Source organism: Gelidibacter sp. (assembly GCF_053579655.1).
Map to the genome: position 1 here is coordinate 1 of NZ_JBMDWE010000018.1, position 86,872 is coordinate 86,872.

The following is an 86,872-nucleotide window of genomic DNA, read 5'->3' on the forward strand; positions in this document are numbered from 1 at the left end:
AATTAATAATCGAAATTTAAAAGAACACTCTTGTTTTATAGGGGTCAAAACAGTCACCAATGCTGATTTTTATGAAGTCGAATTTAACGGCATGTTATATTCGACCATAAAAGACACCTCATTGTTATTTGATGCTTTAAAACCAGAAACAACGTACGCGTTTAAAGTAAGAGCAGTCAATAAATCAGGACATTCTGATTGGGCAGATTTTTCAGCAACTACAAAAAACAATCCTTTAGAATTTGCTATCAAAGGCATCACGGCTAAAGTTTCAATACCAGATCAAGGTGGCGCAGGAGTTGCCAATCTCTTTGATTTTGATGAAAGCACAGGCTGGCACACCAGCTGGGACGTGAAGGCTGAAACGTTTGAGATGATCATCGATTTGAACACCATCAACCAATTGGATAAACTGGAATATATGCCAAGAACTGGCGGCGGCAACGGGAATATCTTGAAAGGTCGTATTTATTACAGTCATGACCGAAACGAATGGACGGAAGCCGGTACTTTTGACTGGGAAAAGAATGATAAAATAAAAACTTTTGAATTCAATACACATCCAACTGTGCGCTATGTTAAATTGGCCGTAGACCAAGCCGTTGGCAATTTCGGATCTGGTAGTGAACTCTATATCTTTAAAGTTGAAGGCACCGAAAGTTATCGTCCTGGCGATATCAATAACGACCGTTTAATTGACCGAAATGACTTGACTTCATATATCAATTATATGGGATTACGATTGGGCGATGCCGATTTTGAAGGCTATGTCAGTAATGGGGATGTCAATAAAAACAACCTCATTGATGCTTATGATATCTCTGTAGTGGCGACGCGTATTGACGGTGGCGTGAAGAATGCAGAGTCCGTAAAAGTTGCTGGTGGCATTACCATTTCGACTAAAAAGAAAACCTACGCTAAAGATGAAATCATCGAAATCGTAGTTTCTGGTAAAGACTTGAAAGATGTAAACGCCTTGAGTTTTGCATTGCCTTACAAAGAATCAAGTTATAAATTCCTCGGTATTGAGTCTTCAAACACTTTGAAAATGGAAAATGTGACCAATGACAGATTGCATTCCAACAGAGAAAAAGTCTTATATCCAACCTTTGTGAACTTAGGAAACCAAGAAACCATGGAGGGAACGAAAGAATTGTTCATCATTAAATTCCGAGCCAACCAAAATCTGACCTTCAATTTAAAAGCTATTGAAGGGCTATTGGTAGATAAAAATTTGAATACTGTGAAGTTTTAAGGACTGATTTTCTGACTAGATAAAATAACCTTTCAGGTTTTCCTACAACGCTGAAACTTCGGCGGACAAGTAAAATCCTGAATGGTTTAAACGAAATGCAAAAGGACCATGTTATTGATTTAACATGGTCTTTTTTTATATCATGAAATCAACCAACAATCTCTGTAAATCCCACCAAAATAAGAAAAGTCCAAAACTTCCTGATCTTTTCCTGGTGGATATGCCGGATCATTACTGTTGTCTGCCCAAACCGCAATCACGTTGTCTTTACCCCAATTTAAATGTTCGGTGATATCGACAATAACCGGTAAATAACCTCCAAAATGTTCTTTCAGTAATTTGCCGTTCACATAAACTTTAGACTTGCCCATAATCGCTTCAAAATGCAAAAAGAGCTTTTTTCCTTTAAGTCCAGAATCAGGTGTAAAATGTTTACGATACCACACTTCGCCTTGATAATTGGCACCGCCGCTGGCATCTTCTGGCAAATATTCAATCCCGTTAGGGAGATTGACTACGGACCAAGTGCTATCATTAAGGTCTGAGACTTCTGCGTTAGCCATGGCGCCTTTATGGAAACGCCAGGCCGCATTCATTGAAAAGACTTCCCTTCCGGTGTTCTCACGTGGAAAAAATCCTGCTTTGGAAAATTCAGGATTATATTGAGCTGTTACTAAAACTGTTCCTAAAAGGAAGAAACAGTAGGCGACAAAAGTTCTTTTAAACATAGTTTTTGTTTTGATATAATAGTAAAGTATTGGTAAACGGATTAAAAAAGTTAGACACGGATTTCACGGATTATCACAGATTAGGATAGTTTATCCATTCGAGACAATTAATGAAATTCGTGTCTAAAAAAATTAATATATCTCTACCGATTAATACACCGATTTTATATAATGTTTCGGATGGAAACGAATCCCATTCGCTTTCCAATAATCATAATGCATCCTATTTAAACGCTCGATAAAACCAGAATATCTTTTCTTTTCAGGAATAGACCACATATTTTCAGCAAACGCAGGCATTCTAGGTAATAAGGTATATTCCAAATATTCCACTGAAGAAATAAATTCCGTCCAAATGGCAAACTGACCACCAATAATATAAGTGGCTTCCTCTTTAGTTAGCTCCGTTGGAATCAAGTTATAATTATATACTTTTTCTAAAGTGTTAATGCCCCATATTTCAGCTAAAGGCTCATTTTTAGGATCATCCTGATATCTGTTGAAGTAGAGCGGATCGTTGGGGATCATGATCACTTGTTGCTGTAATTTTGCCGCTTCAATGCCGCCTTTTTCGCCTCGCCATGACATAACCGTTGCATTTTTTGGAGCGCCACCTTCCAAAATCTCATCCCAGCCGATCAATTTACGATCGTTAGTTTCCAAGAATTTCGCTACCCGTTTTATGAAGTAACTCTGCAATTCATTTTCATCTTTTAAACTTTCATCAGTCATTCTTTTTTGACAAGTAGCACATTTCTTCCAATAGGATTTATCCACCTCATCGCCGCCTACATGAATATATTTCGAAGGAAATAAGTCCATCACTTCGGTAAACACATTCTCTAAAAATTCAAAGGTAGATTCCTGACCTGCGCAATAATTCAGATTAACATTTTCAGGATTGACCACGCCATTCCATAAGGTGGAGTTAGGAGTTTCTTGAATGTGCTTTTCACATGAAAACTCAGGATACGCTGATAAAGCCGCTCCAGAATGTCCTGGCACATCGATCTCTGGAACTATCGTGATATTTCGATCTTTGGCATAAGCGACAATTTCCTTGACTTGCTCTTGAGTATAGAATCCGCCATATTGGTAGGGTTCGCCGTCCAACTTTTTGGTATACGTAGAATCCTTTTTATACATGATACTACCCGGGATTTCAGTACGCCAAGCGCCAATATCTGTAAGCTTTGGATATTTTTTAATTTCCAATCGCCAGCCTTCGTTATCTGCCAAATGCCAATGGAAGACATTCATTTTATAAAAGGCCAGTAAATCCAAGAGTTCTTTAATCGCATTGGAATTAAAAAAATGTCGGCTCACATCCATATTCATACCACGCCAAGCTACATTGGGTTTGTCGCTAATGCTTAGGTTCGGAATTTTAATTGGCGATTGCATTTTATTGGCAATTACATATTGTAAAAGCGACTGTGTGCCATAAAACAATCCTGCATATGAATTGGCTACAATATTGATTTCGGCAGAGGAAATATTTAAAAGATAACCTTCTTCTCCTAAATTTTTACTCGGATGGTTTAAAACTTCAAACACGATATTTTTGACCTTCCCTTTTTGTGATGACAAACGAACACCCGTTTCAGTTTCTATTTTATCCGTCAGATAATGGATCAACTTAGAACCGTCTTGCGGCTCTAAACCAGTGACCACAATTCCTGTTGTAGCATCCAGAACAAAGTGTCCTTTATTAAATTTCAAAGTCTCTGGAGCAGGAATCAATTGCGCATAACTCGTCATGCTTCCAATGACAACAAATAGGAAAAGGAGTGTTTTTTTCATAGTTTAAAAAAGGGGTAAATAATGATTTAAACTTATTTAGAGTCTAAAATCATTAAGCGTGAATGTATTGATAAAAGTGCGTATTGCCGAAAATAACAACAAAAACAAAGGTGCCAAAACTAACTGGCACCTTTATATCATTATGAAAATATATTTAAACATTTTAAAATCATAGCAGCTTATTACTTTTTATAAAGGTTGATATAATAATTATCAAGTGTTTCGGAATCCTTGTATTTCTTACGTAAATCTTGAAGTTTTTGCTTCATCTCTTTTACGACTTGCGCATAGGCAGGATCGTTGATAACATTATTAACTTCCTTCGGATCTTTCTTGCGGTCATAAAGTTCCCATTCATTCACATCAAAATAAAAATGGATCAATTTAAACTCCTTGGTGGCAATTCCGTAATGTCTTTTCACAGCATGTTCTGCAGGATATTCATAGTAATGGTAATAAATAGCATCTCTATCCCAAAGTTCTTTTTTTCCGGTTAATAAGGGCATCAAACTTTTACCTTGCATATCTTCTGGTGCTTTTATGCCGGCCGCTTCAAGAAATGTTTGTGCAAAATCTAAATTTTGAACCATCTCATCTTCGGTAATCCCTGGTTTAATCTTATTTGGCCATTTAATCAATAACGGCGTTTTAAACGATTCGTTATACATAAAACGCTTGTCAAACCAGCCGTGTTCGCCTAAATAAAAGCCTTGGTCAGACGTATAAACGACGATGGTATTATCGGCCAATTTTTCTTCATCCAAATAATCCAAAACGCGACCCACATTTTCATCGACCGAAGCAATCGTTCCTAAATAATCTTGCATATAGCGCTGATATTTCCAAACGGTTAGCGTAGAATCGTTCATGGTCGGATATCTTTTTTTGAAGTCTTCATTGATCGGGCCATAAACCGCATCCCAACTGGCACGCTGTTCTGCGTTCATTCGGCCAAGTGGAGATCCAAGATCGTTCCAATCCTTGATGCCCAATTCTTTCATTACTTCTGGATACACTTTGGTATCATTTGCTAAGGACATGTGCTTTAAAATTCCCATTTCAGCAGTTCTTGCAGCAGTACCACGGGTGCTATAATCATCAAATAGCGTTTCTGGTAATGGAAATGTTTTTTTAGTGAATTCCTTATAATGCTTTTCTTTTGGCAACCATGCGCGGTGTGGCGCTTTATGCAAGTACATCAACATAAAAGGTTTGTTGGGATCTCTTCGGTGTTTCATCCAATCCAAAGTCAGATCGGTCGTAATATCCGTGACATAACCGTTAATGATGGTATCGCCTTTTTGGGTAATAAACTGCGGATTGTAGTAATCGCCCTGACCCGGTAAAATCATGAATTCGTCAAAACCTTTGGGGTTGTTTCCAAAGTGCAACTTCCCGAACATAGCCGTTTGATAGCCTGCTTTTTGCATCAACTGCGGAAACGTTACATTCGTAGTATCAAAATGACTGATATTATCGATTTTGCCATTGATATGACTGTGTTTCCCCGTAAGAATAACCGCCCGGGAAGGCGCACAGATAGAATTGGTCACACTAGCATTGGTAAACAACATCCCTTCATTGGCAATCCGATCAATATTTGGAGTATTGATCAAAGTTTTATCATATGCACTAATGGCTTGGTAAGCATGGTCATCGGACATGATGAAAATAATGTTGGGCCTTTGGGCAGATTCTTGTGCTGCATTTTTAACGATGTTTTTATTTTGACATCCGACAATGAAGAGTATATAAATAAAAATACTACCGAGTTTAAATAATTTCATAATTGGAATATTACTTTTTTTAGTTAACTAATTGCTCTACGCCCTCTATTCTAAAAGACGCATTCTCAGGTGTGACATGTTCTTTTTTAACAATCTCGTGGAACTTTTGAAGCATTTCTGGATGTTTGTCCATGATATTGTGTTCCTCGCGGACATCAGTATCCAAATCGTATAATTCGACGTTTTTATTACCTTTATTAATGTTTTTCCAGATCATTTTCCATTTGCCCAACCTTACGGCAACTTGTCCTTCGTAACCTGCAAATTCCCAATAGAGATACTCATGTTCTTTTTGTGGACCTGCATTGGTAAGCGTATTGTAAAAGCTAATACCGTCGGTTTTAGTGTGTGTTTTCACGTTGGCGACTTCATTAAACGTTGGCATCATATCATAAAATGCCGAAATATGATCACTAGTTGTACCCGGTTTTATTTTGCCTGGCCAAGTCGCAATAAAAGGCACTCTAATCCCACCTTCATAAGTATAGCCCTTGCCTCTACCCGCTTGACCTTGTAATATACCTCCGCTATTGAAAAATTCTGGATCGGCACCACCATCATTGGCGGGACCATTATCGGAGGTAAAAACAATCAAGGTATTCTCGTAAAGTCCTTCTGCCTTTAAATAAGCAACCAACTTCCCAACATTTTCATCTAAATAAGAAATCATCGCCGCATACGTGGCATGTGGATAGCGCGCTGGGAAATAACTGCCAACTTCCTTTTTGAAATAATAAGGTTCTTCGTCGCCAAATTTATTCACGTAATAATCGATCCATCTTTGAGGAGCCTGTAACGGCACATGTGGTATAGGACTTGCCCAATACACAAAGAAAGGATCCTTTTTATTCTCCTCAATAAAATTCATCATTTTACCAAAAATAAGCTCAGGACCATAATCTGCTTGTGTGTACTTTTCATAAGATGCTGCTGCTAACGGATCATCATCTTTCAACAATCCGAAGTGAGGTGCAATGGTATCATTTTTTAGATGGTAACGGTTTTCATTTTCATACAAATGTACGGGCGTATAGGTGTGGGCAAATCTTTGGCAATTGAATCCGAAAAAGTAATCAAAACCCATTTCAGTTGGGATGGATTCCGTCTGCGGCGCTCCTAATCCCCACTTCCCTACGATGGCCGTTTTATAATTGGCCGACTGTAATAACTGAGCAAAAGTCACGGTGTTTTTTGGCATTGGTCGCTGACCTTCCAAAGTAGAATCGTTAATCATCGCGCGATAGTTCCAAACATTGCCACGCTCTTCCCATTCATCGTTGCCACGGATGCTGGCATGACCACCATGCATTCCCGTCAACAATGAAGCACGAGCCGGCGCACATACTGGCGAACCAGCATAGTGCTGGGTAAATAGAATGCCCTCTTTTGCCAAGGCGTCAATATTTGGAGTTTCAATTTTGGTTTGTCCATAAACTCCCAAATCGCCATAACCCAAATCGTCCGCAAGGATATAAATGATATTTGGTTTTTGATGAATTTGTGCTTCAGATTGTTTTGTAGTTTTTTTAGTTTGACATCCAGTAATGGAAATGGCCAAAATAAGGATGAGAATTAGTCGTGATCTATTCATGTATTAATTTTTAGTTGCAATATTTATTTTCCCTGTTTTTAATCCTTTCCCAGAAACCGTAAGTTCTATCTCGCCAGCATTTTCGGCCGATTGAACCAAAACCACCAACTTCCCGCTAAATAATTTCATGGTCGGCAGATGGAACATTTCTAAAGAAGTGGCATCGCCATTTGCAGCAGCTCTATAAGTTCCTGCGCCCTTGACATTGAACTTTAATTGATTTGTAGCTGTCGGACATAGGATTCCGTTTTTATCCACTGCGTACACGGTTACAAAAGCCAAGTCTTTGCCGTCAGCATCCAATTGGGTTCGATCGGTTTCTAAGACCAATTGGTAAGGTTTTCCGGCGGTATGGGTTTCGTTTTCTGCTACCGGATTTCCATTTGCATCATACGCCACCACTTTGATCGTGCCTGGCTCATATTTGACATCCATCCACATCAAACGATATCTATTGGTTGGCGAACTCCTGTTTTTCTTCTGAATACCCATGCTTTTTCCATTCACAAACAATTCGGCACTATCATGATTGGTATACACAAAGACAGGCGTAATTTCGCCTTCACGGCCTTCCCAATTCCAGTGTGGGAGCATGTGCAAGGTGTCATCTTTAAGATTCCAGCGGCTGCGGTATAAATAGTAGCGATCTTTTGGTAAACCTGCCAAATCATTGATGCCGAAATACGAACTTCGCGCTGGCCATACATCATCATAAGGAGTTGGCTCGCCCAAATAATCAAAACCCGTCCACACAAATTCGCCAATAACCCATGGTTTATCGTCTTGTAAAACGAAATCTAAATCAGGAATATTAGACCAACTACAAGCTTCCAAATCATAAGAAGAACATTGGTGGTCATCATATTGTTTCATTTTTGCTTCCACGACTGGGAATTTATAAATCCCACGAGAGCTGACGGTCGATGCCGTTTCTGAACCCAGAATCATGCCCTGCGGAAACTTCTCATAGGCTTCTTCGTATAGATTCACACGATAATTAAGTCCTGGAACATCCAATAAGGCTCCAAATCCTGATTCCATCGTTGCTTGCACCTGATCCATACCAACAGTAACCGGTCGGGTTGGATCTTCGCGATGAAAAATATCCTGTAACCATTTGGCGCGTTTGGCACCATCACTTCCCCATTGGTCTGGCACTTCATTTCCTGAGCTCCACATCACGATACTGGGATGATTTCTGGTGGCATGCACCAAGTTGACCACATCTTTCTCGGCATCCGTATCGAAGTATAAATGATACCCGTTTTCAACTTTAGGTTTGGCCCATTCGTCAAAACTTTCAGCTAAAAACAAAAAACCCATTTCGTCACATAATTCCAATTGCTCCAAAGAAGGCATATTGTGTGAACTGCGGATGGCATTCGCTCCCATATCTTTTAGAATGGTCAATTGTCGGCGCAATGCTGCTGTGTTTATCGCGGTTCCAATTGGCCCTAAATCGTGATGTAGACAAACGCCTTTAAATTTTATAACCGAGTCATTCAAACTGAAGCCTTTTTCAGCTTCATACTTTATTTTACGAATTCCAAATCGGGTGGTGGTTTCATCTTTTAAAATGTTTCCAGCATATAATTGGGAAACAGAAGTGTATAAATATGGATTTTCCGGACTCCATAAAATTGGATTTTCAACGGCGATATTCTGCTCGAATTGATTGCCATAAATAGCAGTGGTCATGTCTTCAGAAACGATAGCTCCAGTGGCATCTTTAATTGTTGTTATTAATTTAAGATCTTCTCCAGAAACTTTGGTCTTGACATTGACCTTCGCTACGTCAGCAGTGATTAAGGGTGTAGTTATAAATGTGCCCCACTGATCGATGCTTTCCTTATTTTTGACAATAACCCGAACATTGCGATACAATCCCGCACCAGGATACCAACGGGACGACAATTCGCGATTGGTCAATTTTACCGCCAGCGTGTTTTTTTCGTTGCCACGGATGTACTCGGTAATATCAAAATAGAAATAGCTGTATCCATAATTCCAGCTGCCCACTTTTTTACCATTGAGAAAAATTTCTGGTTCTGCCATCGCGCCTTCAAAAAGGAGAATGACTTTTTTTTCTGAATCAAAATTTGGAATTGCGAATTCATGACGGTACCAACCAACACCAATATAAGGTAAAGCGCCAGTTCTTCCTGTTTTTTCAGTCGCCACCTGCTCCCCATTTTGCGTAATAGCGACGGTCTGTTTATCAATTTCTTTATTAAATGGCCCTTTGATGGCCCAATCGTGTGGCACGGTCACGTTTTCCCATTTCGAATCATTAAAAGAATCCAAATAGGCATTCGGCACATCGCCTTTATGAAAGCGCCAATTCTTTTCTAAGGAAAATTCGGCTCTGATTTTATCTTGAGCAAATCCTGTAAAGCTACAGGCCAGGAATAAAGCACTAAGAAGGAAATGCTTCCTTCTCATTTTCCTTAAAAAACCTTTGATAATCATCATATTATGTTTTATATAATTTTTTTATATTCTTACGACAACATAAAAATTAAGATGTTGCCTCTCAGAGGCTTATTTATTCTGAAAAATATTGAACGGTTTTGAAACACCATCCAAGGTCAAAACCACCACACCATGTGGCGCTACTTCAAAACTCAACTTTTCTTTTGTGGTCTTTTCAAAATCCTTTTTCGCCCATAAATCCCGATAAGAATAACCTTCTGAAGCATCCAAACCTACTGTATTCAAATCAAAAGAAATGGTTTCTGTTTTATCTGATCTATTCAATAATGTGACCGCTACTCTCCCACTCATGGTCGAAACTAAAGGTTTTGCCCAGACTTCCAAATTACCTTTCTCCGTCAATCGGCGGGCTTGATATACCAACGGATCCTGATTGAGCGCAATAATCTCTTTATTGGTTAAAATGGAAATGGTTTCATCCGTCATATATCTCAAATCGTTACCTGCTAATAATGGCGAATTCATCATGCACCACATGGAAAAATGCGTTTTATCTTCTTCATAACTCATGCCACGTCCTACTTGCAGCATATCCATGTCATTCACATGGCCTGGAGATGCGTATTTCCATAGATCGGCATTCAAATCGATAATGTGTAAGATGGAGCCGAAAGTATTCGTTATATCTCCTGAAATTCGCCAAGAGTCAGCAATCTGAAGTGCCCAAGTACCTGGAAACTCCCATCTACAAATATTGAATACGGTTTGAGGTTTAATTTCTTTAATAATGTTCGCGATTTGAGTGTATCGGGTTTGTTCATCCAATCCCAACCAATCGCCGCCACACCAGTCCACTTTAATGAAATCATAATTCCAATCGTTCAGCATGAGTTTTAAATCTTTTCTGTCGTGACCCATTAATCCAGAGCCGACGCCAATAGTATCTTTATCCCAATGTGACGCACAGGTGTTGATGCCCGCATCTGAATAAATTCCCGCTTTTAATCCTTTGGAATGGATATAATCTGAAATCACTTTCATCCCGTTTGGAAAGCGCTCCGGATGGACAATCAAATCGCCTTTGCTATCACGACCGGCAAAAAAACCATCGTCAATATTGACATACGAATAACCAGCTGCTGCCATTCCTGAAGACACCATAAAATCGGCTTGTGCTTTAATGACTTCTTCGTTGATATCCACATGAAAATTATTCCAGCTGGACCAGCCCATAATTGGAGTTTGGGGTTTGCTGATTTCATGGAGTTTGCTCAAATTTGAGCTAGGGTTATAAATTCCCTTTTCCTGATTTTTACAGGACGCTAAAAATATAATCGCTAAAAATAGTGAGATTCTAATCATTTCATTTTTCTATAAAAAACCATATCGACCTTATGCAGGACGCAAAAAGATCGATATGGTTCAATTTAATTCATTCTTTTAAAGTTGCATTATTCAATAGGCACCATCCAATATGAATATGAATAATCCTTATAGTTCAATCGGTATTGCTCTAAAGGCAATGTTCCCCAGCTATTGATACTTCCTAATCCTTGTTGGAATCCATCAATATTTACAAACACCTCTTTGCGTGGATCAATCTCACCAGCGTGTTCTTGCTTTCTTTCGTCGCCACTATGCAAATCTTCTTCTTTGAAGTTAAGTGCCGAAACTGAGAATGGCGTTTCACTTAAAAACTTTATTCCAGAGCCATCTTCCTTAGTAAGCTCAACCCAACGAGTTTCCAATTTATTCCCGTTTTCTTGCGGACGTAAGTATCCAAAATATTGCTCTGCAATGGTCTGTTTGTACAAGCCTACTTTTGCAGCATGTTGTCTGTCAGTATAAGCTTCAAAAGGTCCTTTTCCGTAGTACGTGATGTTTTTATAAGCTTCTGGCAACACTAATTTGTTTCCGAATTTATAGAAATCGGTGTGCTTGCCTTTTATTGCTTTTAAGTCATTCGTTACTTTTACAGCACCGTTGCCATCTACCAAATACGTTTCTACAAGACTCGCATCGCCATTAAATAAATCTCTGGTAAACGTGATCTGAACCTCAGATTTTGAAAGTTGTTTTACAGCCGTGGTTACATTACCGGTTGTACCAGCATCTTTCCATTCTTTATATCTGTTTTGAGTACCTGCACCGTAATCGTTGTCAGTTGGTGCGCGCCAGAAATTAACTTCAGGTCCATTAGTCAACAAACTTTTATTTTTGAAATTATAGTCGGTTAAAGTCCCCGTTTTTTGATTAAACACTAAATCGAAGTCCTTTCCAGTAACCGTAATCACATCGCCTTTAGATTTAAAAGCCACTGATTCTGTCGCTTTTTCTGGTGTTTGAACCGTTCCTTTTTGTAATTGGAATTGCTCATAAGCCACTCTATAACCTGCTTTTAATAAGGGTTCGTCTGTTTTTAAAACGGCAGAAACATTTAGGAAATATTCAACACCGTTTTTGAACTGTGTTTTAAAAGGAATTTTAAACGCTTTTTTAGCTTGTGGTGCAACATTCATATCCTCGATAGTTCCAGAATCAACGACTACACCATCTGCAATGACTTCCCAGTTTAACTTGTAGTTTGCCAAATCTCTGAAGAAATACCAGTTCTTGATGTCAATCATTCCTTTAGAAAGATCATTTTCATAAAACTTAATATCCTGTTGGATATGCGCTACTTCTAGAATGTGAGGATTTGGCGTTCTATCAGCTTGCACCAATCCGTTTAATAAAAAGTTATTATCACTTGGTGTACCTTCTGGCCCAAAATCGCCACCATAAGCATAAATAGTTCTACCATTTCTTTCAACTCTAAGTCCTTGATCTACGAAATCCCAGATAAAACCACCTTGTAATTTATCATATTTCTCAAATAAATCCCAGTATTCTTTAAAGCCACCCATACTGTTTCCCATCGCATGTGCATACTCACACAATACCAAAGGCTTAATTCTTTTCGGATCTTTAGCATAAGCTTCAATCTGAGCTGGTGTGTCGTACATTGGCACAAACAAATCGGTATTCCATTCGTGAACTGCGCGTTCGTGCTGAATTGGTCGGGTATCATCTATTTTTTTAGCAGATAAATAGGTTTGGTAAAAGTTGTAGCCATTTCCTGCTTCATTCCCCATAGACCAAATCACGATCGATGGATGGTTTTTATCTCTAATTACCATACGATCCACACGCTCTAAATGTGCTTTTAACCAAGCAGGATTGTTCGCTAAAGTTCTATCCAAAGCATACCCCATTCCGTGAGATTCGATATTGGCTTCATCAACTACATAAATACCATATTCATCACATAACTCATAAAAATATGGATCGTTAGGATAATGTGCTGTTCTTACCGCATTAATATTATATTCCTTGAAAATCTGAACATCTCTCAACATGTCCTCACGAGAAATCACGTGACCTGTATCAGGATCGTGCTCATGGCGGTTAACACCTTTGAATAAGATAGGTTGACCATTGACTAAAAACTGACCGTCTTTTACTTCAGAAGTTCTAAATCCTAATTTGCGAGAAATCGCTTCTAAAACATTTCCTTTCTTGTCTTTGATGACAATGTTCAATTGGTAAAGATTAGGAATTTCGGCAGACCAAGTTTTTACCTGCGGAATATTTTTGTTGAATTTGAAAGTTTTCTTAGAATTTGGCGCTAGCTCATAAGCAGATGACGCGCTGTAAACCGTTTGGTTATCTCTTGTGATTTCAACAGCGATAGTTCCGTTTTGTTTCTTGGCATCGATACTGTTTAAATCTATTGCTAAATCTAAAACACCATCTTTATAATTGTTCTCTAATCCTGCTTTTGCGAAATAATCTGCCAATTGAACTTTAGGTCTTGCGTATAAATAGACATCACGCTCAATACCTGAAATTCTCCAGAAATCCTGACACTCTAAATAGCTACCATCACTCCAACGGTACACTTCTAAAGCAATCGTGTTTTTTCCTGGTTTCACAAAATTGGTCACATTAAATTCTGCTGGCAATTTTGAATCTTGGCTATAGCCCACTTTCTTTCCGTTTACCCAAACATAGAAGGCCGATTTTACAGCTCCAAAATGAAGAAACAAATCTTTACCATTCCAATCATTTGGAACATCAAAAGTACGTTTGTATGATCCTACCGGATTATCGCCATCAGGAATATCTGGTGGATTTAATTCGCCTTTTTGAAAAGGATAGGTCGCATTCACATAAATAGGAATTCCAAAACCTTCTACCTCCCAGTTTGAAGGCACCTTAATAGTGTTCCACTTTGAGGTATCGTAATCTTCTCTGTAGAAATCAGCTGGTCTTACTTCAGGTGTATCGCTGTAGTTAAATTGCCAAATGCCGTTTAGCAACATGTAATTGGCTGCTTTTGAAACATCATCCTTCTTTGCTAATTCTAACGAATTGTAAGGAAAAAATGTAGAACGCGCATCTAATTTATTAATGCCTACAACATCTGGATTTTCAATAACGGGATCAAGCGTTTGTGCCTGAGCCAAGTTGCTTCCTAAAAACCATAGGAAGATCACTTTTAATAGATGATTTGTTTGATTCATTGTTACTTTTCTATTTTAATCTCTGATTTAATTCTGATTTGAATATAATTTGCTCCACTTAATAAAGTCTTCTGTCGATCCTTTTTTGAAAGGAATCAAATAAAAACTATAGGCATTTTTAGATTGCCCTTTCACTTGATACTTATCCATTGGTCTTGATCCCCAGCTGTCATCGCCGGCAACACCACGTTGTCCTAAATCGATATTCAATTGTACCAAATCCTGTTCCTTGATATCATTGATATGTTTGGACGCGTTGATTTGTGGGATGCCATCGGTTTTATATTCTGATTCCAATTCCTCTTTTCCAGTATAATTAATACCTGCTGTCGTGTCAAAATCCTCATTCGGCATATGCAACGCACTGATGCCTAATCCTTGCAATGCGTTTTTGGCAACCACCAACAATCCTGAATTATTGTTATTAGAAAAAGCCGACCAGCGCACATCTACTTTGTAGCCGTTTTCTTGCGGACGGACATATGGCACATACTGATCTTTCACTTTAGACTCATACAAATCAATGAACGCTGCAGTTTTTCTATCTTGATAATTTTCAAACGGGCCACGTCCAAAGAAGGTCATGTTATCATATTGTTTTGGCAATTGCATACGCATGCCCACTCTTGGAATATCGCCTTTGTAAGCAGTTTCATTTAAAATATTACTAATCTGAACGACACCATTTCCTAAAATATGATAGACGGATTCAAACGTAGTTTCAACGCCTGGCAAATTATAAGTTATTGCTACAGTGACACTTCCATCTTTATTGGATTGAGAAGTCATTTTTGCTACTTTCATAAAAAGCGATGCCTTTTTCCATTCGATGTTCCGCGCTTGCATTTGGCTACCAAAGTCATTATCAGTTGGTGCACGCCAAAAGTTAGGTCGCGGCCCGTTGCCGTCCTTGATGAGCTCATTGCCTTCAAAAACATAAGACGTTATTTGTCCTTTATTTTTATTGAAAACTAACTGAATGTCGCTATTTGAAATTTCCAAAGTTTCTTTGGAATCCTTAATTTTTAAAATTCCTTTTTTGGCGATTTCTGTAAGCTCTTTTTTGTATTTACTAGATAAAGCAATTTGCTCATGCGCCACTTCAAATCCTTTTGGAAGTATGCCCCAAGCAGCTTTTGTTTTTGCTGAAATTTCAACAAAATATTCAGTGTTCGGTTTATAGTCGATGTCGTTCAGAGACAATCTGATCAATTTCCCTGTATGTGTTTCTACTGAAATATCATCGATTTTAATCGTTTTCAAAACTTTACCATCCGCTTTGATTTCTGCAGTAAAATCGAATTGATTTAAATCTGTGAAATCGTATAAGTTTTCAAGCAACACACGTAACTCATTATGTTGATTGATCCCTTTTTCCTTGAAATTGATAAATTCATGAACTTTTTTAACTTCAAATAATGCAGGTTGTGGGGTACGATCTGGAAAAACAATCCCGTTATTTAAAAACGAATTGTCTGACGGCATATTTTCGCCATAATCGCCTCCATAAGCATAAAAACGCTCGCCATTTTCATCGGTTTTCCAAATAGATTGATCCACCCAATCCCAGATAAAACCACCTTGAAGATTGTCATATTGCTCAATAATATCCCAGTATTCCTTGAAGTTCCCGGTACTGTTACCCATTGCGTGTGCATATTCACTAGGAATATAGGGACGATCGGTTTTAGTTTTTCCAACGGCTTCAAAAGTTGCTGCCGATGGATATTGTGGTACGATTATATCCGTATTCGAATCCATATCCCATAAACTGCCATCGTAATCTTTGTATGGACGCTCGTATTGTACAGGACGTTTGGTCTTATCAGCGTTTTTCATCGCATCATAACCTTTGAAGAAATTCACGCCATTTCCAGCTTCGTTCCCCATGGACCAGATAATGACTGATGGATGGTTTTTATCACGCTCAACCATACGCACCATTCTATCCACATGCGCATTTTCCCAACTTGGATTTTTGGCTAAAGAATATTTGCCATAATACATACCGTGTGATTCGATATTTGCTTCATCAACCACGTACAATCCATATTCATCACATAATTCGTAAAAACGACGTTGTTGTGGGTAATGACTTAAACGCACCGCATTAATATTATTTTCTTTCCAAAGTTTGATGTCTTTCATGATCAACTCTTCTGGCACCACGTGACCGGTTTCAGGATTGGCTTCCTGAGTATTCACGCCTTTTAAAGTGATACGCTGGCCATTGACCAAAAGCAAACCTTGTTTGATTTCAATAGATCTAAAACCAATTCTTGAGGTCGTGACTTCTAGCGTTTTTTTCTTGGCGTCTGTTGTTTCAATGAGTAACGTATACAAATTAGGATGTTCTGCACTCCACTGTTTTACGTTTGGTAAGCTGGCAGAAAAGTCAACCGTTGTTTTACTTGAAGTTGAAAATGGTTTGGTTTCAGAAGCTACAATTTTAGAATTGGCATCTAATATTTTATAGGAAACATTGCCTTTAGCTGCTTTTGATAAATGATTTCGAAGATCCACCGATAATTCAAAAACACCATCCTTATAAGCGCCATCTAAAATAGAAACCACTTCATAATCTTGAATACGTACTTTTGGTTGTGCATACACATAAACGCTGCGCTCGATACCGCTAATTCTCCAGAAATCCTGACATTCTAAGTAAGAACCATCCGTCCATCTGAAAATTTGAATGGCGATTTTATTTTTTCCTGGTTGTGCAGCAGCAGTAATGTTGAATTCTGCAGGCAACTTACTGCCTTGAGAATAACCCACATACTTGCCGTTGAGCCAAACAAATCCGCCCGATTTCATGGCACCGATTTGTAAGAATATTTCTTTTCCGTCCCAGCTATTATCAATATTAAAATCACGCACATAAGTTCCGACAGGATTATATTCGTTTGGAACTTTTCCAGGATTAGCAGGATAAATTCCATCAACAAGTTTCATGTCATCTGCTACCATCGCTTTATAATCGGAAAACTCATATTGATGATTCACATAAATAGGAATCCCATAACCTTCCACTTCCCAGTTTGACGGCACTTTAAGATCATCCCAACCTGAAACATCTTCGTTAGGATTCATAAATGTTGTTGGGCGATCGGCTGGATTTCTTACCCAGTTAAATTTCCAGATGCCGTCCAATAATTGGTAGAATTCCGGGGTGTTTTTTAAAGCATCTTTTTCTGAAGTAAATGACGTAAAGGACGCATGCGCATCCATTTTATGCTCACTGATGACCGCCTCATTTTCGATGTAATGTTTGTAGTCCTTAATCGGATCTTTTTGTTGGCCATTGGCATTTAAAACAGCGCAGAATGCGAAGACTGTTTTAAGAATAACTAAAGCTTTTTTGTTCAAAATCATAATAATAGATAAGATGTATGGAATGGCATTTTAATTTCGGCAGTTTAGAAACTCAGAAAGTCATCCTTTCGTTCCATCTGCCAAATATAATAACCGATAAAATTAATTGCCTAAACTAATCAAAATTTAGGCAATTGTATTATGTTAGACCTATTAAATCTACGAAACCGTTTGCGTGAAATCGATTTCTAAAACACTCCTTAGAGCAGTGAAAACCACGACAATTTACTCGTAAGTCAAGTAAGCAGACACCAACCAGTGATTGAGTTTATCGCCATCCACTGGCGTTGCTGGAATGTGAATTTTAATGGCGTGAGAACCCGTTTTTAAATCTCCCAAATCGACCACCATTGGCTCTACAAAAGAACCAGGACACCAATTGGATCTTGACAGATCTGAAGACGCAATTCGCTCTTCAATTTCTTTGACTTCGTACTTGTTTGTCAAAGGCGAAATATAAGATGCCGAGTCCTTTCTGATCCACACGCCCGAGGTTGGATTGAATCTTCTAAACGACGCACAATCATCACGCCACGGAATGGTATCCAAAACCAATTTGTTGTCAAAATACACACTGTTTTTTAGTTTGATAAATTCGTCGCCACCACTATGTCCACCGTGGCCGGTTGTGATATAATGTAATTTGACATTTTTGGCATCCTTTTTTAAAGTGATATTTTCGACCAAGTCTTTATGGGCAAAGTTGTCAGGTATTTGTTGCCCGCCCACATAAGGGATCGTATTAACTAAAGGCAACACTTTCACTTTTTGCTGTTTTCTATTAGAATAGTTCAATTCCAAATCGAAATCATAGCCTTCTGCCGTCCACGAATCGATCCAAACACCAACATAAAAAGTGCCCGTTACCAAACTTTCCAAATCGGTAATATCAGTTTCCCAAACCACTTCCTTTTCCCAACTTGGAATATAAACTGGCTTTCTATATTTTACTTTGTTGTCACTATAATGTCCAACGCCAAATGGTGTCATAAAGCGCATCAATTCTACAACCGGTTCGTAATTTTTACCGTTGACGAATCCAGCATATTTATCGTCAACATAGGAATCCTTTGGAAATTTGCCATCTTTTTCAGTAATGGAAAGGATCGATAGTTTACTCGGATCAGAAACCACAAAACAAGAACCCGATTTATCCCAACGGTCGCCATTGGAACGTACGGTCAATTTTACACTCACGTCCGTGCCTTGTGCAAATGTAGGTATGGACACTTTTTTATAAACCAAACGGCCATCCATTAACCGAACCGCTTCAGGATCGGTTCCTTTTTCGCCCCCGAAGTTTAAAGGTTGTTTGTTAAAGACCGAATAGTTTACTGGTTTTTGTGCATTTACTGAACATAGCGTCGTAAATAAGAAGGCAATGAGGAGCGTGTTTAATTTCATGTTTTTATAATTTTAATTTTTGACAAGGATTTCAGACCTTTCAGGAGATTGCTTCGTTCCTCGCAATGACACCTGACAGGTCAAATAATTTTAAGGCTTCATAAATTCCAATTCCACAAGAACCGGCAAATGATCGGACGGATATTTACAATCTTTTGAATCACTTAATACCGCATATTTTAAAACTTCAATCTGATCTTTGCTTGTGAAAATATAATCGATCCGATTTAAAACAGGTTTGTTAAACTCAAAAGCATTAAAGGTTCCTGACGGCCCAAAAGGCTTTGCTACACTCACATGTTTGCTATCATTTAAAGCTTTCGACAGTAATTTAATGGGTTCTGATTCTGGCGTCAGATTAAAATCTCCCATGACAATAACGGGCAGATTATGACTATTGAGCTCGGCAACCTTTTCAAGAATCAATGCTGCACTTCTCACTCGAGCCAAATCGCCAATATGATCAAAATGCGTATTAAATACCCAAAACTTTTCCTTACTGAATTTATTTTCAAAAAGTCCAAAAGTACAAATGCGTTCCATCGCGGCATCCCAACCTACTGAGATTTCATTAGGCGTTTCAGACAACCAAAACGTGCCCTCCTTTAATAGCTGTAATTTTTCTTTATTGTAAAAGATCGCACTGTATTCGCCTTTGGTTTTTCCGTCATCACGACCAACGCCGATATAGCCATAATCCACGAAAACGCTCTCCAAATACTGTACTTGATGGTGTAAACCTTCTTGGATTCCAAAAATGTCAGGATGATTATAAGCAATCTGATCGCTCATAAATTCCTTTCGTTTTGACCAGGTATTTTCGCCATCGCCAGGATTGTCATAGCGGATATTATAGGTCATCATTTTATAGGATGCCGTTTGACCTACCGAAGAAAATGTCATGACTAATAAAAGTAAAATGATTATGTTTTTCATGCTATTCAGATTTTGGTTTTTGATCCTTGCTTTTCTTTGAAATCGTGCTCAAACCTGTCAGGTTTTAAAAACCTGACAGGTTTCGTCATCGAATTTATCTAATCCAAAACAATTTTTAAAGTCTTCCCATTAACCAAATCGTTATGGTCGATAAAATACCCTTTCTGCTTTTTCCCATCTAATAAGATGTGATTGATTTTCCCGTTCCCTACTTTCTCAATAACCAAAGTCTCATTTTTATAATATCTCGGATCTAAATGAATGGTTATTTTATCGAATCTTGGCGTTGTAATCGTATAAAAAGGATCGGCCGGCGATACTGGATAAATCCCCATCATGCTATAAATCAACCAGGCTGACATGGTGCCTGTGTCGTCATTGCCAGGTAAACCAGCAGGTTTGTTTGTGAAATATTCATTGATTAAATTGGTCACGCGCTCTTGTGTTTTCCACTCATAACCTGAGGCATAATTGTATAAATACGGATAGGCAATATCAGGTTCGTTCGCCATATCAAATTGCTTGTTATCAAAAACTTCATCCAATTTAGCGACGTAATTCTTTTTGCCACCCATCAACTTCATTAACGCTTTGGTATCATGTGTAACCATAAAAGTGTATTGCCAGGAATTACCTTCGATAAAGCCTAAATTCGTTTCAAAATTAGCACCAGTATTTGGGTTGAATGGGGAATACCAAGAGCCATCGTCGTTTTTCGGACGTAATAAATTGAACTGGTTGTCAAATAATTTTCGATAGGTTATAGAACGCTCAGAAAACAAATTATAATCCTCTTTTTTACCCAAGATTTTCGCCAGTTGTGCAATGGCAAAATCACTGATATTATATTCTTGTGTGGTAGAAACCGATCCACTTTGTATGGTTTTTGTGGTCAAATAACCTTTATTGATATAGTCCTTTAATCCAGGTCGTAACGGATTACTTTCTAACTGCATGGCACTTTTCCGCATCGCTTCATAAGCTTTTTCAATATCAAAATCCTGAATGCCTCTCAAATAGGTATCTGCCAAAACAATGCCCGCAGGATCGCCAACCATGGTTGTGGTTTCGGTGGCGTTGAGTTCCCACTTAGGTAACCATCCACTTTCATCATAAATATTGAGCATGCTTTTTACCATATCCGATTGTTGCTTTGGATAAACCAAGCTCATTAATTGATGCAGATTGCGATACGTATCCCATAAGGAAAACACGGTAAAACGCGTGTCCTCGGTTTTGACGGTTTCGCGTTTGCCCATCGTTGGATATTCGCCATTCACGTCATTTAAGGTATTTGGATGAATTAAAGTGTGGTATAATGCCGTGTAAAAAATGGTTTTATCATCTTTGGTGCCGCCTTCCACTTCTATTTTAGATAATAAGTCGTTCCACTGAGATGCTGTATTTTTATAGAGGTCATCAAAAGTCAAACTTTGAGTTTCTTTTTCTAAATTCTCCCGAGCGTTTTCAATACTGACATAACTCACGCCGATTTTCACTTCAACTTGCGTCGGTTTATCAAAATTGTAAGTAAAATAACTGCCGATACTATCGCCAATCACTTCTTTTCTGTAGCCTTTATACAAACGTGTTTTTCCATTATACGGCATCCATTGAGATTCTAAGCCATCATATGATCTGGTTTTTTTCCAAACGCCGTAGTCATCGGCAGGTTGACTGAATTTTGCCACAAAATAAACCGGATAAGATTCTTCTGGTTTATAATAACAAAACGAACCCACATTACGCATCCCCTCAATTTCGGTTGGCGAAACAATTTTAATTGTAGCACCTTCTTCATTGGTCAAACCGACTCCCAAATTGATGAGAATATTCGATTTTCCTGCTGGAAATAAATACTTGCTGACGCCAGTTCTGGTGGTCGCCGTCATCTCCGCTTTGATATTGTATTTTGAAAGTTGTGTGCTATAATATCCAGGTTTTGCAATTTCATTGGTATAAGTTGTCCCGTACTTCAAATGGTCGGTTTCAAGCTCGCCTGTGGTTGGCATCATTAGGATCACACCCAAATCAGGACAGCCCACACCACTCAAATTCACATGAGAAAACCCGGTTAAAAACGTGTTTTCATGCACATACGGATTGGAAAGCCATTGACTGTCTTTTTCCAAAGTGTTTTGCGATCCCGACACATTAAACGGCGATACACTAACCATGCCCCGTGGTGCGATGGCTCCAGGATTTGTGGCGCCATAATTTGAGGTGCCAATAAAAGGATTGACATAATCGGCTGGGGCTTGTGCAACACTTATAAATGGAATGCAACACATTGCAAAAAGAATAACTAACCTCATATCTTTCATTTTCTGTTTATTGGTTTTGAATTAAAGTATAATTATGTCTCCTTAGACTCTAATTTTTTTGACACTAATTTCACGAATTTGCACGAATTCCCTAAAATACTTGTGTAAATTAATTTCTATATATTTCACTAATACAACAAACTTTCAGTCTGTTTAAATGACTTTCAAACGTTGGTCTTAGTGATTCATTTTTTTGATGTGCTTAATGAATACGGCACACTTTCTGGCGCAGTTCCCCATTTTTTATTTGGCGAATTACCCATATTAAATTGTAAAACACCACCTTTTTGAAGGTCGTCAAATTTTATAAACGTGTTGTTATAGGGTTTGCCATTTAAATTGGCTGATTCTATATACACATTAGCGTCTGAGTTGTTTTTTGAAGAAATCTCAAAGGTATTTCCATTTTCTAAATGAAGAGTTGCTTTTTTAAACAACGGACTTCCGATCACATATTCCTCAACACCGCCTGGCGTTACCGGATAAAATCCTAAAGCACTAAACACATACCACGCCGAGGTTTGTCCGTTATCTTCATCGCCGCAATAGCCATCAGGGGTTGCCGCATATAATTTGGTCATCACATTTCGGACTTTCTCTTGTGCTTTATATGGCTGATTTGCATAATTGTATAAATAAATCATGTGCTGAATCGGTTGATTGCCGTGTGCATAATTACCCATATTGACAATCTGCATTTCGCGGATTTCGTGAATGGTAAACCCATAATAGGAGGCATCAAACTTTGGCGGCATTTCAAAAACTTCATCCAGTTTTGCTACGAATTGTTCTTTGCCCCCCATCAAATCGATCAGACCTTGAATGTCATGAAACACAGACCAGGTATAATGCAAACTATTTCCTTCGGTAAACGCATCGCCCCATTTTAAGGGATTAAACGGACTTTGGAAACTGCCGTCTTTGTTTTTCCCACGCATCCAATTGGTGGAAGGATCAAACAAATGTTTGTAGTTTAAGGATTGCTTATAGTACTTTTTAGCAATTTTAGTCTTACCCATTTTCTCTGCCATTTTTGCAATCGTAAAATCGGCGTAAGCATATTCTAAAGTTCTCGCGGCATTTTCATTGACGTCCACATCATAAGGCACATAACCCAGCTTATTGTAATAGTTGAGTCCAGCTCTCCCTACGGAATTCGCAGGTCGTCCATCAGCAACGGTGGCATTTTTTAACATGGCTTCCAACAACAATTCCGCATCCATATCTTTGGCACCTTTTAAAAACGCATCGGCAATAATAGGCGCCGAATTGGAACCAATCATCACATCGCGATGGCCAGGACTCGCCCATTCTGGCAACCATCCTGATTCTTTATAAGTGTTCGCCAAGCCTTGCATGATTTTGCCATTAAGTTCAGGATACATCATATTGAAAAATGGGAAGACCGCTCTAAACGTGTCCCAAAAGCCATTATCCGTAAACATATAACCTGGCAATACTTTGCCATTATACGGACTGTAATGCACCACGTCATTATTGGCATCGTATTCATAAAACTTTCTTGGGAATAACAACACACGATATAAAGAGGAATAAAATGTTCTGATATTATCGATATTATCGTCTTCAATTTTAATTCTGCTCAACTCAGTTTCCCAAGCTTGTTTCGCTTTCGACTTTGTAGTTTCAAAAGTATCGGCGCCGATTTCTCTTGACAAATTTAGTTGCGCTTGTTCTGGACTGATAAATGACGACGCCACTTTTACATGGACAACCTCGCCTTTTTTAGTTTTGAATCCGACAATCGCGCCCACATGATCGCCTTCGCTAGTGGTTGAATTTTCAATTAATTGCCAGCCGTCATGCCAAGTGTGGCTAGGCTCAAAATCTTTATCAAACTCGGCCACAAAATAGTTGTGGAAATTCTCAGGAACGCCGCCACTATTATTTCGGCAATAGCCAATGATTTTACGTTCTTCAGGAATAATTTTTACCATAGAGCCTTTATTAAAGGCATCAAGTATGATATAGGAGGTTTCAGATTCCGGAAAAGTAAATTTAAAACTGGCAGCTCTTTCTGTTGGCGCAACCTCAGCAACCACATCATAATCGGCTAAATACACCGAATAATGATAAGGCGTTACCGTTTCTGCTTTATGCGAAAACCACGACTCGCGCTCATCTTCATTAAATTTTAAATCGCCCGTAACTGCCATCAATGAAAATGCGGCATAATCATTAACCCACGGACTTGGTTGATGCGTTTGCTTGATCCCTCGAATTTTATTTTCGCGGTATTTATAAGTCCAGCCGTCGCCCATTTTAGAAGTCATCGGCGTCCAGAAGTTCATCGCCCATGGCGTAGCAATGGCAGGATAGGTATTCCCGTTAGATAAATCAAAAGCAGAATCCGTTCCCATTAATGGGTTTACAAAATCCACCAGATCTTTACTGGCAATGTAGGCGTTGTTTTGTGCTTCTGAATTTGTATTCCCAAAAACGAAAGCAAGCAACAATATCCAGGAATATTTAATCATCATATTAATTTTAAATTTTATAACCTCTGCTGTATTTCCTTCTCAACTTTGTCTTAATTCCTAATTCTAAAAGCGAAGCGGTCTTGATTCTATTAGCGCAGCGGTCTAGACTCTAGTTGAGCTCCACCGCCTGGCCATGGCCTCTATATAATTGTAAAGGCCCTTCCAAATCAACTTCTATAAGCGTCACGTTAGCATCCAAATTTTTTGCTTGAGGCACTTCTATTCTCAAGATTCCTGGAATATTATTCCAAGCTGCACCACCATTTCTTTCAAAACTTAGTTCTTGACCATTCCCTACCACTTTGATGGATTTCACTTTATTTTGGATTCCTTTTAAGGAGATATAATTATTAGGCGTATCAAATAAGGCCAAATAGATTTTGGTTTCGTCTTTGCTTAGCAAGGTTGGGCCATAAAAATGTCCGTAAGGCAAACCTGCCTTAGAACCAAAAATCGCCGACTCATGTTTATTAACCCATTCGCCTAAAGCTTCCAAACGCTCCATTTCTGGTTCTCCAATAGTACCGTCAGGTTTTGGCCCAACATTCAACAATAGATTTCCACCGGATGAAATGACCTCAACAAAAGTTCTGATAATTTGAGATACGGGTTTGTAGTTGGTGTCTGATGGGAAATTCCCCCAGTTATCATTCATCGTCATACAAAATTCCCAAGCGCCGTCAGGTCTTACGATGGGTACACCTTGTTCTGGTGTGCTATAATCGCCATAAGTTTTCAAACGGGAATTGACGATCACTTTAGGGTTCCAGGCCAATAAAGAATCTTTTAAGGCCTCTGCTTGCCATTGTTCGCTCGATTTTTCCCAATCGCCATCAAACCAATATAAATCGGGATGAAAATTCGTGCTCAATTCTTTCAACTGACCATCATTAAACTTCAGAAAACGTTGCCATGCTGATAATTGGTTTTGATTTTTTTGAGGGTAATTCTTGCGCGTATCAGGACGTGGAAAAACCACATCATAATCCGGATGTGACCAATCGATCAATGAGTAATACAAGCCTACTTTTAAATCCTCTTTTCTTAAGGCATCCACAAATGGCGCGACCAAATCACGTTTTGCGGGCGTTTTTTCCTTCACATTTAAATGGCTGAATTTGGTATCCCACAATGCGACACCATCATGATGTTTGGTCGTCAAAACGGCATAACGCGCCCCTATCTTTTTAAACAATTTTGCCCATGCTTCAGGGTTATAGTTCTTGGCTGTAAACTGCTTTCCTTGCGCCATATAATCGTTATAAGGAATTTGCTTATGATACAAAGACCAGGATTCGCCAATCCCATTCACACCATAATATCCCCAGTGGAGAAAGATGCCGAGTTTAGCATCTTGAAACCACTCTAATCGTTCTTCTTTCGTTAGCTTTTCTTGCGCGGACATTGGACTGCCGATCATGAAAACGAATACTGCAATAATCTTAAAATATTTCATTCTTAATTAATTAAAATTTCATCCACAAATAACCAGGTATCGCCACCTTTTGGATTCGTTTTTAAATTTTTGGCGATCACTTTCACATATCTTACAGATTGCTCCTCAAAAGAAACTTTAAATTCTTTTAAATCGAAAGAAGGATTTTTAGCAAAGGCTCTTTTTTCAACGCCAACTTCTTTATAATTTTTTCCATCGTTAGAAACAGAAACGCTAACTTCAATTGGGAAATAAATGCCAGGCCCTTGATTTTCCATTGTACCTACGATGACTTCATGAATTGAAGTTTCTTCGCCCAAATCGACCACAGCTTCCATGTCTTTGCCTAACCAAGCTTGCCAATGGCCGTCGGTGAAATTCTTGGTACCACGTAAGGAATTAACCATTCCGAAATCGCCTTCTCCTTGATAACGGGAGTCATAAATTTCTTTGAACGTTACTTTTTTACCAACTGCTTTGTGAAACTGAATAGTCGTATTAAACGGCACGCCCATTGGTTTGTCATTTTTAAATAGCGACGCATGAATTTCAGTTGTTTTGTGGATTTTCAATGGCTCAGTATATTTGATGGCCTTATCCGAAAGTTTATCATCATTCAACGTATAACGAATATCGGCATCCGTAAACTCATTTTTCAAGCCAACCGAAACTTCCTTTGATTCCATATCAATGGTCACATCTTCCATAACCAAATAAGCACTTTTCGCATAGTTGATGCCCATATAATCGTAACGATCAAACATGGTTACAATCCGCTTTGAGAAATCTTCCCAATTACGTGATTCCTTAGTGGACCAAAGTGTTTCAGACAATGCGGCCAATCTTGGAAAAATCATATATTCCGAATGCTCTGTAGTTTTAATTTGTTCTGACCATAAATTCGCTTGTCCGCCCAAAACGTGTTTGGCTTCAACTTCAGTCATCGTGTCCACTGTTGGATCAAAAGTGTAAACTTGGCTCAATGGCGTATAACCTCCCCAAGCTAAAGGCTCTTCGTTTTGCGGGCCTTGATAATGATCAAAATAACAATGCGATCCTGGTGTCATGATCACATCATGTCCTTCTGAAGCTGCTTTAAGACCACCATCAACACCTCTCCAACTCATCACGGTCGCCTCCGGAGCCAACCCACCTTCTAAAATTTCATCCCAACCGATCAGCTTTTTATCATGTGTAGAAATAAAACGTTCCATTCTTTTGATGAAATAACTCTGCAATTCTTCAACATTCGTTAAGCCTTCTGTTTGCATTCTTTTTTTACAATCTGGACATTGTGCCCAGTTGGTTTTTGTCGCCTCATCGCCTCCAACGTGAATGTATTTTGATGGAAAAATCTCCATCACTTCTAATAAGACGTTTTCTAAAAACTCAAAAGTAGAATCCTTTCCGGCACAATAAATATCTGTAATTGGCCAAACACCACCTGATGGCACGCCAACTGGACGTTCATGACAAGACAATTCTGGATAAGATGCAATTGCCGAAGTCACGTGCGCTGGCATTTCAATTTCCGGAATGATTTCGACGTTTTTAGTTGCTGCATAAGCGACCAAATCTTTTAATTGCTCTTGGGTATAGAATCCACCGTAAGTGCCTTTTTCGTCTGGAGACGTTTCAGTGCGTCCGTCCCAATGTTTATCTTCTTGATCCACACGCCAAGCACCAACTTCAGTTAGTTTAGGGTATTTTTTAATTTCGATTCGCCAGCCTTGGTCATCTACTAAATGCAAATGCAGCACGTTCATTTTTAGCATCGCCAAACGATCGATGGTTTCTTTTAGATAGTCGATTTCGAAAAAATGACGCGAGACGTCCAGCATCAAACCTCTGTATCTGTAACGTGGATGATCCTTGATGGTCAGATTTGGAATTTCCCATGATTCATTAGAAACCAATTTTGAACTTTCGATTGCTGTAGGAAGTAATTGTCGAAGCGTTTCTAATCCGTATAGAAAACCAGCATTTCCTTTAGCCGATATCAACACACGATCAGAATTGACGTCCATTTTATAGGCTTCATCTTCCAGATTTCCATCGACAACAAATTGAACGAAATTGTTTTTAGGCGCTTGTTCTGAAACGCTCAAGTTCCATCCTGCGGCATTTTTGAATTTATCAATCAAAACGGACGTCACTTCTTTTTGGGAAGCGTCCGAAATAACAAATTGAGTATTTTTATTAAATTGAAAAGAACCTGGTTGTAAGGTTAATTCTACCGGTTTTGGAATAATGGCAATATCACTTTCCGTAAATACTTTAGGTGCTTTACTTTCTTGGCAGGATGCCATCATGGCGATGACCACCACTACCAACATTTTTTTTAATACATTCATTTTTCAAAAATTTAATTCTTCTATTAATATGCCGCCTCTATAGGGCTTGTAATATTCGCTAATTTGATGCTATTAACATAACGCTCCTCTGGAGCTATCTTATTCCTCCCAAGCCATTTTGAAGGTGGCGTCTTCCATGCGATTGCCTTGTTCTTCATCATAAATGGCGTAGTTAAAACCGGAGCGTAAACTGTAACCTGCGTGTTCGCCATTTTTATTGACGGCGATAAAACCGACTTGTAAATACTCCATGTCTTTATGGTTTTTATGCTTGTTGTAAATCCGCTCTACAATTTCCTTACAGGCTTCAAATGGCGATTTTCCTTGACGCATCAATTCCACAACCATCGCACTTCCTGCAGTTCTTATCACGGCTTCGCCCAAACCTGTAGCTGCTGCGGCGCCCACTTCGTTATCTAAAAACAATCCGGCACCAATGATTGGCGAATCGCCTACACGGCCATGCATTTTCCAGGCTGCGCCACTTGTGGTACATCCGCCAGAAATATTGCCGTCTTCATCCATAACCAACATGGAAATCGTATCGTGGTTTTCCATATTGATCACGGGTTTGTATTTGGACTCTTCCATCCATTTTTTCCAATCGGCTTCAGATTCGGCAGTTAAGAGATTTTCTTCCTTAAAGCCTTCGGACAATGCAAATTGAAGTGCCCCTTCGCCAGATAACATGACATGTGGCGTTTTTTGCATGACTAATTTTGCCACTGAAATGGGATGCTTGATGCCTTGTAGAAAAGACACCGCTCCACAATCGCTATTGTGATCCATGATACAGGCATCTAAAGTAACTTTACCATCTCTATCCGGAAATCCACCATAACCCACGCTTCTTACAGTTGGGTCAGCTTCTGGAATTTTCATACCTGCTTCAATGGCATCAATAGCCGATTTCCCATTTTTCAACTGATTCCAAGTTTCCGCATTGGCTGGCAAACCATGATTCCATGTTGAAATCACTAAGGGTTTTCGTCCTTTCTTACTGGAAGTACTTGGTGGAACAACAGCGTCTTTGCTGGTCAAATTATTACAGCTTAATACCGTACTGATGCCTATGGTTCCTAAAGCAGCTGTTTTGATGAAATTTCTTCTGTCTGACATACGATGCGTTTTTTAATTATATAATTTTGATGATGGTGCCATCGAATTTTTAGTGGTTTTATTAGGCTGACTTCCCATGGTAAATTCCAATTTGCCGCCTTCCATAATCTCTTTATGTGTGATGTAATTGCGTTCAATCAATGCGCCATTTAAGCTAATGGACTGAATGTATTTATTCTCTTTACTGTTATTTAATGCGTTTACGGTAAAGGTTTTTCCGTTTTCTAAAGTGATGGTGGCCGAGTCAATTATAGGCGAACCAAAAGCATAAACACCTTGTGCTGGATTTACCGGATAAAAGCCCAAAGCGCTGAATACATACCACGACGACATTTGTCCGCAGTCCTCATTTCCGCAATGACCGCTAGGTTCATTTTGATATTGGGTGTCTAGAATCTCACGAACTAATTCTTGAGTTTTCCATGGTTTTTCTATATAATTATACAAATATGCAACGTGATGGCTTGGCTCATTCCCGTGCGCATATTGACCAATCATTCCCGTACTGAAAATCGGCAAAACATCTTCCGCAAGCGGATGTAAGGTAAACATGGAATCCAGTTTTTTCTCGAATCTTTCCTTTCCGCCAACAATTTCAGTGAGGCCTTCTATATTGTGTTGTACCGACCAAAAGTATTGCCAGGCATTGCTTTCACAGAAGTAAGGCGAATAGTCCTTCGGAATAAAATTCGCTACAAAAGTGCCATCCTTTAATTTCGGACGCATAAAGTTGCTTTCTGAATCATAAAGGTTTCGCCAATATTCTGAACGTTTTGAAAAGGTATTATAATCGTCGGTTTTCCCTAAGGCTTTGGCGAATTGTGCAATGCACCAGTCGTCGTAAGCATATTCTAAAGTTTTGGAGACTGACCAATTTTCGTCGTGTTCATCTACAGGCACATAACCCAAGGCCATGTAGTCGTCAATTTGTCGCGAATGATCGGTGGCACTGGCGATACAGCCTTTGTAAGCCAATTCAGAATCGAAATCCTTAATGCCTTTAAAATAAGCATCCACAATCACAGGAACTGCGTGATAGCCAATCATCATATTGGTTTCGTTGCCTTGCATAGACCAAACCGGCAATAATCCTGTTTCCTTATAATGAGCCAACATAGAATTGACCATATCCGACACCCGATTAGGATGCAAAATCGTGTATAATGGATGTGCTGCGCGATAGGTATCCCAAAGTGAAAACGTATCATAGCGATCAAAACCATCGGCTTTCATGGTTAGGTCGTTAGCGCCTTTATAATTTCCGTTATGGTCACTTAATAAGGTTGGCGCCAACATCGATTGGTACAACATCGTATAGAAAATACGCTTTTTCGTTTCGTCGGCTATCGTAATCTTGATTTTACTGAGTTCCGCTTCCCATTTGGCTTCCGCTTCATTTTTTAAAGAATCAAAATCAAAATTTGGAGCTTCAATTTCTATAGATTTTTGGGCGCCTGCAATATCAGCAGAGGATAATCCCGTTTTTAAGACGATGGCTTCGCCTTCTAAAGTTGCGTAATTTAAGATGATTTTGGTATTTTTTCCAGTAACCGGCGACGTTGTAAGCGTATCATTTTTAAATATCTGATACGAATCAAAAGGCTTTGAAAGTTTAATCACAAAATACACACGTTGGTCTTTTGCCCAGCCTGTCGATTTGCGATAGCCTTCAATAGTCGAATTATCCACCACGTTAATATGCGTATCGGTCGGGCTGTCCCAATTTAAGGCATAACCTAAATCGATATGAATTTGCGAATTATCATCTTGTGGAAAAGTGTATTTATGGATGCCTGTTCTTTCCGTTGCGGTAAGTTCGGCTTTGATGCCGTAATCCAATAAACCTACCGAATAATAGCCTGGAGATGCCGATTCATGGTCGTGGGAGAAACTTGAAAAAGGTTTAAAGTGATTGGCTTCGATGCGTTCTGAAAAGCGACTATTCGTCGGCATCACTAAGATATCGTAAAGATCGCCTGCGCCGGTTCCCGATAAATGCATGTGTGAAAATCCAGTAATTATGGAATCTTTATAAAAGTAACCCGCAATCCGATCCCATCCTGAAATTCCAATATCTGGACTTAATTGCACCATTCCAAAAGGAACAGTTGCTCCGGGATAGGTATTTCCTGGGCCGTCGGTTCCAATGAACGGATTGACAAACGAGGTGAGTTTAACTTGGTCTATTACCTCTTTAGATTCTTTGCACTGAAACAAGAGAAACACAAAGCACACATATATCAAACCAAATTTCTTCATTAATTTTTATTTTACTAGAGCACTAATCGTTTTATTATTAAAGAGGAACTCTTCTACCTAAGAACCCCTCCGCCCAAGGGCACCTCCCCTTGAAAAAAGGGGAGGAATTATTCGTATGCTTATTATTAATTGTTAATCAATAATAAGTTATTTAAAATCTTAGGCGACAACCACCTTTGCCTTCCCATTTTTATAGCCAAACCAAACAATATAAGCATAGCAAAAAACGATAATCAATAAGGCATTTTTGAACGCGATGATATCTGTTAAAAAACCAAATGCTGGTGGAATGATTGCACCGCCAACAATGGCAGTACACAACAATCCGGAAGCTTTAGGTTTTAAATGGCCGATGCCATCAATTGCCAAAGTGAAAATGGTTGGGAACATAATGGAGTTGAATAAACCAACGGCCAAAATACTCCACATACTCACTAAGCCCACAGTGCTAATAGATAATACAATCAAACCAATAGAAATAGTCGCAAAAATGGCCAAAACTTTACCTGGCTTCATAACTCTCGTTAAATACGCCCCAGCAAAGCGACCAATCATAGCGCCCGACCAATAAAAGGTTACGAAAACACCTACCACAGCTTTATCGTCTTTATCAGCCAATCCAGAGTTTAGGATGGTTTCTGCAATGGATCTCATGACCCCGCTTTCCTTAATGACCGACACCAAATTCATATCTAAAAAGTAGTTGACCAAATAACTACCAATAGCCACTTCAGCACCAACATAAAAGAAAATTCCTAAGACGCCTTGCATCAATTTCTTGTTTTTGAAAGCTTCTTTATAAGTTCCGGTGGAGGTTTCTGAAATCATTTGTGGCAATTTTGCAAACAAAAATATGATCGCGATTAAACCGATAAACAGTGCCAAACCTAAAAATGGGGTTTGCACGGCGGCAGCTTCCGATGCTAAATAGGCTTCTTTTGCCGTATTGTCTAATACTGCGATTTCATCTTTGCTTTTGATCACATCGCTCAAAATAAACAGAGCACCAACGGCTGGCGCTACCGCTGTTCCCAAAGAATTAAAGGCTTGCGACAGATTCAAACGGCTTGAAGCGCCATCTTCAGAACCCAATACGGCTACAAAAGGATTAGCAGCCACTTGCAAGAAGGTAATTCCTGCGGCTAAAATAAAATAGGCCAGCATAAAAATGCCGAACACACGATACGAGGCTGCTGGATAAAATAACAAACACCCGACGGCCATAGTTAAGAGTCCTACAACAATACCTCGTTTATAACCAATTTTTGAAAGAATATAACTGGCCGGAACGGACAATAAAAAATAGGCACCAAAAAATGCAAATTGTACTAAACCTGCTTGGAAATAGGATAATTCAAACAGTTCACGAAGACGCGGAATTAAAGAATCAACCAAGACCGTAATAAATCCCCAAAGGAAAAATAGAATGGTCAATAGAATAAATGCGGAGCGATAGGATTTCTGGTTTGACATGAGTAATATTTTTTATTTTCTATTCTTTATTAATATTAAATCTGATAAGGTTTAACGCTTTGTACAGCATCATCCAACAGGATTTTGATTAATTTATTTTTTATTAAAACTTTCTTTTGTTTCCTTGATGGCTTTTAAATAGGCGTCGGTTAAGACAGGGCCGTCAAAAAACGTCACACCTTTGGCGCCATTATCCTTGGCGTAATGAATCGCCTTTTTTAATTCTTCGGCAGAAGTAAACGGTGGCAAGTACACCCCAGTATTAATGCCCATATTTTCTGATTTCACATCAGTAACACCTTGTTTAGTGGCGTAGCCGATCCAATCGATTTCTTCATTATAAAATCCGTGGTAAATCATCGGATAGACGTCATCAATATTCCATTTATCCCAGCGCTGACGCACCATATGATCTGCCATTTCTGGATAAGGAAAAACCGCTGCCGTTAATTTTTTATTGTGTTTATGAACGATGTCATACGCCTCATTAACCAAGTTTCGGATGGCGTTTAATCGGAAGTTTTTCCATTCCATATCGATGGCCGTATTCTCACTTTCCAACGGATTTTTATGATGGATTTTTTCAAATTCGCTGATGCAAACGTCGCAATAGCAGAAATCATATTCGGCCATTTCCATGTCTTGCTTCAAATTGTATTTCGGCAATAAACCAATCGGCAAGAAAATATCTGGAAAGCGGATATAATCCAAATGCACACTTTCAATGCCCTCTACTTTTGCCATTTTTTCGACCAAACCTAAAATATGGTTTCGTGATTCTTCTCTGGTAGGACATAACCACTGATAATAATTGACATACGGCTGAGTATCAAAGCACGATTTGCCATCGCGGCTTACCATATACCATTCGGGATGTTTTTGAGCGACGGTATCGCCAGGACGATTCACGGCCCACATCCAGGCATGGACTTTTAGACCTTCTTTGGCCGCAATTGACACCAAGCGCTCCAATTCCTTAGGATCGGTGGACGTATTGATTAGAAGTTCGTCAATACCGCCTTCCTTATAGCGTTTGAATTCGGCTGTATAATCGGCATTCGATTTGTTTTTACTAGACGTAATCCATGTTCCGAATTTAAAAGCAGTATCTATCGTTTTTGCAGGTGTTAATAGCGTTGCCGGTATTTTCTCAACCTGCTGATTACAGCCATAAAACACTAAAATAGATAGCATAAATAAGATGTAATTAGCCTTCATCGGAATGGATTGAATCATAGAAAAATCACTTTAAATTTTCAAAAAGTGTATTTAATAGTTCTTGGTCTTTGTCGAGACTATATTCCCAGAACATCGCGCCTCCCAAACCTTTTTCTTTAATGTAAGCTGCTTTGAGCTTTATTTCCTTTGGTGTTTCCCATGATATAAACACGTTATCTGTCGCACTCCAGAGGTAAGAGGCTTTTGCAGACTCGTCATATAATTTCTCATAGTTTCCTGATTTTATTTTTTCAAGAATTTCCCAGTAGGAGATGATATAGCCACCTTCGTTTGCGGACGCATACAAGGGTTGATCTGTAGATTCTACTTTCTGCCATTGTCTGCCGTAAAAAGGAATGCCCAGAACCAGCTTTTCGACAGGAACTCCAGCTTTAATATGTCTGTCAATAGATTCTACACCGCTATTGCCACCATATTTTTCTTTGTCAGAAGGATGTAAATTGGCGTGATGTCCGGTTTGGAACATCCAACCTTGGTAAAAATCGTAACCCATCACATTGATAAAATCAAGATATTTATGAGCCTCTCCTAAATTGGTGTGATCAATATAAGGTTGATCTGCGCCGGTGGCGATGGTCAATAAATAATGTGTATTGTCTTTTTCTCCTTGCACATCTAAAGCCTTACGAATTTCCGCCAAAAGCAAAGTGAAATTATCTTTATCTGACGGACGGAAATCATTGTCTTCTGCACGTTGTCCTGGGTATTCCCAATCCAAATCAACGCCATCAAAGGCATGCTTTTTCAAAAGCTCCACACAACTGGCTGCGAATTTCTTGCGCGAATCATCATAAGCCGCCATGGTCGAAAATTGATCAGACCACACCCAACCGCCCACAGAATACAATACTTTTAAATCAGGGTTCTTCGCTTTAAGACCGATCAGTGTCGCAATTTTAGCGGCGTCAGTTTCCAACTCAAATGCCGCTTTGCCTTCGACGATATTTGCAAAAGCAAAATTGATATGCGTGAGTTTTGAGGCAGCTATTTTTGAAAAATCATAATCTTCATATCCAGCGGCGTATCCGATGATTTTTAGATCTTCAACCGGTATGGCGTTTTTTGAAAACTCCTTATTTGATGTTTCTGGATTTATTTCCTGTTTTTCGGTGGCATTATTACATGCAAAAAACAATGGCAAAAGAAAAATTAATTTAATCAGTTTCATAATGTTTCTATTTTCAGACCTGTCAGGCTTCAAAAACCTGACAGGTCTTTGCAATTCCAATTTTAGTTTATGACGAATTTTCCGTCCTCCCTTATAACCATCACCTTATTTGTAAATGGACTTTTCACTGAAATGGCCCATCCAAAACTATGATTTTCCAATTTTGGTGTGATGGTTTTTCCATCTACCACTATGGGCGATGAGGATAATTTAGCAATAGAAGTCGACCATTTATTATGAGCTTCAAAATATTGTTTTTGAGCACGGTATAAGGTAAATAATTCCCATTTGATTTTTTCATCTTTAGGAATTTCGAACGTATCCTTAGCGCCTACTTCTTTGGAAGAAAAATAGACATAACCCCATTTTTCTGGTTCATGCATATTGATGACGCCTTGTGATGACCAAACCCAATTGTATTCTGGAAGGTAGTCGCCTTTGGCATCTTTTTTAAGTCCGTATTTGCCATCGGTAATTTGATGATCCCAATTCACTCTTGAGAAATTCACGCGCCAGAAATTATCTTTTGGAACATTTTGTTCAAAATAAGCGGTTTTAAAAACACTCCATGGAATGGCCATTTCAAGCGTCCAGCCTTTGTCAGTGTCATTTGGATTATTCAATGTACCATCTATCGTGATGGCTGATTTCATCCCCGTAGCGGTCCAATCATTTAAAACCACATTGTTTTCGCGGTAAGGTTTTGAAACGAATAAATCCCAAACCGTATTGATGGCATTGACTTCGATTTCGTAATAATTAAAGGTATCTCCATTAGGATCTACAAAAACTTCGAAATCGTTATTATGAAAAATTATCGCGTCGTGTTCTGTGATATCTGCCCAAACATGAGGTTCTTCCATTTTCGCCAATATGTAGAAATAAGTATCGTCCCATAGCATTTTAACCTGAGTGTTATACATCGGTTTTTTGACGCCTTCAATATCAATAAAAGGTTTGGTCCAATCGACTTTATTCCAGGATGCATCGGCATCAGTTCCATCGACTTCTATACTTTCAGAAGTATGATAAGCGATATAAGTTTCAGGAGTGATGGTGTTTTTTGATTGCGCAAAAGTTGCTGTGGTAGCAACCAATAAAAACGCGGTCAAAAAATTATACTTTAAACACATAATTGGTTATTTATTGATGTTCGATAAAATTAATAAATCGCCCCTGTTTAAATACAGGGACGATAGGTTTAAGATGAGTTTATATAAATCTTCTTTATCACATTCTGCGAAGTGAAAGACCTGTCAGGTTTTGAAAACCTGACAGGTCTGAAAAACTTATAAACTATTATCTTTTGTGAACTGTACTACTTCGCTCAATTTACCGAAGGCCATGGCTACGACCGTATCCGCAGCACCATAATAAATGGCTAATTTATCTTCTTTGATATCATGCAACGCCGCACATGGGAACACCACATTTGGAACATCGCCGGTGGTTTCATAAAGTTCTGCTGGCCCTAATAAATAAGGCTTGGTTCTATACTTCACTTTATCTGGCTCATGTTCATCCAAAATCGCCGCCCCCATCGCATAACGGAACCCGTTGCAGGTATTGATTACGCCATGGTAAATCATCAACCAACCTTCATCGGTCAAAATTGGAATTGGACCTGCGCCAATTTTGGTACATTGCCAAGCACTATCCTCAAAAGGCGTGGTTTTCATCACGCAACGGTGCTCGCCCCAATATTTCATATCTGGACTATAGCTAATATAAATATCGCCGAAAGGTGTGTGACCGTTATCACTCGGGCGACTTAACATCGCATATTTGCCATTGATTTTCTGTGGAAATAACACGCCGTTTCTATTGAAAGGCAAGAATGCATTTTCACATTGGAAAAACTCTTTGAAATCGTAGGTATAAGCTATCCCAATCGTTGGCCCGTGGTACCCATTACACCAAGTAATCCAATAACGATCTTCAATCCAAACAACTCTTGGATCATATTTATAATCAGATTCTATCATTTCGGTATTGCCCGCTTGCATCACGATCGGATCGTGATTGATTTCCCAATCAATCCCATTTTTACTAAAGCCAGCAAAAATATTCATTTGCACAGCTTTGTTATCACATCTAAAAACACCAGCAAAACCACCTTCAAATGGCACTACGGCACTGTTAAAAATACTGTTCGATGACGGAATATCATACCTGTTAATTACAGGATTTTCAGAATATCTCCAAACTACATCATTGCAACCTTCCGGTTTATCTTGCCAAGGAATTGTACTCATATTTTTTTTGTTTTTTTGTTTCTAGTTTCTGGTTTCAAGTTTCTAAATTGCTAAAACCTAATACTTTTTACTATTCTATATTCTAATATCTATTTTTCTTTGTTCTTTGTTCTTTGTTCTTGATACTTTGTACTTAATACTTTATACTATTTCTCCTCTTCGCCAAAGCTTCGGACGGGCAAGCTAGTTTCTGGTTTCAAGTTTCCAAATTGATAAAACTTAATCTATATTCTAATATCTATTTTCTTTGTTCTTGATACCTTGTACTTAATTCTTTGTACTTAATTCTATTTCCCCTAATTCGGAATTTTCCTAACCTTATCCAACCAAGTAAACTTCAAAATTATTGAGGTTAACAAAAATACACCTAAAGAAATAAACGCCTTAGGATAATCGCGGATAATAAAATAGATCGGCAGCACAATCATACTCGATTGCCAAACGATACCGATAACACAATTGAGCATGTCTGACCAAAACTCAGAATTCTTTTCAATAGGATGATTCTCTTTCTTTAATTCTTTTAAAACTGGTTTCCAGAATCCCCAGGGATGGACGTTGGCATAGAATGATTTCAGGACGTTCATATCGGTTGGTTTACTTAAATAAGTTCCTAAGAAAGACCCTAAAAGCGACACTCCAAATATGAGTGGAAACAAGTAGATTGCCGATACATGTGATAAATCATAAAGCCAAGTGCCTTCTGTAAAATGTGCTTTATTTTGATCTAAGAAAAACTGTAAACTGGCAATAATCAAACCCGAAAACATGCCCCAAAAATAGCCCCAACCATTAAAGCGCCACCAAATCCATTTTAAGAAATTGGCCGCCACATAACCACCAAATAACGAGCTCGTAATCCATAAGGTCAAGGAGTTGATAGAATCAGCAAAAAAGCCCATAAATACGCCAAGCGCAACCACGGCAAAAGAAGCAATATGACTCGCTTTGATATAATGTTGGTCGGTCGCTTCTGGTTTAAAATATTTCTTATAAATGTCATTAACAATATAAGCAGGACCGGCATTCACAAAAGCTGAAAAGGTGGACATAAATGCTGCCAACAGTCCGGCCAAAAGCAATCCTTTAATACCGACAGGCACATGGAAATTAATAACTTGGGGTAATAAAATCTCCAAGGTACCACCGGTCAAATTCGGATCTGCCGCCATTCCTGGAGCCAATACCACCAAAGCGATAACGACGATGCCTCCAATTAATAAATAGCGAGGAATAAACAAGATTAAGTTTGTAAAACCGGCCATGTAAGCCGCTTCTTTGACCGTCTTGGTTGACAAAATACGTTGCATATCAAAGCTCGGCGTTGGTCCTGCAATACTTGCAAAAAAGCCTTTAAAAAGACTCATGCCAATTAAAGCTCCAAACATTTTATAACCTTCGGAATCGACCAAATCATTAAAGGCCTGATATTTTGAATCCCAATGGGTATCCAATTCCCATCCGAAAAAGATGTTTTTCCATTCTGTTGAAATCACACTGGTAACCTCTACATCCGTAAAAGCAAAAAATGAATAAGCGGCCACTAAAATCCCCGCCAAAACCATAATACCATATTGTAAGACCTCTGTGGCAACCACAGAGAACATTCCGCCTTTTATTGTGTAAAGGGTGGTCATAAAAATAATGATTAAGGCATAGGATTGCTCAGAGGTAAAGATTTCTGAAGTCCCTATAGTGAGTGCTAAATCCCAAGGCAAGATAACCGTCAGGAATTTACCAACACCTTCAAAGAAATAAGCGATAAAACCAATAGCGGCAACGACTGCAAAAAGCGCCACAATTTTATGGGATGCTCTACCAGCTTTATCATCGCCGAAGCGGGTTAAAATCCACTCAGAACCCGTCATGATATTGGAACGCCTGATCCAGACGGCCAAAAACATCATGATAAAAATCTGGTTCCATATCGGCCATAGCCACATCAGCATAAAGCTTTTTGCACCATAAAGGAAAAGCCAACCCACCATTAAGGCAGTTCCTGAAATATCAAACATTCCCGAGCCATTGCTCAATCCTAAATAATACCATTTGATGGTTTTACCTCCTAAGAAGTAAGAATCCAAGCCTTTGGATGCTCTTTTTGAAATCCAAATGCCGACGCCCAAGGTTAAAATAACGTAAACGGCTATAATCGAAATATCAATAATATCCATCTACTACTAGTTATTTGTTGTTGGTTGGGCGTTTTTGATTCCCCATTTTTTGTTGGGTTGAGCCCCCATGACAAAATGCAAAGTCCCTCCTTTTAGCATCTCCTCGTGGGAAATAGCCGTTTTGTTAAAGTCTTTTCCGTTTAAAGTTGCTGACTGGATATAGAAATTTTTATCCGAAACATTTTCAGCTTCTATGATAAAAGTCTTTTTATTTGGAAGATTAATAGTTGATTTCTCAAAAATAGGCGTTCCAATTTCATAGTCGCCCGACGCTGGATTCATTGGATACAATCCGACAGAACTCAACACATACCAAGCGCTCATTTGACCGCAGTCCTCATTCCCGCTCAATCCATTTGGAGTCGTGTTGTATTGCGTGTCCATAATATGACGTGCCCAATATTGCGTGCGCCAAGGTTGATTGGCATGATTGAACATATAAGCAATATGATGGCTTGGTTCGTTACCGTGTGCATATTGACCGATAAGTCCTGTGATATCTGCGGAAACATTATCGCCGGTAATTTCAGAACTCTCGGTAAACAATTGCTCTAAACGACTTGCAAATAGTTCATCGCTTCCATGAAGACGGATGAAATCTTCCACATCTTGCGGCACAAACCAGCTGTGTTGCCATGCGTTGCCTTCGGTATAATCAGTTTGTTCGCGGTGGTTGGAATGTTTCGGATCGAAAGGCTCGTTCCATGACTTGCCATCTTCCGATTTACCACGCATAAATCCGCTGCCTTTATCAAATAAATATTGATAAGCTTTGGAACGGTTTAAGAAAAATTGATAATCGTCTTCTTTACCCAATAGTTTCGCCAATTCTGCAACACACCAATCGTCATAAGCATACTCCAAGGTTATCGTAACCGATTCATCGACTAAATTATAAGGAATATAACCGAATTTTTTATAATATTTCAGGCCACGTTCATCTTGCATCATCGTAGTTTTCATCGCTTCAAAGGCTTTTTCAGCATCAAAACCACGAATGCCTTTTTTATAGGCTTCAACGATCACAGGAATGGAATGGTAACCTGTCATGGTATTGGTTTCATTGCCGTACAAGGTCCAAACTGGTAAGATTTTTTTGACTTCGTAATACGCCAACATCGAGTTGACCATATCAGAAACGCGATCAGGAGCGATGATGGTCAGCAACGGATGTTCTGCTCTAAAGGTATCCCAAAGCGAGAGTGTAGAATAGGCCGTATAATCTTTAGCCGTAACGATGCTATCGTTTTCCATTCTGAATTGGCCATTTTTATCGCTAAACGTCACTGGCGCCAATTGGGCGTGGTACAAGGCGGTATAAAAAATGGTTTTTAAGGAATCGGTAGGTGTTTCTACATCAAAAGATGATAATGCCGTGTTCCACAAATCTTCAGCATCCTTTTTTGTTTGATCAAAATCAAATCCGCCAACACCTAAATTATCTTTGGCATTTTCAATACTCACCGAGGAAACAGCAACTTTAGCAAATAATTCAGTGCCCGTTTCATTGGGATCAAACATCAATTGAACTGACGATTTGATACCATCATGTTCGCCTTCTTCAAAAACTTTACCGTCCACATATATTTTATAATCGGCTATCGGTTTTGAAAATTTGGCCACGAAAAACACTTTTTGATTATGTGCCCATCCGGTGCTATAACGGTAGCCGCTAATCGTGTAGCGATCCTCAACTTTTAACGACGATGCTACCGCTCTATCCCAGTTGATGGCGAATCCCAAATTAACAATGACCGATTGCACATCGCCTTCTTTAAAAGTATATTTATGATAAGCCGTTCTTTCCGAGGTGGTCAATTCCACATTCACATTGGAATCCTCCAAAAACACTTGATAATATCCAGGAGTAGCTTTTTCATTTTTATGACTGTACGATGATTTGTACGGCAGACTATCACGAGACATTGGATTTAAAGTTAAATCATGAGCTTTGTTCGTGGGCATAAACAGAATATCGGCCAAATCGCCAATACCGGTTCCGCTCAAATTTAAATGGCTAAAACCGACGATAATACTGTCAGAATAATGATAACCTGAGCACCAATCCCAATCGCTAATGCCGTTAACAGGACTGACTTGCAACATGCCAAAAGGTACTGTAGCCCCAGGATAGGTATGGCCATGGCCGCCAGTTCCGATAAAAGGATCGACGTAGCTAATCAATTCTACTTTTTTGCCAATAGTTTCTGATTTTTTATTACAGCTTACTATTAAAATAGCGCAAAGAACAATTACGTATAGTTGTTTCATAATGGTAATTTTGTCCAAATTATTAAATCTCGTTTTTAACATTTCTAAAATAGACCAAAATCACAACACAACCCGTTTAATTCACACACCTTGATTTTTTAAAAAAAACTTGGCTTGCAATTTCGAGTTGTGAAGGATCTCATTATTCTATTAAAAACAAAAAGCAAGATGAGTTCACAGCATAAATTTTCATAATTTTAACCGCATTTGAAATAAATTTAGACGGACGACACGTTAACTCTCCTGAACATCACAAAAAAAAAATCTTTCATGAACTTTAAGTCCGGTAGGCTTTATAGAATATCATTTTGGCATCACATCATTTTCTGGTGTGTCTATTTTTTATTCAACACTTTTCGTTGGGGAATTTACTTTAATGACTACCTGTATTCCTTAAAAACAAACTTTTTAGGATTTCCGATTCATATTGCTTTATGCTATTTCAACATCTATTTCTTGATGCCGAAATTTTTGTTCAAAAAGAAATATGTGTCTTATGGTATTTTGATTTTATCCGCCATTTTTTTAATGGTGCTTGCAAAATTCAACCTCACTTATTTTTTAATCAGCAACGATGTTTGGCCAGAGGGTCCAGAAACCATAAATGCCTTGACCCTTAACTATACCGTCGACATGATGATTGGAGAACTTTATGTGATCACTTTTGTGACGGCCATTAAAGTGACTTTAGATTTCTTGAAGGAACAGAAACGCGTTGCCGATCTCGAAAGAAACCAATTGGAAACGGAGTTATTGTTTTTGAAAACCCAGATATCGCCGCACTTTTTCTTCAATACACTGAATAACATTCACTCATTAGCGCTTGAAAAATCAAATAAAACTCCGAAAGTCATCCTCAGACTTTCAGAATTGATGCGCTATTTGCTCTATGAAACAAAGTACGAGCGCCAATCCCTGGAGAATGAGATTCTGTGCATTCAGAATTACTTGGATTTAGAGAAAATACGACATGATGGCTTGCTTAAAATCAATATGTCCATTTCTGGAGACATCCAAGAAAAAAACATAGCGCCCATCCTGTTGCTGACCTTTGTTGAAAATGCCTTCAAACATGGCGTCAACAAAAATATTGGTATTGTTAAAATTGATATCGATTTCACAGTTGAAGGAGATTTTCTGTACTTTACAATTAAAAATCCTTTGCCTGCGGTTACAGAATTCAAGAACGAAGTCAACCATTCCAGCGGAATCGGCTTAGAAAACGTCAAAAAAAGATTAAATTTAGGCTATAATCAAAACGATTATAAACTAACCATTACCAGCGACTCAGAAAAATTCACGGTAAACCTTAAAATTAAAGTGGTTTAAAATTCACGATTAGGTTTTATCAAAAAAATCCATTATTCTTAAAATAAAAAGCATGAAAGGAGCATGATCCAAAAACTAGTCACAAAAACCAATGACGATATGCGAATTACATATGCCTATTTTAAAACAATAACCTTCTACCTATGAAAATAAGATGTTTAATTATTGATGATGAGCCACTGGCAGCTAATGTAATTAAAAGTTATTTACAGCAAATTGAAGACATTGAAGTGGTCAAGACCTTCAATAATGCTATCGATGGATTGAATTTTTTAAAAAATCATAAAGTTGATGTGATTTTCTTGGACATTAACATGCCTGTTTTGGACGGACTTAATTTTATAAAAAGCTTAAAAGAACCACCTTTAATTATCATTACCAGCGCTTATACGGAATATGCCATTGAAACCTACAATTTGGATGTGCTGGATTATTTGGTTAAACCGTTTGAGTTCCCGAGGTTCATGAATGCTTTAAACAAACTTTACAGACGATTGAACATTAAACAACCTACCTCAGACCCCATAAATGCACGTCCGTTTCTTTTCCTTAAGATTGACAAGAAAAAAATGAAAAAGGTTTTTTTGGATGAAATACTAGTGGTGGAAAGTCTGAAAGATTATTTGAAAATCAATACCACCAATGGCCGATTTATGATCCATAGCACGCTATCAGACTTTACCGAATTATTGCCTCCCTCCGATTTTATTAGAATTCATCGCTCCTACACGATTTCCATCAGTAAGATTGATGCCGTTGAAGGCAACAGCATTGAAATTGATGGCATGCGCTATGTTATTGGGAGATCATATATTGAAGAAGTAAAGGAGAAAATTTTGAACTCTTCGATGTAGAAATACTTGGTATTAAGTACGAAGTATTAAGAATTGAGATACTTCGACAAGCTCACCACAACTTCGCGTTTAGAAGAAAGAGGAAAGAACAGAGACTCGATTTGGCTTTTCTGACGACTAAATCTTCTTAACATTAATTATTAGCTGGAGTTCGTGAATTCCTTAGCTATTAAGCATCCAATAAATGACGCTCATTTTGGAAGATGACACTCTTCCTGCTCGCTTAAACTTCCATTTTCAAAATAAGATTCACCCAGCTGAAGCTGCGAGCTATTCAAAGTTCAATCGAGAGCAATTTTGCGCGCCTAGTTTTTATGCTGAGACAACCTTATTACTCTAATTGTTTCCCGCAGATAGCGCTGACTAATCCCCAATACACTTGAGCTTTAGCTCGGGATACGGAAGTGCAGAGGAACAAAGGGCTTTAGCCCAATTAGCCCAAACTATAATCAGCAAACCAAAGCGCTTCACTTTTGGGTTTTGGAATTTTGGATTTGATAGTTTAAACATTGAGATCCCGCCCAAAAGCGGGATTAATTCAACCAACAAAACCCAATACTTTTCGCTTTTGGGTTTTGGGTTTCACTAAAAAAAAAGGGAAAACTAATAAAAGTTCTCCCTTTTGACTAAACAAAAAAAATGAAAAATCTAATTCTCTTAATTCTGTTGTGCCCACCATAACGGTGTAAACACTGTATCAGGTCCACCTAATTTCTCAACCGCTTGCGCATATCCACCTGGGATGTTGCTCGGGAAATTAGAAGGGTATTTTAATCTTTGTGCGTAAACTTTTGGACTGTTGGTCATGAAATTACCTTCAGTTAATGCAGGCAAATTAGTCAGTGGATTTTCAATTACCGGGTTTTCGAAAAATGGCAATCCTAATCTTCTGTGATCATTCCAAGTTTCCAATGGTAACCACGGTGTTTGCGCAATAAACTTTTGAGTGATAATTTTTGTCAAAAGGTCATTTTTCACAGTTCCGTTTTTGTAAACATTGTTAACAGGATATTTGAAAGTTGTTGTACCTACCGTTCCAGTATAACCATCTTTGTAAGTCATAGATACTGTTGGTGCAGGTTCAGCAGTATGTGCCCAACTTACTGAAGTACCTACTCTATTGTAGTCTTCAGAAGTCAAATATGCACTTAACTCGCTTGACACACCATTGTATGCAAAACTATCAGCAATACCTTGCTCATAAGCATCTTTACCTGTCATTGGTACTGTCCAACCTTTAACCGCTGCTTCAGCAATTAAGAAGTAAGATTCCCATGAAGCAAAGAATATTCGGCTTTTAGAGCTGTTTCTGTACTTGTTAGCCATACGTGGCATAGTACCAGGCCATCCATAAACTTTGTTTTTAGCACCAACCTTACCCCAATCACCACCAGCATAAGCATTCCATGTGAAAGCTGCGTCAATTTCTTTGGGCGTGTTATTTTCACCAATCAGTAAATTTCTTTTTGTGATGATAGCATCATCACCCCAAGATGGGTAGCTGTTAAACTCAGGGTCAGCAAAGTTGCCTGGGATTTTAAATAAATCATAGGCTCTAGGATCCATTGAGTTGTGTAAGCCGTCAAAGAAGAAACCTGCAGATGGATCATTCGTCTTAGTTGAAAAATTTTGATCATACTTAAGACCCATATAATTTGCTGGTTTAATGTACTGATGTAAGTTAGCAGGTAACACATCTGCAGAAGGAACACCACCTAAACCAATCATTAAGTTGTTAAGGGAAGCAGACAATTCAAACATATTCCATTCTCTGGTCATAACACCTGTGTAGTCGCTATATCCAGGAACTTCTTTAACCGCAAAGTTCTCTTCTGCTACTTTGATGAATCCACCAGCAACAGCGCTTTCAAACTCTTCCTTAGCTTTAGATGGATCAACTTCTGACAAACGCATCGCTAAACGCATTCTTAAAGAGTTTCCGTATTTTTTCCATTTTGAATAATCATAAGCATATGCAGGATCCAGTTTTTTGAGGGCATTATCTGGATTAGAAACCTCAAGATCCAAAGCATTGGTAGCTTCTTTCAATTCTTGAAGCATATAATAATACACTGTTTTTACATCACTGTATTCTGGGTTCACACCTTGGAACCCATCCACTGGAATCGGACCAAAATTGTCAGACATTTCACTCATTAGGTAAGCACGCCAAATTCTTGCCACTTGTTTAAGATTTGGAGTGTGCTCTTTAGCTTTACCAGCGGCAATTTGTTGGTCTGCCACGTCGATACCAGCATTAATGTTTCTTAACCATTTAGACACATAACCGTTGTAATAGTCACTTGACCAGTCATCGTTAGCACTTCCTGTAGTTAATCCACCACTTCTGGTCATACCACCTACACGATCCCAATACAAAACAAATACACGCTCGGCGATATGTGGATCCATTTGCGCCCCACCAATGGAACCGTTAATAAAATACTCTATTTGAACCTGGTCGCCACTTGCAGCGACCGGGTCTATGTTTATTTCTTCAAACTCAGAGCAGGATAGAAATGCTAATAGCACACCACCGACTAAGCCTGTTTTTTTAATTATATTTCTCATAACTTATATATTATAATTTTTGTAACTTAAATGATACGTTAATTTTAGAAGCTTAAAGATACGTTTAAGAATACGCTACTTGTTGTAGGAGGTGAAAGGTATTCGAAACCTGTTGCGTTAGTTGACGTTGCAAAAACAGACTCGGGATCAACACCGTTTAAGTTGCTTTTCATCATCCATACGTTGTTTGCAGAAAGTCCTAACTTCACATTTTGTAGTCCTGAATTCCCTAACCAAGCTGTTGGAATTGTATAGTTAAGGTTTACGTTTCTTAATCTCACGTTAGTAGCATCATAAATGTTAGCCTCATTAATACCTAAGTTTCCAGATCTTAAAGCAATAGCTTCCCAATATCTTTGTGGAGAAGCGCCAAAAGTATTAGCTGTGTATCCACCGCTACCGTTACTCACAACACCATCAACAACAATATTAGCTCTCTCACCGTTAACTACAGTTGCCGCAGCATTACCAGATTGTTGAAGTGCATGGTTTGTACCTGAAAAGATCTCACCACCAAAACGTGCATCAATCAAGAATCCGAAAGAAACGTTTTTGTAAGTAAAGTTATTTGAAAAACCAACCATAGCTTTTGGCTGTTGATTTCCTAATTTAAACTTTTCGCCGTTATTGGCTGCTGTAGGCAATCCCGTAGCATCTAAAATAATTTTTCCATAATCAGCACTGGTTTTATCTTCTACTCTTGCAAATTTTGTACCCCAAATTTCACCATAGCCACCACCTTCAATAGCAAGGACAGCTAAATTATCAAAACCTCCCAAACGGAACTGAGTCACATCCTCAGCTAAACTTTCTATCGTGTTTTTGTTTGTAGAATAGTTAATGCTTGAATCCCAGCTCAAACCATCAGGATTATGAAGGATTTTTCCGTTAAGAGACACCTCAACACCTTGGTTTTGAACATCACCAGCGTTAACCATCTTAAAGTTATAACCACTTAATGGGTCCAGTGGCAAAGCGATCAGTTGGTTGGTAGCATTAGATTTGTACCAAGCAGCATCCAGTCCTAAACGGTTATTGAAAAAACGGGCTTCAAAACCAATTTCTTTCGATTTAATCAACTCACTCTTTAAGTTAGGATTAAACAATACATTGTTTGTTCCTGCAGTAGTATTGCCATTTTCATCATTACCAATCCAATAGCTATTGTAAAGCTTATATGGCTCAAGGTCATTACCTACAGTTGCATAAGATGCTCTAATTTTACCAAAAGTTAACCACTCTGGCAATTCAGAACCTGCTTTTCTAATCATATCTGTAAATACAAATGATGTACTAATAGATGGATAGAAGAATGATCTATTCTCTTCGCTTAGCGTAGAAGACCAGTCGTTACGTCCTGTAAAATCAACGAATAAGAAACCGTCATAGTTAACTTGGAAAGTTCCATAAATAGAATTTGTTTTTCTTTGAGATGAACCTTGGTTGATGCTTGGTTTATTAACACCGTTATTTAATGAGAATAAGTTAGGTACCACAAGGTCTCCTGAACTTCCACTAATATGGTTAGAGCTTCTGCCCATGATATTTCCACCAAGAGTTGCAGAACCGCCAAATTTCCCAACGATATCGTCTTGAGCAGCCATTAATAAGAAACTGAAGTTTTTCTCAATAAAAGCGTCTTTTCCAAAAGCATATCTACCTGTATTATTTCCTGGGCTACCAGCATATAACTTAGATTCAGTTGTAGTCGTATAAATATCAGCACCTGCTTTTACTTCAGAACTCAACCAATCGGTAATATCATATTTTATAGATCCGTTCAACAAGAAACGATCTCTAGCATCAGCACTTAATCTGTTTTTTGCAGACCAATAAGGATTTTCAGCGTTTTCAGAAACAAACCATCTCATTTTGCCAAATTGATCAGTCGCATCTCTAAACTGAGTAACGTCCATGGAAACTGGCAATCTAGCTATTGTACCAAAAGCATTACTGTTGTTAGCACCGTTTAAAGGTCTGTTACCAGCTTTAGTATTGATATACTGCACTTTCATATCTGAAGTCCATTTTTTAGACTCACCAAATTTCGTAACCGCTCTAGTGGTTAAGTTTAATCTTTCTAAAGTTGTTCCAGGGATATTACTGTCATCATTTAAGTAATTCGCAGACGTGTACAATGAAGTACCATCTGTTACTTGCTGTTGAAATGATAAGCTATAGTTTTGGTTAAATCCACCGTTATAGAAGTTGTCAAGATTATCATAAGCTCTTAAGGTTTCTGGTTGATTATTCCAGTTGGTTACTGTTTGACCTTCAATTTTTGGACCCCAGCTTAATTTAGATTTTGGATCAAAAATTCCTTCACTGCCTTGACCAAAAGCTGTTTGAGTTTCTGGCTTGATAAACAATCTTTCAAATCCTGTAGTTGCAGAAAAAGTAATTCCTAAACCTTTCCTTACTTTACCTGTTTTAGTAGTAATCAAAATAACACCGTTACCTGCACGTGAGCCATATAGTGCTGCTGCAGAAGCGCCTTTTAAAACCGTCATACTTTCGATATCGTCAGGGTTTAAATCGCCCATACCATTACCCATATCTTGCGATGGATTGAAGAAATCTGTATTATCAGCTCCTGTAAAGTTATCCATAGGAATTCCATCCACCACAATCAATGGCTGGTTGTCACCCACAAGTGAGCTATTTCCCCTAAGCACAATTTTTGAAGAACTCGCAGGACCATTACTTCCTTTAATAACCTGAATACCCGCAATTTTACCGGATAATGCGTTAGCAACGTTGGTTTCTCTGGCCTCAGTTAAGGATTCACCTTTAACTTCCTGAACCGCATATCCTAAAGATTTACGTTCTCTCTTAATACCAAGGGCGGTTACAACCACTTCATCCAACTGACTCACATCCTCTACAAGCGAAACGTTGATCACGGATTTCCCGTTGACAGCAATTTCTTGAGTAGTAAAACCAACATAGGAGAATTGAAGGGTACTCTCAGTACTTGAAACATCAATACTGTAATTACCATCAAAATCTGTAGTGACTCCTTTGCTAGTTCCTTTTACCAACACACTAACTCCAGGAAGCCCTAAGCTGTTTGCAGCATCTACAACAACTCCCTTTACTGTGGTTTGAGCCTGCATACCATAAGTGCATAGAATCCCAAACACAAACAGTAATTTAAGTACTTTTTTTGTCATAATATTATTTAAGTTTTATTTGATCCTATAAAAAAAACCAAAAAACCAAACAATACTAAATATTTTCGACAAACGACATTTGTAGAGAGGAGTTGGTCGACATATAACCTTATAGTAGGCACTAATTGAGGACATTTGGAAGGAAAACACATTAAATTGTGGTTAACTTATTATTAACTCAGCATTACGGCTTCCAGCTAATAAAGTGATGTTGCTGCCTATTTTATAAGCTCGGTAAACCCTACCGCCCCGACTTTTTTTGAGCATCAATGAGCCAAGGCCCTGAATATGGAAAGGACGTTTCAGGGTAATTATCATCTAAAATATAAGTGATGAGATCGCCTTTAAATGCAAAAGCTTTTCATTAACCAATAATGAGCGTCCGTTTGAATATTTAAATCTAGTTTGGTTAAACCCATTTACATTTTATTTTCTATTCTCCAGTTAAGGCTAGAGGTTATTTAATGACCTACAAGCCTTCTATTTAGACAATCTAAAAACAACAACATCCCGTGAAGGAATTTCAATGGTTACTTTCCTATTGGTAGCCCCAACGATCTCATTTTCCCAAAGATTCGTTATTTTATAGTCGCCAGAAAAATCCTTGATTTTAATTTTTGACCAATCCACCTCATAGGTTTTATTCGTCGTGTCTCGGTTGAAAAAACAGATAGCCATATCGCCGTTAGACAATGGTTTTTGCCAAATTTCAAAATTACCAAAGTCTTCAATCTTAAATCCTTGCTTACCCAAAACATCTTGATTCACTGCAATCAATGCTTTATTGGTCAGGATTTTATGATCGCTAGCGCTCATCGATCTTAAATCGTTGCCCGCCATTAAAGGAGCTGCCAACATGCACCACAAACTAAAGTGTGCTCTTGCTTCATTTCCGGGCATATTATTATTTCCAACGGCAAGCATATCGGGATCGTTCCAATGCCCAGGACCGGCATATTTTTCTAAACCAACTTGCAGGTCAACGATGTCTGACCATCCCAGATGATTTCCCCAAATATCGCCATCGTATCGGCCTTGCATATCAATATCCAGAGTCGTTCGCCAAAGGTGCGCGACATCTTCAGCCCATTCCCAAGGTTTGTTTTCGCCCCATTCACACATACTAAATACAATAGGTCGTCCCGCTTTATGCAAGGCATCTCTCATAAGCGCGTAAGATTGTTTTGCATCTTGCCCTTCAGTAAAACACCAGTCGTATTTTAAATAATCGACACCCCATTCCGCATAAACCTCAGCATCTTTCATTTCAAAACCTTTACTTCCTGGGCGACCTGCGCATGTTTTTGTTCCTGCATCGGAATAGATCCCAAATTTCAAACCTTTGGAATGGACATACTCCACTAAATTTCTTATCCCGGAAGGAAACTTCTCTTTATCCACTACTATATATCCATTGTCATCACGACCTATTTGCCAGCAATCGTCAATCACGATATATTCATAACCCACCTCTTTAAACCCTTTTTCAGCCATGGCATCGGCCATCTCTTTAATGACGGTTTCGTTAACTCCATCACATTGAAAACTGTTCCAACTATTCCATCCCATCGGAGGCGTCATTGCCAAACCTTCAAATTTTTGGGCAAAACCATGGCCAACAAAAACAAGTGTAAACATTAAAAAAAGGATTTTTCTTCTCATGACTTTAAATTTTATATTATTCATTATTATTAGAAAAAGTAGACGCAGGCAAACCGGATTCATTAATTAAATTCCCATCGGAATAAGACGTATACCCATACTTTATATATCTCGGATTTTCAATTTCCGGAGACCAAACGACCAACGTATTATTGACGATTTTAGATTTTGCAGGAACAAAATTTTTATCAGAGCCAGCAATAAACACATCCTTTACAGCTTCATTATCTGTAGTTTTCAAACCTTCGCCATGCTTAAAATGGACTTCTATGGTATTGTCATTGACGTTGACAAAATCTAAGAGCGGTCCAGAAAAAGCAATATCTAGATTATAATCCTTATGAAGTGCGATATTTGAAAGTCGTTTGCCCACCACCCATTTTTTTCGGGGATGCACATCGGTTTGGTCGCCCACATCATAAGACACCGCCATCCCTGTATTCGGCAGTTCCAACAATCGGCGTTGTGAATCCCTAAACAGCCCCCAATTATATCTATCAATACTGCTCAATTGCACATAATAAAATGGAAGTGCTGCATTATTGAAATGAGTTCGCCAATCGTTTACCAACATCTTAAATAAGTTGGAATGCAGTTGAACCTGTTCGGCATTGGATTCGCCTTGATACCAGATGACACCTTTGATAGTGTAATTGGTAAGCGGCAAAATTCCTGCATCAAACAAAATAGTCGGCTGATACGGATGTCTGGCTTTTATTTTAGATTTAGCCAAATCTTCCATATTCAGTTCAATTCGTTCCCGAACCCAAGTATCCACCATCGGATTTAAGCGGGTATCATTCAACAAATCCACCGTTTCATGGGTTCGCTCCATGGATTCCCGGCTGATCCAACTTTGGATAGGCGAACCCCCAATCGCATTATTAATAATACCAACTGGCACGTTTAATTTTTTCTGAAGATTATAAGCGAAAGCATAAGCTATTGCGGAAAAATCGCCAAGATTACTTGTCGTTGCCAGCGACCATCCTGAATTTTCGAAATAAGCATTGGCATTAGAATTTTGAAGTTCCTCATCCGTAAATTTTTCGCCCGATAAGGTTTTCCCAGTCATAGAAAACAAAAACACATTCGGATTCATAGAATCTTTTAAAACGGTCGTCGCACTTTCCATATCACGTACTTTCCACCCCATATTGGACTGCCCCGAAGCCAACCAAACCTCACCAATATAGACCTTGTTTATTGCAATGGACTTCGTAGCCGTTGCAAATTTCAATGGATACGGACCGCCAGCTGGCATGGGTGGAAACTCAACTTTCCAATTTCCATTAAAATCAGCTTTTACCTTTTGGGTCTTCTTGTTAAATTGAACGGTAACCACATCATTATAATTGGCCGTTCCATTAAAACGAATGGCCTCATTCCGTTGCAGCACCATGTTTTCACCATAAAGGATGGACAGTTTCAAACCACCGTAATTTCCAGTGATGGCACTATACACTTTATCCGCAATAATTTTAGCACCTTCTTTGGTTGGATGCAAATTATCAGGAAAATATTCAGGAAAACGGTACAAAGGCTCATGTAAATCAATGACTTCTACCTGTGCTTTTTGAGCGATGACTTCTATTTTGGATTGAATTTCCTTAAAACTTTCACGCATGCCTTCCTCAAACCAATGATGACCAGAAAAAGTAGGCGTCATTTTGCAAATGATCACATTGGGTTTGGACGGCAGATTCTTATACACCGCAATCATATCTAAATAATCCTGTTCAAATTCGTCTTTATGATTTGGCCAGTTGTTATTGCCTTGATCATTTAAACCCAAATGAATGATGACAATATTTGGTGCGAATTTTTTAGAGTTTTCAAATTCAGGCGTGTTCCAATAGGGTTTATGTCCGTTTTTGAGCATGGTTGCCCCAGAATAGCCAAAATTTCCAACTTCATAATTTGATCCTAATAGGTTTTGAAGTTGCTGAGGATACGAATTTTCTTCTCTATCTACAATCCCAGCGCCGAAAGTGACGCTATCACCAACACAGGCGACTTTTACGGTTTGGGAAACCATTGCATAGGACAAAAGCAATATCAAGGCACTAAGAATACTTTTGCTGTTTTTTGAAGTTGACTTCATATTAAAATTCTTTAAATTATAAATTGATTGCCCTCTACATATCCCACGATCCAAATGACCACATAAGGTGCAATCAGGGTGGTCAGGATACCGTTGACACACATGGCCAATCCGCTATAAGCACCAGGCAAATGTCCTTCTTCTATAGCGCGTGCCGTCCCGATGCCGTGGGCTGCAGTTCCCAAAGCGGTGCCCATAGCCGTTTTGCTTTTGATGCCGAGCGCTTCTAAAAAAGCAGGACCAAAGGCATTTCCAAAAATTCCCACCGCAATTACAACGCCTGCCGTTATGGAGGGAATGCCATGAGTGATTTTTGTTATTTCAATAGCAATCGGGGTCGTGACAGATATTGGAATCATAGACCTAATCAGCACATCGGGCGCATTCATAAAAACCGCAATGAAGGAAACGGACAAAATACTGACAATGCCACCACAACCAACGGCTAATAAAAAAGGATAGATATTGTGTTTTATCAATTGATATTTCTCAAAAAACAAAACGCCAAGTGCTACGATTGCAGGTCCCAAGAAAAAACTCCAATACTTACCGCCTTTGTTATAATCTGTGAAACTGACATCAAACACCACCAAGAACAGAATAATGAGTGCACTGGCTATTAAAACAGGATTGAATAGCACAAATTTTATCTTTTTCCTTAGAGCGAGCGCACTAAAAAAAGCAATCAACGTAATGCCGATCCCAAAAATTGGAAGTTTAAAGAACTCAGTCATGCTTCTCCAGTTTTTGTTGCACGATTGCGGTCACATAAAGCGTTATTAAAGTGCTTAATCCTGCAGCAACAGTCAGAACAATCCAATGTGCTTTTATAAAATCAAAATACGCTAGAAGTCCAACGCCGAAGGGAACAAAAAACAACATCAAATATTGAATTAGTTTATCTGAGGCAGGTTTTACGGTTTCGAGTTTGATTAACTTCAATTTCAGTGCTACGAAAATCAAAATCATGCCCAAAATATTCCCAGGCACGGGGAAATCAATAAAGTAAACGATTAACTCTCCCAAGCCAAGGAATAAAAAAATGTACAGAAACGCTTTCAGCATTTTAAAATGATCATTGCGCAAATTCAATATTTTCATACTATTAACAGTCGCTTAAAAATCTAATTGACACAGGACGAAGGGCTAAAAAGTGTTGGAATGAATGCCATTTTTACATAATACGAAGGTCATACGTCCTATGTCATTTACATCTTAAGTCAAATTTTAAAATTACATGATTTTACCTAAAATCTGACCTTTAGTCTTATCAAGAATCAATTATTTCTTTCCAGATTTTTTATAAACGTCTTTTCCATCGGTCAACCAATCTAAAGAAAAGCTTACAAATGAATTTTTCGTGTAGTCATCTTTTTCAAAAAACACACCGATATCGCCATTTTCAAGAATGGTCAAATCCGAATAAGCCGAAGGTCCAGCGTAAACGGTTTTGCCTTCTGTCCATGTTTTTCCTTCGTCATAACTGACACGCACGGTCAAATTAACACGGTCTTTCTCTGAATTAGCATTAGAAAAAAGAAGTCTGTTTTTGTCATGACCATCTGCAGTAGAAGTGTAGCGAAGAATGCTAGCGTTGCAACTTGGATCTTTCAATTCTGGCGCTGGATTGGTAGTCCAAGTTTTCCCGTCGTCATTTGACCTGTGCACATAACGCATTCCGGCACCGTTAACACGCGCATTGATCATCAAAGTACCATCGGCAAGTTCTATCACTTTTGATTCGTCGGCGGGTTGAATTGGAGTGTCCATAAAAAACCAGGTTTTCCCGTGGTCTTCACTTCCGAAAAGATGAAGTCCGCTGTTCAGATTTGCCATCGTGTGCAACAATTTACCAGAACGGGTTTGAATGCCCCTTCCAGAAGTAATGAATTTAAAATCCTTGTGCCATTCCGGCTTTGTGATTTGAGCTGTAATATCTTCCGGTTCGCTCCAAGTTTTACCATTATCAATACTTTTCACAACATGCAGATAGTAAATATCTTTTTCCGTGTCCAAATTCATGAAATTATAAAACATGAAAATGGCGTCGGTTTCGCTATCCACAATCATGGACGGATCAGACGCCGATTGTCCCTCAGGTAAATCTACGACCGTTTCAATAGCAGACCATGTTTTACCATTATTTGCACTTCGTCTCACAATGATATTGGCGTTGCGATTTGTTCTTAAATCGCCACAGTCGGGCACACGTTCATCAATTGCGGCAATAAGGTCGCCATTAGGTGCAGTTACAATAGCAGGAATTCGGTAACAGGCCACGTCATGATTCATGCCCGTGTTGAACAAGTCGTGAAATACCAAGGCATCGTCCGAATAATCTGTTTTTTGCTTTGTTCCACCGCAACTAAAAATAAATGTAGAAATTAGGATTAGAAATATTCTTTCCATCTTTAGAATAGAGTATTAATTGATTGTTAAGGAATAAAACCTAAATAGTTTAATCAAAAAAAAGAGCCTTCAGAAAAATTCCCTAGGCCCTCTTTAAATTAAAATTTATTTTCTCGCTTTCTTATAAACGTCTTTGCCGTCGGTCAACCAGTCCAAAGAAAAATATACAAACGGATTTTTGGTGTACTCATCTTGTTCAAAAAACAATCCAATATCGCCATTATCAAGAATTGTCATATCTGAATATGCTGACGGACCTTCGTAAATCGTTTTACCTTCGGACCATGTTACGCCTTCGTCATAACTAATGCGAACAGTCATATTAACGCGTCCTTTTTCAGATTTGGCATTCGAAAAAAGAAGCCTGTTTTTATCATAACCATCTTTAGTATCCGTGTATCGAATGATACTGGCATTGCATCCTGGGTCGATTAATTCTGGTGCTGGTGTAGTCGTCCATGTTTTTCCTTCGTCCGTAGAGCGATGTACATAACGTATTCCTGCTCTATTCACACGGGCATTGATCATCAAAGTGCCATCAGTAAGCTCAATCACTTTTGATTCGTCAGCCGGCTGAATTGGTGTGTCAATAAAATACCATGTTTTTCCGTGGTCATCACTTCCAAATAAATGAAGGCCACTGTTGAGATTGACCATGGTATGCAATAATTTACCTGAACGTGTTTGAATACCTCTTCCTGAGGTAATGAATTTAAAGTCATTTTTCCATTCGGGCTTAGCAATATAAGGTGTAATATCCTCTGGTTGGCTCCATGTTTTACCATTATCGACACTTTTAACGACATGTAGATAGTAGATATCCTTTTCTGTTTCTAAATTCATGAAATTGTAAAACAAGAAAATCTCCTTGGTCACCTCATCCACGATCATCGATGGATCAGAGGCGGATTGTCCGTATGGAAAATTCACTACGGTTTCGATATTTGACCAGGTTTTCCCATTGTCTGAACTTCTTCTTACAATGATATTAATATCGTTGCTGTATTTTAAATCGCCGCAATTGGGCACACGCTCATCAATAGCAGCAATAACATCGCCGTTTGGCGCCGTTACAATGGCAGGAATTCGGTAACATTGCACGCCCTCAGTCATGGACGTATTGAACAAATCCTGAAATACTGGAGCACCATCAGTCGTACTTTTAGTTTGGGTTTTCACACCGCAATTAAAAAGGAATACGGCGATTAGGAGTGTGAGTAGTTTATTCATCATTATTGTATTTATATTATTTATTCTTTTAGGTATTCAGTGAAAAAATCATCGCTCAACTCAATTTTTAATTTCAAAATCAATCATCCGTCAGATTTATTATAGAACACAGATGACGCTGATTGTGCTGATTTTCACTGATTTATTTTGGCTTTTATTTCAAGCCATGAACATCATTGGCCGAACATCGAACATCGTCTGACCGAATTCAAAGTATATTCTCTATATTCTATTTTCTTTGCTCTATCCTCTTTGTTCTTGATTCTAATAGCGAAGCGGTCTTAATTCTTATTTCACTCATACATATCATCCACATCGGCATGATGTAGTTCTTCAAAAAAGTCAGCGACGTTTTGTGTGACCACTTCTAAAAAGGCTTTTCCTTTTTCTTTGGTGGCCAATTTAGGATTTCCAACACCAGTATCTTCAGTGACTTGTGTCCATTGGCGCTGTGAGCTGACCCAACCTTCTTTAAGGCCTTTGATTTTAAATGTTTTGGCGGCTCCATCTCCTGCTTCTTCCAATGGCAATACTAAATTCGGAGCAATGTACTGCATCGCTGAAGTTTCCAATTCGCCAGCGTGATCGCCAGGTTCGTCAAAAAAATCGGTTTCTTTAGCGGTTTGCCACCAATTAAGAGCACACACAAAAACCTTTGGAAATTCAAGAGTTAATTCTCTGATGATCTGTTTAAAATTATTGCCACCATGGGAATTGACAATCACTAATTTTCGAATATTTTGCCCGTCCAACACTTGAACAATATCTCTTAAGACAGCGTATTGCGTACTTGGACTCATGTTTATACAGAGTGAAATATCCATTTGACCGGTATTGACCCCAAACGGAATCGTAGGCAATACCACAACTTTAGCATTTTTATCCCAGGCTTTTTTTGCTGCCTCAATGGCCACATATTCCGCCTGAAAATTATCGGTAGCGTATGGCAGATGGTAATTATGTGCTTCCGTAGCGCCCCAAGGCAAGACTGCAACCGTAAAGTTGGTTTTCTTGACAGCTTTCCAATTGGTCTCTGCCAAAACATAAGGCCTGATGGAGTTTATCATAATGCGATGGGTTTATTTTCTATTTTATCAAAGGTTTTCCAACATTGGTACATGGCTCTTGGCACGTGGAAACAGCCTTTCCATTTACCGCCTTTTAAATCGAGCAATACTTCGCCCTGTCTGTTTAAATAACCAAACCATTCGCCATTTTCAGGATCTGAAAAATGAGACCACGCGTACTCATGCACTTTTTCATACCAAACCATCAGCTCTTTTCGACCCGTTTGTTCGTAGGCTTTGGATAATGCCACTAAGGCTTCCAAATGCACCCACCATAGTTTTTGATCCCACTCCAATTGTTGTGGCGGTTTACCCAGCGCATCCATAAAATAAAAGATACCGCCGTATTTCTCATCCCAACTGTACTCTAAAATGCGTAAAATGGTATCCGTAGCTTTTTCGATAAGCTCGGTATCATTGCGTCTCACGCCAATATCAATCATAAACCACATGGCTTCAATACCGTGCCCGGGATTTAGGAGTCGGCCATTAAAACTATCTTCATGAGTGCCATCAGGACGGACAAATTCATAGATAAGTCCAGAATCTTTATCCAAAAAGACATTCATCACTTCATTGATGCTGAAATCGATGGTTTTATTAACTTCATCTTCATCTAAAACAGACTCCAATTCCAACACCAAATTGGACAAAATCATTGGTAGGGAAAAACTTTTTAAAGGGCGTTCACCAGTCGATTTCTCGTAATGTCCTTTCGGATTGTCTTTCTTTTTTAAGATATTGAGATAGGTCTGTTTCGCCAATTGCTTAATCTCTTTATCGCCAGATGCTAAAGCATATTGACTAAATGCCATGGCGGCAAAACAATCGGAAAAAATATTATAAGGCTGCACTAATGGCTTCCCTTCTTTGGTCGTTGAGAAATAGAAATTTCCATCTTTATCCATGCCATGTTTGATGATAAAATCGATACCATGTTTTGCCGTTTTTAACCAGGGCTCATGTTTTTCAAAGGTATTATAAAGCATTGAAAATGTCCACGCTTGCCTACCTTGGAGCCACATAAACTTATCGGTATCATAAACCTTACCTTTAGTGTCCAAACAGGTATAATAACCACCAGATTCTGAATCTATTGAATGATTTTCCCAAAATGGAATAATATCATCGAGCAGTGCTTTTTTATAAAGTGAAGTATATTTCATATCTTATAGAATTTCAGAAAATTATTGTCATTTTTACGTGCGTATATAATTAACTTTGCGTAATATGTACTACATAATACAAACTTAACGAAATTAGATTTATAAATTACATTTGCAGTAAACTAAATTAGCATGAAAAACCGCATAAGCCTTAAGCCATTAACCAACCTCTCTTTAGTCGATAAAGTAGAAATTCGCATCACTGAATATATCAAAAGCAATAGGCTTCAGGTAGGCGACACCATCCCTAAAGAAATGGAGTTTGCAGAAGCGCTTGGCGTCAGCAGAACGGTGATTAGAGAAGCGTTGACCAGACTTCGGACGATTGGCATTATCGATTCTAAAAAGCATAAAGGCATGGTGGTTTCTCAGCCCGATTTTATCGAAAACTTCGAAAAGGTAATGGAGACCAATTTGTTGGGCGATGAGACCTTAATGGATATTTTTGAATTGCGTTTGATTTTAGAAATGGGAATGGTCGATTTAGTGTTTGCACGAAAGACGGATGAAGACTTGATCGAACTGGAAAAAATTGTTGAAAAGATGGAAAAAGACGCTCCAGAGTCTAACGTTTTCAGTCTGAAAAATGAAGTGGCATTTCATGGCAAACTCTATGACATGTCAGGAAATAAGACTTTACAAAGAGTTCAAAACATCCTTTTACCGGTTTTTCAGTACGTCCATGACCACAAATTACCTGATGCCAAAACCTATATGTATGCTAAAAACTTCGTTTCACACCGTCAACTTTTAGACTATTTAAAGGAAGATGATAAAGAGAAATTCAGAAAGGGATTGGCGCAACATTTAGAGCCACATTTTGACAGAGTTCTAAAAACTACTGAATTCTAACCTTAAAAACTGCTTTTTTAACCAGTGACGGCTCGCCAGTAGTTAGATCGGGCATGTGAATATCATCTGGAAAGAAGATCGCAAACATCCCAGCTTTTACTGTGATGATGTCATAAGGTTCCTCAAACAACATATAATCATCAGTGTCGTCATAGGCTTTTTTTGGTTTTTGACCAGCGTTGATAGTCACTCCCATTTTCTCAATACCTTGCACTACATATTGAACGTCAATGTATTTTAGATGCGATTCCAAAAGCTGATCGGCAATGGGATTGGTTGGATTTTCCTTTAAAATGACAAAAAGAGCCTCGCCATCAATCTCATGTTTACCCATTGGCAAATTGGCGAAATCGGCGCTTGTAATATAATCTAAAGCTTTAGCAATCCCTGGATGAACGCCGCGATATAGGTTTGCGTTTTCTATTTTATCTAGTATCATGTGTGTGTGTGAATTTTGTTAAGGTTGGGAAATAGAATCAAGACCGCTTCGCTTTTAGAATCAAGAATCAAGACTTGATCCGTAAGGGCGAGAAAGCGGTAGATTTAAAAACTATGATTATTCTTATTTTTTTAGATTTTATAAATTTAAACAATTCAACGTCTCGTCGTGACCAACACGTGATAAACAGCTATATATCTAAATTAATTAACAGAAAAACTTGTTTTTAAAACAAAAAAACCAAGCGCAAAATTAATACTTCGCTTGGTTTTTTCATTGTTATTAAAAAGAAATTATTTACTCAAATGCTCCAATAATCCGATGTCTTCCAATTCCTTTCTGATTTCGACATAGGCTTCATCAGAAAGCGTGGTATGTGGGAATCTACTTGGGCCACAATCGATGCCTAAGGTTTTCATAAAGCCTTTAGCAACACCGTTAAAACCACCATGACCATCTAAAATTTCAACAAAACGGATGGCTTTTGTTTGCAATGCCGCAGCTTCGGTCATTTTACCTTCTTCAAAAAGGGTTTTTATTTTATAGTATGCAGGCGCCAAATGATTGTAAGTACTTCCTACCCATCCATCGGCCCCAAGTGGTAAACTTGAAATGAAAATCTCATCAAACCCAAATAGGATATTGTATTTCCCTCCTTCAAAATTCTTGCAGTGCAAGAAATCAATCAAATTGTTATTGGTAAACTTGATACCTTCAAAATTCGGAATTTCCTTTGGCGCTACTTTTAAAAAGTCGAGCATATTCAAATTGGCGCCACTCAACACAGGAATATGATAGTAGTAAAATGGCAAGTTAGGTGCACACGCGGCAACTTCCTTACAATATTGCACTAACTTATCTATCGTGTTTAACTTAAAATAATACGGTGCCAAAACTCCAATCGCATCTACCTTATCTGCTGCATGTGTCGCCAATTCCTTAGCCACTTTTAAACTTGGATCGCCAACATGGTCAATCAAATATAAATCGGAGGATTTATTTTGAGACCAAGCCGTTGTAATCTGCTTTCTTTCTTCTGTGGATAACGATACAAAATCCCCAGTGGAGCCATTCATAAAGACCCCAGAGACTTTGTTTCTCACTAAAAATCTACCATATTCCTTAATAACACTAATGTTTAATGAACCGTCCTGGTGCATTGGAGCGTAAGTAGCCGCTATTAAATTTTTTATTTTCATATATTGCTTATAAAGCTCGTTTCAATTTTTAAGTTTTAAAAAAAGAGAGTTGAGCTTTCAAACAAAACTCTCTTTTTTGACTAACTCAAATAAAATTACTAACTAATTTGTGTAACCCGGAGTTTGATCTAACAAGGGGTTTCTTCCAATCATATCCTGAGTAATTGGCAAAAGTAACTTATACTCATCACCTGGGTTTAAAAATCTGATATTTTCAATTACAAAATTATTTCCAGCGCGTCTTAAATCCCACCATCTTTTGCCTTCACCAATAAACTCTTTGTAACGCTCATTTAAAATAGCATTGGTATTTGCTAATTGCGAACCGTTGACATAATCCATGGTAGCCGAATCATAATTGGCTCCGTAAGCCCTTGCACGGATTTGATTGATTTCTGCTGATGGATCCTCACCCAATAAATTTTTTGCTTCAGCCAATAATAAAATCACATCTGCATACCTGTACACAGGGACGTCATTTTCAAAAATACGGACCGTACCATCAACTCTTCCTAAAAACTTATTAAATATTGAACCGAAGTATTTTGACGCATTATATGTAGGATAGCCGGCACCACCATTATTATCAGTATACAATCTGATAAATGCGGCATCTTTTCTTGTGTCGTTGTTATCATCCAACAACAAAAGTGTTTTTTCAGACTGACCATATCGGTTTGCGCCGCCAATAATAAAAGAATTCATTGAAGCCCCGTCATCATTAAATTGAGGACGAATCTCAGTCGTTCTACCTGTTAAATTACTATAGAAATTCTCAGCTTCATCTCGCTTATATTGAATCGCAAATATGAATTCAGCATTACCTTCATTTTCCACCCCCCATAATTTCGAAACACTTGGTGCCAAGCTCACTCCTAGTGAGGAAATTTGCTCTAAAGCCGACTTAGCTTCAATAAAATCAGCATTTCCGCCAGACAGTAAATTTCCAGACCAGATATACACATCACCTTTAAGTGCTAAGGTGGCTGCCTTAGACCAAAATACGCGTGTGCCCAACCAATAACTTCCATCCGACCCAAATGCATTTAAAGACGCTGCAATATCAGATTTTATTTGAGCCATGACATCGGCTTGTGGAGATCTCGCTTTACTTAAACTTGATGCATCTATATCCGTTAAAGGCTCTAAAATAATTGGTACATCCCCCCAAGTTTTTAGAAGGGTATAATAATAAAACGCTCTTAATCCGTATGCTTGCCCCAATAAATGTGCTTTCTCTGACTCTTTAGTGAATGGCACATTTGGTAGGTTTACAATAAAATCATTAACCCTGTATATTCTAACATATAAGTCTGCCCATCCATTAAAAGGTGCCGTAGCAATAGTAATATTAGATTCGATCAGATTCTCACTAGCAGGCGACTCATAAGTTCGCCCTCCCCATATATCACTTCGCATTTCCCCTAATAACCACAAGTTTTGTGCTGATGCCCTAATGTTGGCATACAACCCGGTATGCGCGGCTTTTGCACCTTCTTCGCTATTCCAAAAACCTTGCACTGTTAATTCGCTTGGGCTTTTTGAATCAAGCTCATTTGAACACGCGCTTAAAACCAATACCGTGATCAATAAATATATATACTTTTTCATCTTCTTAAAATTTAAAACGTTACGTTAAGACCTAGAGTAAATGTTCTTGGCATAGGGAAATTCCCAAACTGAATACCACCAATCTCTGGGGTATCACCTCTCATACTTTTAAAGTAATGCAAGTTAGAACCTGTCACATAAATACTCAATCTATCAATAACACCATCAAAATATTCTGTTGGTAAGTTATAATTTAGAGTTACTTCACGTAATGCTAAATAGTCTCCTTTCTCCCAGAATTTTTCGTTCCCATAGTTTTGTAAATCGCTGGTACTTTCACCACCTCTCCACACGTTTTTAGACCCGTTAACAAAAACAAAACGCGGCCAATCGGCATCTGTATTAGTTGGAGTCCAAGAATCTCCGACTCTAGTAGGTAGTGCTTGATTACCTTGAGTTTGAGCATATCCTTTATTGTCGAGATGATTCCATACTAAATGACCTGTAGCAAAATCCGTTTTTACAAATAAGCTAAAGTTTTTATATGCTACACTCGTTGTGAATCCTCCAACAAAATCCGGAGTGGTACGTCCAATAATTTTTCGGTCCAGACCATCAATAACACCATCGCCATTTTGATCTTTCCATTTCACATCACCTGCCCAACGTTTGTTACGGCTATTCACGGGCATATAATTATCTCTTATCCCATTATCTGCATCAGCTTCAGCCTGTGTGGCATAAATACCGGCTTGCTCAAAAGCGACTACTAAATCATGACCAGAACGTTGACCTTCTTGAAAACCACCTACCCATTCTTCTTTGCCAGTTTTTGAATTCCAAATCAATGTACCGCCTTGTCTATTAAACTCGTTATCATTTTCAGGAAGTTTTACCACATAGTTTTTATTAGAGCTAAAAGTGGCACCAAAATTCCAAGTTACATCTTCAGTCCTAAGAATATCAGCATTGAATTGCATCTCAAAACCTTTGTTTCTTATGGTCCCGTTGTTAGTTAATATATTTCTAAACCCAGTATAATAAGGCAATTCTAAAAGCGCTAATTTATCTTTAATGTCTCTTGAGTACACATCAGTAATAATTGAAATTCGGTCATCAAAAAATGAGATATCTAAACCAGCATTTAAGGTTGTTGACTTTTCCCACACTAAGTCTAACGTAGGCAATACTGTATTAGCATACCCTGTTTGACCGTTATATACATATGGAAAAATAAGATTTCCATTCGCATCCTTGTCTTGCCCATAAACCCCGTAAACTCCATAATTGCTCAACACATCTTGATTACCATTAACACCATAACTTAATCTCGGTTTTAATCTCGTAATGATATTTTTGATTGATGATTCTTTAAAGAATTCTTCGTTATGCACATTCCAACCCAAAGATACGCCTGGGAAAAAGTCGTATTTATTATTTGCTAGTCTTGAAGACCCATCATATCTATAAGTAAAGCCAAATAAATAACGGTTATCATAATCATATAACAAGCGACCAAAAGTAGATACTATTACATATTCAGTTTCAAAACTCGTTGGAATACCATTGGCTACTGCACCGGCATTAGCAGTTCCAATTAAATCGGTTGGAGAATTCCGTGTCCCGGCACGTGACTGAAAGAAATTGTCTTTATAATATTCCCCACCAACCAATGCATTAAAATTATGATCTCCAAACTTTTTCATATAGTTCAAAGTTCCTGTCAATTGATTTCTTAAGGTTCTATCTAAGCTAAATCCTGCTAGTCTCGTGGTATTTAATGGACCAGTAGTACTACCTTCTCTATAAGCTTTATTAAAACTTTCATCATGATTATTGACTGTAAAATGGCTTCCATTAACCGATAAAGTCAAATCTTTTACAAGGTCCCAATCAACACCAACAGAGGCAGATAAACGTTGCTCTAAATTAGTTCTATCAAATTTATCTTGGTAATATAATGGATTCCCAAAACTAAAGTTTGTACCTGTAGCATATTGATCTGACCAAGAACCATCAGGATTACTGTCATAAGTTCTGGAAGTTGGCGCCTGACCTTGAAATCTACTAAACACCGTATCATCACTTCCTAATGGACTCCTATTCAAATTAGAATGCGAGTAGAGGACGTTTGAGTTGACTTTAAAATTATCAGTAATTTTATAAGTACCGCTAAACTTTCCTGAGTAACGTTTAAATCCAGAGCCTAAAATAAGACCTTCGTTATCCAAAGCTCCTAACCCTAAATAGTAAGTCCCTTTTTCATTACCGCCATCAAAGGATAAATAATGATCTTTGGACACACTATTTTGATAGATACGTTCGGAAATATCCGTAGCGTCGTAAAACAAAATTTCCTGACCTGGATTCACTACATCCGGGATGTACTTCCATCCTGGTGTATTCAATAAATAGCTATTGGCAGATGATAATCTTTGTGTCGTAAATGGATCATTTGTAGCATTATTACCCGTACCCATACTGTTTGCGCCATTTAAAAAAGCTACAAACGCATTAGGATCACCTACAACATTTCTATACCAAGCAATACCTTGTCTGTTATAATTGATATGGTCTTCAGCACCAAGATAGTGTTGATCGTTTCTTTCTTTATTAGTACTGAACTTATAGCGATAATTGATGGAAGAACGCCCAACCTTACCTGTTTTTGTGGTTACCAAAATAACACCATTAGCAGATCTTGCCCCGTAAATAGCCGTTGCAGCCGCATCTTTCAAGACCTCAACAGACTCGATATCATCGGCATTCAAAGCATAGAAAGAACCTGGAATACCATCAATTAATATTAAAGGTGAACCTGTACCGCTAAAACCAGTGCCTCCACGCAAAATAATTTGTGGCGTAGAGCCAGGTTGTCCAGTTGTGTTAGTCACTCGCAAGCCCGCAATTGTACCCTGTAATGCCGTGGCGACGTTAGATCTTGTGGATGTTTCTAGAATTTTAGTATCCAATTTCGAAACTGAAGTTGTCAATTGTGACCTACTTTGTTTACCATACCCTGTGATGACAATTTCGTCCAACATGGCGGTATCTTCAGCTAAAGATATGTTTAATGTCTGCCCTGTAACTTTAGCTTCGCTGGCTTTATAACCCACAAAACTGAACACAAGCATGTCTCCAGCCTTCGCTTTGATGGTATAATTTCCATCAAAATCGGTAACCGCACCAGTGCTAGTGCCTTTAACAATAACAGTGGCTCCGGCCAATGGCAATTGATCTCCCGATGAAATCACTGTACCTGTTACGCTCATATCCTGACCAAAACTTAAGGCTGGTAAGGCAAAAAGCAAAATAAATATCAAATACATGATATTGAAGTCTTTGTTTCTCATATTAAACTGTTTGAATTAATTAAAATTGAATTAACATTAATAAAGGCATTATGTAATACATAATGCAATGTACATATTAAAACGAACTCTACAAGAGTTCTTTTATGAAAATATTAACAGAGAAACATCTTTTTTAAGAATTGTGCTATCATTGCTGAATAGTTGTAGATATGTCGTGGTAATTCCGTTAATTATTTTGAATTAAGAAACCGGATATTTATGTAGAATAGGGTCAATTATAGGATTTCAAAACATAAAATCGATTGAGATTATTACGTTTTAAATTTCAGATGAGCTGCTCAGATGTCGTTTTTGAGCATTTCAACATCTGGAATGTTAAGCGGAATGGCGTTTTGACACTGCAAATCACTATGCTACTCCAAAAGAACCGAAACTCTACGACAGACTCAACATCTGCCCGATGGCATAGAGAAACAACCCATGCACCTGTCAGGCCTGGATTTTATCAATACATTCAGATTAAAAATGAATAGTCCCGAGCTTTAGCTGGGATATGGAAGTGTAGTAGTTTATCTCCTATTCAGGACTCTTCGGATTTAAAGGTCTAATGGTAATATCACTAATAAGCATATTGTCTGGTGTCTGCAAGATATACACCAAGGTGTTGGCCAAATCTTTTGGTTGTAGCATATTATGATGTGAGGCGATTCCTGAACTTTCAAAAAAATGAGTATCAATGGAACCTGGATTAAAACACGTGACTTTGATATTAAAAAAGCGAAGTTCTTTGAACAAAGCATCACTAAATCCTTGAATTCCAAATTTTGTAGCACAATATGCTGCAGATTCCGCCCTACCTGTACTTCCTAAAATAGAGCCGATATTTATAATATGGGATCCTTCTTCCTTTTTCTTCATTAGGCCAACCACTTGTGAGGTCATAAAATACAAGCCGTTTAAGTTGGTATTGATCATCGTCAACCATTCTTCAGAAGGCATTTCATCTATTTTACCAAAGGAACCAGTTCCCGCATTATTAATGAGAATTTCGGGACTATGGCTTTCTGAAAAGGTTTCGTTAATCCAGCTTTTTACAGTTTCATGATTTGAAATATCCAAAGGAACTGACACAAAGTGATCGCCCAATTTATCTTTTAAGGATTGCAGTGCTTTTACGTTTCGCGCAACCCCATATACTTTTGCGCCACTATGAATCAATGCTTCCGAAATGGCCGCACCAAGCCCGCTACTTGCACCGGTTACTATGGCTGTTTTATTTAGAATGTTCATGATTTTGAGTTTTATTTATTAATTATATCTGATAGAATTAATAGCTCGTCATTATGCGACTTTGATTGTTTTCTGCAGAAATATCATAAATAGACGCACAATTACCTTAGAATAGTTTTCAAAGTAGAATTTTTTTTCCAAGTTACTATAAAACCTTTTTTTTTATTTTATCTTTGCTTTTCAAATTCGGCAATGAGGTCTGCCTTGAACCGTTCCGCTTGGAACTGATGACATCTACTTTTAATGGCTTACGCTACCGTAGAATCATTATTTAAGGCAATATGGACAAAAATAAAATTAAGAGTTTTTTATTCTCATTCGAACAAATACCCACTTTATTATATCTTTTAAAATGGACTCTCATCTGCTTGGTCTTAGGAGTCATCGTTGGAGGTGTTTCTGCTTTTTTCTTACTGAGTTTAGAATGGGCTACAAACTACAGAGAATCACATTTATGGATTATCGCCTTATTGCCTGTTGGAGGATTTATCATCGGATTATCCTATCACTTATTTGGAAGTAGTGTTGTAAAAGGCAATAACTTATTGCTTGAAGAGCTTCATTCTCCGAAGAAAATAATTCCATTTAGAATGGCGCCACTCGTTTTGTTTGGAACCATTGTAACCCATTTATTTGGCGGTTCGGCAGGTCGTGAAGGAACAGCAGTACAGATTGGCGGCGCGATTGCGGATCGATTTACAAAAATTCTCAACCTATCCAAACGCGATCGGCAAATTGTATTGATTGCAGGTATAAGCGCAGGTTTTGCCTCTGTTTTTGGCACGCCCTTGGCTGGCGGAATTTTCGCATTGGAAGTTCTGATTCTAGGTCGGATACGATTGGACGCCATAATCCCAAGTTTTATGGCCGCAGTTTTTGCCAATTATTTTTGTGAAATATGGGGTGTTTCACATACCCAATATACTATTAGTACTGTTGCAGAAATGACGCCCATAAATTTGTTATGGTCTTTATTGGCCGGAATTATTTTTGGTCTGGTGGCCATGCTCTTTTCAAAATCGACTCATTTTTGGAGCAATCTTTTTAATAAGCATATTAAATATCCACCACTCCGTCCTGTCATTGGAGGAACCCTATTGGCAATTGCCATCTATTTTATGGGTACGACCAAATATATTGGTCTTGGAATACCTACAATAGTGGATGCTTTTAACATTGATCTTAATTCTTACGATTTCATCTTAAAGCTTTTATTCACATCCTTTACCCTCGGCGCTGGTTTTAAAGGAGGTGAAGTAACACCTTTATTTTTTATTGGTGCTGCTTTAGGAAATGTACTCATCTGGTTTATTCCTTTGCCAATGGGTTTACTTGCCGGAATGGGATTTGTAGCCGTTTTTGCAGGAGCTACCAATACACCTCTCGCCTGTACTGTAATGGGTATTGAACTTTTCGGAATAGAATCAGGAGTTTTTATTGCCTTGGCTTGTTCTACAGCTTATCTATTTTCAGGTCATACCGGCGTTTATTCTTCTCAAATTATTGGCAGTCCAAAGCATAGTTTATTTATTCGAGAGAAAGGTCTTCATCTTTCTGAAATTAAAAATAAAAGAACAAAAACAGAACAAAAAAACGGAGAACTTGATGACGATTAGGATCTATTTTGAATAGCTCAAAAAATCAATAAGCCATCCTTTTTTAAAACAAATGTACGCTTCCGACGTTTCAACGGAACTTATGAAACGGGCCAATGATTTTGGTTTACATCAGTTGCCTCCTTGCTTAACACTTTTCCATTGCTTCAATAAAAAAACGACCCTCCAGATTTTCAGTCTGAAATGGTCGTTTTTGAAAAACATTAGTAAAACATACGTAACCCTTTCTCGTTAGGGGTCAACGATTATCTTTCCTTTCATTGTGGGATGGATACTGCAATAATATTCAAAGGTATTGCTGATGCTCTTTTCCCAGGAACTGCTCAAGGCCAAAGTACCTGAAGTCCATCTGTTTTTAGGAAAATCCGTAATGTTGTGAGGCACGAGATCTTTGTTTATCCATAGGACTGTATCTCCTTTGTGCACGTGCAACTCGGCTGGGTCAAACACCATTCCTTTTATAATCACGATATGCTTGGTATTTGTGACTAGGGTTGGATTAATGGCAGTGAAACTCCTTAATGGCCATAGTGCATCTGTCTTTTGACTTTCAACAAAAGAACGGTTTACAAAAAACAGCAAACCGATTCCACATAACACTAAAACGCTCCACAGCTTACCTGTTGTCATGTCCTACATCTTATGGTTGGCTTGAGCGTTTTTTGCCATATGCAAGTGATGCTCTAATATTGGCAAAACACTCTGCAACAAATCTTTTAACTCTGCATTTTGAGTTTGCGGGATCAGGACATTTTTAACGGTGGAGATCACTGCTTCGTGATAGCTCACTTCATTATCAATATAAGCTTTGTCAAATGCTTTCCCTTCCTTACTGTCTAAAGTCATTTTTGTTTTTTTGGCATCATCCATCAAACTTTTGGAAACGGCATTATCTTTTGGGGTAACACCTAATTTTTTTGCCAATGCCACTGCTTGATTAATAACAGAGGTGTGGTCGTCAATCATGGTTTGTGCAAATTTTCGAATTTCCGCTTCTTTTGATTTTTTTAGAGCGATTTTCCCATAATCCACATCAATCTGATTGGCGGTTACAGCCACCGATGCAATTTCGGCATCGGTAAGCGTGGGAGTGGTTTTATTCTGCGCCATAGTCGGCATTGAAAATAGGGCAGCCACAAATAGTAGCATCATTGTGTTAATTTTAAATGTTTTCATGTTTTTGTTTTTTATTAATTAGTATTACTGAAATATTATGGTCCACTAAAATCTAGATGATTTTTTAAACCTTGCTTATTTTACTGTAAGTATTCCCTTCATACCGGCTCCAAAATGTCCTGGAAACGTACAGATGTACATGTATTTTCCAGGTTTTTTAGGTGCATTAAAAGTTACTTCTACCGTTTTTCCGCCAGCGGCCATACCTGTATGAGCAATAATCTGGTCTTTCAGTTTTGGATCAATATAACCGTTGTCGGCATGTTTCATTCCCGCCTTGTCAAAAGCCTCTGCATCAGTTGATTCCTTCAACAACACGAAATTGTGTGACATCGCAGCCGCAGGAAATTTGCTCTCATTAGATAATTTGACGGTAATTTTTTGCCCAGGTGTGGCTTGGATACTTTCAACTGAAAACTTAAGTTGATCCGTCCCTGTAATTGCAACGACTTTAGCAGTCTGTGCAAGTGCGTTTGCTGAAATAAATAAAAAGAAAATGGTCATCCATGTGAATGCATTTTTTGAATAATTTGTCAACTTTTTCATGATTTAAGTATTTTATAAATTGATTTCCGGATCGACCTCCATAATGACAACTACTTAAAAAGTTTTTTTAGAATTCTAAGCGTAAATTCCTTTTTCGACCAGAAGATAAAGAGATTCCAGTCTTCAGCACAGGATCGCTTTAGAGTATTTGCGACGCGTCTATGCCATAATCTACCACGAAAAGAACTGTCTTGGTAAATTAATCTTGAATAAATCAATAGTAACAAAAGGGGCAGGTTTTGTTTTACGTTACCAGATAAAACCAGTGTATGGTTTATTTGTCTTTAAAAAAGATGTAAATCCAACCTAAAGATAATTAATAGTTTTCAAATCGGAGGAGTTTATCGGATTTAAAATTAAGAATTACATAACATTTAACACAAGTGCAACCTAACGAAATAAAAACATACTTCATTAGAATTCAACACATTAAAAACATAAGAGCATCATCGATAAACTCTCGATGCAATAGTTCGATTTCACCTACAATTCCATACCTGCGTTCCTTGCGCTGAACTTTGCGTTCCTTGCGGCTAACATTATTAAACGCAAAGACACAAAGGTTTTCGCAATGGTCGCAACGGAAATAAAAACTTAAAAATACTTTTAATCTACTTTACAAAAACCATCTCAAATTAAACGACGCATTCCATACTTCAACATCCTGCCCGTACTAAAAAGGTACGTTCGGGCGGGTCGTTATTCAGAATTCGACATTAAAAGCTCTCATGTTCTGAAGATAACGATAAATAATTTCTAAGCGGATTCAATTTCCCGCCTCCGCAAAAGCTTAGAATGGGCTGGCTGCTTCAACTTCAATCTCCTTGCGTTCCTTGCGCATAACTTTGCGTCCATTGCGGTTAGATCAATTAAACGCAAAGACACAAAGGTTTTCGCAAAGGTCGCAACGGAAATAAAAACTTAAAAATACTTTTAATCAACTTCCTAAAAAGCACTATTCCGTAATAAACGACACATTCAATACTTCAACATTCAATACTTCAACATTCGATATTCGATATTTGTTATTCATTATTAAACTTCTTACAACACTTGTTCTTTAATAAGTTCCAATTCAATTATCTTTAGTGTTAAAAATTAAGAGATGCATATTATTTCATGGAATGTCAATGGCATTCGCGCCGTTGTTCAGAAAGATTTTTTCGACACCATTATAAAACTAAATCCCGATGTGCTTTGCCTTCAGGAAACCAAAGCGCAGGTTGATGAAACCGCAAACGCATTAAAACCGTTAGAGGGTTATCACAAGCATTATAATTCCGCAGTACAAAAAGGATATTCCAGCACTGCAGTGTTGAGTAAAACCGAACCGATTTCCTTTACTAACGATATGGGAATTGCCGAGCACGACAATGAAGGAAGGGTGCAATGTACCGAATTTGAGGACTTTTTTCTGGTCAATGTCTATGTTCCAAATTCGGGTCAAAAACTGGAGCGATTGGGCTATCGTCAACAATGGGACGCGGACTTCTTGGCCTATCTCACAAATCTTGAAAAAATCAAACCTGTGATTGCCTGTGGTGACTTTAACGTGGCACACCGTGCCATAGATCTTAAAAATGACAAAGCAAACTACAACAAAACAGCGGGCTATACTCAAATTGAAATAGACGGGATGGATAATTTTCTGAAAGATCAATTTGTCGATTCTTTTAGACTTTTACATCCTGATACAGTTGCCTACACCTATTGGAGTTACCGTTTCAAGGCACGAGAGCGCAATACGGGCTGGAGAATTGATTACTTTTTGATCAGTAAAGTTTTAGTGGATAAAATAAAAGCCGTTACTATTTATTCAGATGTTATGGGGTCGGACCATTGCCCAATTGGACTTGAGATTGATTTGTAATCTAAACTTGACAATAATATTTAGACACTGACCTGACCGTCCGTTTAGGCGGGCTTCACGGAGTTACACGGATAAATTAGTTAGGCTCATTGAGATTTGTGACCTAATTACACGAATCAAAAAACTTGAGGTATTTAAAAAACCTAGTAAATATTCGTGTCTAAAAAACAGATGGCATGAAATGGAAAATGAGAATCAATCAGCGCAGAATACAGTAACTTTTTCAGTTACAAAGGACGCTCTTTACCCAAATTTTAAAATAGGAAATTCTATACCCAAAGATTCTACTGCCGATCAAACCGCTCTAAATACTTCCGAAAGTAGCGCAGGCATCGACCTCGAGGCAATCAAAAAAATTGAAGAAAAACTGAAGCTAACCTTTCTATCTGAAAAAGATGCAGAAAACCATGTCTGCATGGCTAACAACCCCGAAGTGCGTGACGAGTTTAAGGACATTTTTGACATTAAAGATCTGCTGGATTTTAGTTATGCCGTATTACATTCACCCAGCTATCTCGAAAAATACAAGGAGGTATCAAAAATGGATTGCTTTCAAATCCCCTATCCCAATGATTCTTACCATTTCTGGAAATTAGTAAATCTTGGTACAAAATTGAGGGATTTGAATCTGAGGGAAGCGCCTTCAGATGAAACGCATAACCACGAAGCTGTTGAAATTTTAAAAAGAATTGCGGAGATTAAAGTCGAATAGAATTTCTAAAAAACTAAAAAATATAAGACACGAACCTGCCCGACTGCGTCATTCAGGCGGGTTTCACGAATACTCACTAATTTTTAAAAATCCTTTAGATTTTTAATTGGTGTCAATTAGTGAAATTAGTGTCTAAAAAAATACAAGCGAGTTTAAATAGGTTATCCTTAAATCAATATTACGATGAAAACACAAAACAGCACTTCTCTAAAAATCAGGTGTAAATTATTTGCTATCAATTTCATGAATGCAACAGTACGCACGACCATTACGTCCGTGGCATTATTCTGAAAACCAAGTTGTGCAACTCAGCGCTCACTGGTATCTGACATGCTAAGCGACTGTTTACTGTAACAGCCTCGCTTTTTGAAAGCGTCTCTTTTTCATCCGCTTCCATCTTTTCAGAAATACTGCCTTCAAGAATTTGAATGTCACAAGTGCCACACCATGCCCGACCCTTGCAGTCGCCAACATCTTCCATATACTTATCAAAGAGCAGGTCCATTAAATTATGATATTCGTTGAGCTTGAATGCTGCGCTGCATTCTTCATCGAACTCATTGATATAAGTAAAACTGTAACTTTCAGATGCCATAAATTGTATGCTATAAATATTCAGAGTGCCTCAACCGGAATCACTTTAAGGCTGTAAAAACACTTCCGTTTAAGATGTTAAAGTTAAACTAAGTCGTCCAATGAAATCAGGTATTATCCTGAGCATTTTGGTTAAAAAAATCCCAACCTTCAGCACATAAAAAGGGAGTGCTTCAGATTGGGACTAAGTAGGTGTTGTCTTTTTTTCTTTAAATAACAGGTGTTATTTACAACTTATCCATCTCTTCCATCGCAATGGAGGCGTGGGCATAAGCCGCACCGGCACGCATTTCTGCAGCCACCCAAATGGCTTCCATCATTTGTTCTTTACTGGCACCTTTTCGACTTGCTGTTATTGTATGTCCCTTAATGCAATTGGCACATTGAGTCACATGTGAAACTCCCAAAGCGATCAATTGTTTTGTTTTTTCATCCAGTGCTCCTGCCTTAAATACGGTATTACTAAAAGTTCGCCAAGTTTCTACGATATGCGGCGCCAAATCTGCCTTTTTCTTAGCCATTTCTGGGGTAGACGTTGGATATAACTTTTCTTCCATATTACCTTCCATAGCATCAACAGCAATAGCAGCATGCGTATAAGCGCCACTTGCCCGTCCAGCAGCAGCCACCCAAATGGCCTCCATAATCTCCTCCTTGCTAGCGCCTTTACGCATTGCTTGTGGAGTATGAGCTCTTATACAATACGGACATTGAGTTACGTGTGCAACGGCGACCGCAATAAGTTGTTTTGTTTTTTCATCCAAAGCGCCTTCTTGAAATACCGTTTTACTGAAAGTGCGCCAGGCTTCAATTTGTTGAGGAGCTAAATCTGCTTTTTTGCGAGCTAAATCTTGTGCGCTGTTCATATTTACAATTTTATAATGTAATTGAAATTATAAGAGTTGGGCGTCCATGGTAATTTTTAAGCTCAAGGCTTTACTGACTGGACAGTTATCTTTGGCGGCGTTGGCACATTCCATAAATTTATCTTGCGTGATGTTCGGTATTTTTGCTTTGAGCGTCAAATGAGATCCGGTAAGTTCCAGCTTATCGACATCCATATTTACTGCTGAAGACACCTCAAGAGCATCTGGAGTGTAGCCTTCCTTTCCAAGAATCATGCTTAACGCCATCGCAAAACACCCGGCATGAGCTGCTGCGAGCAATTCGTCTGGATTAGTGGCTTTGCCTTCTCCAAATCGAGAATTGAAACAATATTCTGAATTGTTCAAAACCTTACTTTGGGTGGTAATTTTTCCTTCGCCTTCTTTTAATGAGCCGTTCCACACGACATGAGCTGTACGTTTCATAATTTGATGTTTTAGATGTTGTGTTTTATGTTTCAGTTATGGACGAGAAGTTTAGTAGTGAGGTCTGATTTTTGTATCAAGAATTTTTCGCAACATCTTCCACACGTTTAGCACTATCGCCTTTATTTAAACTTAACCGGACGATACTGTCTTTTACAGCAGTCAAATCGTGAGGCACATCACCTTCCAACGACACCAAATCACCTCTATTTAATGTATGAATCTCTCCGTTGACTCCGAAATCAATACAGCCTTCAAAAATTTCGACCACAATAGCGAAAGGCGTTTTATGTTCTTTCATAACTTGGCCTTTCTTAAAAGCGATGCGAATTTCCTTGCCGTTCTCAGTTTCTAATAATACTTGAATGGTTGGACGGGTCTCGTGGTATTCAATGTTGTTGGTTAATGATGCTGTTTTCATGTAGCGTACTATTTTTTATTGTTATTAAAATTATTTATTTTCATTCCCACGAAGGTGGGAATCTTATAGTTTAAGTTCTTTTCAAAATTAAGGGATAAAAGTTTTATACATGTTGGTTTTGCATAACCTGTAATTTTTGAATAAAATTCAATAAAAGCAACCGCTCTTTCCCTAAAATTATAGTGCAAAACTAAACATAATTTTAATTAGGACAAAACTATCCGAATTAAAATTTTGTTATATAAATATCATTTATTGTTTTTAAGCTACCGAAATACGATTATGTGTTTTCCTACATTAACGTTTGCTAAAGAGAATATGGCGTCCCTCTGGGACTCTGATCATTCTTTAATTTTATAATCTATTAATATTTCGCCCCTCTGGGGCTGTGCTTTCCTCAATGACGTTAACCGGATTTGGCTCAAATTCATTGTGAATTTAAGAACCATTTTTTCGCGAAACTTCGTATCTCTTTTGTGCAACTTTGCGTTATAACTTTTTTAAGATACCAAGAACATTCGTATTTCAAAATACAAATCTTTAAGGCTTTACGAGTCCTCCAAGTTGAGAATTTCGTTCTCCCTATCTACACAAAAGATTTATAAAGGTCCATATTCCAATACATAATAAGATAGAATAGACCAAAAGCAATAAATATAATCACTAAAGCCCAAACCCAAGCAGGGACGGCCTTTGGTGTTTCAGAACCTCGAATTACAAAAAAATCGGAGGTTTCACTGCCATAAGCGTTGATGGTAATCGGAATTTGAGCATCAACCGTTTCATTATCTTTTAAGCCCACCACCGCTATTTCAGGTCCGTTGCGCACAATAAATGGTATTTCACGAACGCCTTCGATATTATTTGAGGATTTTGCCACAATTTTCAACGTGTGTTTCCCGTCGGGAATCTTGGTGGTATCCAAGACGATCTTAACCGGTGGCGCAAAGGATGCAAATGGCTGTGGGCTATCATCCAAAAAAACTTTTATGATTCTATTATCTTCCATAATTTTAAAATCCTTCGTTTCTAACAATATTCTTGATATGGTCGGGGTTGTTCTCCTTAGGTCTTATTAAATATTTAAGACTGTAGAAAAGCGTAAAACCAACAATAATAACAGCGCCCCAAATAATAAAATAGTCGAGGTTTCCCGATGGTCCTTGGCCATGGGTAATATTTTCAAATCCTTTCGGTTGATTTTTCTTGCAGAGATCGCAAGCGAAGGTCATATATGGACCCCAAAAAAATAACCACGCCCCTAATAAAGCTCTTTTTTTCATCTCTTATTTATTTAGTTCCATCTCCACATATTGTCGAATTTTAGCCACATCCTCTACAGTCACAGCTGGTGCAGCATTACCCCAGCTACTGCGTTCATGGGTCAGAATAGCTGCAATTTCAGCATCATTAAGTTGGTCGCCAAATGGTGGCATGACGCCATAATCGGGACGCGCATTGTAACCTTGTATGATGATCCTGATCAGTTTTTCTGAATTGGCATCATTTACAATGGCACTTCCAACCAATGACGGAAAAGCACCCACAACACCCTTGCCTGTTTCTTGATGACATGCTGCACACACTTGCGAAAACAGTTTGCCACCATCCAATGCTTGACTGCCACCCTCGGCGCGTTCGGCCTGGATTTTTTTAAGCGCTGGGATAAAAGCATCTACGCCACCTGGTAATTCCGTTTGTTTCAGATATTTTAAATAATCCACCAAGCGCAGGGCATCATTGGACGCAACTATTTTTAGACCCGGTTTATTAAATAATTCCTTCGGAACGGCGACAACCTTATCACCCTTATTTACGGCTGAACTATCCACTTCTCTAAACAACCAAGGATAAGAGGGCATCACAGAGGCTGAAACGACCGCTCTTGGATTGTACAAATGGAGCAAATGCCAATCTTCGCTGGGTTGACGCACTCCAATATTGGTCAAATCCGGCCCGGTACGTTCACTTCCCAAAAGAGAGGGCGATTGTCGCCAAACGTCCATTCGCTGTTTGCTATAAAAATAATCTGAAGGAATGGATGGCCTGCTCCCCCATACTTTGTCCATTTCGATATTACGAACCTGTTGCGTGTGGCAAGCCATACAGTTTTCAGACACATACACATGAAGGCCTACGCGTTCATTGGCGGTCAATGGTTTTTCATCGGGAATGGGCTCCGTTTTTTGCATCTGAAAAGCTGGAAGGATAGCGATAAGAATACTCAAAGCAATAAATACACCACCTGCTGTAAGTACCAAATTTTTATGTTCTTTGTGAAAATTAAGCATGTTATAGGTATTATTAAACGGTTATTTCTTCTACTTTTTTCGATTTCAATGACGGACTCATCTTATCGTATCCTTTTACCATATAATAAAAATTATAGGCAAACACCAAGTGGGAGGTAAACATCAGCGAACCCCCAATGGCACGCCACACCCAATACGGACGCATCAATATGACCGATTCGATAAAGGGATTACTGTCAATCCAACTTAAACCTTTGTAGGTACCACCTGCCATGAGCGACATCATATAGGCAAAAAGTCCTATAAAGGCCAACCAAAAATGAGCACCTACCAATACCTGTGAAGGTTCCCTTCCGGTCAATTTTGGTACAATTGCATAAATGGAAGCCCACAGGAAGAACGCGACAATACCATACATGGTCATATGCGAGTGGGCCACGTTAAAATCAGTAAAGTGCCAGACAAAATTGGTAAATCGAAAAGCCTGCACACTGCCTTGCATGGAACCCACAAAATAGAATACGGTGCCCACCAAGAAAAACGGGAGCACATAACTTTTGGAAATGTGATTCCAACTTCCTTTCATGGTCATTAAAAAGTTAGTAGTCCCAGCCACAACCGGAATGGCCATTCCGGCACTAAACACAATCGCTATAGTTTGCAACCACCATGGCAACGGACTAAAGACAAAGTGATGCGTGCCAATCATGGTATAGAACAACATCTGTGTCCAAAATGCCAAAACTCCTAAGGAATAGGAATAAATAGGTTTATTCAGTGATGAAGGCAGATAGTAGTACACCAAGCCGAGGGTAAAAGTCATAAACCACATCCCAACACCTTGGTGCATATAATAACCTTGTATGACGGTTTCTCCCAAGCCATCTTGATAAAACGGCAAATAGCCAATGATGGCCAATACAATGGTCCAAATTAGAGACGCCAGAATAAACCAGTTCGATATATATATTTCTGAAATTTTACGGGTGGCAACGGTTTTATAGAAATTCCAGAACGTGATAATCAAGCCAATGGCGAAAAGTAACATGACCGGCCAGATGTACTCTCTATATTCTCCACCGCCATTATTGATGCCTGCCATCAAACATATACTACCCAATAGGACGGTTGCATTGATAAGCGCCCATCCTATCCATGCCCAGCTATAATTGTAGATTTTGGTGTTTGAAGTGCGTGCAATGACAAAATACCCCAGGCCAATCATCGCTAAGGATGACCATCCCCAGAACACCATATTGGTATGCACAGGCCGCAAACGACCAAAACTAAACCATTGTTGATGGTCCATTTCGGGCCAAACAAACTTCATTCCTAAATACTGTCCAATCAAGGTGCCTAACACCAACCACAATGTCGCCGCTCCAATATAATAAATGACAATTTTCTTTAACTCTTGAGGTGTTTCGAGACTGAGCGATGTTTTTTTCTTTTCAGCAAAAAATGCATTGCTTGGATTTCTTACCACGCGTTGCAACAAACCTTTTTCATCAATCGCTTCGTTTTCTCCCGATAATTCGTCCCCTTGTAACTTGTATTTTAAAGCTGCTTTTCGCTTTTCTAAGATACTATCGATGCCCGCTTCGTCCAAGGCCACAATCTCATCATCAAATGCGATTTGATTTTTACTGAGCTGCCGACGCTTTAAAGTATCGATATAACCATTTATTTTAATGAATAAAATAATGATCGCGATGATCAGTACAATGGCTATTAAGATGAAAGTCCCAATAATCCCAGGGCTGGTAAGCCAATTATCTGTCGTGATTTTCTCTTGGGCACTTAAAATATTTGGGAGGGCCATTAGAAACAACAAGATTACTATCTTATATTTTCTCATAAAGTTTAATTTATTCCGTTTTAATATTTATTGTTCAAATATTCTTGGCTTCTAAAAATATTCAACCAACATTCCAGTTTTATCGAATAAAAACAGGCTCATTGAGTTGAGAATATTTCCTTTAGTTCATACCAAATGCCCAAAAATCACTCGCATAGTTTACAAGTAAATTGGCAATACGGTAATTAAATTCTAACACACATCCCTTTTAAGCGGAGTAGTCATTGATGGCGAAAACACTAGTAATTAATACAAGCGTATCAATTATTTGAAATGCTTTCGAACCCTTCAGAGGACTCTTGATTGGATGTTAACACACAACTTTCAGTCAGTTGATAAAGTGTTTTCGCAGTAAAAGCAATAAATGAATTGACTTTTTTTTGCAATTTCCTTAAGATTTAAACTTGTTCTTTACTCTGATTTAGGTAAAGAAACACATGCTTTACGGTTCCATTCGCAAGATTTTAAAAAGCATAAACCTGACTTCGTACTACAAATATAAGCTCTGAATCTATATCAGACTAATTTATCCGATATTAAATATAAAAAACAATTGAAAAACCATGCTCAATTTAGAGCACCACTACATTTGCCATGCGGAACCTACTGACATTGTCCGTTTTTCACATAAATACTTGATATTGAAGATCACAAAACAAAAGTATTTAATTAAATTCCTGAAATCAAAAAGAAAATAACAATTACGAATAGCATAAAGATATAAAATAACCGAAATAGAATGAGTAGAAGACGTAAAAAAATCAGACCGAAATTTCAGAAATCGTATTTGAAAATTCAATCGTTAATGAGTTGAACAAAAAATATTCTTTGGCGCTTCAAAGAAATTCGTGGCCTCGAATTCCCATCTAAAACAAAAAAGCCTCCCTAAAAAGAGAAGCTTAATTTTTATCAGATGGATATTACAATGCGTCGTAGAAATCCTCATATTTTGCAGCACAGGTTATTATTCCTGATCAAACTCTAAGATGTCCTTCGAGTTAAATCCAATATGGATGGTATCTGCAATATTTTTATCTTGGGTCATTACAGTTAACTGCTCGCCAGACTCCAGCTTTAATAGTAATTGAACGGAATCTCCCAGTTCAATCTTTTTAATGACCTCAGCGGTTGTGATGTATTCACAGTCAAAATCCTCAGCAGTAGGATTCACTCTAATCTTTTCGTTCCGAATAGCGTGACAACAAGTTTCCTTCAACGGACACTTAAAAGCATTCTGTAAGTTCTTATTGATGCGCACAGTGCTTCCAAATAAGGAAGCGACATATAAGGTATTGGGATTTACATAGAGATTTGCCGCCGCATCTTTTTGAACGACCTTACCATTTTGCAAGATTAAAATTTCATCGGCGACTGAAAGCGCATCCTGCGTATCGTGGGTAACGAACAAGACCGTGACTTTCGTCTTTCTGATAATATCAAATACCTCATTTCGCAATTGCGTCCGCAACATCGCATCAAGGTTACTAAAAGGCTCGTCTAAAATCAATAACGAAGGTTCTGGCGCTAAAGCTCGTGCTAATGCCACCCGTTGCTGCTGTCCTCCCGAAAGTTGGTGTGGATAGCGCGATCCCATATCGTGCAAACCAACCAAATCAAGCATTTCCTGTGCTCTTGCTTTCTTGTTCTTTACTTTTGAAATCCCATATAACACATTATCCAAAACGGTTAAGTGTGGAAAAAGAGCATATTCTTGAAAAACCAATCCGATCTTTCTTTTTTCAGGCTGCACAAATTTCCCTAAGGATGCCATCACTTTTCCACCCATTAAAATAGTGCCATGATCGGGCCTTTCGAGCCCGGCAATTAAGCGCACCAAAGTTGTTTTTCCACTTCCACTCTCTCCTACAATGGCACAAACATGTCCTGCCTTCAAATTGAAAGTCACATCTTCTAAGGCGTAGTTTTTGCCCTTATCAAAACTTTTGGAAAGAGAATCTATTGTTAACATGGTTATCTTTTAATCAATAATTTATTTAAAAATATCACCGGAAGCATGGCGGTAAAGATAATGAAAAGAGACGGGATGGCTGCTTCCATGACCATCTCGTCACTTGCGTATTCGAAGGCTTTCACGGCTAACGTATCAATGTGATAGGGTTTCAAAATGAGGGTTAATGGCAATTCTTTCATCACATCAATAAAAACCAAAATCACGGCACTGAATACGCCTGTTTTAATGAGTGGAAATTCAATCTTAAAAAACGTTTTTAAATTTCCTACACCCAAAACTTTAGATGAATCAGGAATCGAATTATCGACTTTTAATGCTGTGGAATCTATCGGGTTATAGGCTACAGCCAAGAAACGAACGGCATAGGCATAAAATAGCGCAATCAAGGTGCCATTGATGATTAATCCCGAATTAATCCCAAAATTGCTTAATATTTTAATCAGCCATTTGTCTAAGGCTAAGGTTGGAATCATAATCCCAATGGCAATCACAGCCCCTGGAATGGCATATCCTAAAACGCCGATTCTTGCAATATTTTTAACCGAACGCAACGTGCTCCATTTGGAAAAGTAAATCAATAAAAGTGCAAAAAACACGGTAATCACAGCAGAGGTAATCGCGATGCCGAAGCTTTGCAGCGAAATCATGATAAACTCCATATCAAAAACCGTAGACGCCGTTAGTACCGCCCAATAAATCAATTGTGCTACAGGTAAAATAAACCCTAAAAGCACTGGTAGAAATACGACGGAAAAGATGCCCCATTTCATCCACTTCGAAGGCTCTTTACGCTGGATTTGTGTGCTATTGGTTTTTGAAGAGGTAAACTTCACTTTCCGCACTTGCCATTTTTCGAAAAGGATCAAGGCGAAAATAATGACGATTAACAAGGCGGATAAATACACAGCTGTTTCGGGCTCCTCCAATGAAAACCACGATCGGAAGATTCCGGTTGTAAAGGTATTGACCCCGTAATAACTGGCGGCGCCATAATCGTTAAGGACCTCCATCCACACTAAAACCAATCCAGCAACAATAGCAGGGCGCGAAAGGGGTAACATCAGTTTGAAAAAGGTTTTACGTTCACTAACGCCCAACATTTTAGAAGCTTCTAAAAGATTATTGGCCTGATTCAAAAAGAACGCTCTTGCACTGACATAAACATAAGGAAACAAAGAAATACTCAATACAAAGGCCAGTCCCGCGCGATTCATGATATCAATACGTATAAAACCGAGATTCAGCTGTCGAAACAGAAGTTCCAAACTGCCTCCATAATCGAAAATCCCGGCATAAGCATAGCCAACAATATACGAAGGGATCGCCAGTGGAAGGATCAGCAGCCATTCCATTTGTTTACGAAAACGGAAGTCGAAACGCGACACCAACCACGCTGAGGAAATCCCCACTACCAAAACGATGATACTACAAAAAAAGACCAGATATAAGGAGTTCCAAATATATTCTGGCAATAAGAATTTAACGATGTGACTCCATGTTTCCCCAGGACCAGAAAACAACTCTACCCCAATAAACATAATGGGTAAAGCCAAGAAAAAGACGATGGCCAGCGTAAAGACTGACCATCTGTTACTATCTCTTTTGAGTCTTTGGAGCCTCGTTTTTAATGAGAAAGCCTTATTTCTATTTCCAACCTGCTTCATCAAAAATCAAAACTGCTTTTTTATTATGTTCGCCTAATTTGTTTAATCCTAAGTTATCTTCTTTAAAATCTCCCCAATTTTTAATGTCTTGAACTGGCGCTACACTTTCTAAAACAGGATATTCGTAATTAGCATTCGTAAATATGTTCTGTGCATCTTCACTAATTAAATATTCAATGAACAGAATGGCGTTTTCCTTGTTTGGTGCATATTTAGCAACACCTGCACCACTAACATTGATGTGCGTTCCTCTATCGTTCTGATTTGGAAAAAACAAACCTATTTGATTTGCTGCTTTCACTTCCTCAGGATCTGGAGAGTTTAACATCTTTCCGATATAATAGGAATTGACAATCGCTAGATCGCCTTCGCCTGCTACCACCGCTTTTACTTGATCTCTATCGGAGCCTTTTGGAGAACGCGCCATATTTGCAACCATGCCTTCTGCCCATTTTTTGGCTGCTTCCTCGCCATCATTAGCTATAATGGAAGCCATTAAGGATTGATTGTAAATATTAGAAGAGGATCTTACCAATATTTTTCCTTTCCACTTTTTATTAACTAAATCTTCATAAGTGGATAATTCTTCCGGTTTTACTCTGTCTTTAGCATAAGCTATAATCCGCGCTCTTTTGGTTAAGCCAAACCATTGGTTATCGACATCCTGTAAATGTAAAGGCACTGTATTTTCTAAGATTTCAGAATCTATACTTTGTAATAAACCTAGCTCTTTAGCGCGACTTAATCGTCCAGCATCTACAGTAATCAAAACATCAGCAGGCGATTGTTTGCCTTCCATTTTCATTTTCTGAATCAACTCATCTGCACTTGCATTGACCACTTTTACTTTAATGCCAGTTTTCTCTTCAAATTTATTGAAGATTTCTTGGTCTGGCTCATAATGACGGTGGGTATAGACATTAACGACCTGTTCATTGGTCGATTGTTGAACGGCAGAATTATCTTTTTTTTCGTTCTCGTTTTTACACGCAGCTAATAGGGAAAAAGCAGCGAGAGCTATTACTAGGTTCTTCATCTTATTTTTTTCTGAAGGGCAAAGATAACAATTTAGAATCGATACAAATAAGAGAATGCGTCAAAACATCGGATAAATTAAAAATTGAGTATCCTGAGGATGGAATTATAACCGGTAACGCTAAAGAAAAAACCCTATCGCTGACAAGTATTGCAACATATGTAAATTTTGTAGGTATGTACCTTTAAGCATTTCCTTTAAACTGCAGAAAAGAACAAACTGTACTTTCGGGAAAACACCTAAATTAAATACAGGACAAGTAATGTGCTTCATAAGATCCTAAAAGTCTAAAGCAAAATTCTAGTAAAGACCCTCATTATAATAACAGGTTTTAAAGGCTTCTTATTTCCTGTACTTCTGTTCACAATAATCTCTGTAGTGATCTTACTACAACCACTTCCAATTACTACTACAAAACAAACTAAAGCCCTCACATATCTTTGCAGTGTTCAAAAGAACCAAAATAAAAAACCTAACAACCCCTAATAATTAAAAATCATGAAAAAACAAATCATCATCGCAACATTAGCTCTTGGAGCATTCGTAATGGGAACTAACAATGTAAATGCACAAAAAGGAATAAATTCTAATCCAGTTAGCACCACCGTAAAAATCATCTTATCTGATGTGATCTCAATTGATTCTGGAAGCGTTGCATCTGAAGGAATCGTGGATTTCAACTACGTGACTACAACAGATTACAATACGGCTAAAAATGTAACGGTGGAAAACAGCTTGATCGTAACGTCTTCTAAAAACTTTGATGTTAAGGTAAAGGCAGAAGGCGAAAACTTTACAAGCGGAACTGATGTTATTCCAGTAAGCGTACTTCAAGTGAAAGCAGTATCTGGCGGAACAATGGTTGGAACTCTTAATCAAATCACTCTATCGAATGCAGATCAAGTTTTGGTTTCGAACGCAACTTTAGGAGCTAAAAAATCATTGAGCATCGATTACTCCATCTCAGCGGAAAAAGCACAAACTGTACTTTTAGGAAAAGCACCTGGAACTTACACTCAAAAAGTAACATACACTGCAACGGCTCTATAGTCCAAAGCAAAATCACAATGGAAATCCTCAACACAGAAATGTGCTGAGGATTTTTTATTATATATAATTTGAACAAAATATTAATCTCTGTAGTGATCTTACTACAACCACTTCCAATTACTACTACAAAACAAAC

Annotated in this window: 60 protein-coding genes and 1 riboswitch; of the genes, 8 read left to right on the forward strand and 52 right to left on the reverse strand. The window is 38.3% G+C overall.

The window, feature by feature from the left end; all coding sequences use genetic code 11:
* Positions 1–1,255: discoidin domain-containing protein (locus tag ACOH2D_RS10405; protein ID WP_449535171.1), on the forward strand; the 1,255-nt coding region annotated here is incomplete at its 5' end.
* 140 nt (positions 1,256–1,395) lie between these two features.
* Here ACOH2D_RS10405 and ACOH2D_RS10410 read toward each other — a convergent pair.
* The 23 genes from ACOH2D_RS10410 to ACOH2D_RS10520 all read right to left on the reverse strand — a co-directional run bounded on the left by ACOH2D_RS10410 (position 1,396) and on the right by ACOH2D_RS10520 (position 42,449).
* On the reverse strand, positions 1,396–1,983 hold the full coding sequence (locus ACOH2D_RS10410; RefSeq protein ID WP_449535172.1) for a sugar-binding domain-containing protein: 588 nt from the start codon (positions 1,981–1,983) through the stop codon (positions 1,396–1,398).
* A gap of 150 nt (positions 1,984–2,133) precedes the next feature.
* Positions 2,134–3,786, reverse strand: coding sequence for a beta-N-acetylhexosaminidase (locus ACOH2D_RS10415; protein ID WP_348035031.1), 1,653 nt, complete (start codon positions 3,784–3,786; stop codon positions 2,134–2,136).
* A 182-nt stretch (positions 3,787–3,968) separates the two neighbouring features.
* Entirely contained in the window at positions 3,969–5,573 is a 1,605-nt protein-coding gene (locus ACOH2D_RS10420) for a sulfatase family protein (protein WP_449535173.1), read from the reverse strand.
* A gap of 19 nt (positions 5,574–5,592) precedes the next feature.
* The gene (locus ACOH2D_RS10425) at positions 5,593–7,164 is read right to left on the reverse strand and encodes an arylsulfatase (protein WP_449535174.1); all 1,572 of its coding nucleotides are present in this window, start codon (positions 7,162–7,164) and stop codon (positions 5,593–5,595) included.
* 3 nt (positions 7,165–7,167) lie between these two features.
* Entirely contained in the window at positions 7,168–9,606 is a 2,439-nt protein-coding gene (locus tag ACOH2D_RS10430; protein ID WP_449535175.1) for a DUF4982 domain-containing protein, read from the reverse strand.
* A gap of 99 nt (positions 9,607–9,705) precedes the next feature.
* Positions 9,706–10,959 carry a glycoside hydrolase family 27 protein gene (locus ACOH2D_RS10435; RefSeq protein ID WP_449535176.1) on the reverse strand — a complete coding sequence of 418 codons (1,254 nt, stop codon included), beginning with the start codon at positions 10,957–10,959 and terminating at the stop codon, positions 9,706–9,708.
* 89 nt (positions 10,960–11,048) lie between these two features.
* The gene (gene lacZ / locus ACOH2D_RS10440; RefSeq protein ID WP_449535177.1) at positions 11,049–14,162 is read right to left on the reverse strand and encodes a beta-galactosidase, LacZ type; all 3,114 of its coding nucleotides are present in this window, start codon (positions 14,160–14,162) and stop codon (positions 11,049–11,051) included.
* A 27-nt stretch (positions 14,163–14,189) separates the two neighbouring features.
* Positions 14,190–17,537, reverse strand: coding sequence for a glycoside hydrolase family 2 TIM barrel-domain containing protein (locus tag ACOH2D_RS10445; RefSeq protein WP_449535178.1), 3,348 nt, complete (start codon positions 17,535–17,537; stop codon positions 14,190–14,192).
* A gap of 225 nt (positions 17,538–17,762) precedes the next feature.
* Positions 17,763–18,941, reverse strand: coding sequence for a PNGase F N-terminal domain-containing protein (locus ACOH2D_RS10450; protein ID WP_449535179.1), 1,179 nt, complete (start codon positions 18,939–18,941; stop codon positions 17,763–17,765).
* Positions 18,942–19,031: 90 nt separating this feature from the next.
* Positions 19,032–19,877: an endonuclease/exonuclease/phosphatase family protein gene (locus ACOH2D_RS10455; RefSeq protein WP_348036819.1), complete on the reverse strand. Its 846-nt coding sequence runs from the start codon at positions 19,875–19,877 to the stop codon at positions 19,032–19,034.
* A 98-nt stretch (positions 19,878–19,975) separates the two neighbouring features.
* Complete coding sequence (locus ACOH2D_RS10460; RefSeq protein ID WP_449535180.1) at positions 19,976–22,192, reverse strand: GH92 family glycosyl hydrolase; 2,217 nt, start codon at positions 22,190–22,192, stop codon at positions 19,976–19,978.
* Between the two features lie 194 nt (positions 22,193–22,386).
* Positions 22,387–24,702, reverse strand: a complete 2,316-nt coding sequence (locus ACOH2D_RS10465) for a GH92 family glycosyl hydrolase (protein ID WP_449535181.1) — start codon at positions 24,700–24,702, stop codon at positions 22,387–22,389.
* A 109-nt stretch (positions 24,703–24,811) separates the two neighbouring features.
* Positions 24,812–26,158 carry an alpha-L-fucosidase gene (locus ACOH2D_RS10470; protein ID WP_348034723.1) on the reverse strand — a complete coding sequence of 449 codons (1,347 nt, stop codon included), beginning with the start codon at positions 26,156–26,158 and terminating at the stop codon, positions 24,812–24,814.
* Positions 26,159–26,160: 2 nt separating this feature from the next.
* Positions 26,161–28,491 carry a glycoside hydrolase family 20 protein gene (locus ACOH2D_RS10475; RefSeq protein WP_449535182.1) on the reverse strand — a complete coding sequence of 777 codons (2,331 nt, stop codon included), beginning with the start codon at positions 28,489–28,491 and terminating at the stop codon, positions 26,161–26,163.
* 99 nt (positions 28,492–28,590) lie between these two features.
* The gene (locus ACOH2D_RS10480; RefSeq protein ID WP_449535183.1) at positions 28,591–29,610 is read right to left on the reverse strand and encodes an isoaspartyl peptidase/L-asparaginase family protein; all 1,020 of its coding nucleotides are present in this window, start codon (positions 29,608–29,610) and stop codon (positions 28,591–28,593) included.
* A 12-nt stretch (positions 29,611–29,622) separates the two neighbouring features.
* Positions 29,623–31,869, reverse strand: a complete 2,247-nt coding sequence (locus tag ACOH2D_RS10485; protein WP_449535184.1) for a GH92 family glycosyl hydrolase — start codon at positions 31,867–31,869, stop codon at positions 29,623–29,625.
* Between the two features lie 159 nt (positions 31,870–32,028).
* Positions 32,029–33,342, reverse strand: a complete 1,314-nt coding sequence (locus ACOH2D_RS10490) for a sugar MFS transporter (protein ID WP_348038160.1) — start codon at positions 33,340–33,342, stop codon at positions 32,029–32,031.
* A 93-nt stretch (positions 33,343–33,435) separates the two neighbouring features.
* Positions 33,436–34,560 (reverse strand): putative glycoside hydrolase, encoded by a 1,125-nt coding sequence (locus tag ACOH2D_RS10495; RefSeq protein ID WP_449535211.1) that lies wholly within the window; start codon positions 34,558–34,560, stop codon positions 33,436–33,438.
* Between the two features lie 25 nt (positions 34,561–34,585).
* Positions 34,586–35,749: a glycoside hydrolase family 18 protein gene (locus ACOH2D_RS10500; protein ID WP_449535185.1), complete on the reverse strand. Its 1,164-nt coding sequence runs from the start codon at positions 35,747–35,749 to the stop codon at positions 34,586–34,588.
* Positions 35,750–35,811: 62 nt separating this feature from the next.
* A complete protein-coding gene (locus tag ACOH2D_RS10505; protein ID WP_449535186.1) occupies positions 35,812–36,882 on the reverse strand; it encodes a carbohydrate-binding family 9-like protein in 1,071 nt (356 codons plus the stop codon).
* A gap of 156 nt (positions 36,883–37,038) precedes the next feature.
* Positions 37,039–38,004, reverse strand: a complete 966-nt coding sequence (locus ACOH2D_RS10510; protein WP_449535187.1) for a glycoside hydrolase family 130 protein — start codon at positions 38,002–38,004, stop codon at positions 37,039–37,041.
* Positions 38,005–38,300: 296 nt separating this feature from the next.
* Positions 38,301–40,178 (reverse strand): sodium:solute symporter family protein, encoded by a 1,878-nt coding sequence (locus ACOH2D_RS10515; RefSeq protein ID WP_449535188.1) that lies wholly within the window; start codon positions 40,176–40,178, stop codon positions 38,301–38,303.
* A 6-nt stretch (positions 40,179–40,184) separates the two neighbouring features.
* Entirely contained in the window at positions 40,185–42,449 is a 2,265-nt protein-coding gene (locus ACOH2D_RS10520) for a GH92 family glycosyl hydrolase (RefSeq protein WP_449535189.1), read from the reverse strand.
* A 270-nt stretch (positions 42,450–42,719) separates the two neighbouring features.
* Between ACOH2D_RS10520 and ACOH2D_RS10525 the strand changes: the two genes are divergently transcribed.
* Together ACOH2D_RS10525 and ACOH2D_RS10530 are read left to right on the forward strand one after the other, a co-directional pair.
* On the forward strand, positions 42,720–43,778 hold the full coding sequence (locus ACOH2D_RS10525; RefSeq protein WP_348037182.1) for a sensor histidine kinase: 1,059 nt from the start codon (positions 42,720–42,722) through the stop codon (positions 43,776–43,778).
* A gap of 143 nt (positions 43,779–43,921) precedes the next feature.
* Positions 43,922–44,632 carry a LytR/AlgR family response regulator transcription factor gene (locus tag ACOH2D_RS10530; protein WP_348037184.1) on the forward strand — a complete coding sequence of 237 codons (711 nt, stop codon included), beginning with the start codon at positions 43,922–43,924 and terminating at the stop codon, positions 44,630–44,632.
* 657 nt (positions 44,633–45,289) lie between these two features.
* Here the strand turns inward: ACOH2D_RS10530 and ACOH2D_RS10535 are convergent.
* The 10 genes from ACOH2D_RS10535 to ACOH2D_RS10580 form a co-directional block, all read right to left on the reverse strand.
* Complete coding sequence (locus ACOH2D_RS10535; protein ID WP_449535190.1) at positions 45,290–47,203, reverse strand: SusD/RagB family nutrient-binding outer membrane lipoprotein; 1,914 nt, start codon at positions 47,201–47,203, stop codon at positions 45,290–45,292.
* Positions 47,204–47,247: 44 nt separating this feature from the next.
* On the reverse strand, positions 47,248–50,376 hold the full coding sequence (locus tag ACOH2D_RS10540; RefSeq protein WP_449535191.1) for a SusC/RagA family TonB-linked outer membrane protein: 3,129 nt from the start codon (positions 50,374–50,376) through the stop codon (positions 47,248–47,250).
* Positions 50,377–50,856: 480 nt separating this feature from the next.
* On the reverse strand, positions 50,857–52,038 hold the full coding sequence (locus ACOH2D_RS10545) for a glycoside hydrolase family 27 protein (RefSeq protein WP_449535192.1): 1,182 nt from the start codon (positions 52,036–52,038) through the stop codon (positions 50,857–50,859).
* Positions 52,039–52,054: 16 nt separating this feature from the next.
* Positions 52,055–54,142: a GDSL-type esterase/lipase family protein gene (locus tag ACOH2D_RS10550; RefSeq protein ID WP_449535193.1), complete on the reverse strand. Its 2,088-nt coding sequence runs from the start codon at positions 54,140–54,142 to the stop codon at positions 52,055–52,057.
* 11 nt (positions 54,143–54,153) lie between these two features.
* Positions 54,154–54,876, reverse strand: coding sequence for an LrgB family protein (locus tag ACOH2D_RS10555; protein WP_348036541.1), 723 nt, complete (start codon positions 54,874–54,876; stop codon positions 54,154–54,156).
* On the reverse strand, positions 54,869–55,243 hold the full coding sequence (locus ACOH2D_RS10560) for a CidA/LrgA family protein (RefSeq protein ID WP_348036540.1): 375 nt from the start codon (positions 55,241–55,243) through the stop codon (positions 54,869–54,871). Before ACOH2D_RS10560 ends, ACOH2D_RS10555 begins: the two co-directional genes overlap by 8 nt.
* 180 nt (positions 55,244–55,423) lie before the next feature.
* The gene (locus ACOH2D_RS10565) at positions 55,424–56,551 is read right to left on the reverse strand and encodes a sialidase family protein (protein ID WP_449535194.1); all 1,128 of its coding nucleotides are present in this window, start codon (positions 56,549–56,551) and stop codon (positions 55,424–55,426) included.
* 105 nt (positions 56,552–56,656) lie between these two features.
* The gene (locus ACOH2D_RS10570; RefSeq protein WP_449535195.1) at positions 56,657–57,781 is read right to left on the reverse strand and encodes a sialidase family protein; all 1,125 of its coding nucleotides are present in this window, start codon (positions 57,779–57,781) and stop codon (positions 56,657–56,659) included.
* A 293-nt stretch (positions 57,782–58,074) separates the two neighbouring features.
* Positions 58,075–58,848: a creatininase family protein gene (locus ACOH2D_RS10575; protein WP_449535196.1), complete on the reverse strand. Its 774-nt coding sequence runs from the start codon at positions 58,846–58,848 to the stop codon at positions 58,075–58,077.
* Positions 58,845–60,014 (reverse strand): n-acyl-d-glucosamine 2-epimerase, encoded by a 1,170-nt coding sequence (locus tag ACOH2D_RS10580; RefSeq protein WP_449535197.1) that lies wholly within the window; start codon positions 60,012–60,014, stop codon positions 58,845–58,847. Before ACOH2D_RS10580 ends, ACOH2D_RS10575 begins: the two co-directional genes overlap by 4 nt.
* Before the next feature lie 132 nt (positions 60,015–60,146).
* On the opposite strand from ACOH2D_RS10580, the gene ACOH2D_RS10585 reads away from it, so the two are divergent.
* The gene (locus tag ACOH2D_RS10585) at positions 60,147–60,866 is read left to right on the forward strand and encodes a FadR/GntR family transcriptional regulator (RefSeq protein ID WP_348036471.1); all 720 of its coding nucleotides are present in this window, start codon (positions 60,147–60,149) and stop codon (positions 60,864–60,866) included.
* Here ACOH2D_RS10585 and ACOH2D_RS10590 read toward each other — a convergent pair.
* The 5 genes from ACOH2D_RS10590 to ACOH2D_RS10610 all read right to left on the reverse strand — a co-directional run bounded on the left by ACOH2D_RS10590 (position 60,853) and on the right by ACOH2D_RS10610 (position 68,659).
* The gene (locus tag ACOH2D_RS10590) at positions 60,853–61,305 is read right to left on the reverse strand and encodes a NanQ anomerase/TabA/YiaL family protein (RefSeq protein ID WP_449535198.1); all 453 of its coding nucleotides are present in this window, start codon (positions 61,303–61,305) and stop codon (positions 60,853–60,855) included. The genes ACOH2D_RS10585 and ACOH2D_RS10590 overlap by 14 nt on opposite strands.
* A gap of 293 nt (positions 61,306–61,598) precedes the next feature.
* The gene (locus tag ACOH2D_RS10595) at positions 61,599–62,504 is read right to left on the reverse strand and encodes a dihydrodipicolinate synthase family protein (protein ID WP_449535199.1); all 906 of its coding nucleotides are present in this window, start codon (positions 62,502–62,504) and stop codon (positions 61,599–61,601) included.
* Between the two features lie 102 nt (positions 62,505–62,606).
* A complete protein-coding gene (locus ACOH2D_RS10600; RefSeq protein WP_449535200.1) occupies positions 62,607–64,115 on the reverse strand; it encodes a RagB/SusD family nutrient uptake outer membrane protein in 1,509 nt (502 codons plus the stop codon).
* Positions 64,116–64,126: 11 nt separating this feature from the next.
* A complete protein-coding gene (locus tag ACOH2D_RS10605; RefSeq protein ID WP_449535201.1) occupies positions 64,127–67,408 on the reverse strand; it encodes a SusC/RagA family TonB-linked outer membrane protein in 3,282 nt (1,093 codons plus the stop codon).
* A gap of 537 nt (positions 67,409–67,945) precedes the next feature.
* Positions 67,946–68,659 (reverse strand): SDR family oxidoreductase, encoded by a 714-nt coding sequence (locus tag ACOH2D_RS10610; protein ID WP_348036118.1) that lies wholly within the window; start codon positions 68,657–68,659, stop codon positions 67,946–67,948.
* Between the two features lie 179 nt (positions 68,660–68,838).
* A riboswitch (Fluoride riboswitch) is annotated at positions 68,839–68,903 on the forward strand.
* A gap of 37 nt (positions 68,904–68,940) precedes the next feature.
* Between ACOH2D_RS10610 and ACOH2D_RS10615 the strand changes: the two genes are divergently transcribed.
* Positions 68,941–70,275: a voltage-gated chloride channel family protein gene (locus ACOH2D_RS10615; protein WP_449535202.1), complete on the forward strand. Its 1,335-nt coding sequence runs from the start codon at positions 68,941–68,943 to the stop codon at positions 70,273–70,275.
* A 231-nt stretch (positions 70,276–70,506) separates the two neighbouring features.
* Here the strand turns inward: ACOH2D_RS10615 and ACOH2D_RS10620 are convergent, their stop codons facing one another.
* From ACOH2D_RS10620 to ACOH2D_RS10630, 3 genes are all read right to left on the reverse strand, one after another.
* Complete coding sequence (locus ACOH2D_RS10620) at positions 70,507–70,905, reverse strand: plastocyanin/azurin family copper-binding protein (RefSeq protein ID WP_449535203.1); 399 nt, start codon at positions 70,903–70,905, stop codon at positions 70,507–70,509.
* 3 nt (positions 70,906–70,908) lie between these two features.
* Positions 70,909–71,451, reverse strand: coding sequence for a DUF4142 domain-containing protein (locus tag ACOH2D_RS10625; protein ID WP_348036115.1), 543 nt, complete (start codon positions 71,449–71,451; stop codon positions 70,909–70,911).
* A 75-nt stretch (positions 71,452–71,526) separates the two neighbouring features.
* The gene (locus tag ACOH2D_RS10630) at positions 71,527–71,997 is read right to left on the reverse strand and encodes a plastocyanin/azurin family copper-binding protein (protein ID WP_348036114.1); all 471 of its coding nucleotides are present in this window, start codon (positions 71,995–71,997) and stop codon (positions 71,527–71,529) included.
* A 1,105-nt stretch (positions 71,998–73,102) separates the two neighbouring features.
* Between ACOH2D_RS10630 and ACOH2D_RS10635 the strand changes: the two genes are divergently transcribed.
* Both ACOH2D_RS10635 and ACOH2D_RS10640 read left to right on the forward strand, forming a co-directional pair.
* Positions 73,103–73,867: an exodeoxyribonuclease III gene (locus tag ACOH2D_RS10635; protein WP_449535204.1), complete on the forward strand. Its 765-nt coding sequence runs from the start codon at positions 73,103–73,105 to the stop codon at positions 73,865–73,867.
* A gap of 181 nt (positions 73,868–74,048) precedes the next feature.
* Positions 74,049–74,579, forward strand: a complete 531-nt coding sequence (locus tag ACOH2D_RS10640; protein ID WP_348036112.1) for a type ISP restriction/modification enzyme — start codon at positions 74,049–74,051, stop codon at positions 74,577–74,579.
* 268 nt (positions 74,580–74,847) lie between these two features.
* On the opposite strand, the gene ACOH2D_RS10645 is transcribed toward ACOH2D_RS10640, so the two are convergent.
* From ACOH2D_RS10645 to ACOH2D_RS10695, 11 genes are all read right to left on the reverse strand, one after another.
* Positions 74,848–75,084 carry a 2Fe-2S iron-sulfur cluster-binding protein gene (locus ACOH2D_RS10645; RefSeq protein ID WP_449535205.1) on the reverse strand — a complete coding sequence of 79 codons (237 nt, stop codon included), beginning with the start codon at positions 75,082–75,084 and terminating at the stop codon, positions 74,848–74,850.
* Positions 75,085–75,400: 316 nt separating this feature from the next.
* Positions 75,401–76,039: a carboxymuconolactone decarboxylase family protein gene (locus ACOH2D_RS10650; RefSeq protein ID WP_449535206.1), complete on the reverse strand. Its 639-nt coding sequence runs from the start codon at positions 76,037–76,039 to the stop codon at positions 75,401–75,403.
* A gap of 27 nt (positions 76,040–76,066) precedes the next feature.
* Complete coding sequence (locus tag ACOH2D_RS10655; protein ID WP_348036109.1) at positions 76,067–76,483, reverse strand: OsmC family protein; 417 nt, start codon at positions 76,481–76,483, stop codon at positions 76,067–76,069.
* A 76-nt stretch (positions 76,484–76,559) separates the two neighbouring features.
* Entirely contained in the window at positions 76,560–76,904 is a 345-nt protein-coding gene (locus ACOH2D_RS10660; RefSeq protein WP_348036108.1) for a cupin domain-containing protein, read from the reverse strand.
* A gap of 586 nt (positions 76,905–77,490) precedes the next feature.
* Entirely contained in the window at positions 77,491–77,913 is a 423-nt protein-coding gene (locus tag ACOH2D_RS10665; protein ID WP_348036107.1) for a cytochrome C, read from the reverse strand.
* A gap of 4 nt (positions 77,914–77,917) precedes the next feature.
* Entirely contained in the window at positions 77,918–78,187 is a 270-nt protein-coding gene (locus tag ACOH2D_RS10670; protein WP_348036106.1) for a hypothetical protein, read from the reverse strand.
* A 3-nt stretch (positions 78,188–78,190) separates the two neighbouring features.
* Positions 78,191–79,195: a cbb3-type cytochrome c oxidase subunit II gene (locus ACOH2D_RS10675; RefSeq protein WP_449535207.1), complete on the reverse strand. Its 1,005-nt coding sequence runs from the start codon at positions 79,193–79,195 to the stop codon at positions 78,191–78,193.
* A 13-nt stretch (positions 79,196–79,208) separates the two neighbouring features.
* Positions 79,209–81,014 (reverse strand): cbb3-type cytochrome c oxidase subunit I, encoded by a 1,806-nt coding sequence (locus tag ACOH2D_RS10680; RefSeq protein ID WP_449535208.1) that lies wholly within the window; start codon positions 81,012–81,014, stop codon positions 79,209–79,211.
* A gap of 964 nt (positions 81,015–81,978) precedes the next feature.
* A complete protein-coding gene (locus ACOH2D_RS10685; protein WP_449535209.1) occupies positions 81,979–82,983 on the reverse strand; it encodes an ABC transporter ATP-binding protein in 1,005 nt (334 codons plus the stop codon).
* A gap of 2 nt (positions 82,984–82,985) precedes the next feature.
* A complete protein-coding gene (locus tag ACOH2D_RS10690) occupies positions 82,986–84,650 on the reverse strand; it encodes an ABC transporter permease (protein WP_449535212.1) in 1,665 nt (554 codons plus the stop codon).
* A complete protein-coding gene (locus ACOH2D_RS10695) occupies positions 84,631–85,686 on the reverse strand; it encodes a Fe(3+) ABC transporter substrate-binding protein (RefSeq protein ID WP_348038000.1) in 1,056 nt (351 codons plus the stop codon). Before ACOH2D_RS10695 ends, ACOH2D_RS10690 begins: the two co-directional genes overlap by 20 nt.
* 498 nt (positions 85,687–86,184) lie before the next feature.
* On the opposite strand from ACOH2D_RS10695, the gene ACOH2D_RS10700 reads away from it, so the two are divergent.
* The gene (locus ACOH2D_RS10700) at positions 86,185–86,736 is read left to right on the forward strand and encodes a peptidoglycan-binding protein LysM (RefSeq protein ID WP_449535210.1); all 552 of its coding nucleotides are present in this window, start codon (positions 86,185–86,187) and stop codon (positions 86,734–86,736) included.
* Positions 86,737–86,872 lie beyond the last annotated feature (136 nt).

What these genes read in the sequence shown, in the direction of transcription:
- ACOH2D_RS10615 (WP_449535202.1), top strand. Translation starts at nt 68,941, where the DNA reads ATGGACAAAAATAAAATTAAGAGTTTTTTATTCTCATTCGAACAAATA.
- ACOH2D_RS10595 (WP_449535199.1), bottom strand. Translation starts at nt 62,504, where the DNA reads ATGAAAATAAAAAATTTAATAGCGGCTACTTACGCTCCAATGCACCAG.
- ACOH2D_RS10575 (WP_449535196.1), bottom strand. Translation starts at nt 58,848, where the DNA reads ATGATAAACTCCATCAGGCCTTATGTTTTGGCAGAGACCAATTGGAAA.
- ACOH2D_RS10495 (WP_449535211.1), bottom strand. Translation starts at nt 34,560, where the DNA reads ATGAAGGCTAATTACATCTTATTTATGCTATCTATTTTAGTGTTTTAT.
- ACOH2D_RS10475 (WP_449535182.1), bottom strand. Translation starts at nt 28,491, where the DNA reads ATGAATGTATTAAAAAAAATGTTGGTAGTGGTGGTCATCGCCATGATG.
- ACOH2D_RS10525 (WP_348037182.1), top strand. Translation starts at nt 42,720, where the DNA reads ATGAACTTTAAGTCCGGTAGGCTTTATAGAATATCATTTTGGCATCAC.
- ACOH2D_RS10515 (WP_449535188.1), bottom strand. Translation starts at nt 40,178, where the DNA reads ATGGATATTATTGATATTTCGATTATAGCCGTTTACGTTATTTTAACC.
- ACOH2D_RS10690 (WP_449535212.1), bottom strand. Translation starts at nt 84,650, where the DNA reads ATGAAGCAGGTTGGAAATAGAAATAAGGCTTTCTCATTAAAAACGAGG.
- ACOH2D_RS10420 (WP_449535173.1), bottom strand. Translation starts at nt 5,573, where the DNA reads ATGAAATTATTTAAACTCGGTAGTATTTTTATTTATATACTCTTCATT.
- ACOH2D_RS10410 (WP_449535172.1), bottom strand. Translation starts at nt 1,983, where the DNA reads ATGTTTAAAAGAACTTTTGTCGCCTACTGTTTCTTCCTTTTAGGAACA.
- ACOH2D_RS10645 (WP_449535205.1), bottom strand. Translation starts at nt 75,084, where the DNA reads ATGGACCTGCTCTTTGATAAGTATATGGAAGATGTTGGCGACTGCAAG.
- ACOH2D_RS10465 (WP_449535181.1), bottom strand. Translation starts at nt 24,702, where the DNA reads ATGATGATTAAATATTCCTGGATATTGTTGCTTGCTTTCGTTTTTGGG.
- ACOH2D_RS10445 (WP_449535178.1), bottom strand. Translation starts at nt 17,537, where the DNA reads ATGATTTTGAACAAAAAAGCTTTAGTTATTCTTAAAACAGTCTTCGCA.
- ACOH2D_RS10535 (WP_449535190.1), bottom strand. Translation starts at nt 47,203, where the DNA reads ATGAGAAATATAATTAAAAAAACAGGCTTAGTCGGTGGTGTGCTATTA.
- ACOH2D_RS10650 (WP_449535206.1), bottom strand. Translation starts at nt 76,039, where the DNA reads ATGAACAGCGCACAAGATTTAGCTCGCAAAAAAGCAGATTTAGCTCCT.
- ACOH2D_RS10470 (WP_348034723.1), bottom strand. Translation starts at nt 26,158, where the DNA reads ATGAAATATTTTAAGATTATTGCAGTATTCGTTTTCATGATCGGCAGT.
- ACOH2D_RS10605 (WP_449535201.1), bottom strand. Translation starts at nt 67,408, where the DNA reads ATGAGAAACAAAGACTTCAATATCATGTATTTGATATTTATTTTGCTT.
- ACOH2D_RS10685 (WP_449535209.1), bottom strand. Translation starts at nt 82,983, where the DNA reads ATGTTAACAATAGATTCTCTTTCCAAAAGTTTTGATAAGGGCAAAAAC.
- ACOH2D_RS10585 (WP_348036471.1), top strand. Translation starts at nt 60,147, where the DNA reads ATGAAAAACCGCATAAGCCTTAAGCCATTAACCAACCTCTCTTTAGTC.
- ACOH2D_RS10550 (WP_449535193.1), bottom strand. Translation starts at nt 54,142, where the DNA reads ATGAAGTCAACTTCAAAAAACAGCAAAAGTATTCTTAGTGCCTTGATA.
- ACOH2D_RS10700 (WP_449535210.1), top strand. Translation starts at nt 86,185, where the DNA reads ATGAAAAAACAAATCATCATCGCAACATTAGCTCTTGGAGCATTCGTA.
- ACOH2D_RS10450 (WP_449535179.1), bottom strand. Translation starts at nt 18,941, where the DNA reads ATGAAATTAAACACGCTCCTCATTGCCTTCTTATTTACGACGCTATGT.
- ACOH2D_RS10665 (WP_348036107.1), bottom strand. Translation starts at nt 77,913, where the DNA reads ATGGAAGATAATAGAATCATAAAAGTTTTTTTGGATGATAGCCCACAG.
- ACOH2D_RS10590 (WP_449535198.1), bottom strand. Translation starts at nt 61,305, where the DNA reads ATGATACTAGATAAAATAGAAAACGCAAACCTATATCGCGGCGTTCAT.
- ACOH2D_RS10500 (WP_449535185.1), bottom strand. Translation starts at nt 35,749, where the DNA reads ATGAAACTGATTAAATTAATTTTTCTTTTGCCATTGTTTTTTGCATGT.
- ACOH2D_RS10555 (WP_348036541.1), bottom strand. Translation starts at nt 54,876, where the DNA reads ATGACTGAGTTCTTTAAACTTCCAATTTTTGGGATCGGCATTACGTTG.
- ACOH2D_RS10660 (WP_348036108.1), bottom strand. Translation starts at nt 76,904, where the DNA reads ATGAAAACAGCATCATTAACCAACAACATTGAATACCACGAGACCCGT.
- ACOH2D_RS10580 (WP_449535197.1), bottom strand. Translation starts at nt 60,014, where the DNA reads ATGAAATATACTTCACTTTATAAAAAAGCACTGCTCGATGATATTATT.
- ACOH2D_RS10670 (WP_348036106.1), bottom strand. Translation starts at nt 78,187, where the DNA reads ATGAAAAAAAGAGCTTTATTAGGGGCGTGGTTATTTTTTTGGGGTCCA.
- ACOH2D_RS10565 (WP_449535194.1), bottom strand. Translation starts at nt 56,551, where the DNA reads ATGGAAAGAATATTTCTAATCCTAATTTCTACATTTATTTTTAGTTGC.
- lacZ (WP_449535177.1), bottom strand. Translation starts at nt 14,162, where the DNA reads ATGAATCAAACAAATCATCTATTAAAAGTGATCTTCCTATGGTTTTTA.
- ACOH2D_RS10430 (WP_449535175.1), bottom strand. Translation starts at nt 9,606, where the DNA reads ATGAGAAGGAAGCATTTCCTTCTTAGTGCTTTATTCCTGGCCTGTAGC.
- ACOH2D_RS10485 (WP_449535184.1), bottom strand. Translation starts at nt 31,869, where the DNA reads ATGAAGAAATTTGGTTTGATATATGTGTGCTTTGTGTTTCTCTTGTTT.
- ACOH2D_RS10510 (WP_449535187.1), bottom strand. Translation starts at nt 38,004, where the DNA reads ATGAGTACAATTCCTTGGCAAGATAAACCGGAAGGTTGCAATGATGTA.
- ACOH2D_RS10695 (WP_348038000.1), bottom strand. Translation starts at nt 85,686, where the DNA reads ATGAAGAACCTAGTAATAGCTCTCGCTGCTTTTTCCCTATTAGCTGCG.
- ACOH2D_RS10490 (WP_348038160.1), bottom strand. Translation starts at nt 33,342, where the DNA reads ATGTCAAACCAGAAATCCTATCGCTCCGCATTTATTCTATTGACCATT.
- ACOH2D_RS10505 (WP_449535186.1), bottom strand. Translation starts at nt 36,882, where the DNA reads ATGTGTTTAAAGTATAATTTTTTGACCGCGTTTTTATTGGTTGCTACC.
- ACOH2D_RS10480 (WP_449535183.1), bottom strand. Translation starts at nt 29,610, where the DNA reads ATGTCAGACAGAAGAAATTTCATCAAAACAGCTGCTTTAGGAACCATA.
- ACOH2D_RS10415 (WP_348035031.1), bottom strand. Translation starts at nt 3,786, where the DNA reads ATGAAAAAAACACTCCTTTTCCTATTTGTTGTCATTGGAAGCATGACG.
- ACOH2D_RS10610 (WP_348036118.1), bottom strand. Translation starts at nt 68,659, where the DNA reads ATGAACATTCTAAATAAAACAGCCATAGTAACCGGTGCAAGTAGCGGG.
- ACOH2D_RS10520 (WP_449535189.1), bottom strand. Translation starts at nt 42,449, where the DNA reads ATGAAACAACTATACGTAATTGTTCTTTGCGCTATTTTAATAGTAAGC.
- ACOH2D_RS10620 (WP_449535203.1), bottom strand. Translation starts at nt 70,905, where the DNA reads ATGACAACAGGTAAGCTGTGGAGCGTTTTAGTGTTATGTGGAATCGGT.
- ACOH2D_RS10425 (WP_449535174.1), bottom strand. Translation starts at nt 7,164, where the DNA reads ATGAATAGATCACGACTAATTCTCATCCTTATTTTGGCCATTTCCATT.
- ACOH2D_RS10435 (WP_449535176.1), bottom strand. Translation starts at nt 10,959, where the DNA reads ATGATTAGAATCTCACTATTTTTAGCGATTATATTTTTAGCGTCCTGT.
- ACOH2D_RS10675 (WP_449535207.1), bottom strand. Translation starts at nt 79,195, where the DNA reads ATGCTTAATTTTCACAAAGAACATAAAAATTTGGTACTTACAGCAGGT.
- ACOH2D_RS10640 (WP_348036112.1), top strand. Translation starts at nt 74,049, where the DNA reads ATGGAAAATGAGAATCAATCAGCGCAGAATACAGTAACTTTTTCAGTT.
- ACOH2D_RS10630 (WP_348036114.1), bottom strand. Translation starts at nt 71,997, where the DNA reads ATGAAAAAGTTGACAAATTATTCAAAAAATGCATTCACATGGATGACC.
- ACOH2D_RS10635 (WP_449535204.1), top strand. Translation starts at nt 73,103, where the DNA reads ATGCATATTATTTCATGGAATGTCAATGGCATTCGCGCCGTTGTTCAG.
- ACOH2D_RS10600 (WP_449535200.1), bottom strand. Translation starts at nt 64,115, where the DNA reads ATGAAAAAGTATATATATTTATTGATCACGGTATTGGTTTTAAGCGCG.
- ACOH2D_RS10545 (WP_449535192.1), bottom strand. Translation starts at nt 52,038, where the DNA reads ATGAGAAGAAAAATCCTTTTTTTAATGTTTACACTTGTTTTTGTTGGC.
- ACOH2D_RS10570 (WP_449535195.1), bottom strand. Translation starts at nt 57,781, where the DNA reads ATGAATAAACTACTCACACTCCTAATCGCCGTATTCCTTTTTAATTGC.
- ACOH2D_RS10530 (WP_348037184.1), top strand. Translation starts at nt 43,922, where the DNA reads ATGAAAATAAGATGTTTAATTATTGATGATGAGCCACTGGCAGCTAAT.
- ACOH2D_RS10455 (WP_348036819.1), bottom strand. Translation starts at nt 19,877, where the DNA reads ATGAAAAACATAATCATTTTACTTTTATTAGTCATGACATTTTCTTCG.
- ACOH2D_RS10655 (WP_348036109.1), bottom strand. Translation starts at nt 76,483, where the DNA reads ATGAAACGTACAGCTCATGTCGTGTGGAACGGCTCATTAAAAGAAGGC.
- ACOH2D_RS10540 (WP_449535191.1), bottom strand. Translation starts at nt 50,376, where the DNA reads ATGACAAAAAAAGTACTTAAATTACTGTTTGTGTTTGGGATTCTATGC.
- ACOH2D_RS10460 (WP_449535180.1), bottom strand. Translation starts at nt 22,192, where the DNA reads ATGAGGTTAGTTATTCTTTTTGCAATGTGTTGCATTCCATTTATAAGT.
- ACOH2D_RS10560 (WP_348036540.1), bottom strand. Translation starts at nt 55,243, where the DNA reads ATGAAAATATTGAATTTGCGCAATGATCATTTTAAAATGCTGAAAGCG.
- ACOH2D_RS10680 (WP_449535208.1), bottom strand. Translation starts at nt 81,014, where the DNA reads ATGAGAAAATATAAGATAGTAATCTTGTTGTTTCTAATGGCCCTCCCA.
- ACOH2D_RS10625 (WP_348036115.1), bottom strand. Translation starts at nt 71,451, where the DNA reads ATGAAAACATTTAAAATTAACACAATGATGCTACTATTTGTGGCTGCC.